This window comes from Serratia sp. LTN-2 (assembly GCF_059740205.1).
Map to the genome: position 1 here is coordinate 1 of NZ_JCAXDO010000010.1, position 115,343 is coordinate 115,343.

The following is a 115,343-nucleotide window of genomic DNA, read 5'->3' on the forward strand; positions in this document are numbered from 1 at the left end:
CGGTAGTTCAGTTGGTTAGAATACCTGCCTGTCACGCAGGGGGTCGCGGGTTCGAGCCCCGTCCGTTCCGCCACTTATTTAATTATGCCTGCTTTCTTAGCAGGCATAATGTTAAGCGAGATTTAGGGGCGTAGCTCAGTTGGTAGAGCACCGGTCTCCAAAACCGGGTGTCGCGAGTTCGAGTCTCTCCGCCCCTGCCATATTAAGAACCCTTTGCGAAAGCAAAGGGTTTTTTTTTGCCTACTGTTCTCTGTCTTAGAGTATTACGGCTGCGGAAAAGAGCGCATTAGACGCCATAGGGCGAAGTTTTCCCGCTCCCGGTTGCCGCATGTACTTCCAATCTCCCTCAACTCCCCCCTGAATGTCGCACCGTCTTGCGTTATCTTCTCTCAGAAGGCGATAGCCGCATTTTAACTCGATAGACAGCCACGACCACGATGGCGGCATTTAAGGCCGCCATAACGTGTTAGGCTGCGGTATTTAAAGGTATTTTAAGTAATTGTCGAATCAAAGGCTGTTGATCGCTGTTTTGCAACCAGACGGCATACAGTGGGCGAATAATCGGCGGGATCTCGGCGGCGGCAACCAATTGCGGGTACTCTTTTTCCCATTGGCTGGGCAGGAAGGCGCAGCCGCCTGTGGTTTCCAGCAGCTGGCGCGTGAGATGAGCGGAGGTGGTGGTGAGTACCGGCACGTTATCGCCTTCCAACATGCGGTTTTCCTGTTGGTGGAAGTCGGCTCCCCATTCCAGCTTGATGTAGGGCATCGGGGCCTGCTTGTCGCGATGTGCGGATGAGAACAGGCGTAAAGAGAAATTGCTTAGCTGCTGGCTGGCCAATTCATCCATCTTCGGCGGTTCTGTGGTGATCAGTAAATCGAGCTGCCTTTCATGCAGTTGTTTTACCAAAGAGTGCCTTAATGCCACCCTGGCTTCGAGCTGCAGCGCCTCCCGTTGTTGATAGAGCGCCTGTAGCCACGGGGTCAGATAGGCCTCCCACAGCGAGGCGGTAGCGCCGATCGATAACTCGGTGTGTTGCAGCGAACGCACGACCTCTTTCTTCGCCAACTGCCAGGTGTTCATCAGGCTCTCTGCATAGGGCAGAAGCCGCTCACCAGCTGGTGTCAGGCGGATATTATTGCGATGACGGGTAAATAAATTTGCGCCCAACTGGTTTTCTAGCTGACGGATGCGGAAACTGACCGCGGACTGCGTTAAGTACAAAGATTCTGCGGCTCTGCCAAAGTGACGCGTTCTACTGACCTCCAAAAAGGTTTTCAGTAATTCGGTATCCACACCTATCTCCAAAAAAATTTGTCGTTAAGATTTAAATGTTTTGTTTTACACGCTGTCAAGCCTATCTAATACTCCGCGCCATAAACAGCACGGCCATAAGAGAATTAGGAGCGTGTCAGATGGCGGATAGCTTCACCACGACCAATCGTTTTTTTGATAATAAACATTACCCTCGCGGGTTCTCCCGTCACGGCGATTTCACCATTAAAGAGGCGCAATTGCTAGAGCGCTTCGGCTACGCGTTTAACGAGTTGGACTCAGGTAAACGCCAGCCGGTCACTGAAGAAGAACAGCTGTTCGTCGCAGTGTGCCGCGGTGAGCGCGAAGCGGCTACCGAGCAGGAAAAAGTATGGGCTAAATATCTGGCGCGCACACGTCGCCCGAAGAAATTCCATACTCTGTCCGGCGGTAAACCGCAGGCTGACGCAGTAGAAGATTACAGCGACAGCGACGACTAAAGACGATGGGGCCTGCGGGCCCCATTTTCTATTCCAGACTCCGATGCAGCTGTAACAGCAGACGATCCATACTGCGATAGCCCAGCGCTTCGCTAAGGTGGCGCCTGTTGAGCTCAGCATCTCCCGTCAAATCCGCCAGCGTGCGTGCAACCTTCAAGATGCGCTGCCAGGCGCGGACCGATAGCCCCAGCGCGTTCAATGTCGTCTCCAAAAACTCGGCGTCCGCCGCCTGCAAAACGCAATCCCGTTCCACTTCGCGGTTGCTCAACAGCGCGTTGATTTTGCCGGCGCGTTCGAGCTGCCGGGCGCGCGCCAGTAACACTCTTTCTCTCACCTGCTCGCTGCTTTCTCCATGCCTTTGCCGCTGACTGAGCGTACCCGGCGGCAGCAGCGGCACCTCGATAGACAGATCGAAACGGTCGAGAAAAGGCCCCGATAGCCGAGCCAGATAACGCAGCACCTGCTGCGGTGAGGCGCGATTGTGCAACCCGTGGTAATGCCCGGTCGGGCTGGGGTTCATCGCTGCGATCAATTGTACCCTTGCAGGGAAGCAGACCTTGGCGTTGGCGCGTGAAATCACGATCTCGCCGGATTCCAGCGGTTCACGCAGCGCATCCAGTACTTTACGCTCGAATTCCGGCAGCTCATCCAGAAACAGCACGCCGTTATGCGCCATAGAAATCTCGCCCGGGCGCGGTAGTGAGCCGCCGCCGACCAATGCCGCCATCGATGCGCTGTGATGCGGCGCGCGAAACGGCCGCAGGCGCGATAGCAAAGCGGTGGGAACATGATGCTGCAAGCTGGCGACCGCCAGGCTTTCCAGCGCTTCATGCTCCGCGAGCGGCGGTAGCAAGCCCGTGAGACGGCTGGCCAGCATGGTTTTACCGGTGCCAGGCGGCCCGATCAACAGCAGGTTATGCCCGCCGGCGGCGGCGATCTCCAGTGCCCGTTTGGCCTGTTCCTGGCCGATGATGTCGCGCAGGTCGGCGCTTTCGCAGACGTTGTCCGCAGCGGGAGGTGTGGTCGCCACCGGCAGTTCGCCCTGGCCGAGCAGAAAGGCGCAGACTTCCAACAGGTGTCGGGCGGTATAGGAGTGCGACTGTGCGATCAGGCCGACCTCGGCGGCGTTATCCGTTGAGAGGATCAGTTGTCGCCCGGCCTCGGCCGCCGCCAGCGCCGCCGGGATAGCGCCCTTGACCGCGCGCAGTGAGCCGGACAGCGCCAGCTCGCCGAGAAACTCATAGCGCGCCAGGGGGGCGAGGGGCAGTTGCTCGGAGGCGGCGAGGATAGCCAACGCTATCGGCAGATCGTAACGCCCGCCTTCTTTCGGCAGATCGGCGGGCGCCAAATTGACGGTGATGCGCCGTGCGGGGAAGGTGAAACCGTTGTTGATCAGGGCGCTGCGCACCCGATCGCGCGCTTCTTTCACCGTGGTTTCCGGCAGACCGACCAACGTCAGGCCGGGCAGGCCATTGCTGATATGCACCTCTACCGTGACGGAAGGGGCCTGAACGCCGATGATGGCGCGGCTATAGATTACCGCCAGTGACATATTGCTCTCCTTGCTGAAGGCGACATGATGCGCGATTCATCCTGGCGGCGCGCGGCGTTATTGGTAATTTTTCCATGATGTTCGCAGCCTAATCACCGATTTTCATCGAAGCGAATAAGATTGTGCGGGCTGCCTCGCAGCCTGCGGCAATACCCATTAACAATTCGCTGAATGCTGCAACACATTAGCGGCCCAGACGCATTGCACCCATAGGCTTAATGGGTGTATTTAACAATTGATTAAAAGAAAAATCACTTCTTTGACACACTCCGACCGCCGCCGCATTCCGCCCGGCAGCCGCTAAATCTCCTGACTTCGTACTCTACGGTAGGGATAACACTATGTTTGGTTGGACCTCGCTGCAACGCAACGCGGCAATCGCCAGCTTTTCAAGCTGGACGCTCGACGCTTTCGATTTTTTCGTGCTGGTATTCTTGCTCAGCGATATCGCACAATCCTTTCACGTCGGCCTGGAGCAGGTCACGTTGGCCATTCTTCTCACGCTGGCGGTGCGGCCAATAGGCGCGCTGATCTTTGGGCGAGCGGCGGAAAAATATGGCCGCAAGCCGATCCTGATGCTGAATATCGTCTTCTTCTCGGTGTTTGAACTGCTTTCCGCCGCCGCACCTTCGCTGACGGTCTTTTTGCTGTTGCGGGTGCTGTACGGCGTTGCGATGGGCGGTATCTGGGGCGTGGCGTCGTCATTGGCGATGGAAACCATACCGGACCGCTCGCGCGGGCTGATGTCGGGCATTTTCCAGGCCGGTTATCCGTTCGGTTATTTGCTGGCGGCGGTGGCCTATGGCCTGCTGTTCGAAACGGTCGGCTGGCGCGGCATGTTCGTCATCGGCGCGGCACCGATCCTGCTGCTGCCGTTTATTTATTATTGCGTGCACGAGTCGCCGGTGTGGCTGGCGGCACGTGAGCGTAAAGAGAGCACCGCTTTGCTGCCGGTGCTGAAGAGCCACTGGAAGCTGTGCTGCTATCTGGTATTGCTGATGGCGGCGTTCAATTTCTTCTCCCACGGCACCCAGGATCTGTATCCGGTGTTTCTGAAAGTTCAGCACGGTTTCGATCCTAAAACCGTCAGTATCATTGCCATTAGCTACAATATCGCATCAATTATCGGTGGCGTATTCTTCGGTTCGTTGTCGGAAAAAATCGGCCGGAAAAAAGCGATCATCATCGCCGCGCTGCTGGCGTTGCCGGTGATCCCGCTGTGGGCGTTTTCCAGCGGCTCGCTGATGTTGGGGCTCGGCGCTTTCCTGATGCAGTTCATGGTGCAAGGCGCCTGGGGCGTAGTGCCGACCTACCTGACCGAGCTGGTGCCGGCCAACACCCGCGCGGTGCTGCCAGGGTTCGTGTATCAGCTGGGCAACCTGATCGCCTCGGTCAACGCCACGTTGCAAGCCAGCATCGCCGAGCATCATGGGCACAATTACGGCCTGGCGATGGCGATCGTCGCCGGCACGGTAGCGGTAGCGATCGCCCTGTTGGTGTTCTTCGGCAAGGATACGCGCGGCAAGGCCATCACCGGCGCGGTGAAAAATCCGGGCATGCGCGCCAACGTATGAAATCCGGGCGATCCGCATGAGGTATGACCAGATTGCGCCGAATAATAACGCAAAAAAAGTGTTGTCATGTCGCGCGCGGCTGTGGTACCTCTGTAAGCATTAGTTCTGAATGAGCACAGTGAACAAACCCATTATGAAAGCCTTTGCCCAAGTGATTAGCCTAGTCGTGATTAGCGTGGTGGTGATTATTATCCCACCGTGCGGGGCTGCACTTGGACGAAGAAAGGCTTAGCAAACAAGCCGGAATCGCAAGAGAACCCCCGCACCGTCAGGTCCGGGGGTTTTTTATTGGCAAGAGAAAAGTGGAGCAAGGGGCGGAAGATGAAAAACAGAACAAAATCCTGCAGTTGTCGAAGTAAGGCGGGGAAATAACTATGAATGGCGCTCAGTGGGTAGTTCAAGCGTTGCGTGCGCAGGGAGTGGATACCGTATTCGGCTATCCGGGTGGGGCAATCATGCCGGTGTACGATGCACTGTATGACGGTGGTGTGGAACACCTGCTGTGCCGCCATGAACAGGGCGCCGCCATGGCCGCCATCGGCTACGCCCGCGCCACCGGCAACGTCGGCGTTTGCATCGCCACTTCCGGCCCCGGCGCCACTAACCTGATCACCGGCCTGGCTGATGCGCTGCTCGATTCCGTTCCCGTTGTCGCCATCACCGGTCAGGTGGGTTCCGCGCTGATCGGCACCGATGCCTTTCAGGAGATCGATGTTCTCGGCCTGTCTCTGGCCTGCACCAAGCACAGTTTCCTGGTGGAGTCGCTGGACGCCTTGCCGGGCATTATGGCGGAAGCGTTCGCCATCGCCGCCGGCGGCCGCCCTGGCCCGGTGCTGATCGATATCCCGAAAGACATCCAGCTGGCGCAGGGCGACTTGCATCCGCACCTGATGCCGGTCGATGAAGCGCCGGCGTTTCCAGCGGCGGCGTTGGCGGAGGCGGCCGAGCTGCTGGCGCAGGCGCACAAACCGATGCTGTACGTCGGCGGCGGCGTGGGCATGGCGCAGGCGGTGCCGGCGCTGCGCGAGTTCATCGCCGTGACCCGCATGCCGAACGTCGCCACCCTGAAGGGGCTGGGCGCGCCGGATGCGCAAGATCCGCTGTACCTCGGCATGCTGGGCATGCATGGCGCCAAGGCCGCCAACCTGGCGGTGCAGGAGTGCGATCTGCTGATCGCTGTCGGCGCGCGTTTCGATGATCGCGTGACCGGCAAACTGAACGCCTTCGCGCCGCACGCCAAAGTGATCCACATGGATATCGATCCGGCGGAGATGAGCAAACTGCGCCAGGCGCATGTGGCTCTGCAGGGCGATCTGAAAGCATTGCTGCCGGCGTTGCAGCGCCCGCTGAACATCGCCGCCTGGCAGCAGCGGGTAACGGCGCTGAAAGCCGAGCACGCCTGCCGCTACGATCACCCCGGCCAGCCGATCTTTGCGCCGCTGTTCTTGCGCCAGCTGTCTGACCGCAAGCCGGCCAACAGCGTAGTGACCACCGACGTCGGTCAGCACCAGATGTGGAGCGCTCAGCACATGACGTTCGAGCGCCCGGAGAATTTCATCACCTCCAGCGGCCTCGGCACCATGGGATTCGGCGTGCCGGCCGCGGTAGGCGCTCAGATTGCCCGCCCGCAAGATACGGTGATCTGCGTCTCGGGTGATGGCTCCTTCATGATGAACGTGCAGGAACTGGGCACCATCAAGCGCAAGCAGCTGCCGCTCAAAATCGTGCTGCTGGACAACCAGCGCCTCGGGATGGTGCGTCAATGGCAGCAGTTGTTCTTCGACGGCCGCTACAGCGAAACCAACCTGTCCGATAACCCCGACTTCCTGATGCTGGCCGCCGCCTTCGGCATTCCCGGCCAGCGCATCAGCCGCAAGGATCAGGTGGAGGGCGCCCTCGAGGCGCTGTTCAACACCGAAGGCCCTTATCTGCTGCAGGTCTCTATCGACGAACTCGAAAACGTCTGGCCGCTGGTGCCGCCGGGCGCCGGCAACGAAACCATGTTGGAGGAAATATCATGATGCAGCATCAACTCTCGATCCAGGCGCGTTTTCGCCCCGAAATGTTAGAGCGCGTATTGCGGGTCGTGCGTCATCGCGGCTTTCAGGTTTGTGCTATGAATATGGTTTCCCCGGCCAACGCCGACAGCATCAATATCGAATTGACCGTTGCCAGCCCGCGTCCGGTCGCCTTGTTGTCATCTCAATTAAGCAAGCTGATGGACGTCTCCTGCGTCGAGATCCAGCAGCCAACATCACAACAAATACGCGCCTGAGGCGCCGAGAAGGATAAATAACAATGACAAAGAAAGCCGATTACATTTGGTTCAATGGTGAGATGGTTCCTTGGGCCGAGGCCAAAGTGCACGTGATGTCGCACGCGCTGCATTACGGTACGTCGGTATTTGAAGGCGTGCGCTGCTACGACTCGCACTTGGGGCCGGTGGTGTTTCGCCATCGCGAGCACATGCAGCGTCTGCACGACTCGGCGAAAATCTACCGCATGCCGGTTTCGCAAAGCGTCGACGAGCTGATGGAAGCCTGCCGCGCCACGCTGCGCAAGAACAACCTGGTCAGCGCGTACATTCGCCCGCTGGTGTTCGTCGGCGATGTCGGCATGGGCGTCAACCCGCCGGCCGGTTATAAAACGGACGTGATTATCGCGGCGTTTCCTTGGGGCGCGTACCTGGGTGAAGAGGCGCTGGAGCAAGGTATCGATGCGATGGTCTCCTCTTGGCACCGCGCGGCGCCGAACACCATCCCGACCGCGGCCAAAGCCGGCGGCAACTATCTCTCCTCCCTGCTGGTGGGCAGCGAAGCGCGCCGCCACGGCTATCAGGAAGGCATCGCGCTCGACGTGCACGGCTACATTTCCGAAGGGGCGGGCGAGAACCTGTTCCAGGTGAAAGACGGCGTGATCTACACCCCGCCGTTCACCTCGTCGGCGCTGCCGGGCATCACCCGCGATGCGATCATCAAGCTGGCGAAAGACATGGGCTTCGAAGTGCGCGAGCAGGTGCTGTCGCGCGAATCGCTGTACCTGGCCGATGAAGTGTTCATGTCCGGCACCGCGGCGGAGATCACGCCGGTGCGCAGCGTGGACGGCATTCAGGTCGGTATCGGTAAACGTGGCCCGGTGACCAAACAGATTCAGGAGGCGTTCTTCGGCCTGTTCACCGGCAAGACGGAAGACAAGTACGGCTGGCTGGATCCGGTAAACCCTTAACGACAAGGCTCGCCGCGCAGCGTGGCGGACGACAAGACAGACAAGATAAGAATATCCAGGCGGTTCGTTCGCCGCCTGCCATAAATACATTTGGAGTGAAAAGAGCATGCCTAAGTACCGTTCCGCCACCACCACCCATGGCCGCAATATGGCGGGTGCCCGCGCCTTGTGGCGCGCGACCGGGATGACCGACGCCGATTTCGGCAAGCCGATCATCGCCGTGGTCAACTCCTTCACCCAGTTCGTCCCGGGCCACGTGCATCTGCGCGATCTGGGCAAGCTGGTTGCTGAACAGATCGAAGCCTCCGGCGGCGTGGCCAAAGAGTTCAACACCATCGCGGTGGATGACGGCATCGCCATGGGCCACGGCGGCATGCTCTATTCCCTGCCGTCGCGCGAGCTGATCGCCGATTCGGTTGAATACATGGTGAACGCCCACTGCGCCGACGCGATGGTGTGCATCTCCAACTGCGACAAAATCACCCCGGGCATGCTGATGGCGGCGTTGCGCCTGAACATTCCGGTGATCTTCGTCTCTGGCGGCCCGATGGAGGCCGGCAAGACCAAACTCTCCAACCAGATCATCAAACTGGATCTGGTGGACGCCATGATCCAGGGGGCCAACCCGAACGTCAGCGACGCCGACAGCGAGCAGATAGAACGTTCCGCCTGCCCGACCTGTGGTTCCTGCTCCGGCATGTTCACCGCCAACTCGATGAACTGCCTGACCGAAGCCCTGGGCCTGTCGCAGCCGGGCAACGGCTCGCTGCTGGCCACCCATGCCGATCGCAAGGAATTGTTCCTCAACGCCGGCAAACGCATCGTCGAGCTGACCAAACGTTATTACGAGCAGGACGACGCCAGCGCGTTGCCGCGCAATATCGCCAACAAGGCGGCGTTTGAAAACGCCATGACGCTGGATATCGCCATGGGCGGTTCGACCAACACCGTGCTGCACCTGCTGGCTTCGGCGCAAGAAGGCGAGGTGGACTTCACCATGGAGGACATCGATCGCCTGTCGCGCAAAGTGCCGCACCTGTGCAAGGTGGCGCCGAGCACGCAGAAATACCACATGGAAGACGTGCACCGCGCCGGTGGGGTGATCGGCATCCTCGGCGAGCTGGATCGCGCCGGTTTGCTGAACCGTGAGGTGAACAACGTGTTGGGGCTGACCCTGCCGCAGACGCTGGAAGCCTACGACGTGATGCTGACCCGCGACGAAAGCGTCAAGAAAATGTACTCCGCCGGGCCGGCCGGCATCCGCACCACGCAGGCATTCTCTCAGGACTGCCGCTGGGATTCGCTGGACACCGACCGCAAGGAAGGCTGCATCCGCACCCGTGAACACGCCTACAGTCAGGACGGTGGGTTGGCGGTGCTGTACGGCAACCTGGCGGAAAACGGCTGTATCGTCAAAACCGCCGGTGTAGACAAAGAAATCCTCACCTTCCGCGGCCCGGCCAAGGTGTACGAAAGCCAGGATGATGCGGTAGAAGCGATCCTCGGCGGTAAAGTGGTGGCGGGCGACGTGGTGGTGATCCGCTACGAAGGGCCGAAAGGCGGGCCGGGCATGCAGGAAATGCTGTACCCAACCACTTACCTGAAATCGATGGGGCTGGGCAAGGCGTGCGCGCTGATCACCGACGGGCGTTTCTCCGGCGGCACCTCCGGGCTGTCCATCGGCCACGCCTCGCCGGAAGCAGCTAACGGCGGCCTGATCGCCCTGGTGCAGGACGGCGACATGATCGCGATCGACATTCCTCATCGTGGTATCCAGCTGGATGTCAGCGAGCAGGAGCTGGCGGCGCGGCGTGAGGCGGAACTGGCGCGCGGCGACGCGGCCTGGACGCCGAAAAACCGTGAACGTCAGGTGTCCTTCGCGCTGCGCGCCTACGCCTCGTTGGCCACCAGCGCCGACAAAGGCGCGGTGCGCGACAAGAGCAAACTGGGGGGATAAACGCATGGCGGTCTCTCAACCCCTACCCAGCGCCCCGTGCGGCGCAGAATATCTGCGAGCGGTGCTGCGCTCGCCGGTCTACGAGGTGGCGCAGGTCACCCCGCTGCAGGCCATGAGCAAAATCTCCTCGCGCCTCGGCAACACCATTTTGGTGAAGCGCGAAGATCGCCAACCGGTGCACAGCTTCAAGCTGCGCGGGGCCTATGCGATGATCGCTGGGCTGGACGAAGAGCAGAAGGCACGCGGCGTCGTGACGGCTTCGGCCGGCAACCACGCGCAGGGCGTCGCCTTCTCCGGTAAGCGGCTGGGGATCAAAACGCTGATCGTGATGCCGGTGTCCACCGCAGATATCAAGGTGGATGCGGTGCGCGGCTTCGGCGGTGAAGTGCTGCTGCACGGCGCCAATTTCGACGAGGCTAAAGCGAAGGCGATCGAGCTTTCCCAACAGCAGGGCATGACCTTCGTGCCGCCGTTCGATCACCCGACGGTGATCGCCGGGCAGGGCACGCTGGCGATGGAGCTGCTGCAGCAAGACGCGCATCTGGATCGGGTTTTCGTGCCGGTCGGCGGCGGCGGCCTGGCCGCCGGGGTGGCGGTGCTGATCAAGCAACTGATGCCGCAGATCAAGGTGATCGGCGTCGAGGCGGAAGACTCCGCCTGCCTGCGCGCGGCGCTGGATGCCGGCCATCCGGTGGATCTGGCGCGCGTCGGGCTGTTCGCCGAAGGTGTGGCGGTGAAGCGTATCGGCGACGAAACCTTCCGCCTGTGCCGTGAATATCTGGACGACGTGATCACCGTGGACAGCGACGCCATCTGCGCGGCGGTCAAAGATCTGTTCGAGGACGTGCGCGCGATTGCCGAACCTTCCGGCGCGCTGGCGCTGGCGGGGCTGAAAAAGTATGTCCAGCAGCACAACATTCAGGGCGAGCGTCTGGCGCATGTGCTGTCCGGCGCCAACCTCAACTTCCACGGCCTGCGTTACGTTTCCGAACGCTGCGAACTGGGTGAACAGCGCGAAGCGCTGCTGGCGGTGACCATTCCGGAACAGCAGGGCAGCTTCCTCAAGTTTTGCCAGCTGCTGGGTGGCCGCTCGGTAACCGAGTTCAACTACCGTTACGCCGATGCCGACAACGCCTGCATCTTTGTCGGCGTGCGTCTGACGCGCGGCCACGCCGAGCGGCGAGAGATCATCGACGAGCTCAACGCCGGCGGTTATCAGGTGGTGGATCTGTCGGACGACGAGATGGCCAAGCTGCACGTGCGCTACATGGTGGGCGGGCGTCCGTCGAAGCCGCTGCGCGAGCGGCTGTACAGCTTTGAGTTTCCGGAGTCGCCGGGCGCGCTGCTGAAGTTCCTGCAGACGCTGGGCGCGCACTGGAACATTTCGCTGTTCCACTACCGCAGCCACGGCACCGACTTCGGCCGGGTGTTGGCGGCCTTCGAACTGGCGCAATCCGAGCCGGAATTCGAGCGGCACCTGCAGGCGCTGGGCTACGATTGCCACGACGAAACCGACAACCCGGCGTTCCGCTTCTTTTTGCAGGGGTGAGTCCGGTGTGTTTATCCGGCCGGTTGTCCCGCTTAGCGGTAGGCGGCCGGGAGATGGAACGCCAAATCGCAGCGCGCGATCGTGCGCTGTTCGCCGGCGTAGATACGCAGCTGGAACAGCATTTCCTCACGCCGGGCCAGCGCCTGTCGCCGCCGGGCGTCGGCAATGTCATGTTGCTGATGGTATGCCTGACGCTGGGGCTGGCGGGTGTGATGGGTCTGGTCACGGACGTGGCGGCCGCCTGGAGCGGCAAGACCTCCGCCGCCGTGTTGATGGGCAGCGGCGCGATCGTGGCGGTGTGGATGACGCTGATCCTGTTCCAACTGGTGCAGGGTAAAAACAGCGGGGTGGTATTGTTGCAATATTACCTTGGCATGCTCGGCCTGTGTTGCCTCGGCGCCGCGGCGGCGTGGGCCGCAGGGATGACCGGCATCGCCACCGGTGCCTTGCTGCTGGGGGGCGCGGTTGGCGGCGCGCTGTTCAGCAACCGGGCGGCGTTCTATCTCTACGTCGCTTATTTTCGCACGCGTCGGCGCGTGTTTATCAAACGCCGTTGGCAGAGGGAAGATCTGCGCAACACCCGATAAACCGTCAGAACGGAAAAATTTATGACGCAACCTTTCTCCGGCTTCAGCCAGCAGGGCTTGAATTTCCTGCAGCAGGTGCGGATCGAAAACGATAAGGCGTGGTTCGACGGCAACCGCGACATCTACGATCGCGAGCTGCTGGCGCCGTTCCGCGCGCTGGTGGAGCAGTTGGCTCCCGGCATGTTGGCGATCGATCCGCAGTTCGAGACTCGCCCGGCGATCGGCAAAACGCTGTCGCGCATTCATCGCGATACGCGTTTTTCTCACGACAAGTCGCGCTACCGCAGCCGCATGTGGCTGACGTTCAAGCGTCCGAGCAAAGACTGGAAAGACGCGCCGGTGTACTTTTTCGAACTGGGGCCGGACATGCTGCGCTATGGGCTCGGCTACTACAGCGCCAACAAGCCGACCATGGATCTGTTTCGCCATACGCTGAGGCAGCGGCCGCAGCCTTTCCTTGAGGTGGCTGCCTGCTGCCGGCCGCCGTTCGAGCTGGTGGGCGAGAGCTACAAGCGCCCGCTGGTGAAGGAGCAGGCGGCGGAGATCGCCACCTGGTACAACCGCAAATCGTTCGCGGTGATGGTGACCGACAGCGAAGTGGAAAAGCTGTTCAGCGCCGATCTGGTGCCGCTGCTGGCCGGGGCATTTTTGCAGCTTGAGCCGCTCTACCACTGGCTGATGCAGGTAGAGACGATGAAGCAGATCGATCCGGCGGATCTGTAAACCCCCGCGTCAGCGGGGATGCAGCAGACGCCAAAAGGCGTCGATCAGCGGATCGCTCAGGCGTTTTTTCTGGACGCAGACCCCCAGCTCGAAGGGTTCGACCATCGAGATGTTATCCAACTGCGAGATGCGGTTGCGCACCGGCTCCGGGCTGTTGTCCACCACCACGCTCGGGATCAGCGCGATGCCGCAACCCAGGGCCACCATCGACACGATCGCTTCGTGGCCGCCGACGGTGGCGTAAATCAGCGGATTGCTGATGCGGTGGCGGCGGAACCACAGCTCGATGCGTTTTCGCGAAGGGCCGTGTTCCGGCAGGATGAAAGGGATCTCGGCCCAGTCTGGCTTGTCGGCGAACGCCTGGCTGCGCACCGCGCAGGGCAGCGCCGGCGCGATCAGCACCAGCGGAATTTCGCCGATTTTGGTGAACGCCACGCTGGCGGGCAGCGTTTCCGGCCGGCCGGCGATGCCGAGATCGGCCTCGTTGGACTGCACCTTGTCGACCGCGTCGGCGGCGTCGCCGGTGGTCAGCTTGATCTCCACCAGCGGGTGCTGCGCGCGGAAGCGGTCGAGGATCGGCGGCAGGTGGCTGTACGCTGCGGTCACCGAGCAGAACAGCCGCAGTTCGCCACTCAGCGACGGGCCGTGCTGGCCGAGCGAGTGCTTCAGCTGCTGATATTGCAGCAGCGTTTGCTGGGCGAATTCTTTCAGCTGTTCGCCGGCGTCGGTGAGCTGCACGGTGCGGTTGTCGCGCAGGAACAGCGGCTGCCCGAGGATCTCTTCCAGCCGCTGGATCTGGCGGGAGAGCGTCGACGGGCTGACGTGCATCGCCTTGGCGGTGCGCCCGAAGTGATGGCTTTCGGCCAGATGCAGGAACAGCTTTAAATCACGTAAATCCATATCGATACGCTCGCAGTTGGAGTGTTGCATAAATTGCAATATCACGTTCTCAATATATCAATTTAAGCAACGCATTTCCTGTTATACATTGAGTTTAACGAATCTCCGCACAGACAGGGCGGGGAATGAAAATAACAATGCAAGACAACATCAAACCGGAGTACCACCATGGCTAACTATTTCAACACATTGAACCTGCGTCAGCAGTTGGCGCAATTGGGTAAATGCCGCTTTATGGCGCGCGACGAATTTGCTGACGAAGCCGGCTACCTGAAAGGTAAAAAAGTGGTGATTGTCGGCTGTGGCGCCCAGGGCCTGAACCAGGGGCTGAACATGCGCGACTCCGGCCTGGATGTCGCCTATGCCCTGCGTAAAGAAGCGATCGACGAGAAACGCGCTTCCTGGCGCAAGGCGACCGAAAACGGCTTTAAGGTCGGCACCTACGAAGATCTGATCCCGCAGGCGGATCTGGTGGTCAACCTGACGCCGGACAAGCAGCACACTTCCGTGGTGCGCGCGGTGCAGCCGCTGATGAAAGACGGCGCGGCGCTGGGTTACTCCCATGGCTTCAACATCGTTGAAGTGGGTGAGCAGGTGCGCAAAGACATCACCGTAGTGATGGTCGCGCCGAAATGCCCGGGCACCGAAGTGCGTGAAGAGTACAAACGCGGTTTCGGCGTGCCGACCCTGATTGCGGTTCACCCGGAAAACGATCCGAAAGGTGAAGGCATGGCGATCGCCAAGGCCTGGGCGGCGGCGACCGGCGGCCACCGCGCCGGCGTACTGGAGTCTTCCTTCGTCGCCGAAGTGAAATCCGACCTGATGGGTGAACAAACCATTCTGTGCGGCATGCTGCAGGCGGGTTCGCTGCTGTGCTTCGACAAGCTGGTGGCGGAAGGTACCGATCCGGCTTACGCCGAGAAACTGATTCAGTTCGGCTGGGAAACCATCACCGAAGCGCTGAAGCAGGGCGGCATCACGCTGATGATGGATCGCCTGTCCAACCCGGCCAAGTTGCGCGCTTATGCGCTGTCCGAACAGCTGAAAACCATCATGGCGCCGCTGTTCCAGAAGCACATGGACGACATCATTTCCGGCGCGTTCTCCAGCGGCATGATGGCCGACTGGGCGGAAGACGACGTGAAACTGCTGACCTGGCGCGAAGAGACCGGTAAAACCGCGTTCGAGAATGCGCCGCAGTTTGAAGGCAAGATCAGCGAGCAAGAGTACTTCGATCACGGCGTGCTGATGGTGGCGATGGTGAAAGCGGGCGTTGAGCTGGCATTCGAAACCATGGTCGATGCGGGCATCATCGAAGAGTCGGCTTACTACGAGTCGCTGCATGAGCTGCCGTTGATCGCCAACACCATTGCACGTAAACGTCTGTATGAAATGAACGTGGTCATCTCCGATACCGCGGAGTACGGCAACTACCTGTTCGCCAACGCGGCGGTGCCGCTGCTGAAGGACTTTATGACCACCCTGCAGGCGGGTGATTTGGGTAAAGCCGCGGCGGGCACGGCGGTAGACAATGCGCAGCTGCGTGACGTGAACGAAGCGGTGCGCAGCCACCCAATCGAAACCGTCGGCCGCAAACTGCGCGGTTACATGACCGACATGAAACGCATCGCCGTTGCGGGCTGATTGTCCGCAAGATGAAGCACAAAAAGCCGGCTGAGATGCCGGCTTTTTTTATGCCTCCGGCGGCGCGATCAGCTGCTGCTCGAGACCGCGCCGGATCGCGTGTTTGGCGTTCGTCACCCCCAGCTTACGCACCACATTGCCGATGTGAAATTTCACCGTGCCGGTTTTGATCCCCAGGATCAACGCGATCTCATGGTAGGTTTTGCCCTGGCTGGCCCAATAGAGAATTTCTCCTTCGCGCGGCGAGAGCCGATCCGTCCGGCTTGTTTCGGCACTGGCCAACGCCAGCGCATGCTGGTGGGTATCGACCAAGACCATCTGCAGGTTGGCCCGCTCGTCTGCCATCAACTGTCGCAGTTCGGCGTCATCGGCCGCCGTCGCGCTGATCGACAAGATCGCCAGATTGTTGTCGTGATCGTGCAAAACAAAGCTGCAACCGTGCACGATGTCGTATTCCCGCGCCTGATTGAAGATCTTCCGGTAATGCCGATCCTCGGTGGTGAGAGGGGTGTCATGCCACATGAAGGGCGCGCAGCGGCCATGGGCGGCGCGGACGACGGGATCGATGTGCTGATAGCGATTGGCGCTGTAGATATTCAGCCATTCTTGCGGGTAGCTCGAAACCAGCAGATGGCGATCGGGATGGTGTTTGTTGAAGGTCAAATAAGCGTATTTGAATCTGCTGAAGGCGTGCAGTTGGCCGTCAAGATGCAGTCTTGCGGCGACGGCGTTGGCGAATGCGACGGCCATCGGTAACCTCCCTGTCGTTCGGCGGTTCAGCCCGACCTGCACTAAAGTCCAGCTAGTCAGTGCGGCGGATTGAAATTTATACTCGGCTAATAAATTCAAAAAGGCGGCAATGCCAAGACCCGAGCTTAACAGCTATGGGCGAAAATAAGCCAACGCCAGGGAAATTCTTTCACTCATTCTCTTATCAATGCTTCTGGGATCCCGTGCGAGGGCGGCGAGATAATCTCGCCGCCGCCTTATTGGTCATGCCGGCATGGCCGCTGCGGGAATGATGGCGCCACGGTGTTGGATCACCGCAGCGGCGAGCAGATGGCCGCGCTGCGCCGCCTGTTGGGCGCTGCCGCCGTTCAGGCGTAGCGCCAGGTAACCGGCGCTGAAAGAGTCGCCCGCCGCAGTGGTATCCACTACGCGCTCCGGCGGCAGCGCGATCGCCGGCACCTCAAGCCGCTCCCCCTCTGCACTGAACACCAGGCACGCGTCTGCACCGCGTTTGATCACGATCTCGCCGACGCCGAGCGCCTGCGTACGTGTGACCACCCGTTCGATAGGCTGCCCACCCCACAGCAACTCTTCATCATCCAGCGTCAGAAAAGCGATGTCGGTACAGGCCAGCACCTCGCGATAGGCCTGCTGCGTTTCCTCACGGCTTGGCCACAGGCGCGGACGGTAGTTGTTGTCAAAGATAACCTTGCCGCCGTTGGCGCGGCAGCGGCGCAGCAGCGCCAGCAGCTTGGTACGATCGGCGGGAGCGAGGATCGCCAGGCTAATGCCGCTGAGGTACAGGTAATCGAACTGCGCCAGCCGGGCGCACAGCTCGTCGGCCTGCGGTCCCGCAAGCCAATACCGGGCGGCGGCGTCGTTGCGCCAGTAGTAAAAGGTGCGTTCGCCGGCGGCGTCGGTTTCGATCATATACAGGCCCGGCAGTTTGTTTTCCAACTGCTGAACCAGCCCGGTCTCGACCTTCTCTTGCCGCCAGGCCTGCAGCATCTCGCGGCTGAAACTGTCGGTGCCGAGTGCGGTGACGTAATGCACCCGCCACGCCTGTTCCGGCATTTGGCGGGCGAGGTAGACGGCGGTGTTGAGGGTATCGCCGCCAAAGCCGCGCGTCAGCTGCGCGCCCTGTTGCGACAGCTCGATCATGCATTCACCGATCACGGCGAGATTTCGGATAGTCATCGTCAATAAGCCCTGGCTAAACAAGAAGCAACAGCCGTCAGTCTCCACGTAAGGCAGTGAGGGAGTCAATAAATTAAAACGGTGTTTTAATTTTTTATGATCGCGATCGGCTAGCGTCGGCAGGGCGAGGGAGAAGCGCACGGCAATTCGTGCTTAAAGTTTTACGCCGCGCTGCCGATAAGCTGGGTAAAGAAACAGCGGCAGCGCTCTCATTTCCCCGCCACGGCGATAGTACCGATGATAACCAACCTGATCTCTGGTCTGCTGGCGCCCTGTTTTGCCCTCTATGCCTGCGCTAAATCGCGGCGCTACTGGCGGCAATGCCGGCGCTTGTATACCTTCCAGCCGATTTATCGCACCAGCGGCGCGCTGCTGGCGGTGGAACTGCTGACGGCGGTGTATCACCCGAATGAGCCGGACAAACGGCAATCCCCGGAGCACTATTTTGCCTCGCTCGACGTCGCTCAGCGTTTGCGGGTAATCCAGGAACAGTTGGCGTTGCTGCAGCGCTGGCAGGCGTTGTTCATTCGCCACGCGGTGATGGTGTCGGTCAATATCGACGGCATCGCGCTGCAAGCGTTGCAGCGGCATAGCGCGTTGCAACGGCAGATCGCCGAGATGCCCTATCTGCGTTTCGAGTTGGTGGAGCACGCCGAAACGGCATCAAACCGCCCGCTGCAGCAGATCGTCGGCGGTGAACGGCTGTGGTTGGACGATTTCGGCAGCGGGCTGGCCAACTTCTCCGCCGTTGGCGCCTGGCGTTATCAATACATCAAGGTGGCGCGCGAGCTGTTCACCTTGCTCAAGCAGTCGGAAGAGGGCGTGCAACTGCTTGGCACCCTGATCAAGATGATGAACCAGCACAGCGATGGGGTGATCGTCGAAGGCGTGGAGACCGAACAGGAGTGGCGGCTGGTGCAGCGTTCCGGCGCGTTGGCCGCGCAGGGCTACTACCTCTCTCGCCCGGCGTGCTTTGAAACCCTGCACAGCGTACCGACGCTGTTCGCCGCGCCCGGCGCATCGGCGTGAACTCCGGCCTATCCTCAGCTAGGCTTAAACGGGGCTGCTAATACCTTTTCCTTTCATTCGGCAGCCCGTTTTATGCGCTGAGGGAGCCGCTATGACAAGAACAGGAAAGGTTTTCAGCTGGCTGGGCGGCATTGTGCTGCTGGCGATCGCCGCACTGGCGATCTTCATCGCCACCTTCGACTGGAATCGACTCAAGCCCACCATCAACAACAAAGTGTCGGCCGAACTGCGGCGGCCATTCGCCATCCGGGGCGATCTGGGCGTCGACTGGTCGCGCAATCCGGATGAGGGCGGCTGGCGCGCCTGGGTGCCCTGGCCGCATATCCATGCCGAAGATGTGTGGCTGGGTAATCCGAAAAACATGCCCGGCGACAGCATGGTGACGCTGCAGCGCGTCGACGCCAGCATTGCACCGCTGGCGTTGCTGGGGAAAGAACTGCTGATCCCGCGCATCTGGCTCAAGCAGCCGAATGCCTCGTTGCAACGCCTGGCCAACGGCGACAATAACTGGACGTTTGACCTGGCCGCCGGTCAGGATCCGCAGCAGCCGCCTTCCGACTGGTCATTCACCGTTCACGACATCGTATTCGACAAGGGGCAGATCGCCTTTAAAGACGCCATCCTGAAGGCGGATTTCCGCGCCGTTATCGATCCGCTCGGCAAACCGCTGCCGTTCAGTGAAGTGACCGGCAAACAGGACGGCGGCAAGGCCGTGACACCGGATTACGTTTTCGGCTGGCAGGTGAAAGGCAAATATAACGGCGAGCCGTTGAGCGGCAGCGGCAAGATAGGCGGCATGCTGTCGTTGCAGAGCGCCAACTTGCCGTTCCCGCTGCAGGCCGATGTGCGCTCCGGCAGCACCCGGGTGGTGGTGGCGGGCACCTTGTCCGATCCGCTGAACCTCGGCGGCCTGGACGTGCAGCTGAAATTTTCCGGCGAAAGCCTGGGCAACCTGTATGGCCTGACCGGCGTGTTGCTGCCGAATACGCCGCCGTATGCGACCGATGGCCATCTGAGCGCCCGTCTGCATCAGCCGGGCGGCGCCGTGTTTGAGTATCAGAAATTCGATGGCAAAATCGGCGACAGCGACATTCATGGCGATTTGAAATACGTTGCCGGCAAACCGCGGCCGACGCTGAGCGGGGCGGTGAACTCCCGGCAGCTGAGATTGGCGGATTTGGCGCCGCTGATCGGCGCGGACTCCAACGCCGCCAAAGCTGGGCGCGGCGAGAAGAGCCGCCAGCCGGCGGACAAGGTGCTGCCGGTTGAACAGTTCGATACGCAAAGCTGGCGCAAGATGGATGCGGACGTGAAATTCGCCGCCGCGCGCATCGAGCGCGGCAGCGATTTGCCGCTGAGCGATCTGGCTACGCATCTGAAGTTGAACAACGGCGAACTGCGTCTGGATCCGCTGCGCTTCGGCATGGCGGGCGGCAGTATGAACGCCGTCGTGCGCCTCGACGGCAGTAAAAAGCCGATGCGCGGCCAGGTAGATATGCATGCGCGCAAACTTCAGCTCAAACAGCTGTTGCCGAACGTGGAAGCGATGAAGCGCAGCCTCGGGCAGATGAACGGCGACGCCAGGCTGGCGGGCAGCGGCAATTCGGTGGCTGAACTGCTGGCGACCAGCAACGGCGATCTGCGCCTGTTGATCAATAACGGGGTGATCAGCCGCAGCCTGATGGAGATCCTCGGCCTGAACGTCGGCAACTATCTGGTGGCTCAGCTGTTCGGTGACGACGTGGTGGGCATCAACTGCGCGGCGGCGGACGTCGGCATCCGCAGCGGCGTCGCCGCGCCGCGTCTGTTCGTGTTCGACACCGAGAATGCGGTGATCAACATCACCGGCAACACCAATTTCGCCACCGAACGGCTGGATTTGTCCATCGATCCGGAAAGCAAGGGCATGCGCGTGCTGACCCTGCGCTCGCCGCTTTACGTGAAAGGCACCTTCAAGCACCCGGACGCCGGGGTCAAAGCCGGGCCGCTGATTGCTCGCGGTGCGGCGGCGGTGGCCTTGGGGGCGGTGCTGACGCCGGCGGCAGCGCTGCTGGCGCTGGTCTCGCCCAGTGAAGGCGGCGAGGAGAACCAGTGCGGGCAGATCCTGCGGGAGATGAAAGGCAAAAAATAGTCAGGCGCGCGGCGGCGGCGTAAGCAGCCGGCAGTCGTGATCCTGGAGCTCTTCCGCCGAGGCCAGAGTGAACGGCAGCAGGCTGCGCTCGGTCGCCAGCAGCAGGAAATCGCCGTCCGGCAGCGCGGCCATCGCCAGGCCGAAGCTGCCCATGCGCCCGTCGGCGCGCGGCAGGCCGGCAGCCAACAGACGGAAGGCGCCCTGTTGTTCCAGTTCGGCAGGGGTCACCCGCCGCCCCAGATAGTCATGCCCCAACAGACCGCCGGGCAGCGGTTGCCACTGATTGATGAAATCGGGGCCGATCTGCGTCAGCCGCTGTTTTACCGCCGGCAGCAGGCAGGAGATATGAATGTGCAGCTGGTTTTGCGTGCGGCCATATTCCGAGTTAATCGCCAGCGAAATATCGCCGTCGTCGATCGGCTTGCCATAACGTTCCGCCATCACGTGGCGTGCGCGCCAGGCCTGGGCGAAGAAATTCGGCGTGGCGGCGTCCAGCACCGCCGGGCTTTCGATACCGGTGATTTTGGCGCTGGGCATCAGCAGATATTGCAGCGGCCCGTTGCGGTCTTTAAACACCACGAAACCGGCCTGCGCATCCACCTGCGCGCAGGGCGCCGGGTTGTCATGCGCCTGCTGATTGGGCAGGCATTGCTGGCTGACGATGCGCCACAGCGCATCGGGATGGTCGGGTTTCAACCCGTAATAGAGTGCGATGGCGAGCGCCGCCAGCAGCGCAACGCAGACAAATACCCCACGACGCAGAGACATCGGCCGATCCTGTTACCGAGAGAAACGACCAGCATAGCCCGATTTTATGACAGGAAACGCACAACGCGTGCGGCCCCCGCAGTGAGGGGCCGCAGGGGATCACAGCGACTGGTGGCGGGTTTCTTTCATCAGCAGCAGGGCCAGCAGCGTCAGCCCGGCCATCGCCGCCAGGTACATGCCGACGTAGAACAGCCCGTAGTGGGCCGCCAGCCAGGTGGCGATATACGGCGCCACGGACGCCCCGAGGATCGACGCGACGTTGTAGGAGAACGAGGCGCCGGTATAGCGCACTTCGGTCGGGAACAGCTCCGGCAGCAGCGCGCCCATCGGGCCAAAAGTCAGCCCCATGATGCTCAGGCCGCACAGCAGGAAGCCCATCACCAGCGCCTGGTTGCCGGAGCCCAGCAGGCTCGGGAACAGGAACGCGAAGCCGATCATCAACAGGGTAATGGCGATCATGGTCTTGCGGCGGCCGAACGCGTCCGCCAGCAGGCCGGCGATCGGCACCATCACGCCGAAACCGATCACCGCCACCATCAGCATCCACAGGAAGCTGTTGCGGGAGTAGCCGAGGCCCAGCGGCTGCGGCGCGGTGCCGTAGGTCATCGAATATACCGTCATCAGATAAAACAGCGTGTAGGTCGCCAGCATGATGAAGGTGCCGAGGATGGTGGCTTTCAGATGCTTGCTCAGCAGCGTGCCGAGCGGCACTTTCACCTGTTTGCCGGCCTTGGCCGCTTTGGCGAATACCGGCGTCTCATGCAGCGACACCCGAACGTACAGGCCGATCAGCACCAGCGCGGCGGAAAGGATAAACGGCACGCGCCAGCCCCATTCCATAAACTGCTGGTCGCTCAGCAACCAGGAGAGCAACAGGAAGGTGCCGTTGGCGAAGAAGAAGCCGATCGGCGCCCCCAGTTGGGGGAAGGAACCGTACAGCGCGCGTTTTTTGGCCGGCGCATTTTCCGTCGCCAGCAAGGCGGCGCCGCCCCATTCGCCGCCCAGCCCCAGGCCCTGGCCAAAGCGCGCCAGCGCCAGCAGGATAGGGGCGAAGATGCCGATGGTTTCATAGCTCGGCAGCAGGCCGATCAGCACGGTGGAAATCCCCATGGTCAGCAGCGAGGCGACCAGCGTCACCTTGCGCCCTACGCGATCGCCGAAGTGGCCGAACAGCGCAGAGCCGATAGGGCGCGCGACAAAGGCGACGGCGAAGGTGGCCAGCGACTGCAGCGTCGCGGTGGTCGGATCGCCCTGTGGGAAGAAGATATGCGGGAACACGATCACCGCGGCGGTGGCGTAGATGTAGAAATCGAAGAACTCGATGGCGGTGCCGACCAGCGAGGCGACGATGACTTTTCCGCGGGAGTTTACCGGTGTGGGTGCGTCGCCGGCGTCGAGTGGGGGTGCGATGGTGGCTTGCATAATTTTTCTTATCGTTAGGAGGGGTAAAAATCCATCTTAGTGACAGCATTCGGCCTTTTCAACGGCGGAACTTTGGCCAGTGCCGTCACTAACCGGTTAAAAAGACTAATGTTTTATCCATCATCTTTTCTGCAGCGTTAAACGTTGAGAAATGGATTCCACGCAGAGGGAATAGCTACAAAAAGGGGAAAGAAAAGTGATTGGGTAGTTTGTTATGCTGGTTTTCTGGATGGCGTACCGCACGATTCAGAGAAATTGACTGGTTTTTTGCCTGATAACCAGAGGAAAGTGCCGGTGCGTGCGGAAACACCGGCACGATAGCATGGCTTCAGCGCGCCGGAGGCTCGCGTTCCGGCAAGGCTTTGTCGCCTTTGTAGTCGGCGGTGGCGATCCAGGCGGCGCAAAACAGCGTCAAGCGGGCGAAGAAGTAGAAGAACGCCATCAGCCCGATCACCGAGCCGAAGGCCGCCCCTGAAGGTGACTTCGCCACCTGCGGCAGCGTCATCGTCATCACGAATTTGATCACCTCAAAACCGATGGCGGCGAGCAAGGTGCCGCGCAGCAGCGCTTTTTTCTTCGGTTTGTGGCGCGGCAGCATCCAGAAAATCCACAGGAACAGCAGATAGTTGGCGAAGATCGAGATCGACAGCGCGATCAGCGTCAGCGCCGGCCGCAGCCATTCGATGCCGTCCAGCCCCAGCGCGTTGACGATCGCCGCCTGCGCCGATCCGGCGACCGAGGTCAACGACAGCGTAATGATCAGCGCGACCACCAGGCCGGTCAGCGAGATGAAGTCGCGGGTATATTTGAAGTAGATTTTCTCCTGATCCTGCGGATTGCGTTCCCAGACGTCGCGCGACTGCGCGCGGATCGCTTCGCGCAGGTTGCCCATCCAACTGATGCCGGAATAGAGCGCCAGCGCCAGGCCGGTCAACCCCACGGTGGTGCGCTGCTGAATGGCGGTGTTAACGGTGTTCTTCAGCGTGGTGGCCAGCGTCGGATCGCTGATGCTGCCGACGATCCTGTTGATCAGCCTGGCAAGCAGATCCGGGTTGGAGGCCAGCACGAAACCGGCGGCGGCGAACGACACCATCAGGATCGGGATCAGCGAGAGGAATGAAAAATAGGTGATGGCGGCGCCGAATTGGCTGCCGAGCCGATCGTTAAAGCGTTCGGCGGCGCGCAGCAGGTGCGCCACGCTCGGCCAGGCTTTGATGCGTTCAATCAGACGTGAAAAACCACCGATGCGGCGGTCGAGAGTCTCATGGCCGGTCTTGATGGCGATAAGCGGCTTCGGCGGCGTGTCTTGTGCGGGTTGGCGGTGTTCCTGGTCTGGTCCTGTAGGCATTACTTCACGATTTCCTTAACGTTAAATGGCATGTTTCAGCAGTGATTATAGCCAAAGCTCCGCGGCGGTTTGCGCGCCGGGCAGGCGGACGGTCATTTTCCGAGCTTAACGCGTTAGCGCCCGGCATGAAATGCCGGGGAGAGCCCGATAGGTAAAATTCCTATGAAAACCCCGTGGTGCCTCGGTTTTTTTCACTTCCCTACCTCCAATTTTTATCTGTTTCGTCGGTGAGAAAGCGTTTACTCATGGTGTGGCGTCGCGCTTTGCCGACCGCCGCTCCGCTGCAGCCGTAGGGGCTGAAACGGTCTCATCCGTCATCAACAGAAAAACTGGAAGGTCTTATGAAATTACTTAATCATCCCACCTGTCGTCCGTTTACCGAAGCGGGCAACCTGACGCAGCTTTCCGCCTACTATGAAGAGGGGCGGCACATCATGTGGATGCTGCTGCGCGCTGCGCCGCGCCCCTGTTTCAATCAGGCGCTGATCGAGGACATCATGACGCTGGCGCAGGCGGCAAAAGAGTCTTCGCTGCGGTTCGATTTCTGGGTCACCGGCTCGCTGGTGCCGAACATGTTCAACGTCGGCGGCGATCTGCAATTCTTCGCCGAAGCGATCAAAAACCGCAAACGCGAGGCGATGATGGCCTATGCACGCGCCTGCATTGACTGCGTGCATGCGGCGGCGCGCGGTTTTGACACCGGTGCGGTCAGCATTGCCATGGTCGAAGGCAGCGCGCTGGGCGGCGGGTTTGAAGCGGCGCTGGCGCACCATTTCGTGTTGGCGCAGAACAATGCGCGCATGGGGTTTCCGGAGATCGCGTTCAACCTGTTTCCCGGCATGGGCGGTTACTCGCTGGTGGCGCGCAAGGCGGGCATGCGCTTGGCCGAGGAGCTGATTTGGGGCGGCGAGTCGCACACCGCAGAGTGGTTCGAAAGCCGCGGGCTGGTGGATCAGCTGTTCCAGCCCGGCGACGCCTACATGGCGACGCGCACCTTTATCGATACCATTCGGCCGAAGCTCAACGGCATGCGCGCCATGTTGCGGGCGCGGCAGCGCGTGTTGCAGCTGACGCGCTCCGAGCTGATGGACATTACCGAGGATTGGGTGCACTCGGCCTTTACCATTGAGGAAAAGGACCGTGCCTACATCGAGCGGCTGGTGATGTTGCAGGATCGCCACACCCTGAACCTGCGTCGTGCCGGCTAACCTTAACGCGCCCGCCTTATGCGGAAGGTGAGGGCGGGCGATAAGACTGCAGCCAATGCTCCAGCTGTTCCGGGAGCATTGGCCGCGCGAACAGAAAGCCCTGCTTTTCGTCCACGCCGACCTCGTCGAGGAAGCGGTTTTCGCTCTCGGTTTCCACGCCTTCGGCGATCACTCTGAAGGCCAATGCCTCCGCCGCCGCAACGATTGCGCGTACCAGCGATTGCGAAACCGGGTTGAAATTCACCCCGCGCACGAAGCTTTTATCCAGCTTGATGGCGTCCAGCGGAATACGCGCCAGCTGCGCTAACGACGAATAACCGGTACCAAAGTCGTCGAGATGCACCTGCGCACCCAGTTCGCGCAGCCGGGTGATCAGTACGCGCGCGCGATTTTCGTCTTCAATCAGGCTGCTCTCGGTCAATTCGAAGTCCAGCAGGCATGGGGCCATGCGATGATGGCGCAGCACCCCGAGCAGGTCGTTGACGATGCTGTCATCGGCCAGTTGCCGGGCGGAGAGATTGACCGCCACCCGCAGATTCAACCCCTGTTCTTGCCACTGCGCCGCCTGGCCGGCGGCAGTCTGCAGCACCCATTGGCCCAGCGGACCGATCAGGCCGGACTCCTCGGCGTAGGAGATGAACTGCAGCGGCGGGATGAGGCCGCGCTCCGGAGAATCCCAGCGCACCAGCGCTTCCACGCTGTGCACTTCACCGCTGCGCGCGTCGATTTTAGGCTGGTAGTACAGCACCAGCTGATTTTGCTCCAGCCCTTTGCGCAGGTTGGTATCGAGCCACATGTATTCGGCGACGCGTTTGTTCATCTCCGGCGAGAAAACGGTATAGGTGCGTTTGCCGTGCTCCTTGGCGACGTACATGGCGGTATCGGCGCTGCGGATCAGGCTGTCGAGATCGTTGCCGTGCTCCGGGCACAGTGCGATGCCGATCGAACAGCCGGTATACACTTCAATCAGACCGATACGGAACGGCGTTTTCAGCCGATCGATGATGCGCTGCGCCAGCGTTTGCAGGCGCTCGCGGTCGGTATGCGGCGCCAGCACCAGAAATTCGTCACCGCCCAGACGGGCTAGCACCTGATCGGGGCTGAGGCAGCCGAGGATCGCCAGCGCGACTTCGACCAGCAGCCGATCGCCGAACATATGGCCGTAGGCGTCATTGACCTTCTTGAAGTTATCGAGATCGAGGTAGACCAGGCCGAAACTCTCTTCGCCGCGCGTGGCGATGGCATGATTGATCTTGTCCTGGATGGCGTTGCGGTTCGGCAGGCCGGTGATGAGATCGGTGTTGGCCAGCACCCGCAGCCGCTCCTGCGCGCGGCGTTCTTCGGTAATGTCGGTACCGGAGCAGATCAGAAAAACTTCGTTCTTGCCGCTGCCGCTGTGCACGAACTTGTTGCGGAACAGGAACAGCCGTTCACCCTTGACCGTCTTTACCCAGCGTTCAACTTCATACGACGAACCGTTGCGGAAGAAGCCGGCGATGTTGCGCCTTGAGGCGGCGGCTTCTTCCGGGCTCATGAACAGTTGGAAAACGTTTTTGCCGATCACTTCGTGTTCTTGCAGCCCGGTGTACTCCTCGCTCAGCCGGTTGAAGCGTTGGATACGGCCGTGTTGATCGACGATCACGATCACCGAGTTGGCTTCGGACACCACCTGTTCGGCAAAGGAGAGGCCGTGCACCAGATCGCGCGCCACGGATTGGGTGTCGCTGAAGGCCGAAGCGGTGCCCGCCCATTCGAGATGGTTGACGCGTCGCCCGACCAGATGCAGATGCAGCGGTTCACCGGCGAGCGTAATGGTCAGTTCAAGGCTGGCGGTGACGCCGGTCAGGCGGCGAATTTTCGCCGCTTCCATCGCGCTGAGCGCCACCGCGATGTGGGCTTTGCCCTTAACGGCGGACAGCTCCAAAGCATTGCTGTCAAACGCCAGCCGCCAATGGGGGCTCTGGGTGCCGAAGTGGGCGTTAAGAAGCTCAGGGCCTTGGTCTGCGGACATGATGATTCCTCAAAAGAGCACGGGCGGCCGGTCAGCACGAAGAACCGGCGGGCAGCCTGTTGGCCCGAAAGTGGTCGCCGTGCGCGTCTGTGCATCATATAACAGGTTTCCACAGGCGGGGCGGGTGATGGAAACTATTATATAAGCAATGATTGGTTTTGCGGCGTAAGCGGCACCTGACGGCCTGTTGTCTTAAAGTGTAGGAGGAGAACATCGGGCCGCGCGAAGTTTGTACAGATTCTTCTCGCTAGCGAAAAACGGTTGATGCAAGGTTGCCGTGAACGCGAGTAAATTATAGCGTTGAGGGTGAGACTGAAAAATAACTCCGCCGAGGAGATTTGCGCCGGGAAATTAAAATTTCCGCCGAATAAACGCCATCTTCATACTTTTTTCATAATTGGTGAATAAACCCATGATGGGTTTTAAAAAGTTTACACACCCTCGCATTACTTGAATTTTATCAGCCTATTATTATCTCCGACGACGAATGAGCCTGTTAACGTACAGCGCTCCTGATGAAGAAAAATTTTTAAGGAAATGATTATGCGTAAATTGACGGCTTTATTTATTGCTTCCACGCTGGCCCTGGGTTCTGCTTCTGCGGCGTTCGCCGCCGACACGACAACCGCTCCGGCGGCGGATGCGGCACCGATGAAAATGATGCATCACAAGGGCGAAGGCAAAGGCGGCCCGTTCGCTGGGCTGAACCTGACCGAGCAACAGCGCCAGCAAATGCGCGACATCATGAAAGATTCGCACCAAAAACGCGGGCCGGGCATGAAAGAGGAACGCCAGGCGCTGCATAATCTGGTCGCTTCCGACAGCTTTGATGAAGCGAAGGCGAAAGCGCAAATTGACACGATCAATAAAGCGCAATCCGAACGCATGCTGGAGCGCGCCAAAGCGGAAAATAAAATGTATAACCTGCTGACTCCTGAGCAGAAAAAACAATACAATGAGAATTATCAGAAACGCGAACAAAAAATGATGGACCACATGAATAAAATGAAGGAGCAGATGTCCTCCGGTCAGTAATATGCGTTCGCAGTGAATAATAAGGGCCAGACGAAATGTCTGGCCTTTTTCATGCATGATTGTCGGTCGATGTTGTATTGCGCGATCGTCATTTCCCGCCGCCAATTTGTCGGAACTGTTCAGCAACGGCCTGCGCAAAACGCGGGTCATTAATATGATAAGGCGTTTTTATCAATCGGCGCCTGTCGGTGGCGTGCACCGTTTCCTCCAGCGTTTGCGTAAAGGCGGCCAGCGCCGCCGGATCCCAGAACGGTTGGCCGGGCGCATCCAGAGCCGACACGCCGCCCGTCGGAATCACAAAGCGCACTTCGCCCGTGCAGGCGTTGATTTTTTCGCCTATCCAACGCCCGGTTAGCGCGTTTTCCTGCACGCTGGTGCGCACCAGCGTGACTTGCGGGTTGTGATGGTGGTGCAGACGGTTGGCGTAGTGAGCCGGTACCGTATTCGGCGCGCCGAAGTTGATCATGTCGATAGCGCCGCAGGAGATCACGCACGGGAGGCCGGTACGCGCGATGGCGCCGAAACGATCGGCATTACAGGGCAGCACACCGCCAAACAGGTAGTCGGTCACTTCGGTGGTGGTTAAATCGATGGCGCCGTGCAGTTGGCGGCTATCGATCAGTTTTTCCAGCGCTCTACCGCCGCTGCCGGTCGCGTGAAACGTCAGGCAATCCCATTGCGGTGCAAGGTTGGCGACCAGCGCCTGAACGCAGGGAGTGGTAACGCCAAACATCGTCAGGCCGATCGCGGGTTTGTCTTCGAGATGATCGGCGGCAGCGAAGCGTACCGCCCCGGCTATCTGACGCGCCGCGTTGCCCAGTACCCGCCGTGAGATGCGGTTGAGGCCGGCGAGATCGGTGACCGAATACATCATGTTGATGTCGCTGGCGCCAACATAGGCGGAAACGTCGCCCGCCGCCATGCTCGAGACCATCAATTTCGGCATGCCAATCGGCAGCTGCTGCATGGCTGGCGTAATGATGGCGGTGCCGCCGGAACCGCCCAGGCCAAGCAGGGCGGCGATATCGCGCCGTGTCAGGATAAAGCGTTCAAAAGCGATCGCCATGGCGGCGATCGCTTGGCCGCGGTTGGCGCAAAAGACCGCGCCTGCGCCCGCCGGATGGTGGCGGGCAACCTCTTCTGGGCCGATATCGGCCGGGGAGTTAAACGGCAAGCTACGGGTGGAGAGATCGACGGTTAGCGTGGGCAAATCCAGGCTGGCAATCAGCCGCCGCACATACTCCAACTCTTGTCCTTTGGTATCTGCTGTGGTAGCAATATAGACAAAATTTGAAGTATCTTTCATGCATTTTTCCGAAGGGATTTCTAATTTTTAATTAAAAACATTGTGTTATGTTTTTTTGAGGTGCCCTGGTGTTGGCTTTTAAGTTAAAATGATTAATGTATTTATATAATGAGACGGCAGTATCATTTTTGCAAGGGCAGCTCAATGAAAAATGGGACTCCTGTCTCATTTTTGAGCTTTTTAGCGCGGCCGAGGTTTCACCGCCAACCGGTCGGCCGTGGCGTATCTCCGGTCGCGCGAGCATGTTCAGATGTATGAGGTTTAAGTGCCGATAAATGCTTTTCCCGCCCCGTCCGATCTTTCACTGACTTCCGCCCGGGCTAAAACCTATCGTTTGCTGCTGGGGAGCGCGATGGCGCTGTATGACGAAGGGGCGTTCCCTTCGATCACCGAACTGGCGGCGCACGCGCAGGTTTCACGTGCAACTGCCTACCGCTATTTCCCCACTCAAAGTGCGCTGATTACCGCCGTGGTGACGGAAAGCCTGGGGCCGATCCTGGCCTGGCGCCCGCAAGATAACGATGCGCTGAAACGCATTCAGCAGTTGCTGGCCTTCGCCTATCCCCAGATGGAGCGACATGAGGGCGCATTACGCGCAGCGCTGCAGCTCTCTCTACAGCAGTGGGCGAACGCGACGCCGGGCGAAAAATTCGTGCGTGGTAACCGTAAGCGGCTGCTGCAGCTGGCGGTAGAACCGTTGCAGGGCAAACTGCCGCCGGATTCTCTACAGAGAGTGATTTATGCTTTCTCGCTGATTTACGGTTCGGAGGTGTTCCTGGTGCTGAAAGATATCTGGGGGCTGGAGCTGGAGGGTATTCAGGACGTCACGCAGTGGATGGCTAAAGCTATCCTCCGTCAGGCGGAAGAGGATGCGATGAACAGCAAAAAAACATCAGCAGGATAATCCAATTTTTGCCGATGGCCGAGTGATAAACCAGCATAATTCACTGAGTGAATATTGGCAAAATTTATAATTAAAAGTGATAAAAGACGCCTGTTAAGCACTTTTCAGGCGATCTCCCCCTTCGATTCAATCTGATTTATATCTTTATCTATCAATTTGTTAAGTTTAATTCTCTCGCTTTCTAACGCCACTTAGACACCGTGCAATATCATTGTCCTTTCTTATCGCTGTTCACCTGATTCACCCTTGAAACGTTCTCTCCTTCCCCTGGACTACCGAATGACACATTAAGCGCACTTGAGATTGTTGTGCTTTATTTATTTGGTGTTACCAAACTGTTACACAAAAAATCTTATAAAACATTTGCAAACAACAACGGACGGTATCTGGGATGGAGAAGAAACTTAGAGGAGTCAAATCCGCTCGGGCGGCCTTCGGCTGGCCTGAGATCGGGGTTCATCGCGCGCAGTGGAGCGCAATGTTGATCTGCCTGACGGCGATTGGCGGGGCGCAGGCCGCAACCTATATAGAGAACGGCAAGGCAGGCGATCCGGCCAGCTGGCGCAGCAGCGAGTTCAATGCAGAATGGGGGCTGGGGGCGATCCACGCCGACCAGGCCTACGCCGCCGGTTATACCGGAAAAGGCATCAAACTCGGCATTTTCGATCAGCCGGTCTACGCCAAACACCCCGAGTTCGTCGGCCCCGATAAGGTGATCAATCTGGTTACGCATGGCACTCGCGAATACACCGATCCCTATATTCCGGTGAAAAAAGGCGATGACTTCCGCTATGACGGTACGCCGAGCACTGACTCCAGCGGCAAATTAGGTTCGCACGGCACCCACGTGGGCGGCATCGCCGCCGGCAGCCGCGACGGCGGCGCCATGCACGGCGTGGCGTTCAACGCGCAGATCATCAGCGCGGAAAACGGCGACCCCGGCCCGGAAGACGGCATTGTGCTCGGCAACGACGGCGCGGTGTATCAGGCCGGCTGGGATGCGCTGGTGGCCAGCGGCGCGCGCATTATCAACAACAGCTGGGGCATCGGCATTACCGAGAAGTTTGATAAGGGTGGTTATGACCCGGCTTATCCGCATTTCACCGTTGACGATGCGCAAAAGCAGTTCGATCAGATCAAACAGATCCTCGGCACCAAGCCCGGTGGCGCCTATCAGGGCGCGATCGATGCGGCGCGCAGCGGCGTGGTCACCATCTTTGCTGCCGGTAACGACGGCAATCTGAATAACCCCGATGCTATGGCCGGCCTGGCCTATTTTGTGCCTGAGATTGCACCGAACTGGCTGTCGGTCGCCAGCCTGCAGGATCCGACCAATACCGGCGACTACAGCATCAGCACCTTCTCTTCTCGCTGCGGTTACACCGCCAGCTTCTGTGTCTCGGCGCCAGGTACCCGGGTGTACAGCTCGGTGATCGCAGGCACCAGTGTGGACAATCTGACTACCGGCTATGCCAATAAAAGCGGTACCTCGATGGCGGCACCGCACGTGGCCGGCAGCGTCGCGGTGCTGATGGAACGTTTCCCGTACATGACCTCGGCGCAGATTGCCGACGTACTGAAAACCACCGCCACTGATATGGGGGCACCGGGTATCGACGCGCTCTACGGCTGGGGGATGATCAACCTGGGTAAGGCCATCAACGGTCCGGGCATGTTGGTTACCGAGCAGGATATCCCTGAGGAATTTCTGGTTAACGGTGCTTACGGCCCGACCCAGTTCGTGGTGGATTTGCCGGGCGTCGGCGCGGTGCTGGACAAAGGCAAGCCGACCGAGCGCGTCTGCAGCGATACGCTTTGTGGCCTGGATTTCTGGACTAACGACATCTCCGGCCACGGCGGCCTGACCAAAGAGGGCGTGGGCACCCTGGTGCTGACCGGCACCAACACCTATGCCGGCCCGACGCTGGTCAATCAGGGGCGGCTGGCGATCAACGGCTCGGTCACCTCGGATGTCAGCGTGCAGAACGGCGGTATCGTCGGCGGCAGCGGCACGGTCGGTTCACTGACCGCCCGCCGTGGCGGCACCGTGGCGCCGGGCAACTCGATTGGCACCCTGAACGTGGCCGGCAACGTCAGCTTCGAGCCGGGGTCGCGCTACGCGGTGGAAGTGGGCCCGAACGGCCAGAGCGATCGGATCCAGAGCAGCGGCTCGGCGACGATCGGCGGCGGCGAGGTGGCAGTGACGCTGGAGAACAGTTCCAATCTGCTGACGGAGAGCGAGGTGCGCAGCCTGCTGGGCCAGCAGTACAACATCCTGACGGCGCAGCAGGGGGTGAGCGGGCAGTTTGATGCGGTGGCACCGAACTACCTGTTCCTCGGCACCGGGCTGAGCTACCAGCCGACCGGAGTGACGCTGAGCGTCGGGCGCAACGGCACGAGCTTCGCCAGCGTGGCGCAGACGTCGAACGAGCGGGCGGTCGCGGCGGCGGCGGATGCGCTGGCGGCGGGCAACCCGGTCTACGAGAGCATTCTCAACAGCGGCACGGCGGGCGAGGCACGGCAGGCGTTCCGCCAGCTGTCGGGGCAAATCCATGCGGACATCGCGTCGGCGCTGGTGAACGACAGCCGCTACCTGCGTGAGGCGCTGAACGGGCGTCTGCGTCAGGCGGAAGGGCTGGCGAGTTCGTCGGCCATCAAGGCGGACGAGGGCGGAGCCTGGGCGCAGCTGCTGGGGGCGTGGGACCACGCGTCGGGCGACGCCAACGCCACGGGTTACCAGGCCTCGACCTACGGGGTGCTGGTCGGGCTGGACTCGGCGGTTGTGGACGACGGGCGGCTGGGGGTAGCGACCGGCTACACCCGCACCTCGCTGCACGGCGGGTACGGGTCGAAGGCGGACAGCGACAACTACCACCTGGCGGCGTACGGCGACAAGCAGTTCGGTGCGCTGGCGCTGCGCGGCGGTGCGGGCTACACCTGGCACCGCATCGACACCAAACGGTCGGTGAACTACGGAATGCAGTCGGACCGTGACACGGCGAAGTACAGCGCGCGCACCGAGCAGCTGTTCGCGGAAGCGGGCTACAGCGTGAAAGGGGAGTGGCTGAACCTGGAGCCGTTCGTGAACCTGGCGTACGTGAACTTCGAGAACAACGGCATCGGGGAGAGCGGCGGTGCGGCGGCGCTGCGCGGCGACAAGCAGCATACCGATGCGACGGTGTCGACGCTGGGCCTGCGCGCGGACACCGCATGGCAGGTGAACCCGGGCACGACGGTGGCGCTGCGCAGCGAGCTGGGGTGGCAACACCAGTACGGCGGAGTGGAGCGTGGCACGGGTCTGCGGTTCAACGGCGGCAACGCGCCGTTCGTGGTGGACAGCGTGCCGGTCTCGCGTGACGGGATGGTGCTGAAGGCGGGGGCGGAAGTGGCGGTGAACGAGAACGCCACGCTGTCGCTGGGCTACGGCGGGCTGCTGTCGCAGCATCATCAGGACAACAGCGTCAACGCCGGCTTCACCTGGCGCTTCTAAGACGCTTCTTCTCAATCCTTGTACGGGAACCGTCTGCGGGCGGTTCCTTTTTCACATCCTGCTAATGAGAACCCGACGCACCTGGGGCGTCGGCCAATAACAAGCAAAAGGTAAGGAAATGACAACAACAATGGGTTTTGATAGCAAAGGAAAGGCTCGTCGCTCACCGTGGCGGCTGAACGCGCTGGTCTGCTGCATGGCGCTGGCGGGGTATGCGCAGGCCGCAACCTATATAGAGAACGGCCAGGCGGGCGATCCGGCCAGCTGGCGCAGCGCCGAGTTCAATGCCAACTGGGGGCTGGGGGCGATCCATGCCGATGAGGCCTACGCCGCCGGCTATACCGGCAAAGGGCAGAAGGTGGGCATTTTCGACACCCCGGTTAACCACCATCCCGAGTTCGCTGGCGACGGCAAACTGATCAACGTCGTCACCGAAGGCTACCGCGCCTATACCGACCCGCACCGGCCGGGGATCAACGCCGGCGATCGCTTTTACTTCGACGGCACCTTCCATTTCTACAGCGGTTCGCAGGGCACGCTGAGCAATCACGGGGTGCACGTCGCGGGGATCAGCGCGGCCAACCGCGACGGCGTCGGCATGCACGGCGTGGCCTTCGATTCGCAGGTGATCAGCGTCGATAACGACAACGATGGCCCGGCGTACGGCGAATTCCTCGGCCTGGACGGCGCCGTCACCAATGCCGGCTGGCAGGCGATGATCAAGAGCGGCGCGCGGGTGATCAACAACAGCTGGGGCGTCAGCATTCCCGATTTCCTGTCCGACGGCGGCCGCGATCCTAACGCGCTGCACTTCGAGCTGAAGGATGCGCAGGAGCAATTCGATCAGGTCAAGCCGCTGCTCGGTAGCCTGGCCGGCGCAGGCTATCAGGGCGCCATCGACGCGGCGCGCAAAAATATTCTGGTGCTGTTCGCCGCCGGTAACGACGGCAATTACAACCAACCGGATGTGATCAGCGGCTTGGCCTACTTTGTGCCGGATATCGCGCCGAACTGGCTGTCGGTTGCCAGCGTGGCGCAGGATGCGGCATCGAGCAACAGCGTGCCTTACACCATCAGCAGCTTCTCTTCCCGCTGCGGCTATACCGCCAGCTTCTGCGTGTCGTCACCGGGCAGCAAAATCTACAGCACCGTGGCCAACGGCTCCGATCCGGCCCATCTGGTTTCGGACTACGGCAATAAAAACGGTACCTCGATGGCGACGCCGCACGTGACCGGTGCGGTGGCGGTGTTGCTGCAGCGCTTCCCGTACATGACCTCGGCGCAGATTGCCGACGTGCTGAAAACCACCGCCACCGATATGGGGGCGCCGGGCATCGACGCGCTCTACGGCTGGGGGATGATCAACCTGGGCAAGGCCATCAAAGGCCCGGGCATGTTCTATACCGTTGAGGATATTCCCGCAGAATTCCGCATCCCGGATCCGACGGGCGTGGCCTATGGCTCGACCCAGTTTGTCGCCAATATTCCGGGGATCGGCGCCGAGGTGGATGCCGGTACGCTGCACGCCAGGAAATGTGATGACTTCCACTGTGGATGGGAAACCTACTCCAACGACATCTCCGGCCACGGCGGCCTGACCAAAGAGGGCGTGGGCACCCTGGTGCTGACCGGCACCAACACCTATGCCGGCCCGACGCTGGTCAATCAGGGGCGGCTGGCGATCAACGGCTCGGTCACCTCGGATGTCAGCGTGCAGAACGGCGGTATCGTCGGCGGCAGCGGCACGGTCGGTTCACTGACCGCCCGCCGTGGCGGCACCGTGGCGCCGGGCAACTCGATTGGCACCCTGAACGTGGCCGGCAACGTCAGCTTCGAGCCGGGGTCGCGCTACGCGGTGGAAGTGGGCCCGAACGGCCAGAGCGATCGGATCCAGAGCAGCGGCTCGGCGACGATCGGCGGCGGCGAGGTGGCAGTGACGCTGGAGAACAGTTCCAATCTGCTGACGGAGAGCGAGGTGCGCAGCCTGCTGGGCCAGCAGTACAACATCCTGACGGCGCAGCAGGGGGTGAGCGGGCAGTTTGATGCGGTGGCACCGAACTACCTGTTCCTCGGCACCGGGCTGAGCTACCAGCCGACCGGAGTGACGCTGAGCGTCGGGCGCAACGGCACGAGCTTCGCCAGCGTGGCGCAGACGTCGAACGAGCGGGCGGTCGCGGCGGCGGCGGATGCGCTGGCGGCGGGCAACCCGGTCTACGAGAGCATTCTCAACAGCGGCACGGCGGGCGAGGCACGGCAGGCGTTCCGCCAGCTGTCGGGGCAAATCCATGCGGACATCGCGTCGGCGCTGGTGAACGACAGCCGCTACCTGCGTGAGGCGCTGAACGGGCGTCTGCGTCAGGCGGAAGGGCTGGCGAGTTCGTCGGCCATCAAGGCGGACGAGGGCGGAGCCTGGGCGCAGCTGCTGGGGGCGTGGGACCACGCGTCGGGCGACGCCAACGCCACGGGTTACCAGGCCTCGACCTACGGGGTGCTGGTCGGGCTGGACTCGGCGGTTGTGGACGACGGGCGGCTGGGGGTAGCGACCGGCTACACCCGCACCTCGCTGCACGGCGGGTACGGGTCGAAGGCGGACAGCGACAACTACCACCTGGCGGCGTACGGCGACAAGCAGTTCGGTGCGCTGGCGCTGCGCGGCGGTGCGGGCTACACCTGGCACCGCATCGACACCAAACGGTCGGTGAACTACGGAATGCAGTCGGACCGTGACACGGCGAAGTACAGCGCGCGCACCGAGCAGCTGTTCGCGGAAGCGGGCTACAGCGTGAAAGGGGAGTGGCTGAACCTGGAGCCGTTCGTGAACCTGGCGTACGTGAACTTCGAGAACAACGGCATCGGGGAGAGCGGCGGTGCGGCGGCGCTGCGCGGCGACAAGCAGCATACCGATGCGACGGTGTCGACGCTGGGCCTGCGCGCGGACACCGCATGGCAGGTGAACCCGGGCACGACGGTGGCGCTGCGCAGCGAGCTGGGGTGGCAACACCAGTACGGCGGAGTGGAGCGTGGCACGGGTCTGCGGTTCAACGGCGGCAACGCGCCGTTCGTGGTGGACAGCGTGCCGGTCTCGCGTGACGGGATGGTGCTGAAGGCGGGGGCGGAAGTGGCGGTGAACGAGAACGCCACGCTGTCGCTGGGCTACGGCGGGCTGCTGTCGCAGCACCATCAGGACAACAGCGTCAACGCCGGCTTCACCTGGCGCTTCTGACGTTCTGCGGGGATCAAAAGAGCAACGGAGCCGGCATGCCGGCTCCGTTTTTATTTGCGGCGGTGGGGGGAGTCCGTATGATGGCGCGGCGCCAGGGCAATAAAAAACCGGGACCCTTGCGGATCCCGGCTTAAAAGTGGGTAAAACAGATTAGCGCTAAAGGCTCAAGCCCCGTTTTGCTTGTGCAGTCCGAGCGATGTGAGCATCGTCTCAGTAGCGGCAACGGAACAAATTTTCCCTGGTGTGACTATGGTTATTATTAAAAAACGTGCTGGTGTTATTTTTTATAGTGTATTGCTGTATGTCTCTTTTGATACCATGTTTGACGATGCAACATGGTATGTCAAGCAACGTTTTTAACGCATAATTGCATGAGATGCTAGTTTTAGATGTGGCTTTTTCATCAGAAATAATCAAAACGACTGATAAATCAGTAAAAAAAATCGAAGGAACAAATGGATAACAATCATCAAAAATTCGATTCACAGTCGATTGCCAATCGGGTCAGGGAGCTGTTTTTACATTACGGGATTGGAAAACGTCAGCATGCCCGAGAGCTCAGCCGCATCTTGGATCTGAGTTTTTCACATGCGCACCGCAAACTGAAAGGGCAAAGTCCCTGGACGCTGGAGCAGATCAACAGCGTTGCGGCTGCGTTGGGAGAAACGCCGGCGGCGATCGCCGATTTTAGCGCCGAACATGAGAGCGCCGAGCCAAACATGGCGCGTGATGCCATCTTTTTCGTGGCTGGGGTGGCGATGCCTTGCGTCGGGCACATCGGTGATGAACTGCCTGCGGGGCGGCCAGCGGAGTTTGTGGCGCTGCGCGTAGAGGGGCAATGGCAGATCTATCGCGCCGATGAGGCGCCGGCAGGCCCACGTTACGGCGTCGATCTGATCGAAATCCGGCCCGGTTACGGCGACGACGAGCGCTTGAGCATCGCGGTATTGGACGATTCGCATCAGGCGGCCGATGAGCTGGCCAAGTACCTCGGCGGTTGCGGTTTCAACGCGGTGGCGTTTTACGACGTCGACAGCTTCTGCCAGGCGTTACAGCAAAGCCTGTTTGACGGTTACGTGGTGGATTGGCTGATCGGTGAAGAAACGGCGGACCGCTGCATCGCCACCATCCGCGCCTCCGACAACCCGGATGCGCCAGTGCTGGTGCTGACCGGCGAACTCGGCACCGACCGGCGCGAATCAGAGATAGCGCAAGCGATGCGTGAGTACGACGTGCTTGGCCCTTACGAAAAACCGGTGCGGCTCCATGTGATCGAAGCCGCACTGCAACGTTGTTTTAATCTTTAGCGGGAAACACCTCGGCCAGCGCGCTCGACAACGCATCCAGCCGGACCGGCTTCATCAGATAGTTGTCGAACAGCGCACGCTGGTCCGCCGTCAGCTGCTCCGGCGTGTAGGCGCTGATGCCGATGATCGGCACATGGCGGTTGGGGCCGCGGCGGTTGCGCAGCTGCCTGGCCAGGGCGGCGCCGTCGATGCCCGGCATCTGCAGATCCAGCAACAGCGCGTCGTAAGGGCGTCTGAGCAGTTTCTGCAGCGCGCGCTCCGGTGAATCGCACAGTTCGTGCTGGTAACCCAGCTTGTCCAGCAGCGCCGCAAAGGCGTCCCCCACCGACTTGTTGTCATCCACCACCAGGACCTGCTGCGGCTTCTGCTGCAAAGAGGCATTGGCGGCGGCGGGCTCGTCGGCGCGCTCTTCTTCACTGATCTGCACCGGAATGCTGACGATAAAGGTGCTGCCCTTCTTGATTTCGCTGTACACCGTGATGGTGCCGTCGAGCAGCGTCACCAGGCCGTGCACGATCGCCAACCCCATCCCGACGCCGGCATACTGCTTGGTATGCGACTGATCCAACTGGGTAAAGGGTTTGAAAATCTGATCGAGCTGGTCCTTTTCGATACCGATGCCGGTATCGGTCACTTCGATAATCAACGAGCTGCCGCCCGGCTGACGGCGCAGACAGCTGTGCAGCGTAATGCTGCCGCTTTCGGTGTACTTGTAGGCGTTGGTCAGCAGATTGACGATGATCTGCCGGATGCGCAGCGGATCGGAGTGCACCAACAGGTGGCTGCACTCCACTTCGCAGCTCAGTTTGACCTGCTCTTTGCGGGTCAAGGTGGCGATTTCGTTGGCGGTCTCCGCGATCAGCTTCTGCGCGTCGAACGGCACGATGCGCAGCTCCATCATACCGCTGTCGAGGTGCGCGTAGTCGGTCAGATCTTTCATCTGGCTTTCGATTTGCTGCGCGGCGGTTTCCAGCCGTTGGAAGGTGTCCGCATGTTCCGCCGACACCCGGGTGTTCACCAGCACGTCGATGGCTGACATCACGCTCTGCAGTGAAGTGCGCAGCTCGTGGCCGATGGCGCCGAGGAAGGCGTTTTTGGTGCGGGTCGCTTTCTCCGCCTCGATCGCCTTGGCCTGCTGGCGAATGGTCAGCCGCTGCTGACGGAACACGATGAGCGTAATGGCGATCAACGCGATCACCGAGAACATGACGATCACCAGCCCATAGAAAATGATGTGCCGTTTCTCGATGTAGTCCTCATAGGCGGCGGTGCGTTGCTTCACCTCGGCGTGGTCGGTCAGGTTGGCCATTTCGATGGCGTAAGGTTTGATGGCCTTCATGGCCGCGAAAACCTGGCCGAAGTCGATTTTCGGGCTGTCCAGCAGCTTATCGATGCGATCCATCTGCAGGCGCATCTGTTTGACCACTTCCGGGTAGCCCGGTTCGGCGTACAGCGGCTGGGTGGATTCAGAGACGGTTTCCAGCACATAGAAACGCGAATAGAGGATCTCGAACCGCAACCGCAGGTTGTCGCTGTCCACCTGCGGGGCGTGGCTCTGCTGTTCGACCAGCGTGTCGAATTCCGCCAGCTTGATGGAGAACTTGGCGATCGACCAGGAGTAGTTCTCCTGAGTACCGGCGATGGCGTACAGCCCTTTTTTCGACAGCGTGGCGCTGTAGTAATAGAGCGTAACGGTCGAAGCCACCAAAAACAGCGCGGCGAAAATAGCCGGGATCGCCAGCCTGCTGCCGTTCTTAAAGGTCGTCAGTTTCATTTGATCACGATCCGGTCGACTTGCCAGATAAAGCGCGAGTTGTAGAGCGGCGAATTCAGCTCAGGCCCGGCGGCGTCGCGCGGGTAAACCAGGAACAGCGGGCCGAAGTTTCTGAGCTTCAGCATCTCCCCGTCCATCTTGTAGGCCAGGATCATGTTGTACTTCTTGACGTCGGACAGCGGCACGTCGATGTAATAGTCGTTCAGCGCGTAGAAGGTCAGCGTTTCGCCTTTGGCGCCGACGCGCTCCAGAATATCGGCCACCGAAATCCCTTCAAACTTTCTCTGCGGTGTCCAGGAGGTGGAGGTGGTGATGCTGCGCACCGGCATCGCCAACAGTTGCTTATCGGTGAACAGATAGCTTTTGTTGACCGGGTCGGTCACGTTGTCGATCTTGCCCGCCACTTCCAGGGTAAAGCTGAGCGCGCTGCTCTGGGCGATAATCAGGGCCACGCAGGCCATCGCAAGGGTTTTGCATAGTTTGAACAGCATCGGTGTTCTCCAGAGGCGCGGGGAGGTTGTATCAGTCCCGCTAATTTATCAGGCTGAATAATGGCAGAAAAAGCAGGCGGGTGCGAAGGGAATAGTAAACCGCACAAAAAGAACAGGCCGGATAAATACCGGCCTGCGAGTTGGCTAACCGCAGCGGTTAGCGCATGGTGACGAACTCTTCCGCCGCGGTCGGGTGGATGGCCACGGTGTTGTCGAAGTCCTTCTTGGTGGCGCCCATCTTCACCGCTACGGCGAAGCCCTGCAGGATCTCGTCCATGCCGAAGCCGATGCCGTGCAGGCCGACGATTTTCTCTTCTTTACCCGCGCACACCAGCTTCATGCGGCACGGCTGGCGGTGCTGCGTCACGGCGCTGTACATGGCGGTGAAGGAGGATTTGTACACCTTCACGTTGTCCGCGCCGAACTTCTCGATGGCTTCCGGCTCGGTCAGGCCAACGGTGCCGATTGGCGGGTGGCTGAACACCACGGTGGCGATGTTGCTGTAGTCCAGATGTTCTTCCGGCTTGTTGTTGAACAGGCGCTCGGACAGGCGGCGGCCGGCGGCCACGGCGACCGGGGTCAGCTCTACCGCGCCGGTGTTGTCGCCCACGGCGTAGATGCCTTTGACGTTGGTGTTCTGGAACTTATCGACGTCAATGTAGCCTTGCTCGTTGGTTTTCACCCCGGTGACGCCGAGGTTCAGGTTGTCGGTCGCCGGTTCGCGGCCGATGGCCCAGATCAGGCAGTCGACGGTGAATTCCTTGCCGTTTTCCAGCTGCAGCGTCAGGCTGCCGTCGGCGTTCTTGACGATCGCTTTCGGCACCGATTCGGTGTGCAGGCTCGGCCCTTCGGTGTTCATCACTTCCACCAGGGTTTCGACGATCATCGGATCGAAGCTGCGCAGCGGCGCGTGCTTGCGCACGAACAGGTGCGTTTCGGCGCCCAGCGCGTTCAGCACACCGGCGATCTCCACGGCGATATAGCCGGCGCCGACTACGGCGACGCGCTTCGGCATGGCGTCCAGCTCAAAGAAGCCGTCGGAGTCGATACCGTATTCGGCACCCGGAATAGCTGGATGGCTAGGGCGGCCGCCGGTGGCGATCAGGATGTGGTCGGCGGTGATGGTCTCGCCGTTCACTTCCACGGTGTGCGCATCCACGAAGCGCGCGAAGCCTTTGATCACGTCGACCTTGTTCTTGCCCAGCACGTTATCGTAGGAGTTGTGGATGCGATCGATATAGGCGGTGCGGTTGGCGACCAGCTTTTTCCAGTCGAAGGCGTTGACGGTGGTGTCGAAGCCGTAGTCCGGGCCGTACTGATGGATAGCCTCGGCGATCTGCGCCGCGTGCCACATGACTTTTTTCGGTACACAACCCACGTTTACACAGGTGCCGCCCAGCTCTTTGGCTTCAATCAGCGCACACTTTTGGCCGTACATGGCTGCCCGGTTGATCGATGCGATACCGCCGCTGCCGCCGCCAATTGCTAGATAATCGTAATGTTTCGTCATCTGGGATTTCCATGAGTTGTGAATTTGAAGAGGGTAAGAGTTTAACGCCTGACCGGGGTTTGTCGCAAAGATTGCGTCGATGGCTGCGATAGGTGGAGGCCGGGCGCGGCGAACCGCGCCCGGCTGGGGATTATTCCGGTACCACCCAGTTCACCAGATGGTGGCCGATGCCCGACGGCACCAGCACCTTGTGCAGCCACGGCAGCACGTTTTTCATCTGCTGTTCCAGCTTCCACGGCGGGTTGATGACGATCATGCCGGAGGCGGTCATGCCGCGCTGATCGCTGTCGGGCTTCACCGCCAGTTCGATCTGCAGAATGCGGCGAATGCCGGTGGCTTCCAGATCGCGCAGCATGCGTTTGATCTGCTGGCGCATCACGACCGGATACCACAGCGCGTAGGTGCCGGTGGCGAAACGCTTGTAGCCTTCCTGAATGCCTTTGACCACGTCCTGGTAATCGGTCTTCATTTCATACGGCGGGTCCATCAGGATCAGACCACGGCGCGACAGGGGCGGCAGCTGGGATTTCAGCTGCTGATAGCCGTCGGCGCGCTGCACTTTGGCGCGCTCGTCTTTCTGGAATTCGCTGCGCAGCAGCGGGTAGTCGCTCGGGTGCAGCTCGGTCAGGTGGATTTTGTCCTGCGGGCGCAGCAGCTGGCGGGCGATCAGCGGCGAGCCGGGATAATAGCGCAGCGTGCCGGAACGGTTGAAGTTATGCACCACGCTCATGTAGGCCGCCAGCTCTTCCGGCAGATCGTCGCGCTGCCACAGCAAGCCGATGCCTTCCAGGTATTCGCCGGTGCGCTCGGCGTGTTCGCCGCTGAGCTGATAACGGCCCGCGCCCGAGTGGGTGTCCAGATACAGGAACGGCTTCTCTTTTTCCTTCAGCGACTCGATGATCAGGCTCTGAACGGTGTGCTTGAGCACGTCGGCGTGGTTGCCGGCGTGGAAACTGTGGCGATAACTTAACATGACGGGTGGCGGTTCCTTGTGCTCCGCAGGCGGAGCATTCAATGCAATAAGGCTTATAATCTGCACAGTATAAACTGTCTGGCCGGGAAAAACTGGACTCCGTTGCCGCAGACGTTCACAGAAAGGGACAGGACGATGAGCAAACAGGCGATTTTGGCAAACTACCCCGACGCGGCGCGCTGGGCGTTCGGCGACGGCCCCGAATTGGCCGACGAACTGCTGCAGTTGGTGCTGAGCGGGGAAAAGACCGCCACCTGCAGCTCCTATGCGAGCTATCGCCGGGAGCAAACGCCGATGATCGGCGACGATAACATTATTCTCGACGGCCGCGGCGAACCGGCCTGCGTGATCAAAACCCTGGCGCTGCGTTTGGTGCGCTATGACCGGATGACCGCCGAGATGGCGGCCAAAGAGGGCGAAGGCGACAAAAGCCTGGCGTTTTGGCGCCAGGGGCATCAAGAGTTCTTTACCCGCGAGGGCACTTTTGCGCCGGACATGTGGCTGGTGTTCGAAGAGTTCGAACTGGTTGAAACGCTGTGAATCACAAGGAGAAAGGATGAGCTGCATTTTTTGCGACATCGTGGCGGGCAAGGCGCCGTGCCATAAAATCTGGGAAGACGACGACCATCTGGCGTTCCTGTCCATCTTTCCCAACACCGACGGTTTCAGCGTGGTGATCCCCAAGGCGCACCACCCGAGCTACGCGTTTGAGCTGCCGGACGAGGTACTGAGCGCGCTGATGCTGGCGACCAAGCGGGTGGCGAAGCAGCTGGACCGCGCGTTCGACGACGTCGGCCGCTGCGGCATGGTGTTCGAAGGCTACGGCGTCGATCATGTGCACGCCAAACTGATCCCGCTGCACGGCACCGCGTCGCTGGAGCAGTGGCGGCCGATCGAATCGACCTCGCCGAAGTTTTTCGAACGCTACGAGGGCTATATCTCCTCCCACGACGCCGCGCGCGCCGACGACGAGCAGCTGGCGGCGCTGGCCGCCCGCATCCGCCAAAGCGCCGTTTAAGGCACGAACGATCAACGCCGGGCATTGATTTTCCTGCTGTCTGGCTCCATGTTAGAGATTCATACGCATTTTAAGGCTCGCCCCCGCGGCGGGCCTCAACGCTAATCAGGACTGCCCTATGACAAATCCGTTGCTGACCCCGTTTTCCCTGCCGCCGTTCTCGGCGATCCGCCCTGAAGATATCGTGCCTGCGGTGCAATCCGCGCTGGCGGACTGCCGCGCCGCGGTAGAGCGCGTGGTCGCGCAGCCGGGGCCGTTCACCTGGGACAATCTGTGTCAGCCGTTGGCGGAGTCGGACGATCGCCTGTCGCGCATCTGGTCGCCGATCGGGCACCTGAACTCGGTGAAAAACAGCCCGGAGCTGCGCGCCGCCTATGAACAGGCGCTGCCGCTGCTGTCCGAGTACGGCACCTGGGTCGGCCAGCACGAAGGGCTGTACCAGGCCTACCGCAGCCTGAAAGAGGGCGCGGCGTTCGAGGCGCTGAGCGTGCCGCAGCGCAAGGCGGTGGACAACGCGCTGCGCGACTTCGAACTGTCGGGCATCGGCCTGTCGGCGGACAAACAGCAGCGCTACGGCGAGATCGTCGCGCGTCTGTCCGAACTGGGTTCCACCTACAGCAATAACGTGCTCGACGCGACCATGGGCTGGAGCAAACTGATTACCGACGAAGCGGAACTGAGCGGCCTGCCGGAAAGCGCTCTGGCGCAGGCGCAGGCGATGGCGCAGGCCAAAGAGCAGGACGGCTGGCTGCTGACGCTGGATATGCCGAGCTACCTGCCGGTGCTGACCTACGCCGACAATCGTGCGCTGCGCGAAGAGATGTACCGCGCCTTCGCCACCCGCGCTTCCGATCAGGGGCCGAACGCCGGCAAATGGGACAACAGCGAAGTGATGGCGGAAACGCTGGCGCTGCGCCATGAGCTGGCTCAGCTGCTGGGCTTCGACACCTACGCCGACAAGTCGCTGGCGACCAAGATGGCGGAAAGCCCGGAGCAGGTGATCGGCTTCCTGAGCGATCTGGCCAAGCGCGCCCGTCCGCAGGCCGAGCAGGAGCTGGCGCAGCTGCGCGCCTTCGCCAAACAGCACTATGGCGTGGACGAGCTCGAAGCCTGGGACATCACCTATTACGGCGAAAAACAGAAACAGCACCTGTTCTCCATCAGCGACGAGCAACTGCGCCCGTACTTCCCGGAACAGCGGGTGGTGGAAGGGCTGTTCGAAGTGGTGAAACGCATCTACGGCATCACCGCCAAAGAGCGTAAAGACGTCGAAACCTGGCATCCGGACGTGCGCTTCTTCGATCTGTTCGACGCTAACGGCGAGCTGCGCGGCAGCTTCTACCTCGATCTGTACGCCCGCGAAAACAAACGCGGCGGCGCCTGGATGGACGACTGCGTCGGCAGCCTGCGCAAGGCCGACGGCACGCTGCAAAAACCGGTCGCTTACCTGACCTGCAACTTCAATCGCCCGCTGGGCGACCAGCCGGCGCTGTTCACCCATAACGAAGTGACCACGCTGTTCCACGAGTTCGGCCACGGTCTGCACCACATGCTGACGCAGATCGATACCGCCGGCGTCTCCGGCATCAACGGGGTGCCGTGGGATGCGGTCGAGCTGCCGAGCCAGTTTATGGAAAACTGGTGCTGGGAGCCGGAAGCGCTGGCGTTTATCTCCGGCCACTATCAGAGCGGCGAGCCGCTGCCGAAGGAGATGCTCGACAAGCTGTTGGCGGCCAAGAATTACCAGGCGGCGCTGTTTATCCTGCGCCAGCTGGAGTTCGGCCTGTTCGATTTCCGCATGCACTTCGAATACAGCCCGGAAAAAGGGGCGCAGATCCTGCCGACGCTGGCGGAAGTGAAGAAAATGGTAGCGGTGGTGCCTTCGCCGAGCTGGGGCCGCTTCCCGCACGCCTTCAGCCACATCTTCGCCGGCGGCTACGCGGCGGGTTACTACAGCTATCTGTGGGCGGAAGTGCTGTCGGCCGACGCCTACTCGCGCTTCGAAGAAGAGGGGATCTTCAACGCCGAAACCGGCAAATCCTTCCTCGACAACATCCTGTCGCGCGGCGGTTCGGAAGAGCCGATGGCGCTGTTCAAACGCTTCCGTGGCCGCGAGCCGCAGCTGGATGCTATGCTGCGCCATTACGGCATTAAAGGATAACTCGACACGTGAGCGTGTGTTTATTGTGTGAAGCAGGCGCCGATCCCGGCGCCTTGTCTGTTTTGGCGCAGCGCTGGCGGCTGGCGTCTGATGACGACGCGCCGATGGCGCTGGTATTGACCCCGCAGCGGCTGGAGCTGCGCAAGCGCGACGAGCCGAAGCTCGGCGGGATCTACGTCGATTTCGTCTCCGGCGCCATGGCGCACCGGCGCCGCTTCGGCGGCGGCCGCGGCGAGGCGGTGGCCAAAGCGGTCGGCATCAAGGGCAGCTACCTGCCGGACGTGGTGGACGCCACCGCCGGGCTGGGGCGCGACGCCTTCGTGCTGGCGGCGCTGGGCTGCCGGGTACGGATGCTGGAACGCAATCCGGTGGTGGCGGCGTTGCTGGACGACGGCCTGCAGCGCGGTTATCAGGATGCGGAAATCGGCCCGTGGCTACGCGAGCGCCTGACGCTGCTGCACGCTTCCAGCCTGACGGCGCTGGCGGATCTCAGCCCGCGTCCCGAGGTGGTGTATCTCGATCCGATGTTCCCGCACAAGCAGAAAAGCGCGCTGGTGAAGAAAGAGATGCGGGTGTTTCAATCGCTGGTAGGCAGCGACGATGACGCCGACGGCCTGCTGGAACCGGCGCGCCGTTTGGCGACCAAGCGCGTGGTGGTGAAACGCCCGGACTACGCGCCGCCGCTGGCCGACGTGCCGGCGCACGCCGCCACGCTGACCAAGAGCCACCGCTTCGATATCTACATGCCGCTGTAATCTCTGCCGGGCCCGCGTGTCGGGCCCTCAACGCTGTTCCCGCAAACTTTTCCCTACGCCGCCGCCCGGATGCACCGCCAGCAAGGCGTCCTTGTCATAACCGCTGCGCGCCATCAGGCAGGCGCAGGCGGCGTCGAAGATCGCCAACACCAGCACAATTGAGGTGGTGGCCAGCATGTTCAGCGGATCTATCTCCTTCTGCACCCCGGTAGCGATCGTCAGCTGCGCCGCCTGCGCGATGGCAGAATGCGGATTTTCCGTCATCGCGATCAGCGTCACCCCCTTGGCCTGCAGCGTCGGCAGCAGGCGGGTCAGCTCGTCGGAATTGCCGCCGCGCGAGATCAGGATCAGCAGATCGTCGGCGCGCAGAAAGCCCAGATCGCCATGCGCTGCGCCGGTGGCGTCGAGATAGACCGCCGGCCGCTCCACGCAGGCCAGCATATGGGCTATCTTGCGCGCCGCAATCCCCGAAGTGCCGACGCCGGTGACGGCGATTTTACCGTGGCAGTCGGCCAGCAGCGCCAGCAGGCGCTGCCAGGTGTGCGCGTCGAGGCGTTCGCCCAGCTGGGCCAGCTCCTGGCTGTAGGTTTGCCAGCCCTGGAGGGCCTGCCGCCATTCCTGCTGCATCACGCCTCCTCCTGCATCAACCGGCGGTATTTCATGTGGTCGTTGTACAACTCGTGGAACACCCGGTATTTGCGGTCGTAATAGCTTTTAATCTGGTTGGTCTGCGGCGTGACCGTCTTGCCGATGCGGCTCATGGCGCTCATCGCCTCCGGCAAAGTGTCGAACACGCCTGCCGCCACGGTGCCCATCATTGCACCGCCCAGCAGCATCGCTTCGCTCTCCTCCGGCAGCAGCATGGCGCAGCCGGTGGCGTTGGCGTGCTCCTGCACGAAGATCGGGTTCTTGGTGCCGCCGCCGCTGGCCATGATGGTGTCGATGCTGTAGCCGCTGTGGTTCATGGTTTCGATAATGTGGCGGGTGCCGAGCGCGATGGCCTGGATGGTGGCCAGGTAGTGCAGCGCCATGTCCTCCGGCGTGCGCGACAGCTTCAGCCCGGTCAGGATGCCGGTCAGCGTCGGGTTGGCGCGCGGCGAGCGGTTGCCGTGGAAGTACGGCAGCATATGAATGTCCTGCGTCAGGAAAGCGATGTTCTCCGGCTCACCGGCCATGCGGCGCAGAATGGCGTTCAACACCTCATAAATGGTCTGGCCCTGGGTTTTTGCCTGCGCCAGCAGCTCCGGGTAGCACGGGTGCGACTGGATGACATGATCGATCAGCGCGCCGGTGGCGGACTGGCCGCCTTCGTTCAGCCAGTATTCCGGCAGGATCGCCGAATAGTACGGCCCCCAGACGCCGCCGATAAAGCGCGCGGTGCGCGACATCGCCATATGGCCGGTGGAGGTGCCGCCGATCAGCGCGACGCGGCGGTTGAAGTCGGCCACTTCACCGGAGACGCCGGTAGCGCCCAGCGTGCCGAGGGTGCCGGCGTGCGCGTCGATGATAGATACACTCACCGCCGTGCCAGCGATCAGGCCCATTTCGCTGGCGGCGCGCTGGGTCAGGCCGTGGCCCAGCGGTTCGCCCATCATTTTGACGTCGCTGCCGATCTTGGCCGCGTCGTGTTCCAGCAGGTCTTCCAGCCCGATCTGCTGGAAGTAGCTCTTGTCCCAACGCTGTTCATGGCCGAGATAGGTCCACTTGCACACCGTCGAGCACAGTGAACGGGTGGCGTCCTGGGTGGCGCGCCAGGTGAGGAAGTCAGGCAGATCGAACAGGTAGCCGGCGTTGGCCCAGGTGGTGGGCATGTGCTGTTTCAGCCACAGCAGTTTCGGCGTCTGCATCTCCGGCGAAATGATGCCGCCGACGAAATCCAGCACCCGGTGTTTGGTGGCGTTGATGCGCTCGGCCTGGGCGATCGCCCGGTGATCCATCCACACGATAATGTTCTGCTCGGTGCGGCCTGAAGGGCTGATGGTCAGCGGTTTGCCTTCTTTATCCAGCACCACCAGCGAACAAGTGGCGTCGAAGCCCAACCCTTTAACCTGGATCGGGTTGATGTCGGCCTGGTTGACCGCGTCGCGCACCGCATTGCACACCGCCTGCCAGATGTTATCCGACGACTGCTCGACGAAATCCGCCTTTGGCCGATACAGGTCGATGGCCCGGCTGGCCTGACCGACCATGCGGCCGTTGAGATCGAATACGCCTGCGCGCGCGCTTCCGGTGCCCACATCTACGCCAATAAAATAGCTCGCCATTATCTGTTTTCTCCTAAGCTTTTCGATTCTGTAACGCGATAAACAGGATCAGCACGCCGCCCCACAGAGCCATGGTCAGGTAGCTGCTGACCCCCAGCAAATTGAGGCCGCTTTCCAACATTTGCAGCACGATCAGCGCCAGCACCAGACCCAGAATGCGGCCGAAACCGCCGTCCGGGTTAATGCCGCCCAGCACCGAGGCCAGAATGGTCACCAGCAGATAAGATTCGCCGTAGCCGGCCTTGGCCGAGTTGAACTTGGCCATCATCAGCAGCGCGGCGCCCCAGCCGAGCAGCGCCGACAGGATATACACCGCGATCTGCACCCGCGCGGTGTTCACGCCGCTAAAACGGGTGGCCTGCTCGTTGGAACCGAGCAGGTACAGGCTGCGGCCCAGCGTGGTGTGCTCCAGCAGCAGCCACAGACCGATCGCCACCAGCAGGAACAGGATCAGCGCCACCGGCACGCCGAGCACGGCGCCGTTGCCGAGAAATTGAATCGCCGCCGGGAAGCCGGAGATCACGGCGCCGTTGGTCAGCAGGATATTCAGGCCGGTGATCAGGGTCATGGTGCCGAGCGAGGCGAGGATCGGCGATACGCCGATCCAGGCCACCAGTGCGCCGTTGAGCGCGCCGATCGCCACCGCCACCAGCAGGCCGGCCAACAGCGCCAGCACCAGGAACAGCGGCTGGTCGGGATGGCTGACGATGATCGCCGCCATCACCAGCGAACAGGCGTTGGCGCCGGCGATGATCGACAGGTTGATGCCGCCGGTCAGCATGGTGATGCCCATGCCGAGCGCCAGCAGGCCGAGGATCGGCAGCTGCGAAGCGATCGACTGGAAGTTGCCGAGGCTGAAGAAGCGCGATCCGAGCAGCCCGGCGAACAGCAGCGCCACCGCGATGATGATCGCGCCCTGCAGGCGAATGATTCGATCGCTTGGGATCAACCGAGTTAACTGCGTCATGTCAGATCTCCTTGAGCAGCTTGCGTTTTTCGTTCCAGGCGGTGGTGCTGATGCTGATCAAAATGATCGCGCCGCTGAATACCTGGTGCCAATAGGCCGAGACGCTGAGCAGCGTCAGCCCGTTTTGCAGGAAGGCCAGCAGTACCACGCCGAGCAGGGTGCCGGTCAACGACCCGCGGCCGCCGCTCATGCTGGTGCCGCCCAGCACCACCGCCGCCAATACCGTCAGCTCGAAGCCGAGCAGCGAGTTGGGCGCCACCGATTGGGTGATCTGCGCCTGCACCACCGCCGCGACGCCGGCCAGGATGCCCATGTAACCGTAGACGCAGAAGTGCAACCGCAGCAGGTTGAGCCCCAGGCGCGACGCCGCGTCGCGGTTGCCGCCCATGGCGTAGATCTGGCGCCCCAGCCGGGTACGGTTCATCAGCACGCCGGTGACGACGATGGTCGCCAGTAGGCACAGCAGCGGCAGGGTCAGGCCGTAGTCGTAGCCGTCGGCGCCCTGGAACGAGAACCAGTTGATGCCGTTCATGAACCAGTCCGGGAAGCCGTACAGCCAGGTGCCGTTGGTGGCGTACACCAGCAGGCCGTAGAACAGGTTGAGGGTGGCGATGGTGATGATGATCGCCGGCACTTTCAGCCAGTACACCAGAAAACCGTTCACCAGCCCGAGCAGCAGGCCGACGCCGGCAGCCAGGGCGAACGCCAGCGGGAAGCTGCCGCCGTGCTGGATCACCCAGCTGGCCATCACATATTGGGCGATGGCGGTGATGGCCGGGAACGAAATGTCGATGCCGCCGGCGATCAGCACCACGAACAGGCCGCAGGCCAGGATGCCGAGAATGGCGTAGCTGGTGGCGACGTCGGTCAGGTTGCCGAGCGTCAGAAACTCGTCGGTGCCGGCGCTCAGGCCGATCGCCAGCAGCAGCACCAGCAGGCCGAGATAAAACTCGTGCCGCCCGGCCAGGCGGGCCAATAATGACTTATCCATTCACCACCTCGGCGATCTGTTGTTCGGTACTCTGGTGCGGCGCGAATTCGGCGATCAGCTCGCCCTTGCGCATCACCATCACCCGATGGCTGTTGTAATAGGCTTCCGGGATCTCGTCGCAGATCATCAGCACCGCCATACCCAGCTGCGCCAGATCGCGGGCGATCTGGTAGATCCCCTCTTTGTTGGCGATGTCTACGCCGACGGTAGGCGAGTCGAGGATCAGGATCTTCGGCTGAGTCGCTACCCATTTGGCGATGGCGATGCGCTGGGCGTTGCCGCCGGACAGGGTCTTCACCGGCAATGCGCTGTCGGACACCTTGATGTTCAAATCGCGGATCAGCCGGTTGACCAGCTCGGTCGCTTTGGCGTGATCCAGCAATCCAAACGAGGTATGCAGCCGATCGAAGACGGTGACGATGGTGTTGTCGTAGATCGATTGATCCATGATCAGCCCCTGCGTCAGACGATCCTCCGACACATAACCGATGCCGTGGCGCACCGCTTCGCGGTTGTTGTGCAACTGTACCGCTCGGCCCTCGATGCGGATCTCGCCGCTGTCCGGCCGCGTCATGCCGAACAGGCTGAGGCACAGTTCGGTGCGGCCGGCGCCGAGCAGGCCGACGATCGAGACGATCTCGCCGCCGCGCAGCGCCAGATTGACGTTGCGGTATTTCTCGCCGCGGCTGAGGTTGCGCACTTCGAGCAGCGGCGCCTGTTCGGTCGACGGCAGCGGCGGCAGCGGGCTGTAGTGGAAGCGTTGGCCGGTCATCAGGAACGCCAGTTCATGACTGTCCAGTTCGCTGGCCGGCCAGGTACCCACCAGCTTGCCGTCGCGCATCACGCTGATGCGGTCGGCGACTTCCATCACTTCATCCAATCGGTGGCTGACGAACACCACGCAGATGCCGGCGGCCTTCAGCTCGTTGACCACCCGCAGCAGGCCGTCGACCTCCTGGCGGGTCAGCGAGGCGGTCGGTTCATCCATGATCACCAACCGCGCCTCGGCCGCGATGGCGCGACAAATCGCTACCAGCTGCCGATCGGCGATCGACAGTTTTTCCACTTTTTTATCGGGGTCGATACGCACGCCGACCCGCGCCATGGCGTCCAGCGCCGTCTGGCGCATCAATCGCTGGCGTACCCAGAAGCGGCCGCCGGGCAGGTAGCTGTGGATGGCGATGTTTTCCGCCACCGTCAGGTTAGGGAACAGCGACAGGTCCTGATAGATCACCTGTATGCCGTAATAACCGGACAGCTGCGGCGTCAGGGCGTGGAAAAGTTTGCCTTCCAGCGAAATATTGGCGCCTTTTTCCGGCTGATAGACGCCGGAGATGATTTTAATAATGGTGCTTTTGCCGCAGCCGTTTTGCCCGGCCAGGCAGTGCACTTCGCCTTTATTCAGCGTCAGGTTGATCTGGTCTAATGCCAGCACGCCTGGGAATCGCTTGCTGATATTCTCCAGGGTGATAAATGCGGGGGAGGTTGTCATAACGTTAACCTGTGCTTGCGTAGCGGCCGAAGCCCTGGGCGCAGCAAAGCTGCGCCCCTACGAGGGTTTAACTATTTTCCCGGTGTGGCGAAATTACGCGAAAAATCAGAATCCGAGCGATTGGGCGTTGTCTTTGGTGACTTCCAGAATCTTATTAAACCGAATCACTTTGTGCTCCATATCGACGTCGGCCTTGCCCAGCCCCTCGATCGACAGATCTTTGTTCACTTCCTTGCCCTGCAGCAGCTGATCGGCCACCGTGACCAGCGCATAACCGGCATCTTTCGGATCCCACAGCAGCGCTTTCTTGATGTCGCCGCGCATCAGGTAAGGGGCGGCCTGCGCCGGCATGGCGATGCCCACCACCGCGATTTTGTCCTTGGCGCGCTTCTTGGCCACCGCCTGGCCGGCGCCGATCGGGCCGAGCGAGCCGAAGCCGATGATGCCCTTCATCTGCGGATAGGTTTTCATCAGATCCAGCGTGGTGGCGTAGGATTTGTCGATGCTTTCCGCCACCGGCAACCGCGAGGTGACTTCAAACATGTCCGGGTATTTTTCTTTCTGGTATTTGATGGCGGAATCGGCCCAGGCGTTGTGCAGCGGTACGGTCAGCGAACCGACGTAGATCGCGTAACCGCCTTTGCCGCCCATGTCTTTCGCCAGCTCATCGACGTTGGCCTGCGCGTATTTCTCGCTGTCGATGGTCTCGATGTCCCACTGGCCGATCTGCTGGTCCGGGGATTCATGGGTCAGCACCACGATGCCTTTGTCGCGCGCCTTTTTCAGTACCGGCTCCAGCACCTTGGCGTCGTTCGGCACCACGATGATGGCGTTGACGTTCTTGGCGATCAGATCCTCAATCACCTTGACCTGCGCGGCCGGATCCGGCGTAGCAGGGCCGGTCTGGTAGGCGTTGACGTCGAGTTTTTTCGCCGCCTCGTTAACGCCCGTTTCCATGCGGTTGAACCACGGAATGCCGGTCACTTTGGCGACCACGGCGATCTCATATTTATCAGCGGCGAACACAGGTGTTGTCGATAACATGCACGCAGAAACCACACATGCATTTAATAATGCGAGGTTAAATTTCATTAGCTGTACCTTTTTTTATCTGTAGGGGTGGCGGTTTTTCCACCGCTGCAGATTACAAAGGAATGGAAGAGGGGGCGTAGCTGAAGTTAATAAAATGTGATCTGCGCACATTTAAGTAAAATATTGACAGGTTTGTTGTTAAATAAATGTTTAATTATTTGGCGGTGGTAAATTTACTACCGATTAAATGGTAGTTTGAAACTACTTGATAACTTAAAATTAACAAATTGAGATCATTTTGACGGCGTGAGGGCGGAAAAAAATGCCGGCGCAGAGGCCGGCATTGAAGCATTTAATCGATGTGTGAACAAGATCACCTTTGCGGCGATTACAGCACGCCCTGCGCCAGCATGGCGTCGGCGACCTTGACGAAACCGGCGATATTCGCGCCGTGTACGTAGTGAGTTTGCTTGCCTTCGCCGCCGTATTCCACGCAGGCGTGGTGAATATCCGCCATGATATGTTGTAAACGTACATCCACTTTCTCCGCCCGCCAGCCGATGCGCGCGGCGTTTTGCGCCATCTCCAGCCCTGAGGTGGCCACGCCGCCGGCGTTGGCCGCCTTGCCCGGCGCGAACAGTACCCCGGCGTCGAGGAAGGCGTCGGTGGCCTGGATGGTGGTCGGCATGTTGGCGCCTTCCGCCACCGCTTTCACCCCGTTGCGGATCAGCGTCTGCGCCGCGTCGAGATCCAGCTCGTTCTGAGTGGCGCACGGCAGGGCGATATCCACCGGCACGTTCCACGGCTGCTGGCCCGCCAGATAGGTCAGGCCGCGCTCGCGGGCGTAATCCGCCACTCGGCCGTAACGCTGGTTTTTGATCTCCGCCAGGTGCGCCAGCTTCTCGGTGGTGAAACCATCTTCGTCCACCAGGGTGCCGCCGGAATCCGATACGGTGATCACGCGCGCGTCCAGCTCCAGCGCTTTTTCGATGGTGTACTGCGCCACGTTGCCGGAGCCGGATACCGCCACCCGCATGCCTTCAAAGCCCAGGCCGTGGCGTTGCAGCATGGCGTCGGTGAAGTACACCAGGCCGTAGCCGGTCGCCTCGGGGCGGATCAGGCTGCCGCCGAAAGAGAGGCCCTTGCCGGTAAACACGCAGGCGGTATTGTTGGACAGTTTCTTCATCATGCCGGTCATAAAGCCGACTTCACGGCCGCCTACGCCGATGTCGCCGGCCGGCACGTCGGTGTCCGGCCCCAGATGGCGATACAGTTCGGTCATCAGCGCCTGGCAGAAGCGCATGATCTCGCCCTGGCTTTTGCCCTTGGGATCGAAATCGGAGCCGCCTTTGCCGCCGCCCATCGGCAAGGTGGTCAGAGCATTCTTGAAGGTCTGCTCAAAGCCGAGAAACTTCAGGATCGACAGGTTTACCGACGGGTGGAAGCGCATGCCGCCCTTGTAGGGGCCGATGGCCGAGTTGAACTGCACGCGGAAGGCGCGGTTGACCTGCACCTGGCCGCGATCGTCCACCCAGCTGACGCGGAACTGAATGACGCGCTCGGGCTCTACCAGGCGCTCCAGCAGCGCCTGTTCGCGATAGCGCGGGTTGCGTTCGATAAACGGCCACAGCGAAGTGAACACTTCGCGCACCGCCTGCAGATATTCCGGCTGGTGGGGGTTATGGCGCTGTAACGAGGACAGGAAAGACTCTACCGATGCGGCATATTCCATGGATAACTCCTTTTAGCATTAAATGTTCCCCCGCTGTTTTTTATAGAAATGGATTTAGGCGATGCTCGGGGGGAGGATGTTGTGTCTTTAGCGACTATATCATCGGAGGGCGGTTGATTATCAAGCGATTAATCGGTGTGACGGCATGAAAAACGCCCGCATGGCGCGGGCGTTGGGCAGCTTGGTTAGCGGGCGCTTACTTTTTACTCGTCTTCTTCATCGCGCAGCGGCACGATCAGCATGTCGATGTGCACGGTATTGATCAGCTGGCGCGCGGAAGACATCAGCTTGCTCCAGAAGTCCTGGTGGTGGCCGCACAGCACCAGGTCCATATCGTATTTCTTGATGGCGTCCACCAGCACCTGCGCCAGATCGCCGCTGCCGCTCAGGGTCTCGCTGATCGGGTAGCCGGCGTTCTGCGACAGCTCGGTCAGCGCCTGATGGGTTTCCTCGGAGATGCGTTTTTGCATGTCGCCGAGGTTGACGTCGATCAGGCCGGTATAGAGATCGGAATAGTTGACATCGACGTGGATCAGAGAAACTTTAGCGTTGTACGGCCGCGCCATAGAGACGGCTTTCTCTACCAGGATCTTGCTTTCCGGGGATAGGTCTACCGCGATCAATATGTGTTTGTAAGCCATAAGAATACTCCTTCCATAAACATGCCGATTAAAAAGGGTTAGCAGGCGTTCCATGTACCCGCCTGGCGCTTTTGGTTCCATAGTATCATTCGGATAACGCAATGATATGTTGGGGCGATCACACTGCGCCGCATCGAAACGCTCTCCGCCCGATACCTTTCGTTGTACACCCGTGCGGCGTAAAAGCCTATGGGTTATGCGAATGCTGACGGTCTGACCGCTTGAATTATAAGCGTTATTAAACAAAGTATAGCGCTAAATGTGCAATCAGCGTTCCAGATGCGGCTGCAGCAGGCTTTCAAACCACTCGTGAAACACCGCCAGGCGGCGCGAACGCTGGCGGCGATGGGGATAGATCAGCGCGATCGGCATGGAGGCGGGGCGGTAATCGGGCATCACTTCCACCAGTTCGCCGGCGTCGAGCAGATGCTGCACGTCGTAACGCGGGATTTGCATCAATCCCAACCCGGCACGGCAGCAGGCGATATAGCTTTCGGCGTTGTTGACCACCACCCGGCTGGGCAGTTCGAGCCGCTGCGTGTGGCCGTCGTCGGTCAGGTATTCCCAGGGGGATTCGCGGCCGGTTTTGGGGGAGGCGTAACCGATACTCCAGTGTCCTGGCGCGAGATCGCCGGGTTGCTGCGGGTAACCAAATTCGCTCAGGTAGGCGGGGCTGGCGCAGTTGATCTGCGCGATGCGGCCGAGCGGGCGCATCACCAGGCTGCTGTCGTGCAGATCGCCGACGCGCACCGCGCAGTCGACCCCTTCCTGCACCAGATCGATGGCGCGATCGGCGGAGCCGAGCATCAGCTGCAGGTGAGGATGGCGCCGCAGCAGGCCGGGCAGCGCCGGGGCGATCAGCCGGCGGGCGATGCGGCTCGGCACGTCGACGCTGAGCCGCCCGGAGGCCTGGCGCTGGCTGGCCTGAAACGACTGATCGATGTCTTCCACTTCGGCCAGCAGCGGGCGCAGCCGTTCGAGCAGCTGTTCGCCGTCGGCGGTCAGCCGCACCTGCCGCGTGGTGCGGTGCAGCAGGCGCACGCCCAGCTGCGTTTCCAGTTGTTGCACGGCGGCGGACACCGAGGCGCGCGGCACCTCCAGCGCATGGGCCGCCCGGATAAAGCTGCCCATTTCCGCCACCTGCACGAATACGCGGTATTGATTGAATCTGTCCATCTCGTTGACCTGCTGTTCCTTGGCGCCGTTCCCGACAGAAAGTGTAGCCGCATGGCGCGGTTGCGCGCGAGCAGGTGCGGGGGCGATATTTGCCCCCGCCGGGATTATTTGGTGGTGTAGCCGCCGTTGATCAGGATGGTTTGGCCGGTTACCCACCAGCCGTCGCTGACCAGATGGCGGATGAACGGCACCACGTCTTCGATATCGGTCAGGCCGGTTTTGCTGAACGGCGACAGCGCCGCCGCCGTTTTGTGGTAGGCCACGGCGTCCGCGCCTTCCGCCGGGTAGAAGAATGGCGTATCCATCGGGCCGGGGCCGACCGCGGTCACGGAGATGCCGCGTTCGCCGAACTCCTTGGCGGCGGCGCGGGTGAAATGCTCCACCGGCGCCTTGGTGCCGGCGTAAGCGGCGTAGAACGGCGTGAAGGCGCCGAGAAGCGAGGTGACCAGCGTGCAGATTTTACCGTTGTCGTTGAGGTGCTTGCCCGCCTCTTTCAGGAAGAAGAACGCAGTTTTGGCGTTGACCGCCGTCATCTCGTCATACTCGGCTTCGCTGATGTCGACCATCGGTTTTTTCAGCACTTTGCCGACGGTATTGATGGCGATATCCGGCTTGCCGACGGCGGCGATCGCATCGGCGAACAGCTTCTCGACCGCGCCCGCGCTGGTCAGATCGGCCTGCAGCGCGACGCCTTGCGCCCCGGCGGCCTGAATGGCGGCGACGGTTTTCTCCGCCTCGGCTTTGGAAGCGGCGCTGTTGTAGTGGATCACCACCGCTTTGGCGCCTTGTTCAGCCAAATCGCGAGCGATCAGCCCGCCGAGATTTTTGGCGCCGCCGGCGATCAGAACGGTTTTTCCCTTGATTGAATGGTTTGCCATAACAGTTTCCTTGGATGAACGTAACGGAAACCTGAGTCTAGCCAGCGCCGGGGGAAAGATCAGCGGCGTGCGGCGGGATAGACTATCCAGAAAAACCGACTAATTATCGGCCGGCGACGACTCGCTATCTCGCCCCGGCGGGGGGCTTTCGGCGCACGGCGGTAAATTTTATCCACTGATCAGGCCAGTTTGCGTTTCATTAACCTACAATGATGGATATGGGCCTCATCATTTCCCCTCTGAGTAGAACCACGCTGTGCAAGTTTCTCTGTGCGGTGCGGCAACGTCTTCGGAGGCGGTGGGTTATGGGCGTGGCCCGTGCAGGCAAAAAAGGGGATGAGAGCGGTAAGCTCCAGCAGAGTATCGGGTAATGAGGTAGGGCGGTTGGACCCGGCGGATGGCCGTGGATAACAACGCCTTGAGGGGGTAATCATGATCAGTACCGTCGCGCTGTTTTGGGCCTTATGTGTGGTGTGTGTGGTAAACATGGTGCGGTATTACTCTTCTCTGCGCGCGCTGCTGGTGGTATTGCGCGGCTGTGACCCGTTGCTGTACCAATACGTCGACGGCGGCGGTTTCTTCACCGCCCACGGGCAACCCAGCAAGCAGCTGAGGCTGGTGCGCTATATCTTTGCGCAGCGCTATGTCGAGCACCACGATCCGGAGTTTATTCGCCGCTGCGAGCGGGTGCGCGGGCAGTTTATGCTGACTTCGGCTCTGTGCGGCCTGGTGGTCATCAGCCTGATAGGGCTGATGATCTGGCATTGATGTCTGTCCGTTTCCTTTGATGCAGGCAAAAAAAAGGCGGCCATTCGGCCGCCTTTCTCATGATGCTATCAGTTAGATCAGCTTCAGCGCCACCCAATACAGCGCACCGGAAAGCAGAATCGAGATTGGCAGGGTCAGTACCCAGGCCAACAGGATGTTTTTCACGGTTTTGCTCTGCACGCCGCCGCCGTCCACGATCATCGTCCCGGCAACCGCCGAAGAGAGCACGTGGGTGGTGGAGACCGGCATGCCGGTATAGCTCGCCACGCCGATCGACAGCGCCGCGGTCATCTGGGCCGACACGCCCTGGGCGTAGGTCATGCCTTTCTTACCGATCTTCTCGCCGATGGTGGTAGCCACGCGTTTCCAGCCCACCATGGTGCCGAGCGACAGCGCCAGCGCGACGGCGACGATGATCCACATCGGCGCATACTCGACGGTCTGCAGCAAATCCTGACGCAGGTTCTTCAGGAAGCGCTGGTCGGCAGATGAGGTTTCCGGCAGCTTGGCGACTTTATCCGCCGTGTCGGTCACGCACATCAGCAGGCGGCGCAGGTGGCTGCGCTGCTCAACCGTCAGCTGATCGTAGCTTTGCAGGTTGGTCAGCATGCCCTGAGCCAGTTCGATCGCCGGCATGGCGCGCGAACTGTCGCAGTGGAACTCGGCCGGCTTGTTAGGTTCGGCTTCGTCATCCGGGCTTGGCACCAGCGGCGTCAACGACACCGCATGCGACAGCGCGTCACCGTGCTGCTGGTAATATTGCTGCAGGTGGGTCACGGCATCACGCGTACGGGTGATGTCATAACCGGTTGCATTCATATTGACCACGAAGCCGGCCGGCGCCACGCCGATCAGCACCAGCATGATTAGGCCGATGCCTTTCTGGCCATCGTTGGCGCCGTGCGAGAAGCTGACGCCAATCGCCGACAGGATCAGTGCGATGCGGGTCCAGAACGGCGGCTTGCGTTTGCCGTCGACCTTTTCACGTTCCGCAGGGGTCATGTGGATACGCTGGCGTTTCTTGGTGCCACTCCAATAGCGGCGCAAGGCGAACACCATCACTCCCGCCACCATCATGCCGACCAGCGGCGAGAACAGCAGAGAAAGGAAAATGCCAATCATTTTCGGGACGTTAAGCGCATCCACCACCGAAGTGTTGGTCATCAGGGCGTTGGTTAAACCGACACCGATGATGGCGCCTATCAGCGTATGGGAACTGGAGGCCGGCAGACCGAAATACCAGGTGCCGAGGTTCCAGATGATTGCCGCCAACAGCATGGAGAAGACCATGGCTAATCCGTGTGCTGAACTGACGTTCAACAACAGATCGGTAGGCAACAAGTGGACGATGGCGTAAGCAACACTCAAACCGCCGAGCATTACGCCAAGAAAGTTGAACAAACCTGCCATCACGACCGCAAGTTGCGAGCGCATGGCGCGGGTATAAATAACTGTAGCGACCGCATTGGCCGTATCATGAAAACCGTTGATGGCTTCATAAAACAACACGAACAACAATGCGAGAATTAACATCAGGCCGGTATGGAAATCCAGGCCAGCGAACAAATGCAGCATAAGCGTTACGCCAGTTTGTGGACATGAACGCCGCGCATTATCAGTGACAACCGGGGCCGGGGAAAAGGAAAATATGACGTTTTTTTGATTTGGACATGACGAAACGATGGCGTGTCTATAACAAAAATATGAAATATCAACGCGTTATTCTCCTCTGACCTCTGTAATATTTTCTTACTATGGCGTTGACGGCGCCGGGGCTTTACAATCTGCCGCCGTGAATTTGGCGGTGACCGGCGGCGAAACGGCGTAATATGGCGCTCTTTTGTCGCGATTGTGGTTTTGATAAGAGAGGCTCAGGTGGAACAGTTTGATGTCGTAGTGATTGGGGCGGGCGCTGCCGGCATGTTTTGCGCCGCGCAGGCGGGGCAACTCGGTTGCCGCGTGTTGCTGCTCGACAACGGCAAAAAACCGGGCCGCAAGATCCTGATGTCCGGCGGCGGGCGCTGCAACTTTACCAACATGTATGCCGAACCGGCGGCCTACCTGTCGAACAACCCGCATTTCTGCAAGTCGGCGCTGGCGCGTTATACCCAGTGGGACTTCATCGATCTGATCAACCGCTACGGCATCGCCTACCATGAAAAAACGCTGGGGCAGCTGTTCTGCGACGACTCGGCGCAGCAGGTGGTGGATCTGCTGGTCAAAGAGTGCGAGCTGGGCCAGGTGACGATGCGCCTGCGCAGCGAAGTGCTGGGCGTGGAGAAAACCGCACAGGGTTACGAACTGGCGCTGAATGGTGAAAAAGTGAGTGCTCGCTCACTTGTGGTGGCCAGCGGCGGATTATCCATGCCGGGGCTGGGCGCCTCGCCGTTCGGTTACAAGCTGGCGGAGCAATTTGGCCTCAAAGTGCTGCCGACGCGCGCCGGGCTGGTGCCTTTTACCCTGCATAAGCCGCTGTTGGAGCATGTGCAGACGCTATCCGGCGTCTCGGTGCCGGCGGTGATCACCGCCGAGAACGGCGTCAGTTTCCGCGAAAGCATCCTGTTTACCCACCGTGGCCTCTCCGGGCCGGCGGTGCTGCAGCTGTCGAGCTATTGGCAGCCTGGTGAGTATGTGAGCGTTAACTTACTTCCTGAGCTGGATCTGGCGGCTTTCCTCGATGAACAACGCCGGCAACACCCGAACCAAAGCCTGAAAAATACCCTGGCGTTGCAATTGCCGAAGCGGCTGGTGGAATGCTTGCAGACGCTGGGACAACTGCCGGAGGCGACGCTGAAGCAGCTGAATGCCCCGCAGCAGGCGGCGCTGGTGGATCTGTTGCAGAACTGGCGCGTGCAGCCGAACGGCACCGAAGGCTACCGCACGGCGGAAGTGACGCTCGGCGGCGTCGACACCAACGAACTTTCCTCCAAGACGATGGAAGCCCACAAGGCGCCGGGGCTCTACTTCATCGGCGAAGTGGTGGACGTGACCGGGTGGCTGGGCGGTTACAACTTCCAATGGGCCTGGAGCTCGGCCTGGGCCTGCGCCCAGGCGCTGGCGGCGCAGGAACGTTAAAACGCCGCTCAACCTAGAAATGCGCCGGGTCACATTGGCCCGGCATTGAGCTGATTCATTAATTTTATTTTAGTGTCATCGTCGAGAAAACTCGCCTCCAGCGCCTGCCTGTTACTGCGGTTAAAATCTTCATCGCGCCAGCCGAAGGCGTCGTGCAGCAGCTGATATTCCTTGTTCAGCGTGGTATCGGCGACGGTGCGCGCATCGGTATTCACATTCAGCCGCACCCCCCACTTTTTCAGCCGGTCTATCGGATGGTCGTCGATGCTGTCGAACAGATTGCAGGTGAGGTTACAGCTGGGGCAGATCTCGAGCAGCACGCCGGTGGCTATCAGACGCTCGACGAGCGCGGGGTCCTCGATGCTCCGGACGCCGTGGCCGATACGCGACACCTGCAGCCGATCCAGCGTCTCCCGCACGCTGTCTGCGCCTTTCGCCTCACCGGCGTGGGCGATGACGTTGCCACCGGCCTCACGCACGGCGCGAAAGGCCGCCACATGGTGGGTTAGCGGATAACGCGCCTCGTCGGCGGCCAAATCCAGCGCTACCACGCCACGGCCCAGAAAGTTAACCACGAGCCCGGCGGTTTGCAGGCTGGCGGCCGCATCGAAATGCCGCAGCGTGCACAGGATCAGCCCGGCGGTGATGCCGTAAGTTTGCGCGGCGTCATGCATCGCGGCGAGCACCGTCTCGACCACCGATTCGCCGGTTAATCCCATCCGGGTATGCAGCAGCGGAGCAAAGCGTACTTCCGCATAGATGACGTTATCCGCCGCCAGCTGCGCGAACAAGTCATCGACGGCCAGCGTTATCGCCTGGCGTGTCTGCAAGAGGTCTATTTGCGGCGCGATCTTGCTTAAAAAGTCCCCCAGATCGGCGCATCGCTTCGGCGCGATAAATTGCCGATTAAATGCCGCTCTGGTTATTTGCGGGTCGGCCTTCTTTACATAGTGATAGCTTAAACAGGTATCCAAATGGACGTGTAATTCCACCTTGTTTAATTTGCTCGGATCGAAAGTCATGGCGGTCACCTATTTCATTCGCGGTGAGATAACAGCGAGAACAGTTTTTCTTTAAACAGGCCGGGTTTAATGCGGGTAATTACGCGCGCATTGGCCGGTTTGCCGGTCAGGTGGGTGGAATCGATGACGTAATGGCCGTAAGACCCTTCACTTTTATATTCTACCCAGGAATACGCTTCCAGACTGGTCTCGACGATGTCCGGGTAGAGCGCCACCGCCATGGTGGTCGGATCGGGTAAATCAAACCCTATACGCTCGGTGCGCCCGGCGTTAAACGCCATCAGCGTGCGGTTGCAGCGCACGGCAAAGCGCCCCAGCTCGCTGAGATCATTCAATCGAACTATATCGCGTTGGTCGATAAACGCTTCCCCCATGCCGATCTCCCAGCCGACAAGGGTGAGCGGCAGCCCGGCAGTGAGCACCAGATGCGCGGCTTCGGCGTCGGCGTAAAAATTAAATTCGGCCAGCGGGGTGATATTGCCGGGCGTCAGCCCGGAACCGCCCATGACATAAACCCTTTTCACGTGTTCGGCCAGCGCGGGCGCCTTCAGCACCGCCATCGCAAGATTGGTCAGCGGCCCGAGGGTGACGATTTCCAGCTCGCCATTGAGCCGTGCGGCACAGTCGATGATGGCGTCTACGGCATGAACGGGTTCTGCGCTCAGCCGTGGGTTCGGTAAGGCCATGTCGCCCATGCCGTCTTCGCCGTGAATATGGTGCGAGTGATAGCGCGTGCGGAAGAGCGGTTTCGCCATGCCGGCGTAGACCGGAGGGGCGTAGGTTCCCGCTTTTTCCACGCAAATGAGCGCATTTTTGACGCATTGTTCAAGCGGGCAGTTGCCTGCGACGGTGGTGATCGCTTCCACCTTCACGTCGGGTTCGCGCAACGCCATCAGCAGCGCGACGGCATCGTCGGAAGCGGTATCGGTGTCTATCAGAATATGTCGCATGGCACTCTCCTTGGGTGGGGTCTGCGGAGAACATACCCAGACGACCCGAGGCAAAAAAGGCCAGATGTCCTTTTTCGTTCTGAAGCGCACCGGCTATGCTGGGCGCAGCCGAAAAGATAGGATGCAAGACGTTAACGGATAAGCCCCGGGAGTGAATCGCCGTGAAAACTGTCGGTGACAGCAAGCTAAAAGAAGCGTTTATCGACGCTCACGATCTGCGAACGGCGCTTTCGCCCCCGTTGCTGGCCGCCTTGCGCCTGGTCAGCGTCGAGGCCGGCGAGCACCTGGTGACGCAAAGCGATCGCTTGAGCCACCTATATTTGCTCGTACAGGGAAAACTGCAGGTGGAGAATTACGACGCGAACGGCATGCACATCGTCTTTTCCTTTGAAACGGATTTTTCCGTAATCGGCGATCTGGAGCTGTTCTCCCAGGCGCAGCGGTCGGTGTTCAGCAGCGTTCAGGCGGTGACGGACGCGCTGATCTTCACGCTGCCCATCGAGGTGATCAGAGAGCGAGCCATGCACGATCCCGCCTTCCTCACCTTTATGTGTCGGCAGCTGAGCGACAAGCTGCTTAACGCCTCATTGCTGCATGCGAGCGGCGGCTTAACGGCAGAATATAAGTTGCGAAAGTTTCTGTTATTTAAAATAAAAGACGAAGGCGTGCAGATTCAGCTCGAAAATCGGGAGTTGTTGGCGGGCAGATTAGGCATCTCCGTCAGGCAACTGAGCCGCGCACTGGCGCAGCTCGCGGCGGACGGCATGATTCAGTTTAAAAACAAGTCACTGTGGGTGACGGATCGCCAGCGGCTGTCCGGCCTGGAAGACAATCAGAGGGCCTAACCGATCGCCGGCCCCTTCAATTCCACGCGATTGCCGTCCGGATCGCTGAAATAAATGGACGGGCCGTCTCCCTCCGCGCCATAGCGCGATTCGGCGGGATCAACGTCGATCCCCTGCGATCGCAGATAGGCAAACAGCTCGCCCTCGTTGAAAGGATCGATGCGCAGGCAGACGTGATCGACATTTTGCCGGTGAGGATCGGGCGCCGTGCCGCCTTTTTTCCCCAGCACGCCGTTAATGTCCACCAGATCGATCATGGCCGCACCGGCGCGCAGGTGCATCAGCCCCAAATCCGGCCGCTGTTTGGCGATATCACAGCCGACGATCTGGGTATAAAAATGCAGGCTTTTCTGCATATCGCGCACGCGCAGAACCACATGGTCGATAGTCTTCAGGCTGAAAGGGCGCACGGCCATCTCCTCAAACGGAAGTCTCCTTTACAGCATAAACGGCGCTGGCGGATTTATCCTGCTCCAGATCTAAAGCAAAAAACGGCCAATGGCTTTCACCATCGGCCGCGAGCGCTTGAGCATGCTGGCGTTAGCGCGGGAAGTTGCCGCTCAGCGCATCCAGGCCGCCTTGGTAGATGCCGCTGAACAGGGCGACGGCCTCGTCGTCGCTGATGTTGACCGGCGTGAAGCTGCCCGACCATTCCACGCGCGCCACGTTGGCGTCGTCGGTGGCGTGTACCGACAGGGTGGACAGGTAATTCACCACCGGGAACGGCGCCTGCATGATGGAGTAGCTGTAGCTGCGTTGACGGTTGTCGAACGCTTCCAGCCGCTCGATAACGGTGCCGCCGTCAGAGGTCGTCAAAGTGCGCACGCGGCCGCCTTCAGAAACGACGCTTTTCGGAATGAACGGCAGCCAGTCAGGCAGGGCGTCGAAGCCGCCGATCAGTTGCCATACGGTGTCGGCGGATGCCGGGATGTTCATTGATACGGATGTAGTAGCCATTTTCTTTCTCTCTTAATATCGGTTTAGGGTACGGAATTACATTGCCAGGGTGTCGACGACGCCGCCGTCGACGCGCAGCGCCGCGCCGGTGGTGGCCGAAGACAGCGGAGACGCGAGATAAACGGCCAGGTTGGCCACTTCATCGACGTCCGCCGCGCGTTGAATGATGGAGCTTGGGCGTTCGGTTTTAACGAACTCGTCGGCTTGATCGCGCGCGCTGCGCCCGGATTTGGCCGCCGCTTCCGCCAGCATCTCCTGCAGGCCTTCGGTAAAGGTTGGCCCTGGCAGGATGGCGTTGACCGTCACGCCGGTGCCGGCGAGGCGTTTCGCCAGGCCGTGAGATACCGCCAGGTTGGCGCTTTTGGTCACGCCGTAGTTGATCATGTCCGCCGGGATGGCGACGCCGGATTCGGACGACACGAAAATAATGCGTCCCCAGCCCTGTTCGGTCATGCTCTGCGCGTAGTGGCGCGCCAGACGCACGCCCGAGAGAACGTTGACGTTATAGAAGTGCATCCACTCGCTGTCGGGCACGGTAAAGAAGTCTTTATCGTTGAAAATACCGAGGTTGTTGACCAGCACGTCGGCTTTCGGCTCCGCGGCGAACAGGGTCTCTGCCCCTTGTTCCGTGCCGAGATCGGCGACCACGCCGCGTACCTGCGCGCCGGGCACGTTGGCGCTGATGTCGGCGATGGCGTTATCGACCCCGGCTTTCTGACGGCCGACGATCACCACGGTGGCGCCCGTTTTGGCAAGCCCGCGCGCGATGCCGAGACCGATGCCGGAGGTGGAGCCGCTGACGACGGCGACTTTGCCTGAAAGATCCAGTTTCATCATGTATATCACTCTGTCATGTGGGTAATGGGGCCGGGGGGCGGCCCCATAAAACTTAACGAATCGGCAGCGGCGCGTTGTCGGCCACCAGTTTCTGACGGCGCATCTCCACCCAGAACTCAGCCGGGATCACTGCATCCAGCGCAGCCAGATCTTCGGCCATGCGGCCAGGACGGCTCGAACCGGGGATCACGGCGGCGACGGCCGGGTTAGCCAGCGCAAACTGCAGCGCGGCGGCTTTGACGTCTACCTGGAAGCGAGCGGCGATCGCTTTGATTTTCGCGACTTGCTGGCGAATAGCCGGGGACGCTTTCTGATATTCGAAATGTTCGCCGCCGGCCAGCACGCCGGAGCTGTATGGGCCGCCGACGACGATATCGACATTCTGTTCCAGCGCTTCCGGCATCAGGCGTTGCAGGGCGCGTTCGTGATCCAGCAGGCTGTAGCGGCCGGCCAGCAGGAAGGCATCCGGTTTCGGCTCATCAAGCGCCAGCGTCAGTTCGCAAGGCTCGACGCGGTTGACCCCGAGGCCCCAGGCTTTGATCACGCCTTCGTCACGCAGGCGGGACAGTGCGCGGAAGGCGCCGGTACGGGCGATATTGAACTGTTCCAGCCAGCTGTCGCCGTAGAAATCCTGAGCGACGTCGTGGATCCAGACGATATCCAGACGGTCGGTTTTAAGACGCTTCAGGCTGTGTTCAATGGAGCGAAGCGTACCGTCTTCCGAGTAGTCGTTCAGGATCTTGTTTTTCAAACCGTGTTCGAACAGGCCGCCTTTCTCACCCAGATCGCGGGCGGCGGGATCTTCCATTTCGTCCAGCATGATGCGGCCCACTTTGGTGCTCAGCACGAACTCATCGCGTGGATACTGAGAGAGCGCTTCGCCCATGCGAATTTCCGACAGGCCGGAACCGTAAAGCGGTGCGGTGTCGAAGTAGCGGATGCCCAAGTCCCAGGCGCTGGTTACGGTAGCCAGCGCTTCTTCTTCTGGAATGGCGCGGAACATATTACCGAGCGGCGCGCCGCCCAAACCGATCTTGCCGGGTAAAATATTTTTGATGCTCATGGTGAATCCTCAATACGTTATCTTTTCAGGGAAACTAGTGGGGCTCATACAGCGTCTGCCCCGTCACGAGGCTAAAGATAACTTGGCAAGTTGTGACTTGATAGGACATAATTTGTCTAAGTTAAGTCCTTTGAGGTCTCAAATGATCGATTTACGTCAGTTGAAATACTTTGTGGCGGTGGCGGAAGAAGAGCACGTCGGCCGTGCCGCCGAACGGCTGCACATTTCCCAGTCACCGCTGAGCCGGCAGATTTCCCAGCTTGAGGAGCGCCTCGGATTGATGCTGTTCGAACGCAATCAGCAGCGCATCCGCCTGACCGCCGACGGCCAGACGTTTCTGGCCGAAACCCGCGCGCTGTTGACGCACGCCACCCGGCTCGAGTCGCTTGGGCGCCGTCTGGGGCGCGGGGAAGACGGCGGGCTGTGCATTGGCTATATCGAAAATGCGATGCACTCCGGCGTCTTGTCGAACGCCTTGCGGTCGCTGCGGGTGTCCCGGCCGGATGTGCACATCGTGCTTTACAGCCAGCCTTCTTCCATGCAGCTGGAAGGGCTGCGGCAGCGTAGCCTGGACGTAGCGCTGGTCAATACGGCGCCGGATCGCGACGATCAGGATTTAGACTATACGCAGGTGTTGGACGATCGCATGCTGCTGGCCCTGCCACAGACGCATCCGCTGGCGGACAGGGAAACGCTGCAGCCGGCGGATCTCACCGATCAGGCCTGGATCTCGGTGATCCACAAAGAGGATGCCCATTCGCGCGACGACTTCGTGGCGGCCTGCGTGAAGGCCGGGTTCGATCCGGATATTCGACTGGAAGCGGGCGAGCCGCTGACCGCGCTGGGGCTGGTCGCCGCCGGGTTGGGGATGACGCTGATCCAGCACAGCTTGCGGCATAACGCGCCGCAGGGCGTGGTGCTGCGCGAACTGCCCTGGATGCAATACACCACGCAGCTGTGGGCAGTGTGGCACAAGGCCAACCTGCGCCCGCTGGTCACCCATTTCCGCGAAGTGATGTCGGCCGGGCCGGCCTGCCACTAACTGCGCGGCGGTGTCCGACCCGGATTGTGTCCGCTACGGTACAGCGCGCAGGGCGGCGACGATCGCCGCCAGCTCGGCGCGCTGCTCGTCTGCCAGCGCGGGCTGCGCCTGCGCCGCATTCTCCGCCAGCAAGGTCTGCAGGCCGATCAGCCAGTCATAGATATAAAACGCGGTATTTTTGGTCGGCGTCGGCGCCAGCCGGGTGAGCCGCTGCTGGCCGCTCCAGTCCACTGCCGGCTGCGGCGGCGGGGTAAAGATCGGCTGGCCGGGGTTGACGCGGCTCTCGGGGCGCGTTGCCGCATCGCGCCGCTGGAAGCCGAGCCAGGCGACGAAGTCGCCCAGCAGCGCCAACGCCTGGCTGATCTGCCGATCTTCCCCTTGTTCCGGCAGGCCGCCGGCGCACAGTGCGCGCTGCAGCTCATCATCGAGCTGCAGGCGGCAGGCGGCGCCGATCAGCGCATCGACCAACAGTTCGAGGTGCGGTTTGTCGACGCCGAGCAGGTCCAACAGCTGCCGGTTGTCCGGCAGTGCGCGCAGATGATTGATCCAGTCTGCGAAGATTCGCGCGGCAAAAGGCGATGCCGGTTGTCCGCCCGCCGCCGCGGGTTCTTGTGCGCCGAACAGATCGATATCCAGTCCGAACGGTGAAGGCGTCGCCGTCGGGGTCGGCGCGGCGTGCTGCTGTTGCTGATAGAGCTGGCGCAGCGTATCGCGCTGGGGCAACAATCGTTCCAGCAGTTCGCCGTGGCGGCCGGCCTGCGCCTGCAGCGCGCGCAGCAGCTGTTGGGCGCGTTGTTGGGTCGCGTGCGGATCGGCGGCGGTGAGCCAGTTGCCGAGCAGGCTTTCCGTCAGCTCGCGCTGCAACTCTTCGCGCAGCTCGAGCAAGCGCGCTTGCTTGTGGGCCGGGCGCGCCTGTGCGGCCAGGTAGTTCACCATGCGGCGGCAATCCTGCTCATCCAGCGCCAGCAGCGTGGCCCAGCTGTCACCGGGTTCGCCGACCTGGCGCTGAACGGCGTCGTCGGGGCGCGATTTGCCTTCCTGGCGTTGGTCGAACGGCGTGATAGCCCAGATTAAACCGGGCTTGCGGCGCTGGCGCAGCGCCGGGGTTTCCCCCTGGGTGTGGTCGACCCAGCCGGCGAGCGCCTGGCCGATGCGCCCAGCGTCCTGCGGTGTTGCGGCGGCATCGGTCACCAGCAGCAGGCTGGCATGCAGGCCGTCCGCACAGCGGGTCAGCAAATGGGCGCGCTTCGCCTGCTGCAGGCGCTGCGTCGGCTCTGCCTGCGGGCAGCTGCGGCTGCCGGGCAGGTCGATCAGGGCTACGTCGGCGGGCAGGCCTGCCTGCGACGCTGGCGGCAGGGCGGTGGTCACTTCAGCGGTCAGCCAGGCCAGATCGCTTAGCCCAATCTCCCGCTCATCGCCTTGTTCGGTCAGCACGGCGAACGCGGCGTTTTCCGGCGCGGTGCTCGCCGTCAGCAGCGCCAGCGCGCGGCGCGGAGCGTGAACCTGCCGGCTGCCGCCGAGGGCCTGCAGCGCGTGCGCCAACTGGCGATAACGCGCCGTCAGCGTCGGCTCCTCCCCCCACAGCGGCGCAAACAGGCGCGCGCGATCGTCGATGCTCAACTGCGGCGCCAGCGTCACCGCCTGCGGCCAGAAGTGCCTGTCCAGCGTGTGTTGTGCTTTGCCGCCGTGGCGGCGCAGGCTGTCCCACAGCGCCAGCACATCGTTGCCGTCAAGGCCGTCGACGGCGATCGTCTGGCGGTGGCGCGCCAGCGTCTGCAGATGGTCGGCGATCGCGCGGGCGTCCCAGTCCGGGCGGAAGCCGCTCATCGCCGCGGCGTCGAGCGTGATGGCCAGCCACTGCGCTTCATTGAGCAGGGCGAGGGCGATCGGATACTCGGCGGGGCCCGCTTCGGCCGCCGTGCAGTAGCGCACCGCGAGCGAAATGTCCGCGTTGAAGCGCTTTGCGCCCGGCGCCAGCGCCGCCAACAAATGGGCTTTGGCGGCGGCGTTGTGGCCATACAAACCGATGGCGAGCTGTGCAGGCCGGGTGTTTTCCAACCGGGCGGCACGGTTATGGCAACGGCGCAGACGCTGTATCAGGCGATCGGCCTCCCGCTCCAGGCGGGGGGATTGGCGGCGTGCGGCGTCTACCCAGTCGATCGCCTGCAATATGCCGGCGCTGAGCGCGTTATTCGGGGCCGCTGGGGCGAAGGTTTGTGTGTTCATCGTGGGTAAATGCTCCCGCTGTCTATCCAGTAGTGGGTCGCACCGGAGGCGCTGGCAGCCAGGGTATTGAGTTTCAGTTGCAGGTGGTGCGCCGGGACGGGGCTGCCGTCGGCCAGCAGCGCCTGCGCGATCTTGACGCTCTCAGCGCCCTGTTCGGCGCTGGCGGTGATGGCCAGCCGCAGACTGATCACCGCGTCGCCGGCCAGCTTGCGCGCCAGCTGGGCGTCATTGATGGTCAGCGTATAGAGCGGCGAGGCCGGCCAGCGTTCGTTGTCCAGCTGGCGGAAGCCCAAACGCAGCGGGCCGCGCAGCTGGAAGCTGCCGGCGGGATCGAGCGCGAAATCGGCGCGATCCAGATCGATGTCGCGGTAGTAGACGTTATCGTCCGCCAGCATGTTGTTGCCGTCCAGCATGCCCAGATAGCGAATGGTGGAATAGGGCTGGAAATCCCCGACGTTGAAGTAAAAGCTTTCCAGCCGTAGATCGATCGCCAGCAGGCACAGCATGGCGCCCACGGCGGCGGTGGATTTGGGATTGTCGATGCGGCCGCGTTTGTTAAACGGATACCAGCTGCGGGTGTGATAGCCCTCAAGCGGCAGAATGCGGCTGGCGGGCAGCGGCTGCAGGTGGCGCAGCAGTGCCTGTACGCCGGGGAAGCGCGCCGGGCGGCCGGTCAGCAGCAGTACGTCGCAGGTATACAGCGCCACCACTTCGGCCAGCAGGCGCAGACAGTGGCCGATGCCGATGCGATCGGACAAGAAGGCGGCGTGCAGGTCGGCCAGACGGATCACCAGCGGCGTGTGCAGGATATCGAAGGCGTCGCTGTCGGCTTCGCGTTGCACTTCGCCGTTGATAAACGCCAGCACCTGCGGCGTCGGCCGTTGCGGCAGCAGATCGCCGAGGCTGGCGGCGATTTCCGCGCGGCTGTCCAGCGGATCGTATTCTTCATAGGCACCGAGCAGTGCGCGCCCGGCGGGCATGAAAATCTGCAGCGCGGCCTGCTGGCGCAGGGTGGATAGCCCGTCCATGCGCCCTTCGTTGCCGAACAGCTTATCCATCAGCGCCGCTGCGGCGCTCACGCCGGCGGCCTCGACCGCCTGTTGTACGGCGGGCAGGACAAACTGCTGAATGATGTCCAGCAGGATGTCGTCGCCGGCGACCTTAAAGCCCTCACGGAACAGCAGGCGCGGATTGATTTTGATGTTGCTGCCCACGCCGTCGTCGAGTGAGTAGTGCGTTATCGCCAGATCCGTGGTGCCGCCGCCAATGTCGATAGAGGCGATGCGCAATGTCTTGCCGGCCTGTTCACCCGGCGCCAGCGGCCGATCGGGCCGCGCCATGGCGGCGAAGAAGGCATCGGTGCGGCCGGCGAAGTTCACCTGGGTTTCGTTGTACAGATAGACCATCTGGCCGCAGGTGGCTTCGTCCCACTCGATCTGCACCTGCGGCGCCGGGAAGCGGATGTGTTCGCCGTCGAACGGCGCATCCTGCGGGTGCCAGCCGAGGGCTTTCCACACCAGCCCGATCGCTTCCTGCATGCGGCGGCGGAAGAGTTCGCGCTCCGGCTTCGGCATCGCCGAAGGCAGCGTCAGAATGATGGCGCGCAGACGGCGCGGTGCGGCGGCGTTCGGCATGCGGCTGCGCTGGGCGATGCTGTTGATCTGCATCAGCGCCTGCGCCAACAGCTCGCTCAACATCAGGCTCATCACCGCACTGCGGCTGTAATGGGCGGCGAATACCGGCAGCCGTTGCGCCGTCGGCAGGGCGGACAGCGGTATGCCCTCATCGTTGATCAGCGTGGTCAACGGCGCGGCGGCGGCCATCGGTTCGTGCCGTTCGTTGAAGCGCCAGCCGGGCGCATAGCGCTCCTCATCCCACAGATAGCGGCGCGGGCTGGAGATGCCGGTGGTGCCTTCATGCCCTTCGCGTCGCTGCGCCAACTGCGCGGCTTCGCGGCCGACCCGGGTGATGGAGGGCCATTGGAAGGCGTCGTCGCGCCCGCTCTGGAAAGACAGATGCGGCTTGCCGAAGACGGCCTGAGAAAACTCCACCCGACTCTCGAACAGTTCGTTATAGACGCGATGCGGCTCGGACAGCGATCGCAGCTGCAGCTCATAGGTTTGCTTCAGGCCGTTGCTCTCTTCCGGATGGTCTTCGACCAATACGCCGCAGGTGTGGGAGTTGCCGACGTCCAGCACCAGATCGACGTCGATCGCCGGCTGTTGCAGCGTCGCAGCCGCCATTTTTATCTGCGGCACCGCCAGCTGATGGCCGAGCATGTGCAGCAGGTTGAGGTAGTGCGCCTGGTACTCGAAGGTTTTCAGCCCGGCGTTGATCTCCGCCTCGGCGCGCTGTTCCAGCTCGGTGGCGCGCTGGGTGAACGCCTCACGCAGCCAGCCGTCCACCCAGGTCAGATCGAGAAACTCGCCCAGTTCGTGATTGCGGTGCGCCAGCGCGAAGTTAAGGCCGGCGCCGAGATCGCTATCGCCCGGCGCCAGCGCTTCCTGGCCGGGCGCGGCGGCACGGGTGTCGAAGGCCAGCACCACGCGCAGCAGGTGACCGTCCTGATCCGGCTCATCCAACTGCACCACCTGCAGGCGCGCCCAGTTATCCGGGCCTGATAAAAACACGCCCGCCGGGGTGTGGCGCAGGAACGGCAACGGCAGCCAGAGCTTATCCAGCAGGCGCAGCGACTGCTGCAGCGGATAGCTGAACTCCGGCCGTACCACCTCGGCGGCCTGTCCGCCTTCGGCCGGCAGCTGGTATTTGCCGCTCTCGGCCTCCCATTGCAGGCGCAGCAACGGGCCGCTGGCGGTCTTGCGCACGAATTTGCCGGGAAACTCGGCGTCCAGCAGCGGCGTCAGGGCAAAGTCCAGAAACTGGATGCCGCTGTCCTGAATCAGCGTAATGCCGTGTTTGTAGTCCGTAAGGGGTGCCAGCATCATTTACTCTCGCGCTTGAACGTCATGGGATAGGTGGTGTCCGCATCGTAGCGGCCGGTGCACTCCGCCGCCCCGGTCTCGCCCTGGCGGCAGACGATTTCCGGGATCTGGTAGCGGCTGCCGTCGCTGCAGCGCGCCTTGGTTCGGCTGTTGATCACCAGATTGCCGGACTGCATCAGCCCGGCCTCGACCGCCACCCGGCAACTGACGCCGTCGCCGTAGGCGATGATGGCGTTGCCCTTGCCCGCGTTCAGACGGTATTGCAGGCTGGGGCGTTTGCCGGTGATCGGATCTTTCAGCGCCACCGTGGCGCGCCATTTGCCGTTAAGAAAACGGGTGGAACCGGCCTTTACCGCTTCGGGTGGCAGCACCAGGGCATTTTTGTCCACCGGCTGCGGGAGGACCGGCGCCGGTGGCGGCGGCATCAGCGTCGCGTGCGCCAGCGGCAAGTGCAGTTTTGGCAACGGTGCGGCCGCCTTCACCGGCGACGCCGGCTGTGGTTTTGCGGCCAGCGGTGCCGGTGAAGGCGCAGGCGGGGTCGGCGAACGGCCCAGCCAGCCGGCCAAGGCGCCGCCCAGTAGCAGCATGAGCGGCAATCCTATCCAGATAGCGCGGTGCCGGCGTGGGCGTGCGGCTACCGGGGGCGCGACGGTTTCGGCCGGGGTGGGCACCGGTTCAGGTTCTGCTGCCGGAGCCGGTGTTACCGGCTCGGCCATGGCCGGTTTGCGCGGGGTGGCGGCGATCGGCGCCGGTTTTTCCACTTCCGTTTCGGCAGGCCGCAGGCAGGCCAAAGGATCGTCCGGGCTCTGCGCCTGCGGTTTGATAAAGCCCCAAAAGGTCAGCACCGGCCGGTCGTCCACCAGATAGACGTGGTTGGGATCGGGGATATGCATCGCTTTGGCCAGCAGCGCGCCGAACAGGCGGTGGCTGGGGTGATCGGTCGCCTGGGTTTGTTCCGTCAGGCTGCGGAAGGTCGTCAGGCAGTGTTCCAGGTGGCGCACCGCCTGCGCTCGCTGGGCATCGCTCGCCGCCAGCCAGGAGGTGACCTTGCCGGGGAAGGGCGCATACCAGTCGATGCGGGTGCCGCTTTCGTTCGGCTGCGGGATCGCCAGGCAGTCGGCGGCCTGCTGCTGCCGGCGAAGGCGCAGGGTTTCCCGCAGCTGCTGCGCGCAGGCGTAGACCGGTTGCCCGTTCGCGCCTAAAGCCAGCACATCATCCAAACTGCCACTGCGTAAGAAGGGTTTCACCACGGCGCCGCACCTTGTCCTGTTCTACAAAAACGCATAAAAGTCCATGATACCGCGCCGACTGCGCCGCCAAACGGCCAAGGACAGCCCGAAAAACGCCCTTCTTTGGCGTTAGCGCCGCGCTTTGCTAACCGGTACAGCAAAAATCTCGCTATCTGGACCTGTCTCTGAACCGCTTTATCTGAAAAATAGAACGCAGCCCCTGCAAGCTGCGCTGGGGAACGATGTTCTCTTTCACTTATGGCATCGCCTCGCGGGTTGCCGATTTCGGTATGCCTCAGGCGTGCGGAGCGTTCGCATCATGGACAGCCAGTCTGAAAAAACTCTTGTGGTTACCTCTACCGTTCATCCCGCCGCCGGGCATTCGGCTCAGGGCTGGATGAACGGCTTCATCGGCATGATTATCTTCAGCGGCTCGTTGCCCGCCACCCGGGTGGCGGTGCTGGAGCTCGATCCGCTGTTTTTGACTGCGGTCAGGGCGGCGATCGCCGCCTTGCTGGCCCTGTGCGCACTGCTGCTTACCCGCCAGGCGCGGCCGACGCGGGCCGATTTAGCGCCGTTGCTGTTTGTGGCGCTCGGCGTGGTCATCGGTTTTCCGCTGCTGACGGCGCTGGCGCTGCAACACACCACCTCGGCGCACTCGCTGGTGTATATCGGCCTGCTGCCGCTGGCGACCGCCGGTTTTGGCGTTTTGCGCGGCGGAGAGCGGCCCAAGCCCGCTTTTTGGGCGTTTTCGGGCGTCGGCGCCGCGCTGGTGGGGGCCTTCGCACTGAGTCAGGGGAGCGGCGGCTCCTGGCTGGGGGATGCGTTGATGGTCGGGGCGGTGTTGCTGTGCGGTCTGGGTTATGCCGAGGGTGCGGTGCTGTCGCGCCGGCTTGGCGGCTGGCAGGTGATCTCCTGGGCGCTGGTGGTGGCGTTGCCGTTGACGCTGGCGGCCGCCTGGCTGGCGGCGCCGGCCGGATGGCCCGTGGTCAGCGGCAAGGCGTGGCTGTCGCTGGTTTATGTCTCGGTGTTCAGCATGTGGATCGGGTTTATCTTCTGGTATCGCGGCCTGGCGCAGGGCGGCATCGCCGCGGTTGGCCAGCTGCAGTTGCTGCAGCCGTTTTTCGGCCTGGCGCTGGCGGGCTGGCTGCTGCATGAGACCGTTCAGCCGATGATGATCGCCGTGATGGCCGGCGTGGTAGTTTGCGTGTTCGGTGCCAAACGTTTTTCCCGCTAGGCACCGTTGCGGGCGCAGGTTTGGATCACCTCTGCGAGCCGCTCCACCGCCTGTTGTACCTGGCGATCGGCATAACCGCCCAACCCCAGCACCAGCCCCGGTTCACCGTTGCCGGGTGCATACATCGGCGATACCGCCCGCAGCGCCAGCCCGGCTTGGTTGGCGCGCAGGGCGATCTGTGCGTCGTCGAGATCTTTCCTCAGCCACAGCACCATGTGCATGCCCTGATCGCAGGGCTGCACCATCGCCAACTCGGCCGGGATATGTGCGTTGATCGCCTCGATCAGCACCCGGCGTTTCTCGGCGTAGACGCCGCGCATTTTGCGGATATGCCGGTCGAGATACCCTTCGGCGATAAAGGCGGCCAGCACGTGTTGATCCGCGCTGGGCGGATGGCGATCCATCAGGATCCTGGCGCCGCAAAACGCGTCGACCAGCGGCGGCGGCACGATGGCGTAACCCAGCCGCAATGACGGGAACAGCACCTTGCTGAAGGTGCCGAGATAGAGCGTCCGTTCGGGTGCCAGCCCTTGCAGCGAGGGGAACGGATGACCGGCATAGCGCATCTCGCTGTCGTAATCATCCTCCACGATCCAGGCCTGCCGCTCTCTGGCCCAGGCCAGCAGGGCGCTTCTTTTCGCCATGCTCATCGGCATGCCCAGCGGATATTGATGCGACGGCGTGACAAAGGCGGCGCGGGCGTCGGCGGCCAGACGGATGCCCGCGGCGACGTCGATGCCGTCGTCGGCGACGGGCACCCTGACCATGCGGCGGTCGCGAAACAGGCTGTCGAAAATGGCGGTAATGCCGGCGTAGGCGGGGTCTTCTACCCAGGCGCTGTCGCCGGCGTCCAGCAGGATCTGCGCGGCCAGATACAACCCCTGCTGGGTGCCGGAGGTAATGAGGATTTGCTGCGGCGTGCAGTTCACGGAGCGGGAACGCCGCACATAGTCGCAGATGGCTTCGCGCAGCGGCAATGCGCCCAGAGGATCGCCATAGCCCGAAGGCGCGCCGGGGCCGCGTGCCCGGATGCGGTTGCCGAGCCGCCGCCAGACATCGTCGGGCGCGGTATCGCCGATCGGCACCGAGACGGTGAACGGCACCGGCGGCAGCGCCCGCGCCTGAGCGGCAAAGCGCGCCAGATGCTGCGCCTGTGAAGAAAGCGGCGCCGCCGCCGGCGGACTGACCTGTACGGTGGCGTGTGGCAGGCGGCGCGGCGCCTGATAGTGAGCAACTCGGGTGCCGGAGCCGGGCTGCGGTTCGAGAAAGCCTTCCGCCGTCAGTTGGGCGAACGCCTCCAACACCGTGCCGCGCGCCAGATTCAGCGCCGCCGACAGCCGGCGCGTCGAGGGCAGCAGATCGCCCGCTTTCAGATCGCCGCGGTGGATGGCCTGACGCAGAGCCTGCGCCAGCTGGTGGCTAAGCTGACCCGCCTGGCGATCGAGCTCGCCGAGGGCGGGAACGTCAACGACTTTGGCTGTTCTGGGCATGAGTTCCGGTTCGCTTTACGGTGTGAAAATAGACATTCAGAGTAAACCGCTTTTGCCCTGTGCGCTATGCGCCATGCAAGATTGAAAAAAGAACGCGCGCTCGGCGCTACGGCGCTTATGCTTTTGGCTACGACGACGTTTTTTGCACGGAGATCGCGCGTATGCACCTCATTCTTGCACCGAGCAATCTGGGCCTGCGGCCGTTGCGGCCCGGCCATGTGCCCGGCGTCTGGCGGGCGCCGCAGGCGCTGATGGCGCAGCGGCTGGTGGAAAGGCTGGCGGCGAGCGCGGTCAGCACCTTGCCGCAACGGCCTTATTCGCCGCTGGCGCAGCCCGGCACTCGCATCCGCAATGGGCATGCTATCCGCGCCTTCAATCTACAGTTGGCGGAGGCGGTTGCTGCTGTGCAGGGGCAAGGAGACTTTCCGTTGGTTGTCGGCGGCGACTGTTCGATCCTGTTGGGGGCGCTGGCCGGGGCGCGCCGGGCGGGGCCACTGTCGCTGGTGCATATCGATGGTCACAGCGACTTTCGCCACCCCGGCAACTACGATACGGCACAGATGCTGGGTGCGGCGGCAGGGATGGATTTGGCGCTGGCGAGCGGCCGCGGCGAGCCCCTGCTGACGACCTGGCCCGGCATCGCGCCGCCGCTGGTGCCGGAACGGCAGATTGTGCAGTTGGGGGAGCGCGAAAACCGGGATGCAGACTTCGCCTGGCCGGATATTGCGCAGACGGCGATCGAGCGCATCGACGTTTTTACCGCCCATCAGATCGGCGAGGCGGAAATTGTCCGGCGTATCGAGCGGGTATTGGCCGCGCAGCCGCAGTGGCGTTTCTGGCTGCATTTCGACGTGGACGTGCTCGACCAAACAGTGATGCCGGCGGTCGATTCGCCGGGGTCACCCGGCATCGATCGGCAATGGCTGGAGAATATCGGCGCGCGTCTGCTGCAAAATCCGCTGTGCTGCGGCATGACGGTGACGGTATTCGATCCCGATCTCGACCCCGCCGGCCATTATGCGGCGCTGCTTGTCGATATATTGGCGGCGATGTTTCGGATCAACCATACATAATGTCACCAGGCTTCTAATGGGGTGACATCATGCATTGATGACTGGCGGCGGACTTGAAATAAGGCTCATGGCAGAGGTTCTGATGACGGCTTTTGTGTTTTAACCGCAGAGGTGCCGTGGCTGTTTGGAATTGGCTGGTGACAGAGCAGGCCTAACGTCAAAGATGAGGTGCACGTTAATATCAGATATCGCGCTGCGAAACACTTTAGGTTGCGCCCGGCGCCGTCCGTATCAGCTGGTTGCGATATTCCCCTTGGCCTTCGGCAGCGATTGGCCGAACAAGCCTACATATTTTCTTAAAATTAAGTTAATCCCTAAGTCTGATATGCTTAAAATTATATTTTTTTCCTATCTTAGCGATATTAAAACCTATTTATAGATAATTAATAAGTGTTTTATTTTAACTTTAAATTAATTTTAAATATATAAAACTATTTTGAATTGTTTTTGTGTATTATATGTCTGTGCTATAAAAATACAGGTTTCATTATTAATATTAATTTAAATGATCATGATTAATCATGTTTTCAACATAATAAGAGAGGAGGTGAAGAAGGGCTTGAGGTGCTTAGCTCAGCTGATCAGATCTATTCTGCGTGTTTTTGAAGTTTACACCTGTTTTTTTTAAAAATGCAGGATTTAAAACTCATGTTTTGATGTTGGTGATAATTGAGATTTTTCTCTTGGGTGGAGAGAATGATGGCATAAAACGCTGGCTACTTGTCATTATCATGGCGGTAATCTCTTATTATGTCTCTCCATTGTCCTGAAAACTGATTAATTTAAGGGGATTGCCCAAGAGGTTTCTGAATTTATAATGATCTATAGACATTATGAATCTAAATGATGCGACTTTACTTTCTTTTTTATCCAGGGAATCTTGATGATGGAACGCCATCTGTTCGGTTTTATCATAGATAACGATATTCAGCTGGATATCGCCAATAAAAGGTTGGTGAGAATAAAATCTCTGGCGCCGGAGAAATGGGTTCACTTTAGCGCGGTGACGTTAAATGATGCCATGATGCGCCTGCTGGTGTTTTTGTTGCAGCATCATGGTAACGGCCAGAAGCTCACTAAAACGGAAATACTGAGAAAGGTTTGGGATGAAAACAGTTATGCCTCATCCAGCCAAAAACTTTGGCAAACTATTAAAGAACTCCGGCTAAGGCTTGATGTGATAGGTTTGCCGCATGACTTCATTATTAATGTGAAGGGGGCGGGTTATGCTCTCAATAACCCTGTCGTTACGCCTTTATTCTACAGCTAATGGCGTAATAAAAATACGCATGTCGATATTCTCGTTCCTGTTGAGCGTGACATATGGAAATGGCAGGCAATAGAGTGCGTGATATTTAAAATAATCAGGAGTCTATATGAAAAAGTCCTCTGCGATATTGTTCGCTTTGCTGGGTTTGCCCGGCCTGGTAAGCCAGGCTCTGGCAGCCAATAACGGGACAATCAACTTTAGCGGTACCGTGACCTCGATGACCTGCGACGTGCGGCTGAATGGGCAGGAAAATGAAAGCGCCGTTCTGCTGCCGCCTGTCAGCCAAGAGCAGCTGAAAACGGCGAGCTGGACCGCCGGCCGTACGGCGTTTGAGCTGAAACTGAATAATTGCCAAGGGGTGATGAAGTCTGCAGCCGCTTACTTTGAGGCCGGTGCAGGGGTCGATTCGAGCGGACGTTTGCGTAATACGGGTTCGGCGAGCAATGTTGTATTGCAGTTGCGTGAGGGCTCCGGCTCTTTTAATCCGATCGTCGCGGGTAACCCAAGCCAGATAGCGAACGCCACTTACTACGCCATTCCCTCCACCGGCATCGTCACTCTGCCGTATGTCGTTGAATACTACTCCATGGGCGTGGCGAGCGCAGGCTCGGTAGTGGGCAGCGTCGTGTATTCCCTGCAGTACAAATAACCGTTTATCAGGGGGGCTCTCCCCCCTGTATTCCCAATAGTGATTGGAGCGATGATGAGCATCAAGCCTCGTATTTTTGCGCATGCAATTTTTCTGGCGATTATTGCCTCTTTTTCCATGATGGCTTCCGCCAGCGTAGTTATTCATGGGACACGGGTAATTTATTTATCATCGGATAAAGAAGTTACGGTGAAATTAAATAATGTGGGCAAATCGCCGGTACTCATTCAAAGCTGGGTTGATGCCGGCGATCCGACGGCGAAGCCGGAAAATATCAATGTGCCTTTTATTTTGACGCCGCCGATTAATCGAATCGATGCCGGTAAAGGGCAGACATTGCGCCTGAGCTACACCGGGGCGCCGTTGCCGACGGATAAGGAGAGTGTTTACTGGCTTAACGTGCTGGAGATCCCGGCTAAAAAGCAGCTTAAAGGTGATGAAAATCTGCTGCAAATGGCCTTTCGCTCGCGCATCAAGCTGTTCTTCAGGCCGGCGAGCCTGAACGGCGACGCCAATGAGGCGGCAACAACATTGAACTGGTCCGCGACACCGGGCGGCGTCACGGCGACTAACCCAACGCCGTATTTCGTTTCGCTGGTCAGCCTTGCCGCCAATGGTAAGGAGATTGAGGGGCAAATGGTCGCACCGTACTCCTCGTTGGCGTTCAAAGGCATCAGCGTCGCGGCGGGAAAAACGCTGAGTGTTGAATTCGTCAATGATTACGGCGCCGTCCATAAATTCGATGCCATGGTCAAGTAAGCGAGTAGTTGCGGCTGACGGGGAGAGAGACATGACCGGAGAATTCAGCGCCGCGTGCGTTAATCGTAATAGCTCATGGCGCTTAACGCCGGCGGCACTGTGCGTGATTGGGGCATTAAGCGGCCCTGCCGGTGCCGAGAGCATCGAGTTCGATTCGTCATTTCTCTATGTAGGTGAACGCAGTGAAGTCGATTTAACGCGGTTTGCCCGCGGGGCTTCAGGGCTGGCCGGAAAGCATCGAGCGGCGGTTTATATCAACGGCGAAGGCATCGGCACTAAAGAGATTGAGTTCAAAACCCGCGCCGATCGCAGCCTGTATCCTTGCCTGACGGCGGATATCGTCGAGGGGATAGCGTTTAACGAGGCTGCGTTGCCGAAGGCTCCGCTGACGCAGCAGGGTGCGTGTTTTGATCTGCCGCAGCAAGTGCCTGATGCGCAGATGAATTTCGACAGCGGCGAGCAGCGGCTGGATATTGTGATACCGCAAATTTATATGCGTAGAACCGCGCGTGGCAGCGTTGATCCCGCGCAATGGGACAGCGGCGTCGCGGCCCTGTTTCTGAATTACAACCTGAACGGTTATTCCAGTTCGTCGCGCGGAGCGGACTACAACTCCTTCTATGGCGGCTTGTCCGGCGGCGCCAACCTGGGCGCCTGGTATCTGCGGCATAACGGCGCTTATCACTGGACGCAGAACGGCGCGTCCGACTACGCCAGCATCAATACTTACCTGCAGCGCGATATTCCCGCGTGGCAGGGCCGAGGCGTTATCGGCCAATCGAACACGACCGGCCAACTGTTTGACACGTTGCCGTTTAGCGGCGTTCAGCTCGCCAGCGATGAACGGATGTTGCCGGAGTCGCAGCGCGGCTATGCGCCGGAAATTCACGGCATCGCCAGAACCAACGCGCAGGTGACCGTGCGGCAAGGCGGACAGATTATCTATCAGACCACGGTGACCCCCGGGGCGTTTGTGATCGACGATCTGTATCCCACCGGCTATGGCGGCGATCTGGAGGTTACGGTGCGTGAAGCGGATGGCGCGCAGAGCGTGTTCAGCGTGCCGTACGCGGCGGTCACCCAACTGCTGCGTCCGGGGGCCGATCGTTACGAAGCGGTGTTGGGCAAAGTCGACAGCGACTCGCTGCGGGAAAAGCCCTGGCTGTATCAGGCGACTTACCAGCGGGGGCTGACCAATGGATTGACCGGTTACGGTGGTCTGCAGGCCGCCAAAGAGTATCAGGCCATGCAGCTGGGTGCCGCGTTCGGCACCTCGTTGGGCGCGGTGGGGTTTGACGTGACTCAAAGCGCCAGCCGACTGAACCGCGAGCGGCGCCAGAGCGGGCAGAGTTATCGGCTCAGCTACAGCAAGGTAGTCAATGAAACCAACAGCAGCCTGTCGCTGGCCGCCTATCGGTTTTCGACCTCGGGCTACATGGACTTGATGACCGCCATGCAAACGCGTGAGCGCATGGCGCAGGGCGAGGGGGAAAACGCCGTATCGCGCACCAAGCATCGTCTGACTTTCTCTGTGGCTCAGGGGCTGGCCTCCGGGTGGGGACAGCTTTATGTCAGCGGCTCGCTGCAGGATTACTGGAACGGGCGAGGACGCGATAAGCAGTATCAGTTGGGTTACAGCAACAGCTATCGTTCGATGACTTATGGCCTGAGCGCGGCGCGCAGCCAGGCGAGCAACGGCCTGGCGCAAAACAGCTTTTTGCTGAATATCAGCCTGCCGTTGGGGCGCCGCGACAACGCCGGCACACCGCAGCTGCGTCTTGGTCTGGCGCACGACAGCCACGGGGCGACGAGTCAACAGGCGGCGATTTCCGGCAATTCAGGCGCCGCCAATCAGTTCAGCTACGGTCTGAGCGCGATGAACGCCAATCGCAATGGCGCCAGCGGTTCGTTGAACGGCCAGTATCGTGGCCAAACGGCGCTATTCAGCGGTTCTTACAGCGCAGGCGAAGGTTATCGCAGCGCCTCCGCCGGCCTCAGCGGCACCCTGGTGGGGCATGCCGGCGGCGTGTCATTCAGCTCTTACGGTTCTGAAACCTTTGCGCTGGTGGAGGCGAAAGGCGCCGAAGGCGCCGGTGTCTCCAGCTATCCGGGAGTTGCTGTCGATGCACGCGGTTATGCGTTGGTGCCTTACCTGAACCCGTATCAACTCAATGAAATCAGTCTGGATCCCAAAGGCGCCGCGTTTGATGTCGAACTGGAAACGACAACGCGCAAGGTCGCGCCCTATTCCGGCGCGTTGGTCAAAGTGAAATATAACGCGCGAAAAGGAACGCCAATCCTGATCGAAACCCTATTTGCAGGGGCTCCAGCGCCGTTCGGCGCCGAGGTGCTCGACAGTGACGGCGAGGTGGTCGGCGCGGTGGGGCAAGGGGGCGTCATCTATGCGCGGGTCGGGCGGGATAAAGGGACGCTGCGTGTCCGCTGGGGGAGTGGCGGGGATAAACAATGCCGCCTGAGCTACATGTTGATGCCGCAACAGCAGAATACGCCACAGGCGTTGCAACGCTTTAAAACGCTCTGCCGCCGGCATGCCGGGGCGGAAAAATCGAGCGTTCTTAGTTAAAAACAAACCGGCGGCGCCAGGCGCCGACACTGAATGAGAGGTATCCGCGTGAAGCTGCGACACACCCACTTTATCTGGTTGGCTTGCGTTATGTTAACGCTGACGCTGGTCAAATCGGCACGGGCCGGCTGTGATTATATGGCGAACTCCGACTTGAAAAGCACGCTGTATGTGAACGCGCCTTTTGTTTCCAGTCATCTTACCGTGGGGCCGGATGTGCCTGTCGGCACGGTATTGTACTCGCAAAATTTTAATCCGGCGTTCAGGACGGTCTGGGTCGAGTGTACCGAAGAACAGAGATTCGTCGGCACCTACATCAATCATGAAACGCTGCCGCATCCGCTGTCGCCGTGGAGCGGCAATTTCGGCAAGGTTTATGAAACCGGTTTGCCCGGCGTTGGCGTGTTTATTGACAATTACGATCTCGATTACGCGTTGCCGATGATTTCGGGCGGTACGGGGGTGTTGCGCTACCATGGATGGTCGGCGAACGGTTACAAGTATCGCATTCGGTTGATTAAGATCGGTGACGTGCAACCTGGCATTATTACCGGCGACGATCTGCCCTGTTGGGTCAACAAGATTGGCCCGCTGGCCGAACCTATGCTGGCGATGAAGATCTGTTTTACCGGCGCGATTAACGTCGTGTCGCAGAGCTGCACTACGCCGGATGTGTTTGTCGCCATGGGCAAATATGACATGGGGCGGTATTTCCGGGGCAAGGGGAGCGTGACTGAATGGCAGGATGCGTCGATTCGCCTGCTGAACTGCCCGAAGTTTTACGGCAGCGCGGAGACCTATTATTCCCGCGATGGCGATAGCGGCACGACCAGCACGACCGCCAACAGCTTGGCGCTTTCGCTGACGCCCAACACGGCGGTGATTGATGACGTCAACGGCATCATGGGGCTTAAAGACGGCAGCGGCAGCGCCGGCGGAGTCGGCATTCAGTTGGCTTATGGTGCATCATCCCCGCGGCCGGTGCAGTTCTCGCGGGAGATCAACGTGCCGCTTTCCCCTGCAACGCCCACGTCTTTCAGCATTCCGTTGAAGGCCCGCTATATTCAAACCGAGCCTACGGTCACGCCGGGCGCCGCCGACGCGACCGTCACTTTCAACATCAATTACTATTGAACCGGCGGGGCGGTTAATTCAGCCCCCGCTGATTGAGCAGCACCTTATTCAACTCGCTGTTTTTACGCACGTTCAGCTTGCGCATCGCCGAGCGTTTATGGGCGCTGATGGTTTTCTGGCTGCGTTGCAGCAGGCCGGCGATGCTGCAGGCGGACATGCCGCTGCTCATCAAACCCAGCACCTTTTTCTCGCAGTGGCTGAGCGCGGCGATGCGGCAAGCCTGGCATTTCCACATGCCGGCGGCGTGCAGCGCCACCCACGGGTGCTGGATGAACTTTTCCAACGCCATCTGCAGCTTGAGGCGGATGGCGTAGGCCGAATCGCGCCGATGGATGCTGAACAGCGGCGGCGAATTTTTTACCTGTTGCTGGGTCGCGTCGTCGAGGATCAGCAGGGTCAGCTGCCGTTGGCGCGGGGTGCCGTAGGGGCTTTGATAGCAGCTGGCGCAGCCCCAGCGCTCTTCCGGCGTGCGAAGCACGATTTCGATGTTATCCAATGCCTGCAGCGCCAGCGGCGAGAACTGCGGGTACAGGCGATGGCATTCGTTCAGGGAGTGCAGATAGTCCTGCAGCAGCAGACGCAGCCCCTGCTGGTAGAAGTTATCGCTGTCGAACAGCGTGAAGCGAATATCTGGCATGGGTACCTCCTTAAAAGGCCGCGCCGGAGCGAACGGTGACGGCCAATCGCCGGCGATTGCGCGCCGGTCGTTTTCCTGATTTCCCTGGGAAGGTGCGGGGCTTATTGGTACGCCAGCACAAAATTGGCGACGGACGTGAATTCGCCTTCGGTAATGCTTTGGTTTTGAATCGCGCTGGGCCGCCCCTGCACATAGGCGGTGAAGTTCAGGCTGTTGGGGCCGTTTTGCAGCGCGACGGCGCTGGTGGCCTTGTTCAAATCGATGTCCGCGCCCTGATGATCGAACAGGGCGATGGCGGCGCCGTTCGCGCCGTTGTTGATCGCCAGCTTGCCCGGCAGTTCTCCGTCTTCGGTGCCGCTGAAGGTCACGCTGACGGATTTGAACACCGTGGTCTTGCAGTCGGTCAGCTTGATGCTGAACGGCACCGGCGTGGTATGGCCGTAGCGGTACAGGGTTTTGACGATCACCGTGCCCATCTCCACCAGTTGATCGGCGGACTGCGGTTCGATATTGCACGGGCGGCTCACCACGGTGCCGTGGAACTGCACCGGTGCGCCGATAAGCTCGGTGTTCGCCGCTGCCGGCATGACGGCAACCCACCAGGGCGCGCAGACCAGCAGCGTTAAAGCGCGTAGACGCATTTTTTCGTTCCTCCCTCGGTTACTGGAATGCCGCCACGATGGTGGCCGACGCGTTGAATTCCCCTTCACCGATCTCCGTGCCGCCGTTGGCGAACGGCGCCGCCACCAGGTTCCAGGAACCGCCGTTGCCGATGTTCGGCACCGGATAAAACTCATTCGGGATGACCAGCTGGCCGTTGTGGGTCAGCCGGATGCCGAGATCGTTCTTGTCGGTTTTGAACACCTCGTTGCTGAAGGAGGCCGCCGTACCCGACACCGCCAGCTTGATGTTCAGCGTGCCGTCCTCGAAGCTGCCGCCCTCGCACTGGAAACGCACCGGGATGCTTTGCGGGTAGTTCGAGCCGTTGAGATCGCTGCCGCCGATCTCGCCGAACTCCACGTTGATCAGCTGGCCTTCGTTCACCACGCATTTATCCGGCACATAAAGGATCGCGGACTGGATAAACACCTGCGCCATCGGATTAGGGCCGAAGCCGCCGTCGGTCGAGCCGAGACGGCCGTACATCTCGATGATCTGCCGATCGTTAATCTCGACGCCGTTGATGATCTTCTTGCGCACCCGGAAGGTGATGCGGCCTTTTGAACCGCTTTCATAGTTGTTGACCTGCACATAAGGCGGTGAGCAACTGTGATTGGGATACTCGTTGGATTCGTTGTAAAAAGGCACGGTGACATAGGCCTTCTTATTACCTGCAATCCACACTTCGGCTTTTAAATCCAGGAAGTCGTTCAACTGTAGGAAGCCGTTGCCGTAGTCAGAGGGGGGCAGCGCCGAATCCGACTTGTAAAAGTGCGGGCTTCGGGGGATCGGCGTATCGCAGTAGGCCTTGCCGGTATAGGTACCGCCTAATGAATAGGGAAACTGTTTGGTGAACCCCACCTGGTTGGTGATGTTGCTTTGATTGAGGTCGATATAGAACTGTTTCGGCCCGCCGTCCGGCGTGACATAGCCGTTGGCCCAGGCGGCGGGGGCCGCCAGCGCGATCGCCAGCGGCAGGCAGAGTTTGGTCAGTTGAGTTTTCATTGCGTTCTCGAACCTCACAGGTAAATCACCTGAATATGCGCCACGGCGGCGAACCCGGCCGCCATCACCGCCCGCTGGGTGGATTCCACGCTGGCGCTGAACCACAGGGTGTTGCTGCCGGGCTGCAGAATGTAGGGGCGGCTGCGCTGATTCAGTTCCAGCGCGCGGCCCTGCTGATCTTGCAGCCGCAGGCCGATGCCTTGCACGCCGCCGTTCAGCTTCAGCAGCGACGGATTGTCGACGTCGCTTTCGCCGAGGAACACCAGCGTGGCGGCCTGCTCACCCTGCAGGTAGAGGCGGCCGGCGTCGCCGTTGCGCGGGCCGGCCGGGTTATCCGCCAGCGCTCGCGCGCCCAGCAGGCAGTTGCGGAACGAGAGGCGAAAACGCACCGGCGCACTGCGATCGCCGGCGTTTCGGAAGTCGCGTGCGCTGACGTCGCCCAGATCGACGGCCTGATCCCGGCTATCCGGCGTCAGGCTGCAGGGAGAGCTGAGCAGGCCGCCGTGAAAGCTGACGGTGCCGGTCGTGCCTTCGATCACGCCCAGCGGCGTTGCCGCCAGCGCGCTGCCGCCGCACAGCAGCGCGCCGAGCAGCAGCGGGCGCAGTCGATCGGTGAATTCAGCCATGCTGGACCTCCTTATTTTTTCTCGGGCACGGCGGTGCAAACGCTGCCGTTGCAGGCGAAGCGCAGCTCGGGGTGGCCGCCGTAGTCGTTGATGTAGGTGATGACGAAGCTGTTCATGCCGGTGTCGTGCAGCTTGAGGCTTTCGCTGGATTTCGGCTTCAGCATCAGTGGTTGAAAACCGCCGATCGCGCCGCCGCCCTGTTTTTGTGTCTGCCGCGTCATGCCGGTCAGGGTGATGTAAAACGGCGTCGGGTTGTCGACGGTGATGGCGCCGCCGCTTTTACGGAACACCAGCTTTTCCTGCCACACTTCACCCTTGGGCGCGACAATCGCCTTCGGCCGGTAGAACAGCTTGATCTGCGTTTGCAGCGCCAGCTGCATCACGTTGGTTTTGGTGCTTTTCGGCGGGATCTCGCGCAGGTTGAAGTAGAACACCGACTCGCGATCCTGCGGTAGACGATCCGCCTCCGGCGTTTTGGTGATGCGCACTACGCTGCGCTCGCTCGGCTCCACGCGCTGCAACGGCGGCAGCACCACCAGCGGCGAGGTGATTTTCTGGTGCTGCTCGTTCTCCAGCCAGGACTGCGCCAGGAAGGGCAGCTCTTTGTTTTCGTTGACGATATTCAGGCTGATCGATTTGGCGTCGCTCACATAGACGGCGCGCGTGCGATCCAGCGATATCGCCGCGTCGGCGGTGGGCAGTACGGCGCTCAAGGCCAGGCCGGCGGCGGTCAGTAGCGTTATCGGGTGTTTGTTCATGTCATCATTTCTCAGCGTTACGGATTACAGGGTGGCGCACGGCAGCAGCAGCTGGTCCAGCGGCTTGGCGGCGCCCGGGATCACGATGCGGCAGCGGCGTTGACCTTCCCAGGCGACGTCCAGTTTTTCCTCCGGCTGCACGCCGGTCAGGTAGACCGAGCCGCCGTCGTTGACCACCGCGACCTCGCGGCCTTTCTCGCTCAGCACCGCGGCGCCGAACGGCGGTTCGCTGCCGTCCGCAAGGCGAATGGTGGCCAGCAGCTTGCTGCCTTTCACCACCTCGAAGTGGCGGTAGCCGATGGCGCCTTCGGTCAGCGTGCCTTGCACCACTGCGCGGGTGGCCTCGACGTCGTCCGCCAGCTTGTTGACGTCGATGCGGGTGTCGGTGTTGTAGTAGCTGGTGATGTCGGAAATCACCGCCAGCCCGAAACGGTTGCTGTAGGCGCGGCCGTTGTTGATCGGCACGCCGGCGATGCCGTCGGTGTCGAGCATCATGCGGCTGCCGCCGTTGCTCGAGTTTTGGTGCGCCGCGATGCCGTACCGGGTAGCGGTGAGGCCGCCGCGGAACGAACCGCCGATCGACGAGTAGCTGTCCTGCTGATAAGAGGCGCTGGCGTTCAGCGAGCCGAACGAGGCGTTGTGGGTGTAGTACCCGCGCGCCAGCGATTTGCCGGACTGATTAAAGCCGCCGCTGACCTGCCAGGTATTGTCCGGATCGCTGTAGTCGTTGTACGACGCGGTCTGCGTCACGTCGCCATTGTTGGTTTGCAGCGCATAGCCGACACGGCGGCGATCGCCGATCGGCACGGTGAAGTTGAGCATCACGCTATCGTCGGTGCGGCCCTGGTAATAGGTGCGGTAAGCCGACAGCGAGGCGGTGATGTTGCTGATATCGCCGATGCTGAACAGCTTGCTGGCCGACAGGCCGTAACGATCCTGAGTTCGCGCGTCCCAATAGGTTTGGTGCGAGTAGGTCAGGTAGGCGGTGATCGCCTTGGTGGTGTCTTCCGCCATAAAGGTTTTGCTGGCGGTGATGGTGTACAGCTCTTTCTGCCGGCCGTTGTAATTCTTGTCGTAATCACCGTAACGCTCCTGCAGATATTGCGACATGTTCATGAACTTGCGCTGCGAGAAGCGGTAGCCGGCGAAGGTGATCTGGCTGTTCAGCTCGTCGAAGCGTTTGGCGTAGTTGAGCTTGAACGACATGCCGCTGGCGGTCGGCTCGCCGGGCAGACGGGCGATCGACTGGGTGACGTCCAGCGACATGGCGCCGAACACGTTCAGATCGCGGCCGAGGCCGAGCGCCCAGGCGTTATAGTCGCCGCCGAGCAGCGCGCCGCCATACAGCGACCAGGCGTTGCTTAACCCCCAGGAGAAGTCGCTGGCGGAAAACAGCGGCCCCTGAGTGCGGTGGTCGTAGGCCGAGGTCTTGCCCAGCGCCACGTTGTAGCGCACGTAGCCCGGCCGGGTCAGGTACGGAATGGTGGCGGTGTCCACCTGGAAGGTCGAGACGGTGCCGTCCTGCTCTTCCACTTTGACGTCCAGCTTGCCGCGCACCGAGCTGTTGAGATCCTGAATGGCGAACGGCCCGGCGGGCACGGTGGTTTCGTACAGCGTGCGGCCTTCCTGCGAGACGGTGATCTTGGCGTTGCTCTTGGCGATGCCGCGCACTTCCGGCGCATAGCCCTGCAGATTAGGCGGCAGCATGCGCTCGTCGCTGGCCAGGTTGAGGCCGGTGAAGCGATAGGCGTCGAACACCCCGGAGTCGAGATAGATCTCGCCCACCGTCAGCTTGGCGGCCTGCATCGGCAGCGCGCGGTAGGCGTAGATCTGGTTCCAGTCGAAACCGGTGCTGCGATCGCCGGCCTGCTGGTTGTAATTGGACTGGAAGTCCGCGCGCAGGCGCCAGGCGCCCAGGTTGGCGCCCAAGGTGCCGTAGCTGCTCAGGTTCTGGGCGGTGTTGTTGTTATGGCTCTGTTTGCCTAGCTGGCCGCTGACGTTGTAATCCAGCAGCAGGCCGGGAATGCCGTCATCCCACTGTTCGGGCGGCGTCCAGTCGGGATCGGAGTATTTCATCCATGCCTGCGGGATGGTGATCGCCAGCACGCCGCCGCCGATGCGATCGGAGACGGTCGCACCTTTGATCGCGCGAATGTCGGCGCACTGGTTGTCGTGCCACAGGGTGACTTTCTTGGCCGCCTCTTCCTTCAACGCCATTTTTTCCACCAGGTCGGGCGGCAGGCACACCTGGCTGCCGCTCTTGTTATCTGGTGACGGTAAATACTGAATGCTGCGCTGAGGCAGCGTTTTCTGGTTGATCTTGATATCCAGCAAATAAGCGCCGGGCATGACGTAGTCGGCGTCGGAGAAGCGCGAAAGATCCACTTTGCTGCGCTCGCCGATATCCAGGACGTCGGTATTGAATTCCGTGGCGGAAAATGCCGGACGCACCCAGAGGAAAGACAGAATGACGAGGAGAGGTAGGTGTTTCCGTGTCAGTAATGACGTCATAACATAATCACTCATGGCAAGTCCGCGCCCAATAGCAGGTCATCCGTACGACCTGAATACGTAATGCTGTGCAGCGCCCGCCGGCGCTAGAGATAAGACAGGGTGAATTTGGCCAGAGAGCTGAAGCCGCCCGCCCGCGCCTTATCGGGATGTATGCGCAGCTGCGCGCCGAAACGCAGCGTGTTGTCGCCGGCGACGATCTGATAATCCGCCGTCGTGCTGCCGAGCGGGATCGGGGCGCCGGCATCGGTCAACAGCTCGATAGCCACGCCTTGCGCCTCGCCATACACGCCCAACAGGGAAGGATCTCGGCTGTCGGCGGTGCCGTCGAACGTGACGTTGGCCGCGCGATAGATAAAGTCGGGCTTCACCTGGCTGGCCAGTTCGCAATTCACCAGTTTGATCGTGAAATGGCGACGGCTGCCGATCAGCACCGATTGCCCGTCCTGTGAGGCGTCGGTCATGGAAATCAGACCGAAATCGACGGTTTGATCCAGGCTGTCGCTGGCGATGCCGCACGGTGTTTCGACGATGGTGCCGCCCAGGCTGACTTTGCCGTGGCCCTGATTTTTCGCTGCCGCCGCGTTGCCTACGCTGAGCGCGATGAGCAACAGACCGCAAAGGCGGATAGTCATGCTGGCGTCTCCCTGTCTTTCCCTGTTCCCTTGCCGCTCTCGTCGGCATGCAATAAAGCGGGGGATGCCCTGGGGCATCCCCTGTGGGGTATTACAGGTAAGCCAGGGTGAAGTTCGCCACGCTGGTGAAGTCGCCCGGCACCACGGCGGCGGAGGCGCTGCTGCCCTGCAGGTAAGCGGCGAATTTCAGCGAGTTGTCGCCGTCGTTCAGGCCCTGACCGTCGGTCGCAGTGCCCAGTTCCACTTCTTTGGAGTGCAGGTTGTCGTAGATCACGATGCCGGCGCCGGTTGCCGTGCCGCTCAGGGCCAGCAATTTGTTGTTGACCGGATCAGGCGTGCCGGTAAAGGTCACTTTGACGTTTTTCATGGTGGAGATGGAGCAATCTTTCAGTTCGATGTTGAAAGGCTGCATGCTGGATTTACCCTGGTTGGCCAGGATGCGGCTGCTGATCTGGCCCATTGGCACGGTTTGGTCAACGGATTCCGGTGCGACGCTGCATGGCGCATCGATAATTTCGCCGGTAAAGGTGACTTTACCGCTGCCCTGATTAGATGCGGCATGAGCAACAGATGCAGAAGCGAAAGCAATCACAGTTGCCAGCATTAATTTATTCAGTTTCATTTCTCAGGTTCCTGTAGAGAGTTTTTAAATAAAAAGAACAGCACATCTAAATCCCCCGCAGCGGCGGCAACGCCATGTCGCCGGCCGTACGGCTGGAGCCAGATCCTTTTGCTCTGGGCAATACGCCAACATCCGTTATTTATGAGAAATAACGAGATTTTGGAAATCAGCAATGGATTTCTTGGTAAATAAAATACGAGTTTTAAGTGTGACGTGTTGCTGGGAATATTCTTGCAAATAATAGTATTGCTTGGAAATAGATTTTATTAAATTAAGTCAAATTCAGAATATAAAACCAAAAGGAAAAAGAAATATATTTGCTTTAAAATCAATAGATCGTATACAAATATTATCCAGTATAAATCACTATATAAATAACGATATGCGAGATATTAGATCGGGGGAAATAGGGTGGCACCTACAATTCACAATATTGTTTTGCTAATATCGTCCTTAGGCAGCAGAGGCTGAATTTCCTTACTGAAACAAAATATAAAACATAATTTATTGTTTTTATTGTTATTTCATGGTTGTTTGTGCATGAGGGAGTGGGGTTTCTTATTCGCGTTTAGCCAGCGTTTAGACCTAATTGGTTAACAATTAAATAACAATTGCACCGGTAGTGAATTATTCTATCGCATTGCGTGATAGGGATTTTTCACTGCCTAACCCATTTTGATTAATCAAATTAAGGCATGCGTTGCTGCCGTTCGCTACATAATGATGACTTGCGTGACAATTAAAGGATTATAAACGGAATGATAACGATGATTAATGCTTGCGGCGGACGCCGCACGGTGGGTTTGGCCATATTTTTGTTTTCTGTTATGGCGCTTTCTGGCTGTGCAGGCGGTAGCAAGACAAACCTGAATTCCGTGAAAAAACTTTCACAGAACAATCCTAATGATAAATCTGATGAACAGCGCATCGCGCTTTGTCAGCAACGGGTTAATTCCTTAAAGAATATTAATCCGCAAAGCTATCAAAAACGCATAGCCTATTTTAACGGCCTGCTTTCCAACGCCTCCGGATATGCCGGGGTGCGCGGCAACGTAGATGAAAGCACCCGCAAAGCTATTGATGCGCTTTATCAATATAAAATCGAGAAATTCTGCGCCGACGTCGAACATGAGCTGATGTCCGATCTGTCTGACCGGGTCGAGAATCTGTAGCCGTGAAGCGCAGTGCGCAAGGATGGGGGATAGGGATCCTGCTGTTGGCGGTGAGCGGGACCGTTTGCGCCGATGACAACGGCATTCCTGCCCTGTTGAAGTTTGCCGAACAGCGGCAGGCGCCTCTGGCCGCGCCCAGGGACGATGCCGAGCGCAAACCGGCGCCCGCACCGGCCGCTAAACCGGCCGCCGTCGCAGGCGCAGATGGCGCTCGTTTAACTGCACTGACGCACTCTTTGCAACAGCAGGCGGAGAAAATCCGTCAGTTGGAGTTGCAGTTGGCGGCGGCTCAGGCCGCTGCGGCGCCGAAAAGGGAGCCGGTCGGCGTCGATATTCGGCCGCTTATCGATGCGTTGAAAGGGGTGAAGCAGGCCATTGCGCCGGTGCCTGAGGTGGGCGTGCTGGTCGCCTCGCTGACGCGAGCCGAACAGCGCAGCGCAAGTTTGACCGCGCAGCTGGCGCAGCAACGGCAGCGGATAGAAACCTTGCTGACAGAACGGCGGCAGGCGGTGCAAGCGCCACCGCTGGCCAGCGATGCGGAAAAGCAGGCCTATGCCGCCGGCGTATCGCTGGGGCGCGACATTTTGCATCTGCAGCAGGAGAACCAACGGGCAGGGCTGGAGGCGGACAGGCAGCTTTTGCTGGCGGGCATCGCCGATACCCTGGCCGGTCGGTTGCGGTTGGATGACGCCGCCATCGACAGCGCGCTGCGCACGGCGCAGCAGCGTTTGCAGCAGGCGCAGACTCCCCCTGCGGACGGCAAGGCCTACCTGGCCGATTTCGCCCGACAGGAGGGGGTGAAGCGGGATGCGCTCGGTTTCTACTACCGGGTCGACTATGCCGGCAGCGGCGCGATTGGCACCGACGATCGGGTGGACATCGTGGTGCGCGAGAGTTTGCCCGACGGCCGGGTGGTCAAAGATATGGAGCTGGCGGGAACGGTGATCTCGCAGCCGTTGACGCGCTATCCGCCGCTGTTTCGCGCCGCTATCGAGAAGCTGCAGCGCCACGGCTCGATCACCCTGGTGGTGCCACCTGCGCTGGCATACGGCAAGCAGGGCAGCCCGCCGGCGATCCCCCCGAACGCCACCATGATTTACACCCTGCGCATCGCGGACGTGCAACCGTGAGCGGGGTGCTCAGCAGTAACCACTCAGGAGGAATGCTATGGCCAAGGCGCCGAATACGTTTGAAAGCAGAAAATCGCTGATGCTGAATGTGTTGCAAGGATTGTGCAGGGATCGTGTGGAAGGGTCAGGGGGCCATCATCCCCCGCCGGAGCAGTGGCCGAAGACGCGCGAGCTGGCAGATAAATGCGGTGAAAACATCTATACCACCCGCACCCTGCTGCTGGCGTTGGAAAAGGAGGGCAAGGTGCGCTGCACCCACCGCAGCATCAATAATTCTCTACGCTGGTACAGCTGCGACGAACAGGCAGCGATGAAAAAAGAGTGATTCGGCCCTGGCGGTCGCTTTTGACTATTCCTACAGCTAAACATTAATTAATCTTATCATTTGGCGGGGCTTTCCGCTCCGCCAATCCTCCTTTGCGTTCCCCGCCCGCCGCGCAGGCATTGCTAAGATGTTTTTTGCGGCCATATACTTATCGCTCAGACGGAAACAGGTGTAGGGAGCCGGCATCGTAATGAAGGAAAAGAAAGACATACTGAGATTGGATGATATTCATTATCAAATAGACAACCAGGTGATCCTGGACTCGGTCTCTTTCACCCTGGGTGAAGGCGAGTTCAAGCTGATCACCGGACCTTCCGGCTGCGGGAAAAGCACCCTGCTGAAAATCATCTCTTCCTTAATGGATTCGACCCGCGGAAATATCTATTTCGACGGCCGGGCGATCGCCGAGATGTCGCCGGAGGCGTACCGCAAGCAGGTCTCTTATTGTTTCCAGACGCCGGCGCTGTTCGGCAATACGGTTTACGACAATCTGGCGCTGCCCTATCAAATCCGCCAACAGTCGCCGGACACGGCGAAAATGAAGGCCGATTTGGCGCGTTTCGGGTTGCCGGAGGCGATGCTGACTAAAGGCATCAATGAGCTTTCCGGCGGGGAAAAACAGCGCGTGTCCCTGATCCGCAACCTGCAGTTTATGCCGCGGGTGCTGTTACTCGATGAGATCACCAGCGCGCTGGACGAGGAAAACAAGCGCAACGTCAACGAAATCGTTCATCAGCTGGTGGCGGAGCAGCGGCTGGCGGTGCTGTGGGTAACGCACGATACCGAAGAGATAGCGCATGCGGACGAGGTGATCACCCTGCGCGCGCACCGCGCCGAGCAACAGGAGCAACAGCATGAATCAGCATAACATCACCAACGAATCCTTGGGCTTGTCGATGATCCTGGTGGTGGTCGCCATTCTGATCAGCCATCGGGAAAAGCTGGCGCTGGAAAAGGACATTATCTGGAGCATCTGCCGCGCGGTGGTGCAACTGATCATCGTCGGCTATGTGCTGAAGTATATTTTCGACCTGGATAACGCCGTTCTCACCGTGCTGATGGTGCTGTTCATCTGCTTTAACGCAGCCTACAACGCCAAGAAACGCAGCAAGTACGTCGAACACGCCTTCGTGACGTCGTTTATCGCCATCACCACCGGTGCAGTGCTGACGCTGGCGGTGCTGGTGTTGACCGGGTCTATCGAATTTACGCCGATGCAGGTGATCCCGATCTCCGGGATGATCGCCGGCAACGCCATGGTGGCGGTGGGGCTGTGTTACACCAACCTCGGCCAGCGTTTCAAAAGCGAGCAGCAGAAGATTCAGGAGATGCTCAGCCTGGGGGCGACGCCCAAGTTCGCTTCGGCGGCGCTGATCCGCGACAGCATCCGCGCTTCGCTGATCCCGACCGTGGACTCGGCGAAAACCGTCGGGCTGGTCAGCCTGCCGGGCATGATGTCCGGGCTGATCTTCGCCGGCATCGATCCGGTGAAAGCGATCAAATACCAGATTATGGTGACCTTCATGCTGCTTTCCACCGCCAGCCTGTCGACCATCATCGCCTGCTATCTGGCCTACCGTAAGTTTTATAACCAGCGTCACCAGCTGGTGGTCGGCAACCTGAAGTAACGCCATGAAAAACGGCCTCCGCGGAGGCCGTTTTTTTTACCCTTGCAGCAGGGCGATGCTCTGGCGGATTTCCCGTTCGATATCCGCCTCACTCCAGCTGTCCAGCTGGGAAGAGAAAGGCTCGAAGGCATAGATGCCGGCGTAGCCCAGGCGTTCCAGGTTCTGCACCTGACGGCGGCTCTCCAGCCGATCGCCCTCGCTCAGCATGATGCGCTCTTCGTCGCTCAACGCGCCTTTCTCCCGCGCGTCTTCCACGCCGGACAGATGCACCAGGCCGATCTGCGCCACCTGGATTTGGGCGTCGAAATCGGCCTGCGTCACGCCGCTCAGATAGTGGTGGAAAGTATCGAGCACGATGCGGTACGGCGCGCCGGCATCGCGGATGATCGCCTGGGTCAGCAGCGACGATCGCAGCGAACTGATGCCGAAACCCAGCGGTTCGACGTATCCCTGTACGCCATAGCGGGCAAACAGCGGCGCCAGCAGCCGCAATGCGGCGAGGGTGTCATCCCGTTTTTGCTGCTCGCTGCGCTGGTCATCGGCGCTGCAGTGCGGGCACAGCACCAGCGCCCGGCTGTGGATGGCCTGGGCCTGCGCCAGCAGCGCTTCGGCGCGTTGCAGAAGCGCCGCCGGGTCGTCCACCCGGTTGAACATGCCAAGGGCGTTGATCGTGACGATGTCGATGCCGTATTGTGCGGCAAGCGCGTTGAGCTGCGCGTCGCTCAGATCGTCGGTCACCTTGCCGCTGGGCATGTCGTTGCGCAGCTCAACCTTGCTGAGCCCGCAACGTTTCACCAGGCGGAAAAAACTGTCCAGATCGAGATTCGGCGCGATCTTGCGGTTAATGCAGAAGCGGTCCAGCGCAATGGTCATGAGGCATTACTCCAGCGGTCAGGGTGAGAGATCAGGATTTGCCGTTTTCCAGCGGCAGCGGCTTGCCGTCGGGCAGAGGATGGCGGTGGCGTTTGGCCAGCACCACCTGCTCCATTTTTTCCAGTGAGACGCCTTTGGTTTCCGGGATATAACGGCCGATAAACCAGTAGCTGAACAGGCAGCAGGCGGCGAAGATCCACATCGGGAAGGCACCGTGGAAATGCGAGAACAGGTAAGGGTGATCGTTGATCATCGGGAATGACTGCGATACCGCGAAGTTGGCGACCCACATGCAGCCGACGGCGATGCTCATCCCCTGCGCGCGCATGCGGTTCGGGAAGATCTCCGACACCAGCACCCAGGCGCCGACGCCCCAGGACAGCGCATAAAACACCATGAAGAACAGCATGCCGAACAGCGCGAAATAGCCGGTGGCCTGGGTGTAGAGCGCGTACGAGGTGAGCAGCAGGCCGGCGATGGCGCCCAGCGTACCGTAACGCATCAGCGGAATACGGCCCATGCGATCCATCAGCATGGCGCCGATCACCGAACCGACCAGCTGCAGCACGCCGATCCAGATGGTCTGGAACAGTGCTTCCTGCGCGTTTTCGGTGACGGTTTTCAACACCACCGGCGCGTAGTACATCATCACGTTGACGCCGGTCACCTGTTGCAGCATGGCGATCATGCAGCCGACGAACAGGATGAACCGCACCCGCACGTCGCCGTAATTCAGTTTCCGGTGTTGTTGCTGCCGATCCTGCTGCAGCGAGTCTTTGATTTCTTTCAGCAGATTCTGCGCGTGGGCAGCGTTGGAGACCTTGGTCAACATCGCCAGCGCCTGATCGTCGCGGCCCATCATCACGTTCCAGCGCGGCGATTCAGGGATAATGAACACCAGGATGCAGAACAGGATGCAGGGGATCACGCCCGAGGCGAACATCCAGCGCCAGCCCATTTCCACCAGCCAGGCTTCGCTGGCGAGGCTGGCGATTTTGAAGTTGACGTAGAAAATCACGATCTGGCCGAACACGATGGCGAACTGCTGCATGCTGAGCGCCCGCCCGCGCATGTCTTTCGGCGACACTTCCGACATGTACATTGGCGACACGGTGGCGGCGATGCCGACCGCCAGGCCGCCGATGATGCGGTAGATGACGAACCAGGTGAAGGTCGGTGCCAATGCCGCGCCGACGGCGGACACGGTGAACAGCAGCGCCGCCAGCATCAGCGCCTTTTTACGGCCCCAGCGCGCCGCCAGCGGCCCGGCGGCGAAGGCGCCGACCACGCAACCGATCACCACGTTGGAGACCGCCCAGCCGGTTTCGGCCGGGCTGAGGCTGAAATAGGTTTTCAGCGCTTCGATGGCGCCGGAGATCACGGCGGTGTCGTAGCCGAACAGAATGCCGCCCAGGGCGGCGATGCCGCAAATTCGCAAGATGTAGCCGGTATTGTGCTTACGCTGATATGACATGTGTTGCTCCGATTTTTATCCTGGCTTCCGTCCGCACGGTTGGGTTATCGGAAAGAGGGCGAGCGGAAGGGTGTGAACCGTGCCTGTCATCAAGGCGATGTCGTCGATAAATGCTGGAACAAACAAGAACATTTATTTCATAATTAGTGAATAATGGAATATTGATTTTTAGATCCAGTTCAAAAAAAACCGTCGCGAGTGGCCCGGACGCTTTGAGCGTTCGGCGCTGGGCGATAGCGACGGCAGGGCAGGCGCAGTGCGGATTTTCTGTAGCAAAGTCAGCGTGCATCACCCACGGTTTCTCTCTCGTCGCGGTATCTGCCCTGGCACGACAATGAAAGCGTCGACCGATCGACACCGCAAAATTGCGACCTCACGCACTAAAAACAAATTTTCCAAAACAATTTATTTGAAACTTTTTTTTCAATGAAATAGAGTTTGCTGCATCCGGTCAGGATTTAGCCGGCTTGCCGACGGAGTGCGGCGAGCGGGACGATTAACGCCGCTGCCGCCTGCGTGTGGCCAGGCGGCAGCGGACTTGAAAAGAGGGCGTGACATGAAAACCGTGGGTAACTTTATTGACGGGCAGGTGTGCCTGAGCAGCAGCAATCAAACCGTCGACGTGCATAACCCGGCCAGCGGGCAGGTTGAGCGGCGCGTCACGCAGAGCACCGCCGCCGAAGTCAAACAGGCCATCGACGTGGCCCATCGGGCGTTCGCCGACTGGTCGCGCACCACGCCGCTGCGTCGCGCGCGCATCATGTTCAATTTCAAGGCGTTGCTGGAACAGCACCGCGACGAGCTGGCCGAGCTTATCGTCAGCGAGCACGGCAAAGTGTATTCGGATGCGCTGGGCGAACTGACGCGCGGCATGGAAGTGGTCGAATTCGCCTGCGGCATCCCACATCTGATCAAGGGCGAGTATTCAGCGGACGTCGGCAGCGGCGTCGACAGCTTCTCGCTGATGCAGCCGCTGGGCGTGGTGGCGGGCATCACCCCGTTCAACTTCCCGGCAATGGTGCCGATGTGGATGTTCCCTATCGCGCTGGCCTGCGGCAATACCTTTATCCTCAAACCGCCGGCGCTGGTGCCTTCGGCCTCGGTGCGCCTGGCGGAGCTGCTGAAAGAAGCCGGCCTGCCGGACGGCGTGTTCAACGTGGTGCACTGCGCCAATGAAGACGCGGCGCAGCTGTGCACCGATCCGCGCATTCAGGCGGTGAGCTTCGTCGGCTCCTCCACCGTGGCGGAACATATCTACACCACCGCCAGCGCGCACGGTAAGCGAGTACAGGCCTTTGGCGCGGCGAAAAACCAGGCGATCGTCATGCCGGACGCCGATCTGGACGCCACGGTCAACGCGCTGATGGGCGGCGCGTTCGGCTCCGCCGGCGAGCGCTGCATGGCGTTGCCGATCGCCGTCGTGGTCGGCGATGATACCGCCGACAAGCTGATCGCCAAACTGAAGCCGCTGATCGCGCAGCTGCGCGTCGGCCCTGGCTTGCAGCAGGGCGGCGAAGAGAATGAAATGGGGCCGCTGGTGTCGTCCGCCCACCAGAAGAAGGTGCTGGGCTACATCGATCTGGGGGTGGAAGAAGGCGCGACCCTGGTGGCCGACGGCCGCAATTATCAGGTGCCGGGCTATCCTGAAGGCTATTACGTTGGTGGCACGCTGTTCGATCACGTGAAGCCGAACATGCGCATTTACCGCGAAGAGATCTTCGGGCCGGTGCTGGGCATCGTTCGGGTGCCGGACTATCGCACCGCCATCGACACGGTCAACGGCCATGAATTCGGCAACGGCAGCGCCATCTTTACCGGCAGCGGCCACTATGCGCGCCAGTTCGTGCAAGAAGTGCAGGCCGGGATGGTCGGCGTCAACGTGCCGGTGCCGGTGCCGATGGCGTTCCACAGCTTCGGCGGCTGGAAGCGCTCGGTGTTCGGTGCGCTGAACGTGCACGGCACCGACGGCGTGCGCTTCTACACGCGTATGAAGACCGCCACCGCGCGCTGGCCGGCCGGGCAGCAGACGGTGTCCGAATTCAGCATGCCAACGCTGGGTTAAGCGATCGCAGAGTATGAGCGGGCCGTTGTTCCTTTGGGGCAGCGGCCTTTGCACGGGGTGTTAACAGGAGAATCGAGATGTCTTCACTGCTTGCCAAATGTCAGACACCGAACGCCGAGGGGCGTATCCAGCACGTGACGCCGGAAAATGCCGGTTGGCGCTATGTCGGCTTTGACGTTTACCGCTTGGCCGCCGGGCAGTCGCTGCAGTTGGAATGCGGCGACAACGAGCTGTGTCTGGTGCTGGTCGCCGGTATCGCCTCCGTGGCCACGCTGCGTGCCGAATACCCGCATATCGGCAAGCGCATGAGCCCGTTCGAACGCACGCCGCCTTACGCGGTGTATGTGCCGCATCACGATCGCATCGAGGTGCGGGCAGAAACCGATCTGGAGCTGGCGGTGTGCAGCGCCCCCGGCGGCGGCCACCTGCCTTCACGGCTGATTACGCCGGCAGATATCGGCGTGGAGCGGCGCGGCAAGGGGCGTAACCAGCGGTTGGTGCACAACATTCTGCCGGACAGCGAGCCGGCCGACAGCCTGCTGGTGGTGGAAGTGTATACCGACGAGGGCAACACCAGCTCCTACCCGAGCCACAAGCACGATCGGGAAGACTCGCCGGCCGAAACCTATCTGGAAGAGACCTACTATCACCGCATTCAGCCGGAGCAGGGATTCTGCATGCAGCGCGTCTATACCGACGATCGCACGCTCGACGAGTGCATGCCGGTCTACAATCGCGACGTGGTGAAAGTGCCGCGCGGTTATCACCCGGTGGCGACCCTGGCGGGCTACGACAACTATTATCTCAACGTGATGGCCGGGCCGGTGCGGCAGTGGAAGTTCACCTGGGAAAAAGACCACGCCTGGATTAACGGCGAAGGTTACCCCGCCGCGCAATAAGCGCTTGAGGCCCGGCTTGCCGGGCTTTTTTGTCAGCCTTACTCGTCCCGGGCGTTATTCAGCGCCAGCGAGACCGCCAGCGTCTGCGCCAGGCACATCGAGGCCACCTGCGAACGGAACCCGTCCACCTGCGCTTCGCGCACCACGAAACAGACGTCGCTGAAGGCGGCAAGCGGGCTGACCTGGCTGTCGGTGATGGCGATCTGCTGCGCGCCGCGCTTGGCGCCCAACTCCACCAGTTCCACCGCCTCGCGGGCGTATGGCGAATAGCTGATGGCGATCACCACGTCTTTCGGTTTCACCATGCTCAGCTGTTCGGTGAACATCCCACCCAGCCCGTCGATCAGAAACGCGCGGCGCTCCAGATGGCGCAGCGCATAGGTGAGGTAGGAGGCGACGCTGAACGAGCGGCGCAGGCCGATCACGTAGATGTTTTCGGCGTTGTTGAGCAGATCCACGGCGCGATCCAACTGCTCGGGAGCGATTTGCATCGCCAGCTGCTGCAGCGCCTGCGCGTTGACCATGGTGAATACGTTGAGGATTTCGGCCGGTTTCTCCGGCGCGACGTTGTCGTCGGTGGAGGTTTGGCGGAACAGGCGCGCGCGCTCGGTATAGTTCACCGTTTCTTCCATCAGATGCTGACGGAACACCTGCTTCATTTCGTTGAAGCCGCTGAAGCCAAAGGCGTTGGCGAAACGGATCAGGGTGGAGGGCGGCACGCTGGCCTGTGCGGCGATGGAGGCAACGGTATCGAAAGCGATGCTGTTACTGTTATCCAAAATATAGCGCGCCACCTGCTTCAAACGCTTGCTCAGCGTTTCATAACGGTGGCGGATCTCGTCCTGTAACAGCGAAAGTTGAGTTGGGTTGTTCATCCATTCGGCTCGCAGTGGGGTGAAGGCGCATTGGCCTGACGCCTGACATATTGACAGGGTATTTTAACAGACGGAGCGGAAATTTCATTTCCTCAAAAAGCGATTTATTCGATCGCACGTTGCGCGACTTCACAGAAAATGGGCAAAAAAATCCCCTTAAAGCGGCGAAATGGCCTTAAGGGGACGTGAACTCGCTTCTCGCTGTCAGTGAGCGCCGCTCGTCTGCGGGCGGTACTGGCGCCAGAAATCGATCAGCGTCAGGTATTTTTGTTTCACCTGCTCGATCAGCGCCGCATCGTCGAGTTCCCCCTGCAGCCAACGGCGCGAAGGTTGACCGAAGATGGTGCGGCCGACGGCGAAACCTTTCACCCAACGCGCATCTGCGGCGGCGGCAAAGCCCGCCTTCAGCACCGCCTCAGGGGAGTCGAGCCCCAGGATCAGCACGCCGCGGCAGAAGGGATCGTAGCTGTCGATCAGCGCGCCGACCCGTCGCCAGTTTTCCGCGCTCAGCGGCGGCAGTTTCCACCAGTCCGGCTGAATGCCCAACTGGTAGAAATGCTCAATCATCTCCAGGTAATAACGTTCGTCCTTGTCGGCGTTGCTGTCCGGCAGGATCACCTCCAGCAGCAGCTCATGGCCGGATTTGCAGCAGCCGCGGTAGACGTCGGCGATCAGCTCATCCTGTTCGCGGCGCAGTTCCGCAGCGTCATGCGGGTGATAAAACACCAGGCACTTCACCACGTGCTCCTGCGGCCAGTCGATCAACTGCGAGCCGATATTGCCGTGCTCCAGACGCAGCGGGCGCGAGCTGGGCAGCTCTACCGGCCGGCCGATCCACCATCCCTGGCCGGTGATTTCGTTCAGCGCCGCCTGCCCGTAGGTGGTGTCGGCCAGAATGCCGCTGTTGCCGTTGAGGCCGGCCTGTGCGGCAGCCTGTTGCGCGGCGGTGAGCAGCAGGGTTTTCAGATGCGGAATGCGTTCCTCGCCGACGCCGGCCTCGCGCGCCATGTCCGCCAACTGTTTGCGGTGATCGAAGGCGAACACGCACAGTTCCGGCCACTGTTGCTTGCGGGTGGTGACCCGGTGCAGGTGGTTCAGACGCGCATCGCGGTCTGGGCGCGTGACCTGCTGTTCACGCTGCAGATAGTCGTCCAGCTCCCGTTTGGTCGGCATGGCCGGCGCGCAGCCGTGGCGCGAGACCACCAATGCGCCGCAGGCGTTGGCGTAACGGCAGGCCTGATCCCAGCCCTCATCGTTCAGATAGCCGCGCAGCAGGCCGGACATAAACGCGTCGCCGGCCCCCAGTACGTTCAGCACCTCAACCCGCACGCCGGCGTGCAGCTTCACCTGCGCCCAGCTGTCGGCTATCTCGCCCTCGAATACGGAGCATCCCTGCGCGCCGCGCTTGCACACCAGCGTGGCTGCCGTGGTGCGGCGCACGTTTTTCAATGCCGTCAGCGTATCAGTGCTGCCGCCGGCGATATGAAATTCCTCTTCGGTGCCGACGATCAGATCGAAATGGTGCAGCACCTCTTGCAGCTCGCGGGTCACCTGTTGCGATTCCACAAAGCGGGTTTCGCCGTCGCCCAGCGACGTCAGCCCCCACAGCACCGGGCGATAATCGATGTCCAGCGCGGTGCGCAGGCCGTGGCGGCGCGCGTATTCCAGCGCCTTCAGCACGGCGGCGCGGGTGTTCGGGTGCGACAGGTGCGTGCCGGTAATGGCCAGCGCGCGCGAAGAGGCGATGTAGGATTCGTCGATGTCGCTCGGCGTCAGCGCCATGTCCGCGCAGTTTTCGCGATAGAAGATCAGCGGGAAGGTTTCCTGATCCTTGATGCCGAGGATCACCAGGCCGGTTAACCGCTGTTTATCGGTGATCAAGCAGCGGGTATCGGCTCCGACGCGCTGCAGCTCTTCGCGCAAAAAGCGGCCCATGTGCTCGTCGCCGACGCGCGCCAGCATGCCGGATTTTAACCCCTGAATGGCGGTGCCGTAGGCCACGTTGCCGGAAGAGCCGCCGAGGTATTTGGCGAATGTGCCGGCGTCTTCCAGACGCGCGCCGATCTGCTGAGCATAGAAATCGACGGCGATGCGCCCGAGACAAATGACATCAAGCTGTTTTTCTTGTGTAGCCATACCCGTTTCCTTCTGTTTAAGCAAAACTCCGGCGGCGGCCCGAGCGTGGCGCCCTGCTGGAAGCATGTGGACAGTATGGGGAATGAAAATTTCAATTTCAATATGGGATGAAATTTACACCCCAAAAATGTGATGCGTTTAAAACATCGACAAAGGAGAGGAAAAAGCCGATGAAGCGGCTGTGAAACGGCGGCCATGGGCGCGCGGAAAAGGGGCGTGACGGCAGGATAAAAGGCTGTCGCCTTGCGCGTCGATGGCTTTACCGGCTGATACGCGGCGTGAAGCCGGTGAAGGCCAAGCCACGAGATGAAACGGGCTTTTCATGCAATATGCGATCTTTATCGCAAAATGAAATGTTTCTTCTGTAATGTGATTTTATGAAAAATATATTTGTTTATAATCGCTTCACGTTTCAGGTTGTCGACTTCGTGAGCAGCGGGCATCGCCTGCTCAAGATAATAGCTGCCGCCGCGTAACACAAACACGGGATTGTCGGCTCGGCGCGAGCCCTTTCCGGGGCGGCCCTCAATCTAAAGGGTGAGTAAATGGGCAAGATCAGGCTAACCATGGCGCAGGCGCTCGTCAGATTTCTCGATAACCAGTATCTGCTGGCCGACGGGGTGGAAACCAAATTCGTCGCGGGCATTTTCGCGATTTTCGGCCACGGCAACGTGCTGGGGCTGGGGCAAGCGCTGGAGCAGGATAGCGGTGAACTGCGGGTGCATCAGGGCCGCAACGAACAGGGCATGGCCCACGCGGCGATCGGCTTCGCCAAGCAGAAACTGCGCCGGCAGATCTACGCCTGCACCTCATCGGTCGGCCCCGGCGCCGCCAATATGATCACCGCCGCGGCCACCGCCACTGCCAACCGCATTCCTTTATTGCTGCTGCCGGGCGACGTTTACGCTTCCCGCCAGCCGGACCCGGTGTTGCAGCAAATCGAACAGCCTTACGATCTCAGCATCAGCACCAACGACGCGTTCCGTGCGGTGAGCAAGTATTGGGACCGCATCGTGCGGCCGGAACAGCTGATGAGCGCCTGCATCAACGCGATGCGCGTACTGACCGATCCGGCGGAAACCGGCGCGGTAACGCTGTGTCTGCCGCAGGACGTGCAGGGGGAAGCCTACGACTATCCCGACTATTTCTTCCAAAAGCGGGTGCACCGGCTCGATCGCCGCCCGGCGACCGACGGCATGTTGGCGGATGCGCTGGCGCTGCTGACGGCCAAACGCAAACCCTTGCTGGTGTGCGGCGGCGGCGTGAAGTACTCGCAGGCCGGGCGGGCGCTGCGCGAATTCGCCGAGCGCTTCGGCATTCCGTTCGCCGAGACCCAGGCCGGCAAAGGCACGGTGCCGAGCGACCATGAATTCAACCTCGGCGGCATCGGCGAAACCGGCTGCCTGGCGGCCAACACGCTGGCCCGGCAGGCCGATCTGGTGATTGGCGTCGGCACCCGTTACACCGATTTCACCACCTCGTCCAAATGGCTGTTCCAACACCCGGACGTCAGCTTCCTCAATATCAACGTCAGCGCCTTCGACGCCGGCAAGCTCGACGGCGTGCAGGTGTTGGCGGACGCCCGCGAGGCCCTGAACGCGCTGGGCGCGCTGCTGGCACAGGCCGATTATCGCGCCGGCTGGGGCGATGCCATCGCCGCGGCGCGCGGTGCCCAGCGCGAAGAGAGCGAGCGTGTTTACTCGGTGGAATACAGCGGTACAGGCTTTGTGCCGGAGATAGACGATCACCTCGACCGCGAGCGGGTGTTCGCCGAATTTATCGCCCAGACCGACTCGGCTCTGACCCAGAGCCGGGTGCTGGGAGTGCTGAACCGCGAACTGCCGCCGGACAGCGTGATCGTCGCCGCCGCCGGCAGCCTGCCGGGCGATCTGCAGCGGGTCTGGCACAACCACGGCGAGCATGGTTACCACGTGGAATACGGCTACTCCTGCATGGGGTACGAGGTCAACGCCGCATTGGGGGTCAAGCTGGCCGAGCCGCAGCGCGAGGTGTACGCGATGGTGGGCGATGGCGCCTTCATGATGCTGCATTCCGAACTGGTCACTTCGATTCAGGAAGGCTGCAAGATCAACGTGGTGCTGTTCGACAACATGACCAACGGTTGCATCAACAATCTGCAGATGGAACACGGCATGGACAGCTATACCACCGAGTTCCGCTTCCGCAATCCACAGGGCGGCAAGCTCGACGGCAAACTGGTGCCGGTCGATTTCGCCATGCTGGCGGCAGCTTACGGTTGTAAAACCTATCGCGTCACCACCGAACAGCAGCTGCTCGACGCGCTGGCCGACGCCCGCAGGCAAACCGTATCCACGCTGCTGGATATCAAGGTGCTGCCGAAGACCATGGTGCACAAGTATCTCAGCTGGTGGCGCGTGGGCGGCGCTCAGGTGGCCGACAGCGAGAAAATCGTCGCAGTGGCGCGCAAGCTGCAGGAAAACATCGATAAGGCGCGCGATTACTGATTCGTTTTCATACATAAATCTCGAGGGTAGCGAAAATGACATTGAACATTGGGGTTATCGGCACCGGCGCCATCGGCCGCGATCATATCCGTCGCTGCAGCAAAGTGTTGCAGGGCGCTCGCGTGGTGGCGGTCAACGACATCAATCGCGACAACGCCGCCAAGGTGGTGAGCGATCTGCAGCTGGATGCGCGGGTGTATGACAACGGACACGATCTCATTAAGGCCGCCGACGTACAGGCGGTGCTGGTCACCTCCTGGGGGCCGAGTCATGAAGAGTTCGTGTTGGCGGCCATCGCCGCCGGCAAACCGGTGTTCTGCGAGAAGCCGCTGGCGGTGACCGCGCAGGGCTGCAAAAACATTGTCGACGCCGAAGCGAAGCACGGCAAGCGGCTGGTGCAGGTCGGCTTCATGCGCCCCTATGACCAGGGCTATCGCGCGCTGAAACAGGTGCTGACCAGCGGCCAGATCGGCGAGCCGCTGATGCTGCACTGCGCGCACCGCAACCCGACGGTCGGCGAGGCCTACACCACCGATATGGCGATCACCGACACCCTGATCCACGAAATCGACGTGCTGCGCTGGCTGCTTGACGACGACTACGTGTCGGTGCAGGTGGTGTTCCCGCGCAAGAGCCCGAAGGCGTTTCCGCACCTGAAAGATCCGCAGATTGTGCTGTTTGAAACCGCCAAGGGTACGCGCATCGACGTCGAAATCTTCGTCAACTGCCAGTACGGCTACGACATTCAGTGTGAAGTGGTGGGGGAAACCGGCATCGCCAAGCTGCCGGAACCGTCCTCGGTGCAGATGCGCAGCGGCGCCCGCCTGTCGACCGAAATTCTGACCGACTGGAAGGATCGCTTTATCGATGCCTATGACGTCGAACTGCAGGGTTTCATCAACGACGTGGCCGCGGGCAAGTTGACCGGGCCTTCCGCCTGGGACGGCTACGCCGCCGCGGTGACCGCCGATGCCTGCGTGGCGGCTCAGCTCAGCGGCGAGATCGTGCCGGTGACCCTGCCGGCGCGCCCGGCGTTTTACGGTAAATAACCGCTCGCAGCGCGTAACCACGATTGCAGAGGAGTGACCATGAAGATCGCTTTTGATGTCGACGTTATCCGGGATTTGGGCGTGACCAAAATGGTTCAGCAGGTGGCGGACTGGGGCTATAAGTACATTGAGCAGTCGCCGCACCCGCAGATCAACCCGTTTTACAAACATCCGAAGGCCAGCCGCGAAATCATGGCGGAGTATAAAAACGCCTTGAAAGCGACCGGCGTGGAGATCTCCTCATTTATCGTGGTGTATCGCTGGTCCGGGCCGGGGGAAGATCGCCGCCAGGCGGCGGTCAAAAACTGGCGGCGGATGATCGAAATCGCGGTGGAGATGGGCGTGCAGGTGATCAACACCGAACTGGCGGGCAACCCCAATGAGCCGGAGATCTGCGAGGAGCTGTGGTATCGCTCGATGGAGGAGCTATTGCCGATCGTCGAGCGCGAGGGTATCCGTATGGAGATCCAGTCGCACCCGTGGGATTTCTGCGAGCTGAGCAACGAAACCGCCGATCTGGTGAAGTCGCTGCGCAGCGACCACGTCAAATACCTCTACAGCGTGCCGCACACCTTCTACTACGACAAAGGGCAGGGTGACGTGGCCGGCATGCTGCAGTACGCCGGGGACGATCTGTCCCACGTGCTGATCGCCGACACCATGAACCACACCAAGCATTGCCGTTATATCGTCAACCCGCCGGGCGTTGACGCCGCTGTGCACCAGCACGTCGGCATCGGCGAAGGCGAGGTGAATTTCGACGCCCTGTTCCAGACGCTGCGCGAGATGGAATTTGCCAACCGCAGCTTCAAGGCCGGCGGCGAATCGATCATCTGCACCTCGCTGTTCGGCTACCCGGAAAAGATGCCGAGCCAGGCGGTGGCGACCAGAGAACGTATCGAGAGAGAGCTGTTGGGCAAATAATCTTATTCGGCTCGCCGGCGGCGTGTGCACCGGCGGCCCTCCAAGGACCGAGGCAGACCATGAATAAAGACAACGTGAAATTGGCCATTGCGCCGATCGGCTGGACCAACGACGACATGCCCGATCTGGGCAAGGAAAACACCTTTCAGCAGTGCGTCAGCGAAATGGCGCTGGCCGGTTTCACCGGCAGTGAAGTGGGCAGCAAATACCCGCGCGATCCGGCGGTGCTGAAACCGATGCTGGATATTCGCGGCATCCAGATCTGCAACGCCTGGTTCAGCACCTTTTTCGCCGACGGTCAGAAAGACAAAACCATCGATGAATTTATCAACCACATGAATTTTCTGCATGCCATGGGCGCCAGGGTGATCGGCTGTTCCGAGCAGAGCAAGAGCATTCAGGGCACCACCAAAGGGGTGTTCGAAGAGAAGCCTTACTTCAGCGATGAAGAGTGGCAGCGCGTGGCCGACGGTTACAACGAGTTGGCGAAGATCGCCGCTGGCAAAGGCATGCAGGTCTGTCTGCACCACCATATGGGCACCGGCATTCAGACCACGGCCGAAATCGACCGTTACATGAGCATGGTCAACGACGACGTCTACCTGCTGTTCGATACCGGCCACGCCTACTATTCGGAAGGCAGCCAGCAGGCGATGATGGCGATCCTGGAGAAGTATCTGCCGCGCATCAACCATGTCCATCTGAAGGACGTGCGCGATGAGGTGGTAGCGGAAGTGAAGGCCAACAAGCTGAGCTTCCTAGACGGCGTGAAGAAGGGCACCTTCACCGTGCCGGGTGATGGAGTGATCGACTTCAGACCGGTGTTCAAGCTGCTGGACGAGCGCGGTTACAAGGGATGGATGGTGGTGGAGGCCGAGCAGGATCCGGCGCTGGCCAACCCATTCGAGTATGCGGTGAAGGCACGCCGCTATATTCGGGAAACCGCCGGGATTTAAGCGGTGAGGGTCAATAACGATTAAGGGGCGCCGCTGGCGCCCCTTGTTTTATGGCGGCGTGTTAACCGCCGAGCGTTTGCCAGGTTACGACCTGGCTGCCCGGCCACGGCGTGGCGGCATGCACGCCACGGGCGATCGCCCGAGCCAGCGTGTCCGCCGCCAGCGCGCCGATTTGCAGCACCGCCAGTTCACGGCTGCCCTGTACCTCGCGCTGCCCGGTGGACAGGGCGAACACCACGTCGCCGTCAAACGGGCTATGCAGCGGGCGGATGGCGCGCGCCATGCCGTCTTGCGCCATGATGGCCACCCGTTTCAACTCCACTCTCGTCAGCGCCAGATCGGTGGCGATGCAGGCCAGAGTGGTGTTTTTTCTGCCGCCCTGCGGCTCTTGCGCCATCCAGTCTTCGCCCTGAGCGCGCAGTTGCGCCAGTGCCGCCGCACCGCCGTTGCCGAATTCACCGTCGATCTCATAGGGTGTCGCCCAGAAGGCGCGGGTGCCGGGCGCTACCACCGAGCCCAGACTGTTGACCGCGACCAGCGCGCCGACGGTAGCGCCGTTGGCGGTGACGATCGACGCCGAGCCGAGGCCGCCTTTCAGCTTGCCCATGCCGGTCATGGCGCCATAGCCGGCACCGACGGTGCCCAGCGGAAAGTCCAATCCGGCCTTGCCGACCGCATCGATGCCCAACTGGCGATACGGCGGCGTGAGCTGCCAGTTTTTGTCGCCGCCGTTGGCCAGATCGTACAGGCAGGCGGTGGGCACGATAGGGGAGACCGGCACGCCAGGCGCCGGGCGCAGCGCGTAGCCCCGGCCCTGTTGCCCCAACCAGGCCGCGACGCCGTCCGCCGCCGCCAGGCCGTAAACCGAACCGCCGCTGAATGTCAGCGCATCGACGGTTTGCACCAGATTGTCTTCACCCAGCGCGTCGGTTTCCCGGGTGGCGGGGCCACCGCCGCGCACATCCACGGCGGCGATCGCCGGGCTATCCGGCAGGATCACCGTCGCGCCGGTGCGTACCCGGCTGTCTTGCGCCACGCCGACCTTCAGGCCCGGTACATCGGTAATCAGGTTGCGGGCGCCTGGGCGCCCGGCGGCGGAAGTTGGCATAGCGGCACCTAATGGGGTGAGAGGAGAGAATATGCCGGCGGCAGCGGTCAGGCCGGCCAGCGCCTGTAAAAAGGTTCGGCGGTTGATATTCAGGGGCCGCCGCAGCGGCCCCTGCCAGTGGATGAGATCACGCATCGCCGCGCGGCTGCCCGGTGCGAAAACGCGCCATATGGTAGGCGTCGACCAGTACGCCGTCGCGCATGGCATAGGCGCGGCTGGTGCCCTCTATCTCGAAACCGAATTTGCGGTACAGCCCGATGGCCGCCGGGTTGTCGGTGAACACCGTGAGTTCGATGCGCTCGATGGCCGCCCAGTTGTCGCACAGGTCGATCATCGCCTGCATCAGACGGCTGCCGACGCCTTTGCCGTGGTAGCGCGGATCGACGCCGATGCCGAAGGTGGCTACGTGGCGGCGGCGCACGCGCTGATTCAGCATCACCACCAACTGGCCGGCAAGCTGCCCGTCAATGATGGCCGCCAGGTTATGTGTGCCCGGTTCGGGATTGGCGAGGCGTTTCTGCCAGGACTCGACGGACGGTAGCGGGAGCTGCAGCGTATCGCGATAGACGGGCGTCTGAGAATAAAGATGATGCAGGGCTTGTGCATCGGTTGTTTCCACGTGGCGTATCACGATCTCGCTCATGTCGCTGCTCCTGTCGCTTACCGGTTGAATAACCTCTGAATTTATCCGTTTACTGCCTTGAGTCAATATTATTTCAATGGGTCAAAAAAAACGCTTTACAGGTGCGAATGATAATGATTATTATTGCGATGCGTTCCGGGGAGGGCATCAACCCTTGATACTCTCACTGCGAAGGCACGACATTGCTCACATTGCTTCCAGTGTTTACTTAGCCAGCTCGGGTGCTGGCTTTTTTTTTGCCCTTTTTTCAGCCGCTTCCGCCTTCAACAAATCCGCTGCCCTTCCGCTGTTTCATTCCATCGAAATTTTTGAACAGAGGCATGAGTTTTTTACGCTTTCTTATTCTGCTGGCAGGACTAGACTGTAAAAAAACATTGAGGAGAGTTGAATATGATTTATGTACGTAAAGCGGAAGACCGCGGCCACGCCAATCATGGCTGGCTGGATAGCTGGCACACCTTCTCATTTGCCGACTACTACGATCCGAACTTTATGGGGTTCTCGGCGCTGCGGGTGATCAACGAAGACATGATCGACGCAGGGCAGGGTTTCGGTACTCACCCGCATAAAGACATGGAAATCCTGACCTACGTGCTGAGCGGCACGGTGGAACATCAGGACAGCATGGGTAATAAGGAGCAGATCCAGGCTGGCGAATTCCAGATCATGAGTGCGGGCACCGGGGTGCGTCACTCAGAGTACAACGCCAACCAGGATCGCCCGCTGCATCTGTACCAGATTTGGATCATTCCGGATCAGGTCGGGCTGGAGCCGCGCTACGAGCAGCGCATGTTCGACGCGCCGCAAGGTCGTCAGCTGGTGCTGTCGCCGGATGCGCGCGACGGTTCGCTGAAGGTGTTCCAGGATATGACGCTGTCGCGTTGGGCGCTGAATAAAGGCGAACAGGCGGAATACGCGATCGACGCCGGCCGCCGCATTTGGATCCAGGTGGTGCGCGGCAAGGTCTCGGTCAACGGCCAGGCCGCCGGCATCAGCGATGCATTTGCGGTTTGGGATGAATCAACGCTGTCGATTCAGGCCGACGAAGAGAGCGAAATCCTGCTGTTCGATCTGCCGCCGGTGTGATTTAGCGGTAAATATCAAGGGCTCACGATGTGAGCCCTTGAGGTTAATGACACGTCTGACGATGTTGCCTGACTTGACGCCGGCAGCATATAAAAACAAGGAAAATCAATTTATTGATTTTCGGCTAATTATCACAAAGGGGGAAAAACCACGCTTTTTCCCCCTTTGTCAGCGTATGAAGGGCTCACGATGTGAGCCCTTTTTGCGTTGGCAGTCGCATAACCGACAATATCGGCCCGCCGTTTTTTTTGCTAAAATGGCTGCCCATTCACGGTTAGTCAGTTCATTGATAATGAAGAAAAAACGGCCGGTACTCCAGGATGTGGCGGACAAGGTGGGCGTGACCAAGATGACGGTGAGCCGTTATCTGCGCAATCCCGACCAGGTTTCCGCTGCCCTGCAGCAAAAAATCGCCGTCGCGCTGGATGAGCTGGGTTACATCCCCAACCGCGCGCCGGACATTCTCTCCAACGCCACCAGCCGGGCGATTGGCGTGCTGTTGCCGTCGCTGACCAACCAGGTGTTCGCCGAAGTGCTGCGCGGCATCGAAAGCGTGACCGACGCGCACAACTACCAGACCATGCTGGCGCACTACGGCTATCTGCCGGAGCGCGAAGAAGAGCGTCTGACCTCGCTGCTTTCTTACAATATCGACGGCCTGATCCTGTCCGAGCGCCATCACACGGCGCGCACCCTGAAAATGATCGAGGTGGCGGGCATTCCGGTGGTGGAGCTGATGGACTGCGTTTCGCCGTGCATCGATCTGGCGGTGGGCTTCAACAACTTCGAAGCGGCGCGCCAGATGACCCAGCAGATCATCGCGCACGGCCACCGCCACGTGGTCTATTTCGGCGCCCGTCAGGATGAGCGTACGATCATCAAACAGCAGGGGTATGAGCAGGCGATGCGTGAATCCGGCCTGGAGCCGTACAGCATCATGACCGCCCGCTCTTCTTCCTATTCCGCCGGCGGCGAGCTGCTGCGCCAGGCGCAGCGCGACTACCCGCAGATCGACAGTATCTTCTGCACCAACGATGACCTGGCGATCGGCGCGGCCTTCGAGTGCCAGCGGCAGGGGCTGTCGATCCCGCAGGACATGGCGATTGCCGGTTTCCACGGCCATGACATCGGCCAGGTGATGGTGCCGAAGCTGGCCAGCGTGCTGACGCCGCGCGAACGCATGGGCCAGATCGGCGCCGAGCGTCTGCTGGCCCGGCTGCGCGGCGAAACGGTGTGCCCGCGCATGGTGGACGTCGGTTTCACCGTGATCCCCGGCGGCAGCATCTGAGCCATTTTAACGCTCTGTTTTAACTCTCTTTCTTTTTGCAGCGCGCTCTAAGGCGCGCTGGTTATCCCGCCTGTAAGCCCGCTGCTCGTTGCCGGCATAAGTTTGATCTCTGTCCCAGAACGCGAATTTTAGCCGTTTACCCGGTTCCGAGGATTATGTTGTTACCGGTATCATGATACCGGTAACAATGAGCGTGC

At 60.7% G+C, this 115,343-nt stretch carries 96 protein-coding genes and 1 tRNA gene; 48 read left to right on the top strand and 49 right to left on the bottom strand.

Features of this window, described 5'->3' with window-relative positions; translation table 11 throughout:
* Positions 1-124: 124 nt before the first annotated feature.
* Positions 125-200, top strand: a tRNA-Trp gene (locus AC6BYQ_RS18175).
* Positions 201-466: 266 nt separating this feature from the next.
* Here the strand turns inward: AC6BYQ_RS18175 and hdfR are convergent.
* Positions 467-1,294 carry an HTH-type transcriptional regulator HdfR gene (hdfR, locus tag AC6BYQ_RS18180; protein WP_025159876.1) on the bottom strand — a complete coding sequence of 276 codons (828 nt, stop codon included), beginning with the start codon at positions 1,292-1,294 and terminating at the stop codon, positions 467-469.
* Between the two features lie 119 nt (positions 1,295-1,413).
* Between hdfR and AC6BYQ_RS18185 the strand changes: the two genes are divergently transcribed.
* A complete protein-coding gene (locus AC6BYQ_RS18185) occupies positions 1,414-1,752 on the top strand; it encodes a MaoP family protein (protein ID WP_048232148.1) in 339 nt (112 codons plus the stop codon).
* A 28-nt stretch (positions 1,753-1,780) separates the two neighbouring features.
* Here AC6BYQ_RS18185 and AC6BYQ_RS18190 read toward each other — a convergent pair whose 3' ends face one another.
* The gene (locus AC6BYQ_RS18190) at positions 1,781-3,304 is read right to left on the bottom strand and encodes a YifB family Mg chelatase-like AAA ATPase (protein ID WP_498057311.1); all 1,524 of its coding nucleotides are present in this window, start codon (positions 3,302-3,304) and stop codon (positions 1,781-1,783) included.
* Positions 3,305-3,645: 341 nt separating this feature from the next.
* Here AC6BYQ_RS18190 and AC6BYQ_RS18195 point away from each other — a divergent pair, with 341 nt between their 5' ends.
* From AC6BYQ_RS18195 to AC6BYQ_RS18235, 9 genes are all read left to right on the top strand, one after another.
* Entirely contained in the window at positions 3,646-4,878 is a 1,233-nt protein-coding gene (locus AC6BYQ_RS18195) for an MFS transporter (RefSeq protein WP_019455270.1), read from the top strand.
* A 133-nt stretch (positions 4,879-5,011) separates the two neighbouring features.
* The gene (gene ilvL / locus AC6BYQ_RS18200; protein ID WP_013814970.1) at positions 5,012-5,110 is read left to right on the top strand and encodes an ilv operon leader peptide; all 99 of its coding nucleotides are present in this window, start codon (positions 5,012-5,014) and stop codon (positions 5,108-5,110) included.
* 142 nt (positions 5,111-5,252) lie between these two features.
* The gene (ilvG, locus tag AC6BYQ_RS18205; protein ID WP_025159877.1) at positions 5,253-6,899 is read left to right on the top strand and encodes an acetolactate synthase 2 catalytic subunit; all 1,647 of its coding nucleotides are present in this window, start codon (positions 5,253-5,255) and stop codon (positions 6,897-6,899) included.
* Entirely contained in the window at positions 6,896-7,153 is a 258-nt protein-coding gene (gene ilvM, locus AC6BYQ_RS18210) for an acetolactate synthase 2 small subunit (RefSeq protein ID WP_004929955.1), read from the top strand. The genes ilvG and ilvM overlap by 4 nt, the downstream gene beginning before the upstream one ends.
* Positions 7,154-7,176: 23 nt before the next feature.
* A complete protein-coding gene (locus tag AC6BYQ_RS18215; protein WP_019455268.1) occupies positions 7,177-8,103 on the top strand; it encodes a branched-chain amino acid transaminase in 927 nt (308 codons plus the stop codon).
* 106 nt (positions 8,104-8,209) lie between these two features.
* Entirely contained in the window at positions 8,210-10,060 is a 1,851-nt protein-coding gene (ilvD, locus tag AC6BYQ_RS18220; protein ID WP_019455267.1) for a dihydroxy-acid dehydratase, read from the top strand.
* A 4-nt stretch (positions 10,061-10,064) separates the two neighbouring features.
* Positions 10,065-11,609: a threonine ammonia-lyase, biosynthetic gene (ilvA, locus tag AC6BYQ_RS18225; protein ID WP_154747878.1), complete on the top strand. Its 1,545-nt coding sequence runs from the start codon at positions 10,065-10,067 to the stop codon at positions 11,607-11,609.
* A gap of 23 nt (positions 11,610-11,632) precedes the next feature.
* Positions 11,633-12,196, top strand: a complete 564-nt coding sequence (gene ssi4 / locus AC6BYQ_RS18230) for an immunity protein Sip4 (protein WP_498057363.1) — start codon at positions 11,633-11,635, stop codon at positions 12,194-12,196.
* Between the two features lie 21 nt (positions 12,197-12,217).
* Positions 12,218-12,919 (top strand): DUF2461 domain-containing protein, encoded by a 702-nt coding sequence (locus tag AC6BYQ_RS18235; RefSeq protein WP_038874696.1) that lies wholly within the window; start codon positions 12,218-12,220, stop codon positions 12,917-12,919.
* A 9-nt stretch (positions 12,920-12,928) separates the two neighbouring features.
* Here the strand turns inward: AC6BYQ_RS18235 and ilvY are convergent, their stop codons facing one another.
* Positions 12,929-13,819, bottom strand: coding sequence for an HTH-type transcriptional activator IlvY (ilvY, locus tag AC6BYQ_RS18240; protein ID WP_004929971.1), 891 nt, complete (start codon positions 13,817-13,819; stop codon positions 12,929-12,931).
* Positions 13,820-13,987: 168 nt separating this feature from the next.
* On the opposite strand from ilvY, the gene ilvC reads away from it, so the two are divergent.
* Positions 13,988-15,463, top strand: coding sequence for a ketol-acid reductoisomerase (ilvC, locus tag AC6BYQ_RS18245; RefSeq protein ID WP_019455262.1), 1,476 nt, complete (start codon positions 13,988-13,990; stop codon positions 15,461-15,463).
* 48 nt (positions 15,464-15,511) lie between these two features.
* On the opposite strand, the gene AC6BYQ_RS18250 is transcribed toward ilvC, so the two are convergent.
* Positions 15,512-16,213 carry a LuxR family transcriptional regulator gene (locus AC6BYQ_RS18250; RefSeq protein WP_063918339.1) on the bottom strand — a complete coding sequence of 234 codons (702 nt, stop codon included), beginning with the start codon at positions 16,211-16,213 and terminating at the stop codon, positions 15,512-15,514.
* 243 nt (positions 16,214-16,456) lie between these two features.
* A complete protein-coding gene (gene kdgK, locus AC6BYQ_RS18255; protein WP_498057312.1) occupies positions 16,457-17,389 on the bottom strand; it encodes a 2-dehydro-3-deoxygluconokinase in 933 nt (310 codons plus the stop codon).
* A 237-nt stretch (positions 17,390-17,626) separates the two neighbouring features.
* Between kdgK and pdeH the strand changes: the two genes are divergently transcribed.
* Together pdeH and AC6BYQ_RS18265 are read left to right on the top strand one after the other, a co-directional pair.
* A complete protein-coding gene (gene pdeH / locus AC6BYQ_RS18260; RefSeq protein ID WP_019455259.1) occupies positions 17,627-18,418 on the top strand; it encodes a cyclic-guanylate-specific phosphodiesterase in 792 nt (263 codons plus the stop codon).
* A gap of 91 nt (positions 18,419-18,509) precedes the next feature.
* Positions 18,510-20,549 (top strand): AsmA family protein, encoded by a 2,040-nt coding sequence (locus tag AC6BYQ_RS18265; protein ID WP_498057313.1) that lies wholly within the window; start codon positions 18,510-18,512, stop codon positions 20,547-20,549.
* Here AC6BYQ_RS18265 and AC6BYQ_RS18270 read toward each other — a convergent pair whose 3' ends face one another.
* The 3 genes from AC6BYQ_RS18270 to yhjD form a co-directional block, all read right to left on the bottom strand.
* Entirely contained in the window at positions 20,550-21,317 is a 768-nt protein-coding gene (locus AC6BYQ_RS18270; RefSeq protein ID WP_498057314.1) for a CDP-diacylglycerol diphosphatase, read from the bottom strand.
* Positions 21,318-21,416: 99 nt separating this feature from the next.
* Positions 21,417-22,739: an MFS transporter gene (locus AC6BYQ_RS18275; protein ID WP_019455256.1), complete on the bottom strand. Its 1,323-nt coding sequence runs from the start codon at positions 22,737-22,739 to the stop codon at positions 21,417-21,419.
* A gap of 328 nt (positions 22,740-23,067) precedes the next feature.
* Positions 23,068-24,087 carry an inner membrane protein YhjD gene (yhjD, locus tag AC6BYQ_RS18280; RefSeq protein ID WP_063918344.1) on the bottom strand — a complete coding sequence of 340 codons (1,020 nt, stop codon included), beginning with the start codon at positions 24,085-24,087 and terminating at the stop codon, positions 23,068-23,070.
* A gap of 341 nt (positions 24,088-24,428) precedes the next feature.
* On the opposite strand from yhjD, the gene AC6BYQ_RS18285 reads away from it, so the two are divergent.
* On the top strand, positions 24,429-25,295 hold the full coding sequence (locus tag AC6BYQ_RS18285) for a crotonase/enoyl-CoA hydratase family protein (RefSeq protein WP_019455254.1): 867 nt from the start codon (positions 24,429-24,431) through the stop codon (positions 25,293-25,295).
* A gap of 16 nt (positions 25,296-25,311) precedes the next feature.
* Here the strand turns inward: AC6BYQ_RS18285 and pdeR are convergent, their stop codons facing one another.
* On the bottom strand, positions 25,312-27,306 hold the full coding sequence (pdeR, locus tag AC6BYQ_RS18290; RefSeq protein WP_498057315.1) for a cyclic di-GMP phosphodiesterase: 1,995 nt from the start codon (positions 27,304-27,306) through the stop codon (positions 25,312-25,314).
* Positions 27,307-27,849: 543 nt separating this feature from the next.
* Between pdeR and spy the strand changes: the two genes are divergently transcribed.
* On the top strand, positions 27,850-28,341 hold the full coding sequence (spy, locus tag AC6BYQ_RS18295) for an ATP-independent periplasmic protein-refolding chaperone Spy (RefSeq protein ID WP_019455252.1): 492 nt from the start codon (positions 27,850-27,852) through the stop codon (positions 28,339-28,341).
* Between the two features lie 88 nt (positions 28,342-28,429).
* Here the strand turns inward: spy and AC6BYQ_RS18300 are convergent, their stop codons facing one another.
* Positions 28,430-29,647 carry a Tm-1-like ATP-binding domain-containing protein gene (locus AC6BYQ_RS18300; protein WP_025159880.1) on the bottom strand — a complete coding sequence of 406 codons (1,218 nt, stop codon included), beginning with the start codon at positions 29,645-29,647 and terminating at the stop codon, positions 28,430-28,432.
* 352 nt (positions 29,648-29,999) lie between these two features.
* Here AC6BYQ_RS18300 and AC6BYQ_RS18305 point away from each other — a divergent pair, with 352 nt between their 5' ends.
* The 4 genes from AC6BYQ_RS18305 to AC6BYQ_RS18320 all read left to right on the top strand — a co-directional run bounded on the left by AC6BYQ_RS18305 (position 30,000) and on the right by AC6BYQ_RS18320 (position 38,571).
* On the top strand, positions 30,000-30,551 hold the full coding sequence (locus tag AC6BYQ_RS18305; protein ID WP_019455250.1) for a TetR/AcrR family transcriptional regulator: 552 nt from the start codon (positions 30,000-30,002) through the stop codon (positions 30,549-30,551).
* Positions 30,552-31,029: 478 nt separating this feature from the next.
* On the top strand, positions 31,030-34,041 hold the full coding sequence (locus AC6BYQ_RS18310; RefSeq protein ID WP_498057364.1) for an autotransporter outer membrane beta-barrel domain-containing protein: 3,012 nt from the start codon (positions 31,030-31,032) through the stop codon (positions 34,039-34,041).
* 196 nt (positions 34,042-34,237) lie between these two features.
* Complete coding sequence (locus AC6BYQ_RS18315; protein WP_498057365.1) at positions 34,238-37,264, top strand: autotransporter outer membrane beta-barrel domain-containing protein; 3,027 nt, start codon at positions 34,238-34,240, stop codon at positions 37,262-37,264.
* A 455-nt stretch (positions 37,265-37,719) separates the two neighbouring features.
* Positions 37,720-38,571 (top strand): helix-turn-helix domain-containing protein, encoded by an 852-nt coding sequence (locus tag AC6BYQ_RS18320; RefSeq protein WP_019455248.1) that lies wholly within the window; start codon positions 37,720-37,722, stop codon positions 38,569-38,571.
* On the opposite strand, the gene AC6BYQ_RS18325 is transcribed toward AC6BYQ_RS18320, so the two are convergent.
* The 4 genes from AC6BYQ_RS18325 to AC6BYQ_RS18340 all read right to left on the bottom strand — a co-directional run bounded on the left by AC6BYQ_RS18325 (position 38,561) and on the right by AC6BYQ_RS18340 (position 43,319).
* Positions 38,561-40,345 carry an ATP-binding response regulator gene (locus AC6BYQ_RS18325; RefSeq protein ID WP_063918348.1) on the bottom strand — a complete coding sequence of 595 codons (1,785 nt, stop codon included), beginning with the start codon at positions 40,343-40,345 and terminating at the stop codon, positions 38,561-38,563. The genes AC6BYQ_RS18320 and AC6BYQ_RS18325 overlap by 11 nt on opposite strands.
* The gene (locus AC6BYQ_RS18330) at positions 40,342-40,836 is read right to left on the bottom strand and encodes a putative pterin-binding protein (RefSeq protein WP_033636391.1); all 495 of its coding nucleotides are present in this window, start codon (positions 40,834-40,836) and stop codon (positions 40,342-40,344) included. Before AC6BYQ_RS18330 ends, AC6BYQ_RS18325 begins: the two co-directional genes overlap by 4 nt.
* 157 nt (positions 40,837-40,993) lie before the next feature.
* Entirely contained in the window at positions 40,994-42,346 is a 1,353-nt protein-coding gene (gene gorA, locus AC6BYQ_RS18335) for a glutathione-disulfide reductase (RefSeq protein WP_198637091.1), read from the bottom strand.
* A gap of 130 nt (positions 42,347-42,476) precedes the next feature.
* Positions 42,477-43,319, bottom strand: coding sequence for a 23S rRNA (adenine(2030)-N(6))-methyltransferase RlmJ (locus AC6BYQ_RS18340; RefSeq protein WP_004931012.1), 843 nt, complete (start codon positions 43,317-43,319; stop codon positions 42,477-42,479).
* Between the two features lie 135 nt (positions 43,320-43,454).
* On the opposite strand from AC6BYQ_RS18340, the gene AC6BYQ_RS18345 reads away from it, so the two are divergent.
* From AC6BYQ_RS18345 to rsmJ, 4 genes are all read left to right on the top strand, one after another.
* Positions 43,455-43,859, top strand: a complete 405-nt coding sequence (locus AC6BYQ_RS18345; protein ID WP_019455244.1) for an ASCH domain-containing protein — start codon at positions 43,455-43,457, stop codon at positions 43,857-43,859.
* Positions 43,860-43,875: 16 nt separating this feature from the next.
* On the top strand, positions 43,876-44,337 hold the full coding sequence (locus tag AC6BYQ_RS18350; protein WP_019455243.1) for an HIT family protein: 462 nt from the start codon (positions 43,876-43,878) through the stop codon (positions 44,335-44,337).
* Positions 44,338-44,455: 118 nt separating this feature from the next.
* Positions 44,456-46,498 carry an oligopeptidase A gene (gene prlC, locus AC6BYQ_RS18355; protein WP_154871836.1) on the top strand — a complete coding sequence of 681 codons (2,043 nt, stop codon included), beginning with the start codon at positions 44,456-44,458 and terminating at the stop codon, positions 46,496-46,498.
* A gap of 8 nt (positions 46,499-46,506) precedes the next feature.
* Entirely contained in the window at positions 46,507-47,253 is a 747-nt protein-coding gene (rsmJ, locus tag AC6BYQ_RS18360; RefSeq protein ID WP_004931005.1) for a 16S rRNA (guanine(1516)-N(2))-methyltransferase RsmJ, read from the top strand.
* Between the two features lie 27 nt (positions 47,254-47,280).
* On the opposite strand, the gene AC6BYQ_RS18365 is transcribed toward rsmJ, so the two are convergent.
* The 10 genes from AC6BYQ_RS18365 to AC6BYQ_RS18410 form a co-directional block, all read right to left on the bottom strand.
* On the bottom strand, positions 47,281-47,880 hold the full coding sequence (locus AC6BYQ_RS18365; RefSeq protein ID WP_498057316.1) for an SIS domain-containing protein: 600 nt from the start codon (positions 47,878-47,880) through the stop codon (positions 47,281-47,283).
* On the bottom strand, positions 47,880-49,517 hold the full coding sequence (locus tag AC6BYQ_RS18370) for an FGGY-family carbohydrate kinase (RefSeq protein ID WP_498057317.1): 1,638 nt from the start codon (positions 49,515-49,517) through the stop codon (positions 47,880-47,882). Before AC6BYQ_RS18370 ends, AC6BYQ_RS18365 begins: the two co-directional genes overlap by 1 nt.
* A gap of 13 nt (positions 49,518-49,530) precedes the next feature.
* Positions 49,531-50,484: an ABC transporter permease gene (locus AC6BYQ_RS18375; protein WP_498057318.1), complete on the bottom strand. Its 954-nt coding sequence runs from the start codon at positions 50,482-50,484 to the stop codon at positions 49,531-49,533.
* 1 nt (position 50,485) lies between these two features.
* Positions 50,486-51,475, bottom strand: a complete 990-nt coding sequence (locus tag AC6BYQ_RS18380) for an ABC transporter permease (RefSeq protein ID WP_063918350.1) — start codon at positions 51,473-51,475, stop codon at positions 50,486-50,488.
* Positions 51,468-52,967 (bottom strand): sugar ABC transporter ATP-binding protein, encoded by a 1,500-nt coding sequence (locus AC6BYQ_RS18385; protein ID WP_498057319.1) that lies wholly within the window; start codon positions 52,965-52,967, stop codon positions 51,468-51,470. Before AC6BYQ_RS18385 ends, AC6BYQ_RS18380 begins: the two co-directional genes overlap by 8 nt.
* Positions 52,968-53,072: 105 nt before the next feature.
* The gene (locus tag AC6BYQ_RS18390) at positions 53,073-54,059 is read right to left on the bottom strand and encodes an autoinducer 2 ABC transporter substrate-binding protein (protein WP_025159885.1); all 987 of its coding nucleotides are present in this window, start codon (positions 54,057-54,059) and stop codon (positions 53,073-53,075) included.
* Between the two features lie 328 nt (positions 54,060-54,387).
* Positions 54,388-55,731: an NADP-specific glutamate dehydrogenase gene (gdhA, locus tag AC6BYQ_RS18395; RefSeq protein WP_019455234.1), complete on the bottom strand. Its 1,344-nt coding sequence runs from the start codon at positions 55,729-55,731 to the stop codon at positions 54,388-54,390.
* A 203-nt stretch (positions 55,732-55,934) separates the two neighbouring features.
* Entirely contained in the window at positions 55,935-56,372 is a 438-nt protein-coding gene (uspA, locus tag AC6BYQ_RS18400) for a universal stress protein UspA (RefSeq protein ID WP_019455233.1), read from the bottom strand.
* Positions 56,373-56,639: 267 nt separating this feature from the next.
* Positions 56,640-57,548 carry a LysR family transcriptional regulator gene (locus tag AC6BYQ_RS18405; RefSeq protein ID WP_019455232.1) on the bottom strand — a complete coding sequence of 303 codons (909 nt, stop codon included), beginning with the start codon at positions 57,546-57,548 and terminating at the stop codon, positions 56,640-56,642.
* A gap of 104 nt (positions 57,549-57,652) precedes the next feature.
* Positions 57,653-58,426 carry an SDR family oxidoreductase gene (locus AC6BYQ_RS18410; RefSeq protein ID WP_019455231.1) on the bottom strand — a complete coding sequence of 258 codons (774 nt, stop codon included), beginning with the start codon at positions 58,424-58,426 and terminating at the stop codon, positions 57,653-57,655.
* Positions 58,427-58,858: 432 nt separating this feature from the next.
* On the opposite strand from AC6BYQ_RS18410, the gene uspB reads away from it, so the two are divergent.
* A complete protein-coding gene (gene uspB, locus AC6BYQ_RS18415; RefSeq protein WP_019455230.1) occupies positions 58,859-59,194 on the top strand; it encodes a universal stress protein UspB in 336 nt (111 codons plus the stop codon).
* A 72-nt stretch (positions 59,195-59,266) separates the two neighbouring features.
* On the opposite strand, the gene pitA is transcribed toward uspB, so the two are convergent.
* Positions 59,267-60,769 (bottom strand): inorganic phosphate transporter PitA, encoded by a 1,503-nt coding sequence (pitA, locus tag AC6BYQ_RS18420; RefSeq protein WP_498057320.1) that lies wholly within the window; start codon positions 60,767-60,769, stop codon positions 59,267-59,269.
* Between the two features lie 300 nt (positions 60,770-61,069).
* Between pitA and AC6BYQ_RS18425 the strand changes: the two genes are divergently transcribed.
* A complete protein-coding gene (locus AC6BYQ_RS18425) occupies positions 61,070-62,269 on the top strand; it encodes a BaiN/RdsA family NAD(P)/FAD-dependent oxidoreductase (RefSeq protein WP_498057321.1) in 1,200 nt (399 codons plus the stop codon).
* 29 nt (positions 62,270-62,298) lie between these two features.
* Here AC6BYQ_RS18425 and add read toward each other — a convergent pair whose 3' ends face one another.
* Both add and AC6BYQ_RS18435 read right to left on the bottom strand, forming a co-directional pair.
* On the bottom strand, positions 62,299-63,291 hold the full coding sequence (gene add / locus AC6BYQ_RS18430) for an adenosine deaminase (protein WP_498057322.1): 993 nt from the start codon (positions 63,289-63,291) through the stop codon (positions 62,299-62,301).
* Positions 63,292-63,305: 14 nt separating this feature from the next.
* Positions 63,306-64,241, bottom strand: a complete 936-nt coding sequence (locus tag AC6BYQ_RS18435) for a nucleoside hydrolase (protein ID WP_498057323.1) — start codon at positions 64,239-64,241, stop codon at positions 63,306-63,308.
* Positions 64,242-64,402: 161 nt separating this feature from the next.
* On the opposite strand from AC6BYQ_RS18435, the gene AC6BYQ_RS18440 reads away from it, so the two are divergent.
* Positions 64,403-65,086 (top strand): Crp/Fnr family transcriptional regulator, encoded by a 684-nt coding sequence (locus tag AC6BYQ_RS18440; RefSeq protein ID WP_498057324.1) that lies wholly within the window; start codon positions 64,403-64,405, stop codon positions 65,084-65,086.
* On the opposite strand, the gene AC6BYQ_RS18445 is transcribed toward AC6BYQ_RS18440, so the two are convergent.
* The 4 genes from AC6BYQ_RS18445 to AC6BYQ_RS18460 form a co-directional block, all read right to left on the bottom strand.
* Positions 65,083-65,502: a VOC family protein gene (locus AC6BYQ_RS18445; protein WP_211130033.1), complete on the bottom strand. Its 420-nt coding sequence runs from the start codon at positions 65,500-65,502 to the stop codon at positions 65,083-65,085. The two genes, AC6BYQ_RS18440 and AC6BYQ_RS18445, sit on opposite strands and share 4 nt — an antisense overlap.
* Before the next feature lie 124 nt (positions 65,503-65,626).
* Positions 65,627-66,043, bottom strand: coding sequence for an SRPBCC family protein (locus AC6BYQ_RS18450; protein ID WP_498057325.1), 417 nt, complete (start codon positions 66,041-66,043; stop codon positions 65,627-65,629).
* Positions 66,044-66,079: 36 nt separating this feature from the next.
* Positions 66,080-66,877 (bottom strand): SDR family NAD(P)-dependent oxidoreductase, encoded by a 798-nt coding sequence (locus AC6BYQ_RS18455; protein WP_498057366.1) that lies wholly within the window; start codon positions 66,875-66,877, stop codon positions 66,080-66,082.
* A 55-nt stretch (positions 66,878-66,932) separates the two neighbouring features.
* Positions 66,933-67,943 (bottom strand): aldo/keto reductase, encoded by a 1,011-nt coding sequence (locus AC6BYQ_RS18460; RefSeq protein ID WP_498057326.1) that lies wholly within the window; start codon positions 67,941-67,943, stop codon positions 66,933-66,935.
* Between the two features lie 142 nt (positions 67,944-68,085).
* Between AC6BYQ_RS18460 and AC6BYQ_RS18465 the strand changes: the two genes are divergently transcribed.
* Positions 68,086-68,985, top strand: a complete 900-nt coding sequence (locus tag AC6BYQ_RS18465; RefSeq protein ID WP_015379354.1) for a LysR substrate-binding domain-containing protein — start codon at positions 68,086-68,088, stop codon at positions 68,983-68,985.
* A 33-nt stretch (positions 68,986-69,018) separates the two neighbouring features.
* Here the strand turns inward: AC6BYQ_RS18465 and AC6BYQ_RS18470 are convergent, their stop codons facing one another.
* The 3 genes from AC6BYQ_RS18470 to AC6BYQ_RS18480 are packed head-to-tail and all read right to left on the bottom strand — an operon-like array spanning position 69,019 to position 75,403.
* A complete protein-coding gene (locus tag AC6BYQ_RS18470; protein ID WP_498057327.1) occupies positions 69,019-71,211 on the bottom strand; it encodes a virulence factor SrfC family protein in 2,193 nt (730 codons plus the stop codon).
* Positions 71,208-74,153, bottom strand: coding sequence for a virulence factor SrfB (locus AC6BYQ_RS18475; protein WP_498057367.1), 2,946 nt, complete (start codon positions 74,151-74,153; stop codon positions 71,208-71,210). Before AC6BYQ_RS18475 ends, AC6BYQ_RS18470 begins: the two co-directional genes overlap by 4 nt.
* Positions 74,153-75,403 carry an SrfA family protein gene (locus tag AC6BYQ_RS18480; RefSeq protein ID WP_498057329.1) on the bottom strand — a complete coding sequence of 417 codons (1,251 nt, stop codon included), beginning with the start codon at positions 75,401-75,403 and terminating at the stop codon, positions 74,153-74,155. The genes AC6BYQ_RS18475 and AC6BYQ_RS18480 overlap by 1 nt, the downstream gene beginning before the upstream one ends.
* Before the next feature lie 298 nt (positions 75,404-75,701).
* On the opposite strand from AC6BYQ_RS18480, the gene AC6BYQ_RS18485 reads away from it, so the two are divergent.
* Complete coding sequence (locus AC6BYQ_RS18485) at positions 75,702-76,619, top strand: DMT family transporter (protein WP_498057330.1); 918 nt, start codon at positions 75,702-75,704, stop codon at positions 76,617-76,619.
* Here AC6BYQ_RS18485 and pdxR read toward each other — a convergent pair.
* Complete coding sequence (pdxR, locus tag AC6BYQ_RS18490) at positions 76,616-78,109, bottom strand: MocR-like pyridoxine biosynthesis transcription factor PdxR (protein WP_498057331.1); 1,494 nt, start codon at positions 78,107-78,109, stop codon at positions 76,616-76,618. The two genes, AC6BYQ_RS18485 and pdxR, sit on opposite strands and share 4 nt — an antisense overlap.
* Positions 78,110-78,270: 161 nt before the next feature.
* Between pdxR and AC6BYQ_RS18495 the strand changes: the two genes are divergently transcribed.
* From AC6BYQ_RS18495 to AC6BYQ_RS18520, 6 genes are all read left to right on the top strand, one after another.
* Positions 78,271-79,182: an arginase family protein gene (locus AC6BYQ_RS18495; protein WP_498057332.1), complete on the top strand. Its 912-nt coding sequence runs from the start codon at positions 78,271-78,273 to the stop codon at positions 79,180-79,182.
* Positions 79,183-80,065: 883 nt separating this feature from the next.
* On the top strand, positions 80,066-80,452 hold the full coding sequence (locus AC6BYQ_RS18500; protein ID WP_498057333.1) for a winged helix-turn-helix domain-containing protein: 387 nt from the start codon (positions 80,066-80,068) through the stop codon (positions 80,450-80,452).
* A 106-nt stretch (positions 80,453-80,558) separates the two neighbouring features.
* On the top strand, positions 80,559-81,101 hold the full coding sequence (locus tag AC6BYQ_RS18505; RefSeq protein WP_498057334.1) for a fimbrial protein: 543 nt from the start codon (positions 80,559-80,561) through the stop codon (positions 81,099-81,101).
* A 51-nt stretch (positions 81,102-81,152) separates the two neighbouring features.
* Positions 81,153-81,860, top strand: coding sequence for a fimbrial biogenesis chaperone (locus tag AC6BYQ_RS18510; RefSeq protein ID WP_498057335.1), 708 nt, complete (start codon positions 81,153-81,155; stop codon positions 81,858-81,860).
* Positions 81,861-81,963: 103 nt separating this feature from the next.
* Positions 81,964-84,444 carry a fimbria/pilus outer membrane usher protein gene (locus AC6BYQ_RS18515; RefSeq protein ID WP_498057336.1) on the top strand — a complete coding sequence of 827 codons (2,481 nt, stop codon included), beginning with the start codon at positions 81,964-81,966 and terminating at the stop codon, positions 84,442-84,444.
* 90 nt (positions 84,445-84,534) lie between these two features.
* Positions 84,535-85,578 carry a fimbrial protein gene (locus AC6BYQ_RS18520; RefSeq protein WP_498057337.1) on the top strand — a complete coding sequence of 348 codons (1,044 nt, stop codon included), beginning with the start codon at positions 84,535-84,537 and terminating at the stop codon, positions 85,576-85,578.
* Between the two features lie 13 nt (positions 85,579-85,591).
* Here the strand turns inward: AC6BYQ_RS18520 and AC6BYQ_RS18525 are convergent, their stop codons facing one another.
* The 8 genes from AC6BYQ_RS18525 to AC6BYQ_RS18560 form a co-directional block, all read right to left on the bottom strand.
* A complete protein-coding gene (locus AC6BYQ_RS18525) occupies positions 85,592-86,215 on the bottom strand; it encodes a LuxR C-terminal-related transcriptional regulator (RefSeq protein ID WP_498057338.1) in 624 nt (207 codons plus the stop codon).
* 101 nt (positions 86,216-86,316) lie between these two features.
* Positions 86,317-86,856 carry a fimbrial protein gene (locus AC6BYQ_RS18530; RefSeq protein WP_019455216.1) on the bottom strand — a complete coding sequence of 180 codons (540 nt, stop codon included), beginning with the start codon at positions 86,854-86,856 and terminating at the stop codon, positions 86,317-86,319.
* Between the two features lie 19 nt (positions 86,857-86,875).
* Positions 86,876-87,880, bottom strand: coding sequence for a fimbrial protein (locus AC6BYQ_RS18535; RefSeq protein WP_198637109.1), 1,005 nt, complete (start codon positions 87,878-87,880; stop codon positions 86,876-86,878).
* A 14-nt stretch (positions 87,881-87,894) separates the two neighbouring features.
* Positions 87,895-88,506: a fimbrial protein gene (locus AC6BYQ_RS18540; protein ID WP_498057339.1), complete on the bottom strand. Its 612-nt coding sequence runs from the start codon at positions 88,504-88,506 to the stop codon at positions 87,895-87,897.
* Positions 88,507-88,517: 11 nt separating this feature from the next.
* Complete coding sequence (locus AC6BYQ_RS18545; RefSeq protein ID WP_016930416.1) at positions 88,518-89,264, bottom strand: fimbrial biogenesis chaperone; 747 nt, start codon at positions 89,262-89,264, stop codon at positions 88,518-88,520.
* A 24-nt stretch (positions 89,265-89,288) separates the two neighbouring features.
* Positions 89,289-91,790 (bottom strand): fimbria/pilus outer membrane usher protein, encoded by a 2,502-nt coding sequence (locus AC6BYQ_RS18550; RefSeq protein ID WP_197668259.1) that lies wholly within the window; start codon positions 91,788-91,790, stop codon positions 89,289-89,291.
* A 71-nt stretch (positions 91,791-91,861) separates the two neighbouring features.
* The gene (locus AC6BYQ_RS18555) at positions 91,862-92,410 is read right to left on the bottom strand and encodes a fimbrial protein (RefSeq protein WP_019455212.1); all 549 of its coding nucleotides are present in this window, start codon (positions 92,408-92,410) and stop codon (positions 91,862-91,864) included.
* 91 nt (positions 92,411-92,501) lie between these two features.
* Positions 92,502-93,032: a fimbrial protein gene (locus AC6BYQ_RS18560; protein ID WP_019455211.1), complete on the bottom strand. Its 531-nt coding sequence runs from the start codon at positions 93,030-93,032 to the stop codon at positions 92,502-92,504.
* Positions 93,033-93,790: 758 nt separating this feature from the next.
* Here AC6BYQ_RS18560 and AC6BYQ_RS18565 point away from each other — a divergent pair.
* The 5 genes from AC6BYQ_RS18565 to fetB all read left to right on the top strand — a co-directional run bounded on the left by AC6BYQ_RS18565 (position 93,791) and on the right by fetB (position 97,287).
* A complete protein-coding gene (locus AC6BYQ_RS18565) occupies positions 93,791-94,204 on the top strand; it encodes a YuaE family lipoprotein (RefSeq protein WP_498057340.1) in 414 nt (137 codons plus the stop codon).
* A 2-nt stretch (positions 94,205-94,206) separates the two neighbouring features.
* Positions 94,207-95,334, top strand: a complete 1,128-nt coding sequence (locus AC6BYQ_RS18570; protein WP_498057341.1) for an FKBP-type peptidyl-prolyl cis-trans isomerase N-terminal domain-containing protein — start codon at positions 94,207-94,209, stop codon at positions 95,332-95,334.
* Between the two features lie 37 nt (positions 95,335-95,371).
* The gene (locus AC6BYQ_RS18575) at positions 95,372-95,659 is read left to right on the top strand and encodes a FaeA/PapI family transcriptional regulator (RefSeq protein WP_063918371.1); all 288 of its coding nucleotides are present in this window, start codon (positions 95,372-95,374) and stop codon (positions 95,657-95,659) included.
* 190 nt (positions 95,660-95,849) lie between these two features.
* Entirely contained in the window at positions 95,850-96,527 is a 678-nt protein-coding gene (fetA, locus tag AC6BYQ_RS18580; RefSeq protein ID WP_498057342.1) for an iron efflux ABC transporter ATP-binding subunit FetA, read from the top strand.
* A complete protein-coding gene (gene fetB, locus AC6BYQ_RS18585) occupies positions 96,514-97,287 on the top strand; it encodes an iron efflux ABC transporter permease subunit FetB (RefSeq protein ID WP_019455206.1) in 774 nt (257 codons plus the stop codon). The genes fetA and fetB overlap by 14 nt, the downstream gene beginning before the upstream one ends.
* Positions 97,288-97,323: 36 nt before the next feature.
* Here fetB and AC6BYQ_RS18590 read toward each other — a convergent pair whose 3' ends face one another.
* The gene (locus tag AC6BYQ_RS18590) at positions 97,324-98,160 is read right to left on the bottom strand and encodes a TIM barrel protein (RefSeq protein WP_063918373.1); all 837 of its coding nucleotides are present in this window, start codon (positions 98,158-98,160) and stop codon (positions 97,324-97,326) included.
* Between the two features lie 31 nt (positions 98,161-98,191).
* A complete protein-coding gene (locus AC6BYQ_RS18595; RefSeq protein ID WP_019455204.1) occupies positions 98,192-99,634 on the bottom strand; it encodes a sugar porter family MFS transporter in 1,443 nt (480 codons plus the stop codon).
* 556 nt (positions 99,635-100,190) lie between these two features.
* Here AC6BYQ_RS18595 and AC6BYQ_RS18600 point away from each other — a divergent pair.
* Positions 100,191-101,696 carry a CoA-acylating methylmalonate-semialdehyde dehydrogenase gene (locus tag AC6BYQ_RS18600; RefSeq protein ID WP_019455203.1) on the top strand — a complete coding sequence of 502 codons (1,506 nt, stop codon included), beginning with the start codon at positions 100,191-100,193 and terminating at the stop codon, positions 101,694-101,696.
* A gap of 77 nt (positions 101,697-101,773) precedes the next feature.
* Positions 101,774-102,595 (top strand): 5-deoxy-glucuronate isomerase, encoded by an 822-nt coding sequence (iolB, locus tag AC6BYQ_RS18605; protein ID WP_498057343.1) that lies wholly within the window; start codon positions 101,774-101,776, stop codon positions 102,593-102,595.
* A 38-nt stretch (positions 102,596-102,633) separates the two neighbouring features.
* On the opposite strand, the gene AC6BYQ_RS18610 is transcribed toward iolB, so the two are convergent.
* Together AC6BYQ_RS18610 and AC6BYQ_RS18615 are read right to left on the bottom strand one after the other, a co-directional pair.
* Complete coding sequence (locus AC6BYQ_RS18610; RefSeq protein ID WP_019455199.1) at positions 102,634-103,470, bottom strand: MurR/RpiR family transcriptional regulator; 837 nt, start codon at positions 103,468-103,470, stop codon at positions 102,634-102,636.
* A gap of 204 nt (positions 103,471-103,674) precedes the next feature.
* The gene (locus tag AC6BYQ_RS18615; RefSeq protein ID WP_197668264.1) at positions 103,675-105,606 is read right to left on the bottom strand and encodes a bifunctional 5-dehydro-2-deoxygluconokinase/5-dehydro-2-deoxyphosphogluconate aldolase; all 1,932 of its coding nucleotides are present in this window, start codon (positions 105,604-105,606) and stop codon (positions 103,675-103,677) included.
* Between the two features lie 545 nt (positions 105,607-106,151).
* Here AC6BYQ_RS18615 and iolD point away from each other — a divergent pair.
* From iolD to iolE, 4 genes are read left to right on the top strand one after another with little or no spacing between them, the layout of a single operon-like run.
* A complete protein-coding gene (gene iolD / locus AC6BYQ_RS18620) occupies positions 106,152-108,092 on the top strand; it encodes a 3D-(3,5/4)-trihydroxycyclohexane-1,2-dione acylhydrolase (decyclizing) (RefSeq protein WP_025159892.1) in 1,941 nt (646 codons plus the stop codon).
* A gap of 35 nt (positions 108,093-108,127) precedes the next feature.
* Positions 108,128-109,141, top strand: a complete 1,014-nt coding sequence (iolG, locus tag AC6BYQ_RS18625) for a bifunctional inositol 2-dehydrogenase/D-chiro-inositol 1-dehydrogenase (protein WP_004930848.1) — start codon at positions 108,128-108,130, stop codon at positions 109,139-109,141.
* 39 nt (positions 109,142-109,180) lie between these two features.
* Positions 109,181-110,065: a sugar phosphate isomerase/epimerase family protein gene (locus AC6BYQ_RS18630; protein WP_019455195.1), complete on the top strand. Its 885-nt coding sequence runs from the start codon at positions 109,181-109,183 to the stop codon at positions 110,063-110,065.
* Positions 110,066-110,124: 59 nt separating this feature from the next.
* On the top strand, positions 110,125-111,021 hold the full coding sequence (iolE, locus tag AC6BYQ_RS18635) for a myo-inosose-2 dehydratase (RefSeq protein WP_019455194.1): 897 nt from the start codon (positions 110,125-110,127) through the stop codon (positions 111,019-111,021).
* 61 nt (positions 111,022-111,082) lie between these two features.
* On the opposite strand, the gene AC6BYQ_RS18640 is transcribed toward iolE, so the two are convergent.
* Entirely contained in the window at positions 111,083-112,264 is a 1,182-nt protein-coding gene (locus AC6BYQ_RS18640) for a P1 family peptidase (protein WP_019455193.1), read from the bottom strand.
* Positions 112,257-112,772 carry a GNAT family N-acetyltransferase gene (locus tag AC6BYQ_RS18645; protein WP_154747649.1) on the bottom strand — a complete coding sequence of 172 codons (516 nt, stop codon included), beginning with the start codon at positions 112,770-112,772 and terminating at the stop codon, positions 112,257-112,259. Before AC6BYQ_RS18645 ends, AC6BYQ_RS18640 begins: the two co-directional genes overlap by 8 nt.
* A 390-nt stretch (positions 112,773-113,162) precedes the next feature.
* Here AC6BYQ_RS18645 and AC6BYQ_RS18650 point away from each other — a divergent pair, with 390 nt between their 5' ends.
* Positions 113,163-113,858 carry a pirin family protein gene (locus AC6BYQ_RS18650; protein ID WP_019455191.1) on the top strand — a complete coding sequence of 232 codons (696 nt, stop codon included), beginning with the start codon at positions 113,163-113,165 and terminating at the stop codon, positions 113,856-113,858.
* A gap of 292 nt (positions 113,859-114,150) precedes the next feature.
* A complete protein-coding gene (gene gntR, locus AC6BYQ_RS18655; RefSeq protein ID WP_019455190.1) occupies positions 114,151-115,146 on the top strand; it encodes a gluconate operon transcriptional repressor GntR in 996 nt (331 codons plus the stop codon).
* Positions 115,147-115,343: the final 197 nt, after the last annotated feature.

Excerpts from the sequence above, each read along its gene's own strand:
- AC6BYQ_RS18650 (WP_019455191.1), top strand. The coding sequence starts at position 113,163 with ATGATTTATGTACGTAAAGCGGAAGACCGCGGCCACGCCAATCATGGC.
- fetB (WP_019455206.1), top strand. The coding sequence starts at position 96,514 with ATGAATCAGCATAACATCACCAACGAATCCTTGGGCTTGTCGATGATC.
- AC6BYQ_RS18560 (WP_019455211.1), bottom strand. The coding sequence starts at position 93,032 with ATGAAACTGAATAAATTAATGCTGGCAACTGTGATTGCTTTCGCTTCT.
- AC6BYQ_RS18545 (WP_016930416.1), bottom strand. The coding sequence starts at position 89,264 with ATGAACAAACACCCGATAACGCTACTGACCGCCGCCGGCCTGGCCTTG.
- AC6BYQ_RS18630 (WP_019455195.1), top strand. The coding sequence starts at position 109,181 with ATGAAGATCGCTTTTGATGTCGACGTTATCCGGGATTTGGGCGTGACC.
- AC6BYQ_RS18460 (WP_498057326.1), bottom strand. The coding sequence starts at position 67,943 with ATGAGCATCAAAAATATTTTACCCGGCAAGATCGGTTTGGGCGGCGCG.
- prlC (WP_154871836.1), top strand. The coding sequence starts at position 44,456 with ATGACAAATCCGTTGCTGACCCCGTTTTCCCTGCCGCCGTTCTCGGCG.
- AC6BYQ_RS18555 (WP_019455212.1), bottom strand. The coding sequence starts at position 92,410 with ATGACTATCCGCCTTTGCGGTCTGTTGCTCATCGCGCTCAGCGTAGGC.
- uspB (WP_019455230.1), top strand. The coding sequence starts at position 58,859 with ATGATCAGTACCGTCGCGCTGTTTTGGGCCTTATGTGTGGTGTGTGTG.
- gorA (WP_198637091.1), bottom strand. The coding sequence starts at position 42,346 with ATGACGAAACATTACGATTATCTAGCAATTGGCGGCGGCAGCGGCGGT.
- AC6BYQ_RS18310 (WP_498057364.1), top strand. The coding sequence starts at position 31,030 with ATGTTGATCTGCCTGACGGCGATTGGCGGGGCGCAGGCCGCAACCTAT.
- AC6BYQ_RS18270 (WP_498057314.1), bottom strand. The coding sequence starts at position 21,317 with ATGTCTCTGCGTCGTGGGGTATTTGTCTGCGTTGCGCTGCTGGCGGCG.
- iolE (WP_019455194.1), top strand. The coding sequence starts at position 110,125 with ATGAATAAAGACAACGTGAAATTGGCCATTGCGCCGATCGGCTGGACC.
- pdeH (WP_019455259.1), top strand. The coding sequence starts at position 17,627 with ATGATAACCAACCTGATCTCTGGTCTGCTGGCGCCCTGTTTTGCCCTC.
- AC6BYQ_RS18185 (WP_048232148.1), top strand. The coding sequence starts at position 1,414 with ATGGCGGATAGCTTCACCACGACCAATCGTTTTTTTGATAATAAACAT.
- AC6BYQ_RS18535 (WP_198637109.1), bottom strand. The coding sequence starts at position 87,880 with ATGAAAACTCAACTGACCAAACTCTGCCTGCCGCTGGCGATCGCGCTG.
- AC6BYQ_RS18645 (WP_154747649.1), bottom strand. The coding sequence starts at position 112,772 with ATGAGCGAGATCGTGATACGCCACGTGGAAACAACCGATGCACAAGCC.
- AC6BYQ_RS18575 (WP_063918371.1), top strand. The coding sequence starts at position 95,372 with ATGGCCAAGGCGCCGAATACGTTTGAAAGCAGAAAATCGCTGATGCTG.
- AC6BYQ_RS18485 (WP_498057330.1), top strand. The coding sequence starts at position 75,702 with ATGGACAGCCAGTCTGAAAAAACTCTTGTGGTTACCTCTACCGTTCAT.
- AC6BYQ_RS18540 (WP_498057339.1), bottom strand. The coding sequence starts at position 88,506 with ATGGCTGAATTCACCGATCGACTGCGCCCGCTGCTGCTCGGCGCGCTG.
- ilvG (WP_025159877.1), top strand. The coding sequence starts at position 5,253 with ATGAATGGCGCTCAGTGGGTAGTTCAAGCGTTGCGTGCGCAGGGAGTG.
- AC6BYQ_RS18610 (WP_019455199.1), bottom strand. The coding sequence starts at position 103,470 with ATGAACAACCCAACTCAACTTTCGCTGTTACAGGACGAGATCCGCCAC.
- AC6BYQ_RS18195 (WP_019455270.1), top strand. The coding sequence starts at position 3,646 with ATGTTTGGTTGGACCTCGCTGCAACGCAACGCGGCAATCGCCAGCTTT.
- fetA (WP_498057342.1), top strand. The coding sequence starts at position 95,850 with ATGAAGGAAAAGAAAGACATACTGAGATTGGATGATATTCATTATCAA.
- AC6BYQ_RS18600 (WP_019455203.1), top strand. The coding sequence starts at position 100,191 with ATGAAAACCGTGGGTAACTTTATTGACGGGCAGGTGTGCCTGAGCAGC.
- AC6BYQ_RS18530 (WP_019455216.1), bottom strand. The coding sequence starts at position 86,856 with ATGCGTCTACGCGCTTTAACGCTGCTGGTCTGCGCGCCCTGGTGGGTT.
- AC6BYQ_RS18215 (WP_019455268.1), top strand. The coding sequence starts at position 7,177 with ATGACAAAGAAAGCCGATTACATTTGGTTCAATGGTGAGATGGTTCCT.
- AC6BYQ_RS18445 (WP_211130033.1), bottom strand. The coding sequence starts at position 65,502 with ATGGCCGTGCGCCCTTTCAGCCTGAAGACTATCGACCATGTGGTTCTG.
- AC6BYQ_RS18595 (WP_019455204.1), bottom strand. The coding sequence starts at position 99,634 with ATGTCATATCAGCGTAAGCACAATACCGGCTACATCTTGCGAATTTGC.
- AC6BYQ_RS18465 (WP_015379354.1), top strand. The coding sequence starts at position 68,086 with ATGATCGATTTACGTCAGTTGAAATACTTTGTGGCGGTGGCGGAAGAA.
- AC6BYQ_RS18590 (WP_063918373.1), bottom strand. The coding sequence starts at position 98,160 with ATGACCATTGCGCTGGACCGCTTCTGCATTAACCGCAAGATCGCGCCG.
- AC6BYQ_RS18520 (WP_498057337.1), top strand. The coding sequence starts at position 84,535 with ATGTTAACGCTGACGCTGGTCAAATCGGCACGGGCCGGCTGTGATTAT.
- AC6BYQ_RS18640 (WP_019455193.1), bottom strand. The coding sequence starts at position 112,264 with ATGCGTGATCTCATCCACTGGCAGGGGCCGCTGCGGCGGCCCCTGAAT.
- iolB (WP_498057343.1), top strand. The coding sequence starts at position 101,774 with ATGTCTTCACTGCTTGCCAAATGTCAGACACCGAACGCCGAGGGGCGT.
- AC6BYQ_RS18265 (WP_498057313.1), top strand. The coding sequence starts at position 18,510 with ATGACAAGAACAGGAAAGGTTTTCAGCTGGCTGGGCGGCATTGTGCTG.
- AC6BYQ_RS18495 (WP_498057332.1), top strand. The coding sequence starts at position 78,271 with ATGCACCTCATTCTTGCACCGAGCAATCTGGGCCTGCGGCCGTTGCGG.
- AC6BYQ_RS18275 (WP_019455256.1), bottom strand. The coding sequence starts at position 22,739 with ATGCAAGCCACCATCGCACCCCCACTCGACGCCGGCGACGCACCCACA.
- AC6BYQ_RS18475 (WP_498057367.1), bottom strand. The coding sequence starts at position 74,153 with ATGCTGGCACCCCTTACGGACTACAAACACGGCATTACGCTGATTCAG.
- AC6BYQ_RS18385 (WP_498057319.1), bottom strand. The coding sequence starts at position 52,967 with ATGACAACCTCCCCCGCATTTATCACCCTGGAGAATATCAGCAAGCGA.
- AC6BYQ_RS18340 (WP_004931012.1), bottom strand. The coding sequence starts at position 43,319 with ATGTTAAGTTATCGCCACAGTTTCCACGCCGGCAACCACGCCGACGTG.
- AC6BYQ_RS18325 (WP_063918348.1), bottom strand. The coding sequence starts at position 40,345 with ATGAAACTGACGACCTTTAAGAACGGCAGCAGGCTGGCGATCCCGGCT.
- ilvD (WP_019455267.1), top strand. The coding sequence starts at position 8,210 with ATGCCTAAGTACCGTTCCGCCACCACCACCCATGGCCGCAATATGGCG.
- ilvL (WP_013814970.1), top strand. The coding sequence starts at position 5,012 with ATGAAAGCCTTTGCCCAAGTGATTAGCCTAGTCGTGATTAGCGTGGTG.
- iolG (WP_004930848.1), top strand. The coding sequence starts at position 108,128 with ATGACATTGAACATTGGGGTTATCGGCACCGGCGCCATCGGCCGCGAT.
- AC6BYQ_RS18320 (WP_019455248.1), top strand. The coding sequence starts at position 37,720 with ATGGATAACAATCATCAAAAATTCGATTCACAGTCGATTGCCAATCGG.
- iolD (WP_025159892.1), top strand. The coding sequence starts at position 106,152 with ATGGGCAAGATCAGGCTAACCATGGCGCAGGCGCTCGTCAGATTTCTC.
- AC6BYQ_RS18450 (WP_498057325.1), bottom strand. The coding sequence starts at position 66,043 with ATGGCTACTACATCCGTATCAATGAACATCCCGGCATCCGCCGACACC.
- ilvC (WP_019455262.1), top strand. The coding sequence starts at position 13,988 with ATGGCTAACTATTTCAACACATTGAACCTGCGTCAGCAGTTGGCGCAA.
- pdxR (WP_498057331.1), bottom strand. The coding sequence starts at position 78,109 with ATGCCCAGAACAGCCAAAGTCGTTGACGTTCCCGCCCTCGGCGAGCTC.
- AC6BYQ_RS18305 (WP_019455250.1), top strand. The coding sequence starts at position 30,000 with ATGGCGCTGTATGACGAAGGGGCGTTCCCTTCGATCACCGAACTGGCG.
- AC6BYQ_RS18500 (WP_498057333.1), top strand. The coding sequence starts at position 80,066 with ATGATGGAACGCCATCTGTTCGGTTTTATCATAGATAACGATATTCAG.
- AC6BYQ_RS18235 (WP_038874696.1), top strand. The coding sequence starts at position 12,218 with ATGACGCAACCTTTCTCCGGCTTCAGCCAGCAGGGCTTGAATTTCCTG.
- kdgK (WP_498057312.1), bottom strand. The coding sequence starts at position 17,389 with ATGACTATCCGAAATCTCGCCGTGATCGGTGAATGCATGATCGAGCTG.
- AC6BYQ_RS18380 (WP_063918350.1), bottom strand. The coding sequence starts at position 51,475 with ATGGATAAGTCATTATTGGCCCGCCTGGCCGGGCGGCACGAGTTTTAT.
- AC6BYQ_RS18435 (WP_498057323.1), bottom strand. The coding sequence starts at position 64,241 with ATGCGACATATTCTGATAGACACCGATACCGCTTCCGACGATGCCGTC.
- AC6BYQ_RS18455 (WP_498057366.1), bottom strand. The coding sequence starts at position 66,877 with ATGAAACTGGATCTTTCAGGCAAAGTCGCCGTCGTCAGCGGCTCCACC.
- AC6BYQ_RS18525 (WP_498057338.1), bottom strand. The coding sequence starts at position 86,215 with ATGCCAGATATTCGCTTCACGCTGTTCGACAGCGATAACTTCTACCAG.
- AC6BYQ_RS18390 (WP_025159885.1), bottom strand. The coding sequence starts at position 54,059 with ATGAAATTTAACCTCGCATTATTAAATGCATGTGTGGTTTCTGCGTGC.
- AC6BYQ_RS18370 (WP_498057317.1), bottom strand. The coding sequence starts at position 49,517 with ATGGCGAGCTATTTTATTGGCGTAGATGTGGGCACCGGAAGCGCGCGC.
- AC6BYQ_RS18250 (WP_063918339.1), bottom strand. The coding sequence starts at position 16,213 with ATGGCCGTCGCATTCGCCAACGCCGTCGCCGCAAGACTGCATCTTGAC.
- spy (WP_019455252.1), top strand. The coding sequence starts at position 27,850 with ATGCGTAAATTGACGGCTTTATTTATTGCTTCCACGCTGGCCCTGGGT.
- gntR (WP_019455190.1), top strand. The coding sequence starts at position 114,151 with ATGAAGAAAAAACGGCCGGTACTCCAGGATGTGGCGGACAAGGTGGGC.
- add (WP_498057322.1), bottom strand. The coding sequence starts at position 63,291 with ATGACTTTCGATCCGAGCAAATTAAACAAGGTGGAATTACACGTCCAT.
- AC6BYQ_RS18615 (WP_197668264.1), bottom strand. The coding sequence starts at position 105,606 with ATGGCTACACAAGAAAAACAGCTTGATGTCATTTGTCTCGGGCGCATC.
- yhjD (WP_063918344.1), bottom strand. The coding sequence starts at position 24,087 with ATGCCTACAGGACCAGACCAGGAACACCGCCAACCCGCACAAGACACG.
- AC6BYQ_RS18375 (WP_498057318.1), bottom strand. The coding sequence starts at position 50,484 with ATGACGCAGTTAACTCGGTTGATCCCAAGCGATCGAATCATTCGCCTG.
- pitA (WP_498057320.1), bottom strand. The coding sequence starts at position 60,769 with ATGCTGCATTTGTTCGCTGGCCTGGATTTCCATACCGGCCTGATGTTA.
- uspA (WP_019455233.1), bottom strand. The coding sequence starts at position 56,372 with ATGGCTTACAAACACATATTGATCGCGGTAGACCTATCCCCGGAAAGC.
- AC6BYQ_RS18470 (WP_498057327.1), bottom strand. The coding sequence starts at position 71,211 with ATGAACACACAAACCTTCGCCCCAGCGGCCCCGAATAACGCGCTCAGC.
- AC6BYQ_RS18365 (WP_498057316.1), bottom strand. The coding sequence starts at position 47,880 with ATGCAGCAGGAATGGCGGCAGGCCCTCCAGGGCTGGCAAACCTACAGC.
- ilvY (WP_004929971.1), bottom strand. The coding sequence starts at position 13,819 with ATGGATTTACGTGATTTAAAGCTGTTCCTGCATCTGGCCGAAAGCCAT.
- ilvM (WP_004929955.1), top strand. The coding sequence starts at position 6,896 with ATGATGCAGCATCAACTCTCGATCCAGGCGCGTTTTCGCCCCGAAATG.
- ilvA (WP_154747878.1), top strand. The coding sequence starts at position 10,065 with ATGGCGGTCTCTCAACCCCTACCCAGCGCCCCGTGCGGCGCAGAATAT.
- AC6BYQ_RS18350 (WP_019455243.1), top strand. The coding sequence starts at position 43,876 with ATGAGCTGCATTTTTTGCGACATCGTGGCGGGCAAGGCGCCGTGCCAT.
- AC6BYQ_RS18315 (WP_498057365.1), top strand. The coding sequence starts at position 34,238 with ATGGCGCTGGCGGGGTATGCGCAGGCCGCAACCTATATAGAGAACGGC.
- AC6BYQ_RS18190 (WP_498057311.1), bottom strand. The coding sequence starts at position 3,304 with ATGTCACTGGCGGTAATCTATAGCCGCGCCATCATCGGCGTTCAGGCC.
- AC6BYQ_RS18345 (WP_019455244.1), top strand. The coding sequence starts at position 43,455 with ATGAGCAAACAGGCGATTTTGGCAAACTACCCCGACGCGGCGCGCTGG.
- AC6BYQ_RS18565 (WP_498057340.1), top strand. The coding sequence starts at position 93,791 with ATGATAACGATGATTAATGCTTGCGGCGGACGCCGCACGGTGGGTTTG.
- gdhA (WP_019455234.1), bottom strand. The coding sequence starts at position 55,731 with ATGGAATATGCCGCATCGGTAGAGTCTTTCCTGTCCTCGTTACAGCGC.
- pdeR (WP_498057315.1), bottom strand. The coding sequence starts at position 27,306 with ATGTCCGCAGACCAAGGCCCTGAGCTTCTTAACGCCCACTTCGGCACC.
- AC6BYQ_RS18410 (WP_019455231.1), bottom strand. The coding sequence starts at position 58,426 with ATGGCAAACCATTCAATCAAGGGAAAAACCGTTCTGATCGCCGGCGGC.
- AC6BYQ_RS18285 (WP_019455254.1), top strand. The coding sequence starts at position 24,429 with ATGAAATTACTTAATCATCCCACCTGTCGTCCGTTTACCGAAGCGGGC.
- AC6BYQ_RS18405 (WP_019455232.1), bottom strand. The coding sequence starts at position 57,548 with ATGGACAGATTCAATCAATACCGCGTATTCGTGCAGGTGGCGGAAATG.
- AC6BYQ_RS18330 (WP_033636391.1), bottom strand. The coding sequence starts at position 40,836 with ATGCTGTTCAAACTATGCAAAACCCTTGCGATGGCCTGCGTGGCCCTG.
- AC6BYQ_RS18550 (WP_197668259.1), bottom strand. The coding sequence starts at position 91,790 with ATGAGTGATTATGTTATGACGTCATTACTGACACGGAAACACCTACCT.
- AC6BYQ_RS18505 (WP_498057334.1), top strand. The coding sequence starts at position 80,559 with ATGAAAAAGTCCTCTGCGATATTGTTCGCTTTGCTGGGTTTGCCCGGC.
- AC6BYQ_RS18510 (WP_498057335.1), top strand. The coding sequence starts at position 81,153 with ATGATGAGCATCAAGCCTCGTATTTTTGCGCATGCAATTTTTCTGGCG.
- AC6BYQ_RS18300 (WP_025159880.1), bottom strand. The coding sequence starts at position 29,647 with ATGAAAGATACTTCAAATTTTGTCTATATTGCTACCACAGCAGATACC.